The organism is Streptomyces longwoodensis (genome assembly GCF_001514125.1).
Lineage (GTDB): Bacteria > Actinomycetota > Actinomycetes > Streptomycetales > Streptomycetaceae > Streptomyces > Streptomyces longwoodensis.
This window is the reverse complement of record NZ_KQ948549.1, coordinates 381,081-493,267: the sequence shown is the minus strand read 5'-3', so window position 1 is coordinate 493,267 and position 112,187 is coordinate 381,081. Positions and strand designations below refer to the sequence as shown.

Here is a 112,187-nt window from a genome sequence, read left to right as displayed (position 1 = left end):
GCGCGGGAGCACGCTGTAGCCCGCCCCCGCGGCGACGGCGGCCAGTACCCCGCGCAGATCGGGCACGGTCACCGCGGCGGCGCACGACAGCCGTCGGCCGAAGACGTGCCGCCAGTAGCGACGGGCGATCGGCAGGTCCTCCGCGTACGTGATCAGCGGCACCCCGTGCAGGGCGGCGGGCCCCTCCTCGGCGAGGCGTGCGCTCAGCCGTTCGGCCCACCGGGGCGCGGCGACGAGCACGAACTCCTCGTCGGTGAGCGCCTCCCAGGCGAGGGTGCGGCCCCGGGGGCGGCTGGTGGCGACGACCAGGTCGTACCGGCCGGCCCGCAGCTCGTCGAGCAGCGGATCGGTCAGCCCGGTCACGACGCGCAGCCGGACGCCCCCGGCGACGAGCGGGGCGAGCGCGGGCAGCACCCGGGTGCACAACAGCTCGGCGGGACCGGCCAGGTGGACGGGGGCGGGGGGCCGAGTGCCGGCCGCCGGGGCGGGGCCCGCCACGGCCGCCAGGTCGTCGAGCGCCGGGGCCACCCGTGCGGCGAGGGCGTCGGCGACGGCCGTGGGCGCCACCCCCCGCGGCAACCGCTGGAACAGCTCGCGCCCGGTCTGTCGCTCCAGGGTCCGCATCTGCGTGGTCACCGTGGGCTGCGACAGGCCGAGCACCTGGGCGGCGCCGGTGAACGAGCCCGAGCGGTACACCGCCAGGAAGGTGCGCAGGAGGTTCAGATCGAGGTTCGCGTGACCGTCCACCCGGTCCAGTATTCCGCGGTGTGCCATAGGAGATCCAATGGCTGGCATTGGTGCGTCCATTGGTTTCCCGCGAGAGTCCGTGGCTACGGTCGGGGGCACACGGACCGACGTCCGCGGAACCGCAGCCCCACCGATCGTGAAGGACACCCCCATGGCCAAGATCCTCTTCGTGATGACCGGCGCCGACTCCCTGACGCTCGCCGACGGCACCGGACACCCCACCGGCTTCTGGGCGGAGGAAGCCGTCGCCCCCTACCGCGCGTTCCGGGCCGCCGGTCACGAGGTGGTCGTCGCCACGCCCGGCGGGGTCGCGCCGACCGTGGACCGGGCGAGCCTGGCGCCCGAGGTCAACGGCGGCCAGGACGGCGCCGACCGGATCGCCGCCGAACTGGAGGCGATGACCGAGCTCGCCCACCCGCTGCGCCTGGAGGAGGTGCGGCTCGACGACTACGCGGCGGTGTTCTACCCCGGCGGGCACGGCCCGATGGAGGACCTGGCCGTGGACGCCGCCTCCGGCCGGCTGCTCGTCGACGCGCTGGCCGCGGGCACGCCGCTGGGCGTGGTCTGCCACGGCCCCGCCGCGCTGCTGGCCGCGGTCACGCAGGACGGTGCGAACGCCTTCGCCGGGTACCGGGTCGCCGGGTTCACCAACGCCGAGGAGACCCAGGGCGGTCTCGCGCCGCGGCTGAAGTGGCTGCTCCAGGACCGCCTGACCGAGGCGGGCGTGGAGGTGGTGGAGGGCGAGCCGTGGGCGCCGCACGTGGTCGTGGACCGCACGCTGGTGACCGGCCAGAACCCGGCCTCGTCGGCTCCCCTGGCCGACGAACTGCTGAAGCGGCTGGGCTGACCGGGGCCCTCCCGGGTCATTCCTCCCACGGCAGCGGGTCCGTGACCCAGCCCGCCGCCAGTACGAGCCGGGTGTGGCGGTGCAGGGCGAGGAAGCCGAAGGGCCGGTCGAAGACGGCGCTGATCCGGGTGGTGACGTGGCGGAGGTCGGGCATGCCTCCGCCCCCCATGCCGAACGCGGTCACCGCGGCGGCCTCGAAGCCCCGCGCGCCGAATCTCGCCACACACGTCTGCCGGGCCGACCCGACCGCGAGCGGGAAGGCGCTGATGCCGGGGAAGTGTCCGCGCGTGGTGTCCCGTGCCGTCGTGAGCCCGAACAACCGGTGCAGCTCCAGCAGGTCGTGGCTCGCCTCCATGGCGTAGGCGACGGTCGTCACGTCCAGCGACGGCGGCTCGGGCCGCTCGCAGCGCTCCCTCTCCACCAGCACGCCGGGCCCGGCGTGCCCGAGGGGCAGCCGCGGTCCGGGCACGACCGGGTACCGGCCGGCGAGGATGCCGACCCCGGCCTCCACCACCCGTCCCGGCGCCATGCCCTCCTCCCCGAGCAGCAGGTGCACGTCGAGGGCGTTGTCGCCCAGCACCTTCAGCTCCGTGACGTGCCCGCCGGGCGTCCGCGCCACCCCGATCCGGTCCAGCAGGACACTGGAGCGCCGCAGCCCGAGGCGCGGCTCCGCGGCCCAGGGCTCGTACGCCGTCTCCAGCGGACACTCCTCGAAGGGGCTGAGCCACCGCGTGCGCAGCGCCAGCGCGCTCGCCAGGACCATCTCGGTGTCCTCGGCCAGCAGGACCGGCATGCGGTCGATCAGCCCGCCGGTCCGCTGGGCCGCCCAGGCGTCCAGCGCCCGGTGGTCGGCGGGGAAGTCTCCGGTGAGCACCCCGTGGGTGCCGGCCGGCAGGCCCGCCGTCCACTGCTCCCTCAGCTCCAGCGTGCGCTTCGTCCAGAGCCCGAGCGCGGTGTCGAGTCCCCGCACGGCGCCCATCGCGGCGAGCAGGTCGCGGGCGGCGTCCGCCGCCTGCCCGGCGGGCAGTCCTAGCGCCTCGGTCAGCTCCGCCCGCGCCGGGCCACCGGCCCCGTCGGCCAGGTGGGCCAGCAGCGGCCACACCGCCGCCGCCGAGAACACCGTCCCGCCCTGCGCGGCACCCGCCCACCGCGCGGTCAACCCGTTCACGGCCCGGACCGTGCTCCTCGCGACGCCCACTGCTCCCCCGTCACCGGCCCGCCCCCGAGAGGGGGTTCCGGGCCTCGTCGTCGGCCCTCATCCTCGGACAGCCGGTGCCGGTCCTGCCACCGACATCCGGCCGCCTTGCCGACCGGTTCGGACGACGCGCCGCCGTGAGCCCCGGCGTGATCGACAAGGAACCCCCTAGGATGCGTCGGCGCGCAGGACGACCTTCCCGGCGACCGTGCCGGACTCGGCCAGCCGCATGGCCTCGGCGACCCGGCTGAGGGGCAGTTCGGCCGCGATGTCGGCCGTGATCTCGCCGCGCCGCAGCGCTTCGAAGACCTCGGTGAGGTCGGCGCGCAGCCGGGCCCGGAAGCGGCCGCGGCTGAGGGCCTTGCCGGCCCAGACGTTGAAGAAGAAGGCGCGCCGCCCGTTGGGCAGGGCGTTCCACGCCCAGACGCGGCCCAGCAGCTTCAGCACGGGCCACTGCTTGGACCCCTGGTCGTCGCGGGTGGAGGCGGTGCCGTAGGCGACGAGCGTGCCGCCGGGGGCGAGCAGGCGCCAGGAGTCCACGACGCTGCGGCCGCCGACGTGGTCGAAGACGGCGTCCACGCCGCCGGGGGCGAGGGCGCGCACGCGGGCCGGGACGTCCTCGGTGCGGTAGTCGACCGGGGTCACGCCCCGTTCGCGCAGGGCGGCGTGGTGGCGTTCGGACGCGGTGCCGATCACCTGCGCGCCGGCGGCCCGCGCGAGCTGGACCAGGACTGAGCCGACCCCTCCGTTGGCGCCGTGCACCAGGACGGTCTGCCCGGCGCGGACGCGCGCCGTGCGGTGGAGCATCTGCCAGGCGGTGATCCCGTTGATCACCAGGGTCTCCGCCTGCGCGGCGCCGATGCCGTCCGGGATCGGGACCGCGTCGGCGGCGTCGACGACCACGTGGCTGGCCCAGCCCCCGACCTTGAGCAGCGCGGCCACCCGGGTGCCGGCCAGGCCGACGGGGACGCCCGGGCCCGTCGCGATGACGGTGCCGACCACGTCGTAGCCGGGGACGAACGGGAAGGGCGGCTGGTCGTAGTAGCGCCCCCGGCGCATCTGCTGTTCGGCGAAGGACACGCCGGTCGCCTCCATGCGGACGACGACCTGGCCCGGTCCGGCGGTGGGCACGGCCGCGTGCCGCAGCTGGAGCCCCTCCGGCTCCACCGTGCCCGGCAGTACAACCTCCACCATCGTTGCGTCGTTCATGACGTCACTCCCTCCAGGACCCCGCCAGTTAGTGGCTGGCGCTTCTGTTAGAAGTTATAACCAAGCGATGGAGTGACAGTCAAGAGCGACAGTTATAGGGTCTAACCGAAACGCCGGACGCCCCCGCCCACGACGGGGCCCGGCGACCGGGCCGAGGGAAGGAACGACGCACGTGACCGCTGTGCGCAGGGAGACACCACGCGAGCGCTACCGCACCCAGCTGCGGGCGGAGATCAAGGAGCACGCCTGGGAGCAGATCGCCACCGCCGGGGCGCCGGGGCTGTCCCTGAACGCCATCGCCAAGCGGATGGGCATGAGCGGTCCCGCGCTCTACCGGTACTTCTCCAGCCGGGACGAACTGATCACCGAGCTGATCCGCGACGCCTACCGCGGCCTCGCCGACACCGTCCGCGCCGCGGCGGCCGAGGGCGCCGACCTGGCGGGACTGGGACGCACGCTGCGGGCCTGGGCGCTGGCGGACCCGCAGCGCTACTTCCTGATCTACGGAACGCCGATCCCCGGCTACCACGCCCCGGACGACGTCACGCAGACCGCGTCCCAGGTCATGGAGTGCCTCCTCGACGCCGCCCGGTCACTCGGCGAGGAGGCCCCGGACGACGCCCCGCACGACGCCCAGGACGACGACCCGGTGCGGGCGCACCTCGCCGAGCACCGGGAGTGGGCCGCCGACCACCCGGCGGACGCGGCCGCCCTGCACCGTGCCCTGCTGTTCTGGACCCGCCTGCACGGCATCCTGTCGCTGGAGCTCGCGGGCCACTTCACCGGCATGGGCCTCGACCCGGCGGAGCTGTACGCGAGCGAACTGCGCGCGCTGACCCGGTGACCCGCCGCGGGGGCATCCGACCACGGGTGCATCCGACAGGGGTGCATCCGGCAGGGGTGGCGGACCGGAAGGAAACCGTGGACGTCCCGCCCGGGAACGGACCACGGCCCTCACCCCACCGAGGAAACGGTGACCCCCATCCACGACGCCGACCGGCCCGCCCGGCGGCTCCGCGCCGAGCAGCGCACCGCCGCCGGCATCCGTGTCGTGTCCCTGCACGGCGAGATCGACCACAACGCCAAGGACCTGCTCCGCAAGGCCCTCGGCCCGTACGACGCCCGCCCGGCGCACATCGTGGCGGACCTCGGCGGGGTCACCTTCCTGGACTCCAGCGGCATCAGCGTGTTCATCGCCGCCCACCAGCAGATCGCCGACGCGGGCGGCTGGCTGCGCATCGCCGCCCCGCAGGAAGCGGTCCGGGAAGTCCTCCGCCTGGTCACCGTCGACAGCGTCATCGCCTGCTACCCCACCCTCGAACAGGCCCTGTCCGGCTGACCCGGCCGCTGCGGCGCCGGCCGGTGCCGGAGCGAAGTCGGCTTCCGGGGGGACACTGGCAGGGACGCACCCGTCTCCGGGAAGCGTCGAGGCAACGAGGGAAGAGGATGCCGGCGGTGGAGGACACGAGGGCCGACGCGCGGCGCATGCTGGAGGGCCTGCTGGCCGCCAGCCACCTGATGCCCCTCGAGGCGTTGCCCGCCCGGGTGGCCGAGCACGCGACGGCTGCAGGGCTGACCGAGGTGTCGATCTACATCGCCGACGTGCAGGGCAACGTCCTGCGGCTGCTGACCGGGGACAAGGGCACCGGCGAGGCCGGACCCGGGGAGGAGGCCGAGCTGAAGGTCGAGGGGACGCTGCCGGGACGGGCGTACCAGTACGTGGAGGTGCTGGCCGACCGGTCCACCGGGGAGCAGGGGCACCGGTGGTGGGTGCCGCTGCTGGACGGCACCGAGCGCATCGGCGTCCTGCGGATCACCGCGGCCGACGACACCGGGCGGACCCGACAGGACATGGTGGCGCTGGCCTCCCTGGTCGCGCTGATCCTGGTGAGCAAGCGCGGGCACAGTGACGTCTACGCGCGGCTGACCCGTGCGGAGCCGATGAACATCGCGGCGGAGATGCAGTGGCACCTGATGCCGCCGCGCACCTACGCCGACGGCCGGGTGGTCATCTCCGCGGCGATGGAGCCCGCCTACCGCATCAGCGGCGACGCGTTCGACTACGCGACCGCTGGACCGGTCGTGCACCTGTCGATCTTCGACGCCATGGGGCACGACACCGCCGCCGGGCTCAGCGCCAACCTGGCCATGGCCGCCTGCCGCAACTCCCGCCGCCAGGACGCCGGACTGGTCGAGATCACCGAGCGGATCGAACGGGCCCTGATCGAACAGTACGGGCAGACCCGCTACGTGACCGGGATCGTGGCCGACCTCGACACCACCACCGGCACACTGACCTGGGTGAACCGCGGCCATCACCCGCCGGTGATCATCCGCGGGGGACGGTGGATCAGCGAGCTGCGCTGCAGGCCGGCCCACCCCATGGGCACCAACCTCGGCCTGGAGGCGCGCCTGTGCCGTGAACAGCTCGAGCCCGGCGACCGGCTCCTGTTCTACACCGACGGCATCACCGAGGCCCGGGGCGCGGGGGACACGGAGTTCGGGCTGGAGCGGTTCGTGGACTTCCTGCTCCGCCACCACGCCGACGGCCTCCCCGTGCCGGAGACCCTGCGCCGCCTCGTGCACGCCGTCCTGGAGTACCACGGCGGCCGCCTGAACGACGACGCCACGGTGCTGGTGTGCGAGTGGCTCGGCCCCGACCCCGACACCACCACCGAGGCAGCGGCCCGAACCGGCCTGCCCCTCCCGTGACGTGATCGACAAGGTGTCGGACGCACGGGATTCCACTCGACGGGACGTCGATTGCCGGGGGCGGTCGCGGGGCGGAAGGCTGCGGCCATGGCCCTCAACCCCCCTTCTGCGTCCCGGCGTTCCCTGTTGCGTGCCCTCGGCGGCACCGCCGCGCTCGGCGCGCTGGCCGGCTGCGGGGTGCCCGCGGCCTACGTACGGCCCGGCGACCGCGCGGCCGACGACGCCTCCGCCCGCGACATGCGGCTGACCTGGGCCAACTGGCCGCTGTACATCGACACCGACGACGAGCACCCCGGCCGGCGCCCCACCCTGGACGCGTTCCGGGAGCGAACCGGCATCGCCGTGGACTACGTCGAGGAGATCAACGACAACGACGAGTTCTTCGGCAAGATCAGCCCGGCACTGATGGGCCACCGGCCGACCGGCCGCGACCTGATCGTCATCAGCGACTGGATGTGCGCGCGGTTCGTCCGGCTGGGCTGGGTGCAGGAGATGGACCGCGCCCGGCAGCCCAACGTCGCCCGGTACCTCGACCCCCTGCTGCGCTCCCCGGCCTTCGACCCCGGCCGCACGTACACCGTGCCCTGGCAGTCCGGCATCACCGGCATCGCCTACGACCGCCGCAGGCTCGGCCGTGAACTGCGCACCGTCTCCGACCTGTGGGCCGACGACCTGCGCGGCCGGGTCACCCTGCTGTCCGGGCTCGACGAGGCGTTCGCCCTGCTCATGCTGGGCAACGGGGTCGACATCACCCGCTGGACGCCGGACGACTTCCACCGGGTGTGCGACCAGGTCGAGACCCAGGTGCGGCGCGGCCAGATCCGCCGGTTCACCGGCAACGACTACACCAAGGACCTGGTCAGCGGGGACGTCCTGGCGTGCCAGGCCTACTCGGGCGACGTGATCCAGCTGCGCGCCGACAACCCCGACATCGAGTTCGTCGTACCGGAGGAGGGGGCCGAGCTGTGGTCGGAGTCCCTCATGGTCCCCGACCTCGCCCGGCACAAGGCCAACGCCGAGCGGCTGGTCGACCACTACTACCAGCCGGAGGTCGCCGCCGAGCTGGCCGCCTGGGTCAACTACGTCTGCACGGTCCCGGCCGCCCGGGACGTCCTCGCCGCGTCCCCCGACGAGGACACCGCCGCCCTCGCCGAGGACCCGCTGATCTTCCCGGACGCGTCCATGCGGCGCCGGCTCGCGATCGCCCGGGACATCACGGCCGAGGAGCGGGCGGGCTTCACCAAGCGCTGGAACGCGATCGCCGGCCTGTAGCGCGCCCGACCGGGGCGGGCGCCGGGCGGCGGGCCGACGGCCGCCACGGCAGCTTCCGGGGAGCCCTCGCGGTTCAGCCCTTGCGGCGGAGCGCCAGCCACGTCACCAGGACCACGCCGGCGGCCACGAGCAGCACCGTCCGGTTGTCCCGGGCCAGTTGCGCGCCCTGGGCCTTCAACTCCCCCGCCGTGCGGGACGCGTGCCGGCCGGCCTCGGCCGCCTTCTCCCGCGCGCGAGCCTTGACGTCGGCCTTGGCCGCCAACGCCTGCACCGTGCGGCCGAGTTCGGCCCGGGTCCGCTCGACCCGCTCCCGCAGCTCCTCGGGGCCGGGGGACTTGTCGCTGTGCTGAGTCATCGTCGGGCACTCTCCTCGGTCGCGGCCGCATCGGCCGTCACGTTCCGGTCCGCCCGCCCGGACCCGGGCGGGACGGCCCGCTGCACCCGCTTCCTGTACCCGTGACCGGCCGGTTCAGCGGCCCCTTCGACCGACGACGCCAAGGGGCGGGTCGACCACGGGAGCCACGCCACGGTGCCGGAGACCACCGGTCCGGCCGGGCCGTCGCGTCAGCCGGACGACGACGCCCCGCCGTCCGGCCGGACCGCCGCGAGGTAGGCGAGCAGCCGGTCGCGGTTGCGGGCCAGGCAGTCGATCCGGGCCTGGATGCGGTCGACGTGGTCCTGGAGCAGCGCCGCGGTCCGCGGGGTCAGGTGCTCGGCGGGCAGGATCAGCTCGTCCGGCCCGGACAGGTACGGCAGGATCGCGCGGATCATCTCCGTGGTGAGCCCCGAGTCCAGCAGCCCGCGGATCTGCTGCACGTCCCGCACGGCCGACTCGCCGTACTCGCGGTACCCGTTCCCACCGCGGCCGGGGTGGAGCAGGTCCTGTTCCTCGTAGTAGCGCAGCAGGCGGGTGGGGACGCCGGTGCGCCGCGAGAGGTCACCGATCTTCAAGGGGCCTCCCGGTCCGCGCTTGCCTTCACACTGGTGTGAACCTCCGACCATGGTGGCATGTCCCTCTCTCCCCTGGTCAAGGGCACCTCGCTGCCCGCTCCCCTGCCCTGGTCCGGGCTGCTCGCCCTGGCCACGGCCGCCTTCACCGCCGTCCTGACCGAACTGCTGCCCGCCGGGCTGCTGCCGCGCATGGCTCCGGCGCTCGGCGTGCCCGAGGCGCGGATCGGATTCCTGGTCACGGCCTACGCGGTCGCCTCGTTCGCGGCGGCGATCCCGGTCACCGCACTGGTCCGCGGGCTGCCCCGGCGGCCGGTCCTGATGGGCGCCCTGCTGGGCTTCGCGGCGAGCAACGCGGTGGTGGCGCTGTCGTCGTCGTACTCCGTCACCGTCGCGGCCCGGGTCCTCGCCGGGGTGATGGGCGGGACGCTGTGGGCGATGCTCGCCGGGTACGGGGCGCGGATGGTGCCCGCCGAGCGGCGGGGCCGGGCCATCGCGGTCGTCCTGGCCGGGATCACCCTGGCGCTGGCCGCCGGGGTGCCCGCCGGGACGGCGCTGGCGGAGGCGGTGGGCTGGCGTCCGGCGTTCGGGCTGCTGTCCCTGGCGGGGCTGGGCGTGCTGGGCTGGGTGCGGTGGCGGGTGCCCGGATTCCCCGGTGAGGCGCGGGGCGGACGCCTGCCGGTCGCCCGGGTCGCCCTGCTCCCGGGTCTGCCGGCCGTGCTGTCGGTGACGCTGTTCCTGCTGCTGGGCCACCAGGTGATGTACACGTACGTCGCCCCGTTCAGCGCGCGGTCGGGGTTCGGGCGCACCGGGGTGGTGCTGCTGGTGTTCGGGGCCGCGACCGTCGCCGGCATCTGGGTGACGGGTCTGCTCGTGGACCGCCGCCCCCGGCTCGCCCTGCTGACCGCGCTCGCGCTGTGCGCGGGGGTCATGGTCGTCCTGGGCCGGTGGGCCGGTGAGCCCGTCGTGCTGCTCGGGGCGGTCGCCCTGTGGGGCGTGGCGTTCGGCGGGGCGCCGACCCTGATCCAGACGGCGCTGGTCGACGCGTCCGGGCCGGCCGCGGCGGACGTGGCCACGTCGCTCCAGGCGACCGTGTACAACGCGGGCATCGCGGGCGGTTCCCTGACCGGGGGCCTCGTCCTGGAGGGGGCGGGTGCGGGCGCCCTGCCGTGGACGGCGCTGCCGCTGCTGGTCGCCGCGCTGGCGGTGGTCGCGGGAGCCCGGCGCACGGCGTTCCCGGGGCGACGTGAGCACGATCAGCCGACTCGGCACCAGCACGGGCTCCCTGGGTGACCCGCCGCCGGTCCGGCGCGGGCGCCACCGGATGACTCACCCGCCCCCGGTGCGGGCGCCACCGGATGACTCACCCGCCCCCGGTGCGGGCGCCACCGGATGACTCACCCGCCCCCGGTGCGGGCGCCACCGGATGACTCACCCGCCCCCGGTGCGGGCGCGACCGGATGACTCACCCCGATCCGGCGGGGACGCGACCCGAAGCCTCGCCCCACCCCGGCGCGGGCGCGACCCGATGACTCACCCCACCCCGGCGCACGCACCGCCAGGCGCCCCGTCCGCACCCGAACGGCCGAGGGCCCCGCCGGACGTGCGTCCGGCGGGGCCCTCGTGCGCGGCGTGCGCTCAGGCGCGGCCCGTGGTGCGGGAGCGCCGGTACAGGGCGACTCCGCCCAGGATCATGGCCGCGCTGCCGGCCAGCGCGGGCAACGTGGCGTCGGCACCCGTGCTGGCCAGGGCCGTCACCGTTCCGGACTGCGCCTCGGTCCACTCCCCGGACGCGGCCTGGCCACCGGGCTTGTGCTCGTGCTTCGGGGGCACGTGCCGGGGCGGCTGAGCCGTGGGCTCCTCCGGGGCGGTGGGCTCCTCGCCGTGCGTGTCGCCGGGGCCGTTCACGGACGTGTTGCCCATGACCGGGTTGGCGATGCCGACGACGTCCACGGTGTTGCCGCTGACGTTCACCGGCAGGTCGACGGGGAGCTGGACGCCGTTGCCGGAGAGCAGGCCCGGCGACTGGGCCGCCTCGGCTTCGGCGGCCGCACCCGACGAGGTGTGCTCGTCGTGGCCACCGGTGTTGGCGCAGGTGTTGCCCGCCGCCGGGTTCAGCAGTCCCACCACGTTCACGGTGTTCCCGCACACGTTCACCGGCACGTCCACCGGCAGCTGGATGGCGTTGCCACTGGCCGCGCCGGGCGAGCCGACCGCTGCCGCGTCCGCCGAGGAATCGGCGTGCGCCGGCATCACCACGGCCATCGCGCCGGAGGCGGCGGCGAAGGCGATCACCCCGTTTCGGGCAACCCGTCTCATAGGTCCCTGCCTTCCAGACATCGTCGCGGGCCCTCGCCCGCATCAGGTAAAACGCGGGCGAACCGGTCGAGTAATGGCCGATCGCCCTTTCACCCCATCGAGTGGCTACCCTCTCCAACTGTCGGAAAAGATGCGGAACCGGTGCACCGCGGCCCCCCGGCCACGGGACGTCGCGCTGCGTCACCCGTCCGGAGGCGGGGTCCGGCGAGCCCGCCTATCGTGAGCGAGGGCGCCGGTTCCCGACCGACGACGGGGCGTCCGGGAGGCACTGATGCTGGTCAAGCTGTCGACGCGTCCCACGGTGCGCCGGTGCGCGCTCGCCGGAGCCGCCGCGCTGACCCTGCTCGCCGCGGGACTGCCCACGGCCGTCGCCGACAGCGGCGACGGACCCGACCTGTCCCGGTTCTACGACCAGACGATCACCTGGTCGGCCTGCGAGGGCGACGACATGCCCCCCGACCTCCAGTGCGGCAAGGTCACCGTCCCGCTCGACCACGCGCACCCCGGCAAGGGGACGCTCGACCTGGCGCTCGCCCGCTACCGCGCGACCGGCGACAAACAGGGTTCGGTGGTCCTGAACTTCGGCGGCCCCGGCGGCGCGGGGGTCCCGCAGCTCGCCTACGGCGGCAAGGAGTTCATGGACCTCACCGACCACTACGACGTGGTCACCTTCGACCCGCGCGGCGTCGGCCGCTCCTCCCCGGTGAGCTGCGGGGCGGGCCAGGAGGACGCCTTCGCGGCGAGCCTGGGGGGCCGGCCGGACCTCGGCGACCCGCGGACCGTGCTCGAGCAGCTGAAGAAGGCGGCCGACCAGTGCGCGGCGCACTCCGGGCCGGTCCTGCCGTACATCGGCACCGTGCACGCCGCACGGGACCTGGACGTGCTGCGCGCGGCGCTCGGCGACAAGAAGCTCAACTACCTCGGCTTCTCGTACGGGACGCGGCTCGGCGCCGTGTACGCGGCCGAGTTCCCGCACCGCGTCGGCCGCATCGCGCTGGACGGCGTCGACACGCTGACCGAGCCGCTGGCCGAGCAGGGGCTGGCCGGGGCCGCGGGCCAGCAGGTCGCGCTGGAGGACTTCGTCGCCTGGTGCGTGAAGGACATCGCGTGCCCGTTCGGCACCGACGCGCGCTCGGCCCGCGACGACGTCGTACGGCTGGTGCACTCGCTCGACGAGAACCCGGTGCCGTCGGACTTCGGGCCGCCGTTCACCGGCCAGGACCTGGTCGCGGCGCTCAGCCAGGCGTTGTACAGCGAGGAGTGGTGGCCGTCGCTGGAGCGGGCGCTGTCGCAGCTGGTGGAGAACGGCGACACGAGCGGGGTGGTGACCTTCGCCACCGGCGGCATGACGCTGCCCGTGCGCTCCCCGCGGCCGACCCCGGGCGCCCTCGTCGACGAGGAGGACGTGCCGCTGGACAACCTCCCGGCGGCGCTGATGGCGATCAACTGCGCGGACGACCCCGACCGCCCCGCCGCCGGGCGGATCGCCGCCGACCTGCGCCGGCTGCGGGCCGAGTACGAGCAGGTGTCGCCGGTGTTCGGCCGCTACCGGCTCACCCAGGTCCTGATGTGCTACGGCCGCCCCGCGGGCACCGACTACATACGCGACGAGGTGAAGCGCGTCGACACCCCGAAGATGCTGCTGGTCGGCACCCGCGGCGACCCGGCGACTCCCTACCGCTGGACGGAGGAGACCGCGCGGCGGCTCGGCCCGTCGGCCGTCGTGCTGGACAACAAGGGCGAGGGGCACACGGGGTACGGCTCGTCCAAGTGCGTGCACCGCAAGGTGAACGACTTCCTGATGTACGGCTCGCTCCCGCCCAGCGGAAGCTCGTGCCTGTCCGAGCGCGAGGACTGAGTGACCGTCAGTTCCGCCCGGTGACGAACGCGTCGAGGACGGCGGTGAGTTCGGCCGGCTTCTCGACCGGCAGCTCGTGCCCGGCGTCGAGGACGCGGACGGTGGCGTCCGGGTACGCCGTGGCCAGCCAGAGCATCTGCCCGACCGGCAGCTGGACGTCGTGGTAGCCGTGGACCATCAGGGTGGGCGTGCGGATCTGCCCGGCCCGGTCCAGCACGTCGAAGCCGCGCATGGCGCCGTACAGGGTCATCACCACCTCACGCGGGGTGTCCGCGGAGTCCCTGATGTAGCGCCGGACCTCCTCGCGCGGGTAGCCGGGCGCGAAGGCGCGCCGGATGTTCGTGGCCACGAACACCTTGAACGGCACCAGGGCCGACACCGCCATCAGCAGGCCCCGCGCCCGGTTGTAGGCCATGCGGCCGATGGAGTTGACCAGCACCATCCGCTCGACGCGCTCGGGGTGTTCGAGCGCGACGGTCTGCGCGATCATCCCGCCCATCGAGTGGCCGACCAGGACGCAGCGCTCGATCCCGAGGTGGTCCAGCAGGGCGACGACGTCCCGCGCCAGCTCGCCGATGGTCCGCACGCCCGCCCCGCCGCTCTCGCCGTGCCCGCGCAGGTCGAGCCGGACCACACGGCGCCGCTCGGCGAAGTGGGCCACCTGGTGGTCCCAGCGGTGGCGGTTGGCGGTCCAGCCGTGGACGAACACCAGCGGCACCCCGCCGCCGTCGCGCGGGCCCTCGTCGTCGTACGTCAACCGGGCGCCGGCGACGTCGAGCTGCGGCATGGGTGCCTCCTGCGGGTGCGGTCCTGGACCGGGCCGGGCGGCCGGCCACTGGCGGTTACTGACGCGTACGGTAACCGGAGGGCGGGTCCGGCGTCACCGCGTCCCGGATGCGGGGGACCATGATCCCGAGGCGGTTTGTACCCCTTCGCCCTATCGTGCTGTGCATGGAGCACTCACTCAGCCCCGCCGCCCTCGCCGAGTTGCGCCGCCCGCGGCCCTACCCCGCGGTGTCCGTGCTGACGCCGACCCACCGCCGCGGACCCGACACCGCTCAGGACCCGGTGCGGCTGCGCAACGTCGTGGCCGCGGCGAAGAAGCAGCTGGAGTCCGATCCGGCGGTCACCCGCGAGCGGCGCATGGACGTCGTGGAGCAGCTCGACCTGGCCCTGTCCGAGGTGGACCTGAGGGAGGCCGAGGACGGCCTGGTCATCTTCGCCGCCCCGGGTGAGCACCAGGTGTGGACGCTGGCACGGTCCGTGCCCGAGCGGGTGGTCCTGTCGGACACCTTCCTCACCCGGAACCTGGTGTCGGCGCAGGCCGCCGACCGGCCGTTCTGGGTGCTGTCGGTCTCCGCCGACCGGGTCACCCTCTGGAACGGCGGCGCCGGGCACGTCACCGAGGAGCGCTCCGCCGGCTTCCCGCTGACCCGGAGCCAGGAGAACTTCGACGCCGAGCGGCTGGAGCGGGTCGGCAACCTGCCGAGCACCTTCCGCGACGAGGACACCCGGCACTTCTTCCGTGACGCCGACACCGCGCTCACCGGCCTGCTGCGCGAGAACCCGCGGCCGGTGTTCGTCACCGGCGAGCCGGCCGCGCTGTCCCTGCTGGACGAGTTCGGCGGCGCGGCCCGCGACGCCGTGCACCTGGCGCACGGCGGCCTCGCCCACGGGACGCCCGAGGCCGTGTGGCAGGCGGTGCACCCGCTGCTCGAGGAGGAGGCGCGGCGGCAGGACGAGGCCGTGGCCCGTGAGCTCGAAGCCGCGCGCGGGCACCGCACGTTCGCCGCCGGCGTCGACGAGCTCTGGCAGAGCGCCCGGGAGGGCCGGGTGCGGCTGCTCGCCGTGGAAGAGGACTACCGGGTCACCATGCGCGACGCCGGCGACCACCTGGTCCCGGCCGACGGCGACGACCTCGACGCCCGCGAGGACATCGTGGACGAGATCGTCGAGCAGTGCCTGGAGACCGGCGCCGAGGTGCGCTTCGTCCCGGACGGCACGCTCGGGGACGCCCAGGGCATCGCGGGCGTCCTGCGCTACTGACCCGCCGCTGACCGGCGTTGCGCCACCGGCCGCCCCGGTCCTCGGACACCGTTCCGCGCCGCTGGCCGGTCCCCGGGCCCACCGGCCGTCCCCGCCTGCGCGCATGACACCCTGAGGGCCGTCGCGCCGCGCTGCCGCGCGGGCCGGGTGGGTGCGGGCTGGGGAAGGAGCCGGGATCGTGTCGGAGCTGCTGGGGGTGGCCGTGCTGGGTGCGGGCCACATGGGGGCCGACCACGTACGACGTCTCGACCGGGTGGTGAGCGGGGCCAGGGTGGCCGCCGTGGCCGATCCCGACACCGCACGGGCCAAGGAGGCGGCCGCCGGGATCGAGGGGGCCACCGTGCACGCCGAGGCCGCGGCCGCGCTGGACGCGCCCGGCGTCGAGGCGGTGCTGATCGCCTCCCCCGGTCCCGCGCACGAGGAGGCCCTACTGGCGGCCCTCGCGCGCGGACTGCCGGTGCTGTGCGAGAAGCCGATGGTGCCGGAGTCCGAGGGCGCGCTGCGCGTGGTCGAGGCGGAGGCGCGCGGCGGGCGGCGGCTCACGCAGGTCGGCTTCATGCGGCGCTACGACGCCGAGTACCGGCGGCTGAAGCGGGTGCTGGACGACGGGCGCCTGGGCCGGCCGCTGATGCTGCACTGCGTGCACCGCAACGTCTCCTCGCCGCCCGGCTTCACCAGCGCCATGCTGATCGACAGCTCGGTCTCGCACGAGATCGACGCGGCCCGCTGGCTGCTCGGCCAGGAGCTCACCGCGGTGACCGTGCTGCGCCCGCGCCCCTCGGGCGGCGCGCCGCGGGGCCTGCTCGACCCGCAGTTCGTGCTCTTCGAGACGGACGGCGGCGCCCTCGTCGACGTCGAGGTCTTCGTCAACTGCGGCTTCGGCTACCAGGTGCGCTGCGAGGCGGTCTGCGAACACGGCAGCGCGCGCGCCGGCGAGGACCACGGCCTGCTGCTGACCACGGCGGGCACGGCCGGCGCCGAGGTGCCGCAGGACTACCTGGTGCGGTTCGCCGACGCCTACGACCGCGAGGTGCAGGCCTGGGTGGACGCCACCCGGCAGGGACGGGTCACCGGCCCCTCCGCCTGGGACGGGTACGCGGCCTCCGCCGTGGCCGAGGCCGGCGTCCGCGCGCTGGAGAGCGGCCTGCGCACCCCCGTCGAACTCGCCCCGCGTCCGGCGCTGTACGCGGACACGGGCCGCTGAGCGAGCGTCCCGGCCGCGGGGCGACGGGCCGGGCGCGGAACTGCGGACCCGGCGCGGGTCAGACGCCGTCGAAGAGGGCGCTGAGCCCGCGGTCGACGACGGCGCCGACGTCCTCCTGGCCGGCCGCCACCACGGCGTAGCTGCGCAGCAGGAAGCGGTGCAGCGCGGCCGTGTCGAACTGGACCAGCGCCAGGCCGTGCGGCGAGTGCAGCTCCAGCACCGTGCGCTCCGGACCGCAGGGCCAGATCCGCACGTCCCCCGTGCCGGCCGAGCCGCCCAGACCGTCCTCCAGCAGCCCGCGGCCGAAGGTCCAGGTGCAGGACTCGCCGTCCAGGCTGACCTCCGCCGGGAAGTCGATGTGGACCGCCAGCGGATCGCCCGAGGCGTAGCGCAGCGTGGCCGCGACGGGCAGCTCCCGCTCCTCGGCGGTGATCAGCCGGGCCTGGGCGGATTGCTCAAGGGTGATGTCCATGTCTCTACGAGCACGCAGGGGGTCGGCTCCGTACACTGCGGAGGCCCCCAATTCGTGTGACCTGCACCACACTTCAGCGACCGGGTCACGCCGCCGGCGAGCACCCCGCCTGGAACGCGCGAGCGACGAACACCTGGCCGGTCGACCGACGAGCCCCTCGGGTCCCCCAAGTCGCGTACGCCACCTACGACTTGCCCGGGCCCGGAGGTACGCCACCAGCGCACCCGGAACGGTCCTGGAAGACCCTGGCATATGCCGGAAGCACCACCGTATCGTGTGTCGCCGAATCCCTTACACGGCGTCGCGGGCTGTGCAACAGTCGTAACGGCCCTCCCGCCCACCCCGGCCCCGCCGTCCCCGCATCGGAGCGCGTCATGCCGTCCCACCTCTCTGCGGATCGCCCCGCCGCCCAGCCGCCCGGACGCGGCTCGGTGGAGGAGCTGATCTCGCAGACGCGACGGCTCAAGGGCGAGGTGGACGCCGTACGACGCGACGCGCAGGCCGACGGTGCGGACCCGCAGGGGCGGTGGCAGCGCGCCCTGTACGACCTCGCCCTCCACCAACTCGACGACCTCGACCAGCACTTGGCCCAGCTGCGCGAGGGCCCCCCGGCCCCGCCCGCCCCGGACACCGACGGTGACGGCGCCCCCGGACCCGCGCTCACGGGCGGCGCCCTGCTGAGCCGGGTCGGCAGCGCCGAGTGGAACCTGCTGACGGACGAGGCCGTGTGGTCCGGCGAGTTGTACGAGATCCTCGGCCGCGACCCGGCCGCCCCCGCGCTCACCCTGGACGAACTGCCGTCCCTGGTCCTGGAGGAGGACCGGCCACGGCTCACCGCGATGGTGACGGACTGCCTCGTCGACGCCCGGCCCATCGACGGGGAGTTCCGCGTGCGCGCCGGCGGCGAGGTCCGCGCCGTGCACATGATGGGCGAACCCGTGCTCGCCGCCGACGGCAGCGCCGCCGCGATGTGGGCGGTGCTGCGGGACGTCAGCGCGCTGCGCCGCAGCCGGCAGGCGGTCGGCGAGACCCGTGACGCGCTGCACCGGCGGGACCGGGCGCGGACCGACCGGCGGGCGCAGACCGGTCACCGGACCGGGGTCGAGCTGCAGGAAGCCGTCCTTCCCCCGTGGCACGGCTTCCTGCGGCTCCCCCACCGAGGACCCCGCTCGCTCGACGTCGCCGCCCACCACCTGCCCGCCGCGACGGGTTCACCGATCGGCGGGGACTGGTGCGACACACTCGAACTACCGGACGGCCAGACACTGTTGAGCGTCGGTGACCTCACCGGGCACGGCCCCGCCGTCGCCTCCGGCACGGCGATGCTGCTCGGCGCCCTGCGCGGCATGGCGCTGGCCGGCACCGGACCCGACCGGCTGATGACGCTGCTGAACCAGTTGCTCGACGGCGGCGCCGAGCCCGGCCTGGGCAGCGCCGTGTGCTGCCGGTACCGCCCCGGGGACCGCACCCTGACCTGGGCGCAGGCCGGACACCCCGCCCCGCTGCTGTTCCGCGACGGGACGGGGCGCCGGCTCGCCCCGCCGGACGGCGTGCTCCTCGGCGCCACCGCGGGCGCCGTCTACGGACAGGCCGAGGAGCGGCTGCGGGAGGGCGACCTGCTGGTGCTGCACACCGGCGGGCTGGTGCCCGGGCACGGCGGCACACCGGCCGCACAGCGCCTCCTCGACCTCGCCCCGGAGCTGACCGGGGCGCGCACCGCACAGGACTGCGTACGGCTGCTCGTGGCCGAGTTCGACGGGACCGCGCGGACGGAGGACGCGTGCGTGCTGGTGGCCCGGGTGACCTCCTGAGCCACTCCCCTCCGCACTCCGCGCCGGGCACCCTCACGCCAGGCACCTCCACACCTGACACGTGCACGCCGGGCGCCTGCACACGAGGCGCCTTCACGCGGGCGCCGAACCGTCCTTGCTCCCCTTCGTCCTGGGCAGCGCCAGCATGATCTCCTCGCGCAGCTCGCTGATCTTCGGGCACGTGGAGTACTGCGCGGTGAGCCGGTACATCTGGCGCAGCCGGTCCCAGGTGCGGCGGGAGGAGTTGGCGCCCATCGACATCAGGGCCAGCCGGGCGTAGCGCGCCGCCTGTTCCGGGTCGTCGGCGATGAAGCAGGCCGAGGCCATGGACAGGTGGTCGAAGATCTTCGACCGCTCCCGCCCGTCGACCCGCAGCGCCAGCGCCTTCTCGGCGTAGTGCTGGGCGTGCACCGCGGCCCCCGGCTCGAACTCGGCCAGTGTGCGGTAGGCCAGCGCCTGCATCCCGTACAGGTCCTCGGCCTTGAACGTCTGCATCCAGGGCGGCGGTTCCACGTCGCCCCGGTCGGCGACGAACAGGTCCTCGGCCCGGCCGAGCGTGCGGCGCATCGCCTGGCCCTTGCCCATCGACGCCTGCGCCCACGCCTCGATGGTGTGGAACATGGCCCGGGTGCGGGGCAGGACCCGGTCGCCGGAGCCGGACTGGGCGAGCTTCATCAGGTCCAGGGCCTCGTCGGGCCGGCCCAGGTGCACCATCTGACGGGCGGCGCGGGACAGGGCCTCGCCGGCCCGGGGCCGGTCGCCGCCCTCGCGGGCCGCGTGCGCGGCGATGACGAAGTACTTCTGCGCCGTGGGCTCCAGGCCGACGTCGTGCGACATCCAGCCCGCGAGGACGGCGAGGTTGGCGGCGACGCCCCACAGGCGGCGCTGGAGGTGCGGCGGGTGATGGTAGGCGAGCATGCCGCCCACCTCGTTGAGCTGGCCGACCACCGCCTTGCGCTGGAGGCCGCCGCCGCGGGCGGCGTCCCAGGCGCGGAACACCTCGACGGAGCGCTCCAGTTCCTCGACTTCCTCGTGCCCGACGGGGGCGGCCTCGTAGCGGTCGAACCCGGCGGGGTCGGCGTGGAGGGGACGGTCGATGACGGGAGCGTCGGCGGTCAGGGTCGGATCGGTGTGCAGCCAGTCGTACATGGCGTTGCTGAGTGCGGAGCCCGCGGTGAGCGCGACACCCGCGCCCACCAAGCCGCGTCGGTTGAGCATGAGGTCCATTCCCGTGAATTCGGTGAGGACCGCGGCGGTCCGCTCGGGCGCCCACGGCACACCGTCGGGATGCTCCACATTCCCGTCGCCCTGCCGTTTCCCCGTGCGCCCGTGCCGGACCAGACCGAGGTCCTCGATGGTCACGACACGGCCGAGACGCTCGGTGAACAGGGCCGCCAGCACCCGCGGCACCGGATCGCGCGGGATCTCGCCCGTGTCGATCCACCGCCGCACCCGCGAGGTGTCGGTCGCCAGCTGGGGGTGGCCCATGGCCGCCGCCTGCCGGTTGACCAGCCTCGCGAGTTCCCCCTTGGACCAGCCGGCCAGGCCGAACAGGTCCGCGAGGCGGGTGTTGGGTTGTCCGCTCACGTCAAAGCCCCCAGGTTCTCGGCTGAGTTGACAGTAGCCCCGGCACAGTTGCCGGGCGACTATTCGCCAGGGTTCGCCAGGGTCCGCCAGATGGTGTGCCACGGGACACCGGGTGTCAGGTAGGAATGCGCCACCCCGACCCGGTCGCTTGTCACATGACGGACGCACTTCCCCAGGGTGCACCCGGGCGGCCGGCCGGGGCAGCGCATTCGATGTCGAGGCACACGAAGGGATCTGTTTCGCCCATGTACACAGCATCGTCCTCCGTGTCCGCACCGCTCCGGCCGCTCCGCCCCCGCCAGGGCGCCGGCCCCTACCTCGACCCCTCCGTGCGGTCGGCGCCGCCCGCGCTGGTGGGCCGCCAGCGCCGCCCACCGGGGCTCGGGGCCCCACCGCTCAGCGGGAGACTCGACCTGTCCGGTCCCCAGGGCGCCCAGCTGCGCACCGCGCTCGCGTCGGTGCACCGGATCTGTCCGGAGTTCGCGCCCGTGCAGGTGCTGCGCCGCAGCGGGCGCTCGGTCCTCCTGGTCGGCACGACCGGCCGCAGCACGGCCGTCGCCAAGTGTTTACTGGACCCCTCCCCCGCCTGGTCGCAGCACATCCGGCACGAAATAGCCGCGTACCGCACGTTCGTCCGGCACCGCCCGCCGGTGCGGGCGCCGAGGCTGATCGCGGCGGACCCGGACAACTGCACGCTGGTCATCGAGCGGATGCCGGGACGGGCGGCCGCGCTGACCCGGCACCCGCTGGAGGCCCCGCCCCGCGCGGACATCAGGGCGGCGCTCGGCGCGATCTGCCGGCTCAACGCCTGGCGGCCCCCGGCGGGCAGCTTCGACGCGCCGCTGGACTACGCGGCCTGCGTCTCCCGCTACCACGAGCTCGGCCTGCTCACCGACCGCGACCTGGGCGACCTGCAGAAGCTGCTGCACGGCATCGCGGCGAGCGCGGGCCGCCACGGCATGGGCCAGTTCTGCCACGGCGACGCGCTGCTGTCGAACGTCCTGCTGTCACCGGCCGGCCCGGTGCTGGTGGACTGGGAGCACGCGGGCTGGTACCTGCCGGGCTACGACCTCGCCACGCTCTGGTCGGTGCTGGGCGACGCGCCGGTGGCACGCCGTCAGATCAGCCAGCTCGCGCAGTCGGCGGGTCCCGCCGCCCGTGACGCCTTCCTGGTGAACCTGATGCTGGTGCTGACCCGGGAGATCCGCACCTACGAGACGGCCGTGCAGCGCTCGCTGCACGAGACGGCCCCGACGGCGCCCGGGGCGCCCCAGCCGGGCGCCGCGCCGTCCGGCGAGGAGCAGCGGCTGCTGCTGCGACGGCTGCACGACGACTGCCAGCTCGCCCGCCGGGCGGTGCGCGCCGCGGTCGGCACGCGCTGAGGGACGAAAGGTCCGTGCTGCGCCACCACGAGGGCGCACCACGGACCTCCGTCCGTCCGGACTCCCCCGGGCCCGCCCGCGGCAGAAGGCCCGCTCATGGCACCCCCATTGGTGTAAGCCACTGAAGCGCCGCAGGCCCGCGGGCCGCCGCCACGAAACTCGCCGAACCCCCTGGTGACGAGGTAAATCACCGGTGTGTGGGCATGATTGACGGATCGTCGGCCAGCCGATACCACTGACACGCTCGGCCCCGCCCGCACCCCCACGCACCCCCGTTCCAGGAGGCCGCTTTGCGAGGATCCCTCACCCCCACCCGGAGAACCGCCGGCACGGCGGCGGCCGCAGCCCTCCTGCTGCCGCTGCTCGGCGCGGCCCCTTCGGGCGCGTCGCCGGCGGAGCCGTCCGCCTCCGGCACCCTCCAGCAGGCGTTCGCCCACGCCGCCGCCGAGTACCACGTGCCGCAGAGCGTTCTGCTGGGCGTCTCCTACCTCCAGTCCCGCTGGGACGCCCACGCCGGAGCCCCCAGCGTGACCGGCGGGTACGGGCCCATGCACCTCACCGACGCCCGCACCGCGCTCGCCACGGCCGAGCACCACGCCACCGGGACGGAGGACGCGCGCGGCGACAGCGCCCGCCCGGCCCTGCGGCCCGAGCTGACGCTGCCCAAGGCCGACGAGCTGCCCGCCCGTCTGAAGACCCTGCCGAAGGCCGCCGGGCTGACCGGGCGGAGCGCCGCGGACCTGCGCACCGACCCGGGGGCGAACATCGAGGGCGGCGCCGCCCTGCTGGCCGCCGCGCAGCGCGCGCTCGGCGAACCGCTCAGCGCCGACCCGGCCGACTGGTACGGCGCGGTGGCCCGCTTCTCCGGCGCCGACGACTCGGCGACCGCGGCCGCCTACGCCGACGACGTGTACGACGTGATCCGCTCCGGCGCCCGCCGCACCACGGACTCCGGCGAGCCGGTCGCCCTGGCCGCGCGGCCGGGCCTGGAGCCCGACACCCGCCAGCTGCGGCGCACCGGGCTGCGCACGGGCTCGGCGGAGGGCACCGAGTGCCCCACGACGGTGTCGTGCGAGTGGATCCCGGCGCCCTACGAGCAGTTCGGCGACAACGACTACGGCAACCACGACCTGGGCGACCGCCCGGCCTCGCAGCGCATCCGGTACATCGTCGTCCACGACACCGAGGGCGCCTGGGAGGGTGTGCTCAACCTGGTGCAGGACCCGACCTACGTGTCCTGGAACTACACGCTGCGCTCCACCGACGGCCACATCGCCCAGCACGTGAAGGCCAAGGACGTGGCCTGGCACGCGGGCAACTGGTACGTGAACGCCGCCTCGATCGGCCTGGAGCACGAGGGCTTCCTCGCCGCGCCGGACGCCTGGTACACGGAGGCGATGTACCGCGCCTCGGCCCGGCTGGTGAAGTACCTCTCCGCGCAGTACGGCATCCCGCTGGACCGGCAGCACATCCTGGGCCACGACACGGTGCCCGGGCCGACCACGTCGACCGTGCCGGGCATGCACACCGACCCGGGACCGTACTGGGACTGGGCGCACTACTTCCAGCTGCTGGGCCACCCGTTGCGGCCGACACCCACCAAGAGCCGTTCCGTGGTGACGATCCGGCCGGACTACGCGGCCAACCAGCCGGTGTACACGGGCTGCACGACCGCGGGCGAGCCGTGCGCGGCGCACGGGTCCAGCGAGGTGCGGCTGTACTCCGACCACGACGAGAGCGCGCCGCTGATCAAGGACATCGGCCTGGGCACGACCCCGACGACCGGCGTCAACGACCTGTCCTCGCGGGTGTCCACGGGCCAGCAGTACGCGGTGGCCGACCGCTGGGGCGACTGGACGGCGATCTGGTACCTGGGGCAGAAGGCGTGGTTCCGCAACCCGGCCGAGCAGCCGACGGCGGTTCCCGCGGCGGGCCTGGTGATCACGCCGAAGGAGGGGCGGGACAGCATTCCCGTGTACGGCCGGGCCTACCCGGAGGCGTCCGCCTACCCCGAGGGCGTCCCGGCGCAGGCGGTGTCGCCGCTGCGGTACACGGTGCCCAAGGGCCAGCGGTACGTGGTGGGTGACCGGGTGCCGGGTGAGTACTACTACGCGGTCACCTTCACGACCGACTCGCACCGGGTGGTCGTCGGCAAGGACCTGTACTACGAGATCCAGTACGGCCACCGGGTGGCGTTCGTCCGGGCGGCCGACGTGGACGTCGTCCCGGCCGTCTGACGCGGCGGGAGCGGCCTCAGCCCTGCTGGAACAGCTCCGCCGGGAGCGGCTTCAGCAGGGCGTACAGGTCGTCCGTGATGGGGCGGTCCCAGGCCGCGATGGTGACCAGGACGTTGTCGCTGCGGTCGAACTGGACGCAGGAGATGCGGCCCTCGGAGAGCTTGAGGCGGCGCACGATCAGCAGGTTGTCGCCCTGCATGACGGGCACGTCCTCGATGCCGACGACGGTCACCTCCTCGTCGTTGCCCAGTGCGACGAGCAGCTGGGCCACCTCGAAGGGCACCTCGCCCTCGGCGACCTCGCGGGCCGGGGAGCCCTCGGGCAGGTTGCCGATGATCATCGCGGGGCCGCGACCGCCGAAGAGGTCGTAGCGCAGGTAGACGCCCTGGCAGCTGCCGTCGGGGGCGGGCAGCAGGCCGGCGCCGAGGTTGCCGGGCCAGTCGCCCGGGTCCATGGCCAGTACGTCGAAGTCGGGCCCGGCGGGCGTGGCGCTGCGGCGGCGGAGGAACGACATGCCGCCATGGTACGGGTCCGGGGCCCCTCGACGCCGTGCGGGCCGCGCGTCCGCGCCGCCGGTGACGGGGTACGCGCGGGGCGGGCCGCCGGGGGTGCGGCGCGGCTCATTCCTCCACGGGTGTCGGGGGCACCACGACGACGGGGCTCGCCGTGTGCAGCAGGACGGCGTGGGTGACGGAGCCCAGCATGCGGGTCGGCGCGAGCAGGCGGCGGCGGTGGCGGCCGACGACCACCAGCTCGGCGTCCAGGGAGGCGGCGACCAGGTGTCCCGCGGCGTCGCCCGGCACCGGGTACGGGTCGGCGCGGACGCCGGGGTGGCGTTCGCGGTGGGGGGCGAGGAAGCCCTCGGCGAGGGTACGGGTCTCGTTCTCGATCACGTCCTGGTCCACGCCGGCCGGGACGAGCTCGCCGGGCGCCGTCCAGGTCTGGACGGGCCACGGGTAGGCGGCGACCACCTGGACCCGGGCGCCGCGCAGGGCGGCCTCGGTGAACGCGAGGTCGAGGGCGCCGTCGTCGGGGGCGTCCACCTTGAGGCCGACGACGACGCGAGGGCCGGGCTCCTGGGGGACCGCGTCGTCGACCTGGCGGCCGGGCTGGGGCACCACGACGACCGGGCACTCGGCGTCCCGGGCGGCGGTCAGCCCGTTGGAGCCGAGCAGGAGGCTGGCGAAGCCGCCGCGGCCGCGCGAGCCGAGCACGAGCAGCCGCGCCTCCGCGCCCAGCCCGGGCAGCAGTCCGCCGGGGGCGCCGTCGAGGGCGACGTACTCGGAGTCCGGCACCTCCCCTGCGGCCTCGACGCGGGCCCGGGCGTCGAGCAGCACGGGGTCCTCGTCCGGGGCGGGCGGCACCACGATGGGGGCGCCGGGCTGGGTCCACGCGGCGTAGTGGCGTACGTGCGCCACGCGCAGCGGCGCGTCGTGCAGGCGTGCGGCGTCGAGGGCCCAGTCGAGGGCGCGCAGACTGTCGTCGGACCCGTCGACCGCCGCGACGACCGGCAGACTGCTCATGATCCTCACCTCCGGAGTGCGACCGTGCTCCTGCTGGGGCCACCTTCGCGCAGGTGTCCGTCCCGGCAGGGCTCGCCGCGTCGCGTGTCCGGAAAACGGGCCACAACACGCCCGGATGGCGCTCCGGCCCGCGGGTGCCGCGGCGGTCAGGTGAGGTCGAACTCCCCTTCCCGCGCCCCCGACACGAACGCGCCCCACTCGGCGGGCGTGAAGATCAGGGAGGGGCTCTCGGGCCGGCGGCTGTTGCGCATCGCGATGAATCCCTCGACGAAGGCGATCTGGACATCCCCCAGGCCGCGGCTGCTGGACTGCCACTCGGCGTTGCTGAGGTCCAGCTCCGGCTTGTCCCAGCCCACGACCCGCTGCTGCTGGATGGTGCTCTCGGCCACGTCCGTGCTCCTCCCGGTTCCGTCGTCCGCGGCCAGCCTAGCGAGGCTCCCGTACCGCGGACAGAGCACATGAGCGGGACTTCCCGGACTCCGGGGACCTGACGTCTCGCGCCCCGAGAAACTCGTCCCGGACTCTTGCCAGCGGGGCAAGGGGCCTGAATTACTGATCCCGAGCAGATCGACCGAATGATCGGTCGGCCGGTACGGCCCGGTGTGCGGTTCGGTACGGTGCGGAGGTGTGGCGTCCATGGTGGAGACGCGGGAGTCGTGGGACGCGGGGGAACGGCTCGACCAGGAGGCGCTCGGGGCGCTGCAACTGGAGCGGCTACGGGCGTCGTTGCGGCACGCGTACGCGAACGTGCCGTTCTACCGGGAGTCGTTCGACAAGGCCGGTGTCCGTCCCGAGGACTGCCGGTCCCTCGCCGACCTGGCGCGCTTCCCGTTCACCACCAAGGCGGACCTGCGGGAGCACTACCCGTACGGGATGTTCGCCGTGCCGCGCGACCGGATCCGCCGGCTGCACGCCTCCAGCGGCACGACCGGGCGGCCGACGGTGGTCGGCTACACCGACGGCGACCTCGGCACGTGGTCCGACCTGGTGGCCCGTTCGCTCCGCGCGGCGGGCGGGCGGCCCGGCGACACGGTACACATCGCCTACGGCTACGGCTTGTTCACCGGCGGCCTGGGCGCCCACTACGGCGCCGAGCGGCTCGGCTGCACGGTGGTCCCCGCGTCCGGCGGCATGACGTCCCGCCAGGTCCAGCTGATCCAGGACCTGGAGCCCCGGATCATCATGGTCACCCCGTCCTACATGCTCACCCTGCTCGACGAGTTCGAGCGCCAGGGCGTCGACCCGCGCTCCACCTCGCTGGAGGTCGGCGTCTTCGGGGCGGAGCCGTGGACCGAGGAGATGCGGCGGGAGATCGAGAAGCGGTTCGGGATCGACGCCGTGGACATCTACGGCCTGTCGGAGGTGATGGGTCCCGGCGTCGCGCAGGAGTGCGTGGAGACCAAGGACGGGCTGCACGTCTGGGAGGACCACTTCTACCCGGAGGTCGTCGACCCGTTCACCGGCGAGGTCCTGCCGGAGGGCGAGGAGGGCGAGATGGTCTTCACCTCGCTCACCAAGGAGGCCATGCCCGTCGTCCGCTACCGCACCCGGGACCTGACCCGGCTGCTGCCGGGCACGGCGCGGGTGTTCCGCCGGATGCAGAAGGTGACCGGCCGCAGCGACGACATGGTGATCCTGCGCGGGGTGAACCTCTTCCCCACCCAGGTCGAGGAGATCGTGCTGCGCACCCCGGGCGTCGCACCGCACTTCCAGCTCCGCCTGACCCGCGAGGGCCGCCTCGACGCCCTCACCGTCCGCGCGGAGGCCCGCCCGGACGCGTCCGCCGAGGACCGCGTCACGGCCGCCCGCTCCATCGCGGCGGCCGTCAAGGACGGCATCGGCGTCTCGGTCGCGGTGGAGATCGTCGACCCGGAGTCGCTGGAGCGCTCGGTGGGCAAGATCCGGAGGATTGTGGACGAGAGGGGCGGGCGGGACATGCGGGGCGAGCGGGCGCGCTGATGCCGAGGAGCGCCCGCTCCCGGCCGCTCACGCGAACCGGTCGCGCAGCTCCCGCTTGAGGATCTTGCCGCTCGCGTTGCGGGGCAGCGCGTCCACGAACAGCACCCGCTTGGGCGCCTTGAAGGGGGGCAGCCCCTTGCGGGCGTGGGCGATCAGCTCCTGCCCGGTCACCTCGCCGCGGGGCACCACCACCGCCGTGATCGCCTCGATCCACTTCTCGTCGGGCAGCCCGACGACCGCGACCTCGGCGACCGCCTCGTGGGTGTAGAGCGCGTCCTCGACCTGCCGCGAGGCGACCAGCACGCCGCCGGAGTTGATGACGTCCTTCACCCGGTCGACGATCGTGAAGTAGCCGTGGGCGTCGCGGACCGCGAGGTCGCCGGAGCGGAACCAGCCGTCGCGGAACGCCTCGGCGGTCTCCTCGGGCTTGTCCCAGTAGCCCTCGCACAGCTGCGGCGAGCGGTAGACGATCTCGCCGGGCGTGCCGTCGGGCACCTCCTTGCCGTCCTCGTCCACCACGCGCGCGTCGACGAACAGGACGGGACGCCCACAGGAGTCCATGCGGCCCCGGTGCTCGTCGGGGGCGAGGACGGTGGCCAGCGGGCCGATCTCGCTCTGCCCGAAGCAGTTGTAGAAGGCGAGCTCCGGCAGCCGTGCGCGCAGCCGCTCCAGGACCGGGACCGGCATGATCGACGCCCCGTAGTACGCCTTGCGCAGCCCGCTCAGGTCCCGTTCGGCGAAGTCGGGCCGGTTGGCCAGGCCGATCCACACGGTGGGCGGGGCGAACAGGCTGTCCGCCCGGCCCTGTTCGACCAGGTCGAAGAGCCGGTCGCCGTCGGGCGCGTCCAGGATGACGTTGGTCGCGCCGACGGCCAGGTACGGCAGCAGGAAGACGTGCATCTGTGCCGAGTGGTACAGCGGCAGGGCGTGCACGGGCCGGTCGCCGGCGCTGAGGTCGAGGGCGGTGATGGCGCTGAGGTACTCGTGGACCAGGGCCCGGTGGGTCATCATCGCGCCCTTGGGCAGGGCCGTCGTCCCCGAGGTGTACAGCAGCTGCACCAGGTCCTCGCTGCGCGGCTCGGGCCCGTCGTACGGGGGTGCGTCGGCGAGCCGGGCGAGGAGGGCGTCGTCGGTGTCGCGCAGGGCCAGTGCGGGCGTGCCGTCCGGGAGCCGGCCGGCCAGGTCGGGGTCGGTGAGGACCAGGGCGCTGCCCGACTGGCGGACCAGGTAGGCGAGGTCGTCGCCGGTGAGGTGGTGGTTGAGGGGCACGTGCACCAGGCCGGCCCGGGCGCAGGCGAGGAACGCGACGAGGTAGGCGTCGGAGTTGTGGCCGTAGGCGCCGACCCGGTCGCCGGGGGCGAGGCCCTGGGCGAGCAGGACGCCCGCGGCCCGGGAGACGGCGTCGTCGAACTCCTCGTAGGTCCAGGTGCGGTCGCGGTACTCGACCGCGACGCGCGCCGGGGTGCGCCGGGCGCTGCGCCGCAGCACCCCGTCGACCGTACTGCCGTGTCCGGGCGTCATGGCCTTGATCCTCGGCGCGCCACCGGCGGGGGTCAAGCCGCCTGCGCGGGGGGCTCGGCCGTACCGGGCACGCCGCGGCCGCCGGCCCGGCCGGGGACGGCGGCCGCGGCGGGAGGTCCTCCCGGGGACCCGGGGCAGGCGGTCAGCCGCTGAACACCGCCTTCTGCACCTCGTTGGGTCCGTCGAAGTGGTCCTGCCGCAGACCGTCGAGGGAGCTGACCACCTTGTCGTCCGCGTGGTTGCGGCGGGCACAGTCGACGAGGTCCTTCTTCTCCGCCGGGTACTCCATGCCGCTGAGGGCCTTCTGGAGGTCGATCGGGCTGAGGTCCGCCATGACATCCTCCTGCGGTGTGCCGGATTCGTACGGACTTGTCGCAGTACCCGGTCCCGCCTGCCCCATGCGACCCACCCGCCCCACCGTTCAGCGGACATCCTGCTCCAGGACCGCCATGGCCGCGTTGTGGCCCGGCACCCCGCTGACGCCGCCCCCGCGCACCGCGCCCGCGCCGCACAGCAGCACGTTGGGGTGGCGGGTCTCCACGCCCCAGCGGCCGGTGCCCTCCTGGGCCCAGGGCCAGGACAGGGCCCGGTGGAAGATGTTGCCGCCGGGCAGGCCGAGGTCGCGCTCCAGGTCGAGCGGGGACTTCGCCTCGATGCAGGGCCGGCCGTCCGCGTCGATGGCCAGGCAGTCGGCGAGCGGTTCGGCGAGGTGGGCGTCGAGCTGGGCGAGGGTGCGCCGCAGCAGTTCCTCGCGCACCGCGTCGTTGTCCCGCTCGAAGAGCCGGGCGGGGGCGTGCAGGCCGAAGAGGGTGAGGGTGTGGTGGCCCGCGGCGACCAGGTCGGGGCCGAGGATCGTCGGGTCGGTCAGGGAGTGGCAGTAGATCTCCGAGGGCGGCGCGGCGGGCAGCTCCCCGGCGGACGCCCGGGCGTGGGCCTCGGCGAGCTGCTCGTAGCCCTCGGCGATGTGGAAGGTGCCGGCGAACGCCTCACGCGGGTCGACGGAGGTGTCCCGGAGCCCGGGCAGCCGCTTCAGCAGCATGTTCACCTTCAGCTGCGCCCCCTCGGCGGGGGACGGCGGGGCGTCGCCGGTGAGGGCGGCGAGGGCCTGCGGGGAGGCGCCGACGAGGACGTGCCGGGCGGCGGCGACCCCTTCGCCGTCGGCGCTGCGCCAGGTGACCTCGGCGCTGCGGCCGTCGGTGTCGACGCGCACGGCCTCGTGGCCGGTGGCGATCACGGCACCGGCGTCGCGGGCGGCTCGGGCCAGCGCGTCGGTGAGGGCGCCCATGCCGCCGACGGGCACGTCCCAGGCACCGGTCCCGCCGCCGATCACGTGGTAGAGGAAGCAGCGGTTCTGGGCCAGCGTGGGGTCGTGGGCGTCGGCGAAGGTGCCGATCAGGGCGTCGGTGAGGACCACACCGCGCACGAGGTCGTCGCTGAAGCGTTCCTCCACGGCGACGCCGACCGGCTCCTCGAACAGGGCCCGCCAGGCGTCCTCGTCGTCGACGCGGCGTCTCAGCTCCTCGCGGGTGGGCAGGGGCTCGGTGAGGGTGGGGAACACCGCGCGGGCGACCCGTCCGGTCAGGGCGTAGAACCGCTGCCAGGCGTCGAACTCGCGGTCCCCGCCGGTCAGCCGGGCGAACGCCTCCCGGGTGCGCCGCTCTCCCCCGCCGACCAGGAGCCCCGTCGGCCGTCCGGCGCGCTCCACGGGCGTGTACGACGAGATGTCGCGGGTGCGCAGCCGGACGTCCAGCCCGAGGTCCTGGACGATCTTCGCGGGCAGCAGGCTGACCAGGTAGGAGTAGCGCGACAGGCGGGCGTCGACGCCGGCGAAGGGGCGGGTGGAGACCGCGGCGCCGCCGGTGTGGCCGAGCCGCTCCAGGACCAGGACGGACCGGCCGGCGCGGGCCAGGTAGGCGGCCGCGACCAGGCCGTTGTGGCCGCCGCCGACGATCACGGCGTCGTAGCTGCGGGAACCCTCGTGTGCGGACATGGTCCTTGGTAACACGCGGTGATCCACTGCGGCCAGGGTGCGGCGCCCGCCTCCCGGGTCGGCGCGGGGAGTCCCGGCAGGTCAGCGCAACGTGCCCAGGAAGGTCGTGCACGCCCGGGCGCACGCCCGGCAGGCCGCCGCCGCCTCCTCCGCGCCGGGGTACGCGTCGAAGACGTGCGCGGTCTCCAGGCAGACCGTGCGGCACCACTCCAGCTGGACGCGGATGCCGTCCTCGTCCTGGCGGTTCTCCTCGGAGAGGACGCGGCACGTCGCGTCGCACACCTCGGCGCACATGATCCCCTTGCGCCGCGCCAGTTCCTGCTGTTCGGTGCCGTCCGGGTCCACGAGGCTCGCACGCACCGCGCAGGAACGCGCACACTCGGTGCACGCCTGGGCGCACGCGAAGCGCTCCTCCAGGAAGCGGAACAGCTCCTGCTGGTGCTCCCGTTCCTGTCGCTCCTGTCGGCTCTGCTGCCCTTGCTGCGATGGCGTCCACGTCACCCTGCGCGGGTAGCCGCCGCGTCCGGCCCCAAACCCCGCCGCCACAACGGCGGATGCGGGTGCGGTACGGGCGGGGAGCACGTCCCGGCCGAGCACCGTCCGGAGTGGATCGGCGACCTTCCGTGCCGCCGTCGCGGTCGGCTCCGGGATCGCGGTTCGCGCCCGATTCAAGGGGTATTGCACCGGTATGACTAATGCATCCATGCAGCTGGCCGCGCCGAGCGGTCTGCTCAGCCTCGGGCTGTTCCTGGTCGCCATGGCTCTGCTGGCCTTGCTGGGCGGCGGCTTCTGGCTGGGCTACCGGGTCAAGATGAACGAGTCGCCGCGGCCGCGCCCCGAGGAGCAGCCCAAGCTGCCGCCGGAGGGCCCGGTCCACGAGGTCCGGGAGAACCGCGAGCCCGAGGACGTGCCGCAGATCCAGAAGGGCGAACGCCCGCTCACCCCGTACGAACTGACCAACATGCAGACGCGGACGAGTTCCTCGACGACCCGGCCGCGCTGGAGCAAGGGCAGCAGCGGGTCGTTCGGCGGCGGTGGTCTGGGCGCGCACTGACCCCCGCCCGGGAGCCGGAGGGCGCCCGGGTCTCACCCCGCGGCCCGTGCCACCGCGAGCGCCTGCTCGGCGTACGGGCGGCCGAAGAGCACGGCGTGCACCAGCAGGGGGAAGAGCTGGGGCCGGTCCTTTCGTGCCAGCCGTCGGCGAGGGGGGCTTCCTCCTGGTAGCCGTCGAGCACCCGGTCGAGGTGGGGACAGCCGAACAGGTGGAGCATCGCGAGGTCGGTCTCGCGGTGGCCGCCGTGCGCGGCGGGGTCGGTGAGCCAGGCCCGGCCGCCCGCGTCCCACAGGACGTTGCCGTTCCACAGGTCGCCGTGCAGCCGCGCCGGGGGCTCGGCGGGTCCGGCCAGGCCGGGCAGCCGGGCGCACAGCCGCTCCAGCTCGGCCGCCTCACGGGGGCGGAGGGCGCCGTCGTCCAGGGCGGTGCGCAGGTAGGGCAGGACGCGGTGCTCGGCGTACCAGGCCGGCCAGTCGTCGCCGGGGACGTTGCGCAGGGGCGCGCGCCCGATGGACGCCTCGCGCGGTCCGCCCGGTGGCGGGGCGCCGAACGCCGGGGCGCCGGCGGCGTGCAGCGCGGCCAGTTCGCGGCCCAGGCGGAAGGCCCCCTGCGGGCTGGGCCGGCCGTCGGGCACCCGGTTCGTGACCAGCCAGCGCTCGTCGTGGCCGTGCACGGCGGGGACCGGGACGGCGCCCGCCCGGGCCAGCCAGCGCAGCCCGGCCGCCTCGGCCCGCACGGCGTCCGGGCCGTCCCCCCGCTTCACGACGACGGTCCGCCCGTCGTCCAGGTCGACCGCGCCCACGGCACCGGAGAGCGGACGGTGGCGCAGGGCACGGGCCGCGGTGAAGCGGGCAGCGGCGTCGAGGGGGCCGTCGGCGGCGGTGGGCTGACCGTGGGGCACGGCGCCCAGGGTAGTGGGGGGCGGGGCGTCCACCGGAGCGCCGTAGCGCCCGAGCGCCATAGCGCCGCCACGCCGTCACGCCGTCACGCCGTAACGCCGAGCAGGGTGTCCATGCCGCGGCAGCCCCGGGCAGCGCGACCCGCGCGCATCCCCGTGCCCCTCCGGTCCCGAACGCCCTCCGCCGCGGACAGGTTCGGGCGGCGAACGGACAGTAAGCGACAACGTGGGGCGCCGGGCGGCTGGAAGGGGTGGGATGGCCGGATCGTGGCGGAGGGATGGGGTGGGACATGGCCGACCTGGTGCGGACGCAGCGGGGGCAGGGGCCGGGCGCGAAGGAGCGGGCCCGCTGCACGTGCGGGGCGCCGTCCCGCGCGAGTGGGCCGGACGGCGCGGAGGAGCGCTTCCGGGGACTGCTGGAGGCCGCGCCGGACGCGATGGTCATCGTCGACGGCGCCGGGGCCATCAAGCTCGTCAACGCGCAGACGGAGGCCCTGTTCGGCTACCGGCGCGAGGAGCTGCTGGACCGGCCCGTCGAGCTCCTGATGCCGTTCCGCTTCCGCGACCAGCACACCCGCCACCGCGCCGGCTACGCGGCGAACGGCCAGGTGCGGCCCATGGGCGCCGGCCTCGACCTGCACGGGCGGCGCAAGGACGGCACCGAGTTCCCCGTCGAGATCAGCCTCAGCCCGCTCCAGACGCCCGACGGGCTGCTGGTGTCGGCGGCGGTGCGCGACGTCAGCGACCGCAAGGCCGCCGAGGCCCGCATCAACGAACTGGCCGCGCTGGTGGAGTCCTCGCAGGACGCGATCCTCGCCAAGACCCTGGACGGCCACATCACCTACTGGAACGCGGCGGCGCAGCGCCTGTACGGCTATACCGCCGAGGAGGTCATCGGGCGGCACGTGTCGCTGCTGGCCCCGCAGGAGCGACGCGAGGAGATCAGCGCCCTGTTGCTGCGGCTGCGCGACGGGGCCAAGGTCGAGCACTTCGAGACGCTGCGGGTGACCCGTACGGGCGCCCTGCTCGACGTGGACGTGACGCTGTGGCCGACCCGGGACACCCGCGGCCGGGTCGTGGGCGCCTGTGCGATCGTCCGCGACATCAGCGACCGCAAGCGCGCGGAGGCCGAGCTGACCGCGCTGTACGAGCAGCAGCGGCACATCGCACTCACCCTCCAGCGCAGCCTGATGGGCACCCCGCCCGCGCTGCCGGGCCTGGCCACCGCGAGCCGGTACCGACCGGCCACCCAGGGCGCCGGGGTGGGCGGCGACTGGTTCGACCTGATACCGCTGGGCGCCGACCGGGTGGGCGTGCTGATCGGCGACGTGATGGGCCGCGGCCTGGAGGCGGCCGCGGTGATGGGCCAGCTGCGCTCGGCGGCCCACGCGCTGGCCAAGACCGGCATGGAGCCGTCGCGGCTGATGCAGGCGCTGGACGCCTGTGTGGCCGACCTCGACGTGCCCGACCAGCTGGTGACCTGCTGCTACCTGGTGATCGCGCCGGACGCGGGCACGGTGACGGTGTGCTCGGCCGGCCACCTGCCGGTGCTGGTGGCGGGCGCGGGCGACGGGGTGCGCGCGCTGGCCTCGCCGGTCAACGCGCCGCTCGGGGTGGGGGACGTGCTCTACGAGCAGTCCAGCACCGGCATCCCGCCCGGCGCCACCCTGGTCCTCTACACGGACGGCCTGGTGGAGACGCCCGGCAGCGACATCGAGGCGCGGATCGCGGAACTGACCGTGGTCCTGGATGACTTCTTCGCCGACGCGCCGTCCCTGGAGGCCGCGGCCGACCACGTCCTCGCCCGGCTGGTGCCGCGCTCCGACGCCCACGACGACGACGTCACCCTGCTCCTGGCCCAGCTGCCGCAGGCGCCGCTCGCCTCGGCCGGGCTGGACCTGCCGGCGCGGCCGGCCTCGGTGCGCCAGGGCCGGGACTTCCTGCACCGGACGCTGTGCGCCTGGGGGTGCCCGGAGCGCGCCGACGACGCCTTGCTGCTGCTGTCGGAGACGCTCACCAACGCGGTCCAGCACGCCGAGGGCCCGGTCGCGGTGCACCTGCGCCGCACGACGACCACCCTCACGGTAGAGGTGGAGGACCGCAGCCCGCGCCTGCCCCGCCCTCGCCCGGCGGCCGAGGACGACGAGTCGGGCCGGGGCCTGTTCCTGGTGCGCGCCCTGGCCGACGGGTGGGGCGTACGGCCCACCGACGAGGGCAAGACGACGTGGTTCACGCTGACGCTGTGACCTGCGGGCGTGGGCCGCGCACCCGGGCCCTCCCTGTCGCGGAACCCCGCCCGGCTTCCTACACTGCGAGCGTCCAGCGGAACGCGGCGAGGGGAGTCGGGCGGTATGGCCGAGCAGAAGGCGGCGAAGCTGGCGGGCAAGGTCTACGAGAGCGAACTCCTGCGGTTGCAGATGGAGTTGGTGAAGCTCCAGGAGTGGGTGCGGGCCGAGGGCAAGCGCCTGGTCGTGGTCTTCGAGGGGCGTGACGCGGCCGGCAAGGGTGGCACCATCAAGCGGGTCACCGAGCACCTCAACCCGCGCGTCGCGCGGATCGCCGCCCTGCCCAAGCCGACCGAACGCCAGCGCAGCCAGTGGTACTTCCAGCGCTACGTCGAGCAGTTGCCGGCCGGCGGGGAGATCGTGCTGTTCGACCGCTCCTGGTACAACCGGGCCGGTGTGGAGCACGTGATGGGCTTCTGCACCAAGGGCGAGCACCAGCTGTTCCTGCGCCAGTGCCCGATCTTCGAGCGGATGCTGGTGGAGGACGGGATCCTGCTGCGCAAGTACTGGTTCTCGGTCAGCGACACCGAGCAGCAGGACCGCTTCCGCAAGCGGCTGGAGGACCCGCTGCGCCGGTGGAAGCTGTCCCCCATGGACCTGGAGTCGATCACCCACTGGGAGGCGTACTCCCGGGCCAAGGACGAGATGATGGTCCACACCGACATCCCCGAGGCACCCTGGTACCACGTGGAGAGCGACGACAAGAAGCGGGCCCGGCTGAACATGATCGCCCACCTGCTGGACTCGGTGCCCTACCGCGAGGTCCCGCCGCAGGTCCTCGACCTGCCGGAGCGGCCCGGGTCCACCGGGTACGTGCGCACCCCGCGCGACCTCCAGAGGTACGTCCCGGACCACGCCGCGACCTTGTGACGGGCTCCCGCGGGCGCTCCCGCCGGTGAGGCGACCCCCAAGAGGCCTGGTGGTGCCCGGGTCGGTGTGGTGTGCTGGTAGGAGGACGGGAAGGGCGACGCCGGACGGCCCGCGCGAGCGGCCGCCGGGCGGCCGCGCACCGCGCCCTGCGGGTTCGCGACGAGCGGCGGTCCTCCCCGCCCCCCACGCGGCCGGCCCCGCCCCCGCACGCGCGCCGGCCCGTACGACGCGGCCCCCGGCGGCCCGCGCACCGCGGCCCGCCGGCCCTGCCGGGCGCACCCCCTGCGGGGCGGCGTGGCCGCCGTGAGGAGCGGCGGCCCGTGCAAGGAGGTGGCCCATGCGGTTCGTGGACCGGACGGAGGCGGGACGCCTGCTCGCCCGGCGGCTGGAGCACCTGCGGGGCCGCGACGTGGTGGTCCTGGGCCTGGCACCGGGCGGGATGCCCGTGGCCCGGGAGGTGGCCCGGCACCTCGGGGCGGCCCTGGACGTGCTCGTGGTGCGGGCGCTCGGCGTGCCCTGGCAGCCGGAGCTCGCGTTCGGCGCCGTGGGGGAACAGGGGGTGCGCGTCCTGGACGAGGACGTGATCCGGCACGTCGCCCTGGCACCGGAGGACCAGCGGGCCGTGGAGCGGGCCGAGCGCGCCGAGGTCGCCCGGCTGACCCGCCGCTACCGCGGGGATCGGGCGCCCGAGCCGGTGGCCGGGCGGACCGTGGTGGTCACCGACGAGGGCATGGCCGACGGGGTCACCGCGTCGGCGGCCTGCCGGGCCGTCCGCGCCCGCGGCGCCGTGCACGTCCTGCTGGCCGTGCCGGTCGCCCCCGAGCGCGCCCTGGACCGGCTGCGCCCGGTGGCCGACCAGGTGGTCTGCCTGCAGCCGCTGCGCCACCTCGGCTCGGTGGGCGCCTGGTACCGCTCCTTCCCGCGGATCGAGGACGACACGGTGACCGGCGCGCGGGCCCGGCCGATACGGGAGCCCGGGGCGCCGCCCGCCAGGAGCAGCGCGCCGACGGTGCCACCCGGGGCGGCCGGCGGGGAGGTCCGTGCCGGGGCCGAGCCGGTGGAGCGGGACGTGCCCGCCGGGCCGGTGCGGCTGCGGGCCCGGCTCACCGTGCCGGACGCGGCGTACGGCCTGGTCGTGCTGGCCCACGGCGACTGCCTCGGCGGCGCCACCGCGTGCGACTGTCCGGGTCACCGGCGGGTCGCCGCGCTGCTGGTCCGGGCCGGTCTGGCCGCGCTGCTACTCGACCTCGTGACCCGGGAGGAGGCCCGCGACCGGCACCTGCCGTTCGACATCGTGCTGCTCGCCCGCCGGTTGCGGGCGGCCACGCGGTGGGCGCGCGAGGAGTTCCGGCTCCCGGTGGCGTACTTCGGGTCCGGGACGGCGGCCGCGGCGGCGCTGGAGGCCGTGGCGCTCGACCCGGGGGTCCGTGCCGTCGTCTGCTGCGGCGGCCGCCCCGACCTGGCCCGCCCGGCCACGCTGGCCGCGGTCCATGTGCCCACGCTGCTCGCGGTCGGCTCGCGGGACGCCCGGGTGCTGTGCCTCAACCGGTTCGCCGCGGACTGGATGCACTGCGAGCACCGGGTCGCCGTGCTCCCCGGAGCCGAGCCGGTGCCGGACGACCCCGCAGCGTGGGACGAGGTCGCCCGGCTGGCCCGGGAGTGGGTCACGGCCCACCTCGGGGCCGCGACGGGCACACCGGTCGGCTGACCGGGGACCCGGCGCGGGCGCGGGTGCTCAGCCCTCCCAGCTCCAGTCGGCGACCTCGGGCAGGTCGGTGCCGTGCTCGCGGATCCACTCGCGGTGGCGCAGGCGGGTGTCCTCCATCCGCTGGCGCACGCCCGCGGCGCGCACCGCGAGTCCGGGGACGCGGTCGATGACGTCCATGACGAGGCGGTAGCGGTCCAGGTCGTTGCCGACGACCATGTCGAACGGGGTGGTCGTGGTGCCGACCTCCTTGTAGCCGCGCACGTGCAGGTGGCCGTGGCCGGTGCGGCGGTAGGCGAGGCGGTGGATGAGCCACGGGTAGCCGTGGTAGGCGAAGATGACCGGCCGGTCGGCGGTGAACAGCCCGTCGTACTCGAAGTCGCTCATGCCGTGCGGGTGTTCCTCGGCGGGCAGCAGCCGGGCGATGTCGACGACGTTGACCACACGCACGGCGAGGTCGGGCAGGTGGCGGCGGATCAGCTGGGCGGCGGCCAGGACCTCCAGGGTGGGGACGTCACCGGCGCAGGCGAGGACCACGTCGGGTTCCCGCTCGCCGGTCTCGGTGCCGGCCCACTCCCAGATGCCGGCGCCGCGCGCGCAGTGCACCTTGGCCTGCTCCATGGTCAGCCAGTCGAAGCAGGGCTGCTTGCCGGCCACGATGACGTTGACGTAGTCCTTGCTGCGCAACGCGTGGTCGGCCACGGACAGCAGGGTGTTGGCGTCCGGCGGCAGGTAGACCCGCACGGCCTCGGGGCTCTTGTTGAGGACGTGGTCGACGAAGCCGGGGTCCTGGTGGGAGAAGCCATTGTGGTCCTGGCGCCAGACGTGCGAGGTGAGCAGGTAGTTGAGGGAGGCGATGGGGGCGCGCCAGGGCAGCCTGCGGGTGACGCGCAGCCACTTGATGTGCTGGTTGACCATCGAGTCGACGATGTGCACGAACGCCTCGTAGCAGGAGAACAGTCCGTGCCGACCGGTCAGCAGGTAGCCCTCCAGCCAGCCCTGGCAGGTGTGTTCGGAGAGGATCTCCATCACGCGGCCGTGCCGGTCGAGGTGTTCGTCGACCTCCAGGGTCTGGGCCTGCCACGCCTTGCCGCTGGCGGCGTAGACGGCCTGGAGCCGGTTGGAGGCCGTCTCGTCGGGGCCGACGAGGCGGAAGTCGCGGCGGTCGGTGGTGGCGCGCATGACGTCCTCGAGCAGGTCGCCGAGGACGCGGGTGGGTTCGTGCAGGGTGGTGCCGGGCTTGTCGACGGCCACGGCGTAGGTGTCGAGGTCGGGCATCGGCAGGTCGCGCAGCAGCAGGCCGCCGTTGGCGTGCGGGGTGGTGCCCAGCCGGCGGGTGCCCGCCGGGACGCAGGCGACGACGTCGGGGCGGGGCGCGCCGCGCTCGTCGAAGAGCTCCTCGGGCCGGTAGGAGCGCAGCCACGCCTCCAGTTGGCGCAGGTGCTCGGGGTTGTCGCGGACCGCGGCCAGCGGGACCTGGTGGGCCCGCCAGGTGCCCTCGACGGGCAGTCCGTCGACCTCGGCGGGCCCGGTCCAGCCCTTGGGGGTGCGCAGCACGATCACCGGCCAGCGGGGCCGCTCGGCGGAGCGGCCCTCGCGGGCGGCGCCCTGGAGGGCGGCGATGCGGTCCAGCGCGGTGTCCATCGCCTCGGCCATGGCGCGGTGCACGGCGGCCGGGTCGTCACCGGTGACGTGGAGGGGGTCGTGGCCGTAGCCGCGCAGCAGTGCGTCGAGTTCGGGCTCGGGGAGACGGGCCAGCACGGTCGGATTGGCGATCTTGTAGCCGTTGAGGTGGAGGATCGGCAGCACGGCGCCGTCGTGGACCGGGTCGAGGAACTTGTTGGAGTGCCAGGACGCGGCCAGCGGGCCGGTCTCGGCCTCGCCGTCGCCGATGACGCAGGCCACCACGAGGTCGGGGTTGTCCAGGGCGGCCCCGTAGGCGTGGGCGAGGGAGTAGCCGAGCTCGCCGCCCTCGTGGATGGAGCCGGGCGTCTCGGGCGCGACGTGGCTGGGCACGCCGCCGGGGAAGGAGAACTGCTTGAACAGCCGGGCCATGCCGGTGGCGTCCTGCGGGACGTCCGGGTAGACCTCGCTGTACGACCCCTCCAGCCAGGAGTTGGCGACCACGGCCGGGCCGCCGTGCCCGGGGCCCCAGACGCACAGCGCGTTCAGGTCGCGGGCCTTGATCACGCGGTTGAGGTGGGTGTGCACGAGGTTGAGGCCGGGTGAGGTGCCCCAGTGCCCGAGCAGGCGGGGCTTGACGTGTTCGGGGCGCAGCGGCTCGGTGAGGAGCGGGTTGGCCATGAGGTAGATCTGGCCGACGGCCAGGTAGTTCGCGGCGCGCCAGTGGGCGTCCAGCGTCCTCAGTTCGTCGTCGGTGAGCACGGTGGACGCCTGCCGGGGGTCGACGGACATGGGGTTCCCTTCCGGGTCGCGGTGCGGTGGGCGGGGTGCCGTGGCGCACCCGTCCACCCTCTCCCGCCCGGCGGGTACCCGACAGGGCCGACCGACCCATTCGGGGGACCCCGGTCGGCTCCAGCGGCGCCGTGCGCCTCAGGCGCCCCGCTCCCCCGGTGCCGCCCAGGCGGCCCCGGCCCGGTCCAGTGCGTCCACGTGGGCCACGTTGCCCCGGTCCTCCGGGTCCTCGCTCGGGACGGCCGTGAACCAGGCGTCCAGGATCTCCTTCAGCAGCGGTCCGGAGGTCAGGCGCAGGCTCAGGGCGAGGACGTTGGCGTCGTTCCAGCGGCGGGCCCCGTCGGCCGTGGCGCCGTCGGTGCACAGCGCCGCCCGCACCCCGGGCACCTTGTTCGCGGCGATCGAGGCTCCCGTGCCGGTCCAGCAGCACACCACGGCCTGGTCGGCGCGCCCGTCGGCCACGTCCCGGGCGGCCCGCTCCGAGCACACGGCCCACCGGGGGTCGTCGCCGGGCACCAGCGCCCCGCGGGCGAGCACCTCGTGCCCCCGCTCACGCAGCTCCGCGACCAGCGCGCGGGCCACGGGTTCGTCCATGTCGGAGGAGACGGAGATCCGCATGCCGCGAGCCTACGCCGAGCCCGGGGCTGTCGGACACGAGCCCGCGTCGGGCACCGGCCGGCCCGTCCACACCCCGTCGGTCAGGCCGACCGGGTTGCCGGACGGGATCAGACCGGTGTCCAGGACCGTCCTGGAGAGGGGGGCGAGCAGGTCGGCGAGGCGTTGCGTGGGAGCGGTGCCGAGGGCCCGCCAGGGGCGGGCGGCGGCCGCGTCCGTCTCCGCCTCGATCCGGGCGCGGGCGGCCGCACCGGGCGCGGTGAGGTGCCCGTCGGCGTCCAGCCAGCCCCGGCCGCGCAGGTCCTCCACGGCCGTACCCCACGCGTCGGCGTCCCACTTGCGGCCCAGGCGCAGCAGGTCCGCGTCGGACTCCCCGGCGGCGACCTTGAGGACCATGGCGGCCACCGGTCCGACGCCGTGGGCGACGAGGACGGCGATGTGCCCGTCGCCGCGGTGCTCGCGCAGGGTCGTCAGGGCCTGCCAGAGCCGTACGTGGGGCAGGTCCGGCCGGTCCAGGGCCTGGTTGGCGGCGCCGAGCACCCGCCCCGCGGTGTCGGCGGCCCCGGCGGCCCGCCAGGCCAGGTCGGCGGCCTCGGTGAGGTCGGCGGAGGCGACGCGTCCGGCGCCGTAGACCTGGGTGAGGGCGGCGTCCATGGCCCGCTCCCGGGCGGCCACGACCGCGGCCGGGTCGGCGTGCCCCCAGGCGTCGGGCAGCGCGCCCGCCACGCGGGCCGGGTGGAAGACGTAGAAGGCGCCGGTGACCACGGAGGCGGGCACGGGGCCGAGGGGGGCGGCGCGCAGCGCGAAGTAGCCCATCCAGAAGCCGCGCATCCCGAGGCCGTCCGCGGCCGCGCGGGCCTCGGGGTGGAAGTAGACCAGGTCGTGCACCGGTTCCCCGAGTTCCCACATCGTGCGCGCGACGCCGTCGCCGTTCACGTGCTGCCCCTTCCGTCGGCCGGTCCCTGCCGGAGGCAGCATCCCCTATGACGACGGTCATAACAAGGGCGCCGCACATCGCGGGACCGGCACGGCGGGCGACGCACGGTGGCCCCGGTCCTGGGGAGGACCGGGGCCACCGGTTCACGCGGTGTCCGCCGGGACGGCGGGACGCGGGGAGGGATCAGACGAGGTCGAACCGGTCCGCGTCCATGACCTTGGTCCAGGCCGCGACGAAGTCCGAGACGAACTTCTGCCGCGCGTCGTCGCTGGCGTAGACCTCCGCCAGCGCACGCAGCTCGGAGTTCGAGCCGAAGACCAGGTCGGCACGGCTGCCGGCCCACTTCAGCTCGCCGGTGGCCGCGTCACGGCCCTCGAACGTGGTCTGGTCCTCGGAGGTCGCCTTCCACGTCGTGCCCAGGTCGAGCAGGTTGACGAAGAAGTCGTTCGTCAGCACCCCGGGGGTCGCGGTGAGGACACCGAGCTGCGACTGCTGGTGGTTGGCGCCGAGCACGCGCAGACCGCCGACGAGGACCGTCAGCTCGGGGGCGCTCAGGGAGAGCAGGTTGGCGCGGTCGAGCAGCAGGTACTCGGCCGGCAGGCGGTTGCCCTGGCCGAGGTAGTTGCGGAAGCCGTCGGCGGTCGGCTCCAGCGCGGCGAACGACTCGGCGTCGGTGTGCTCCTCGGTGGCGTCCACCCGGCCCGGCATGAACGGCACCTGGATCTCGACGCCGGCCTCCTTGGCGGCCGCCTCCACGGCGGCGGAGCCACCGAGGACGATGAGGTCGGCCAGGGACACCCTCTTCGCGCCCGAGGAGGCGTTGAAGTCCTGCTGGATGCCCTCGAGGGTGCGCAGCACCAGCGCCAGCTGGTCGGGGTCGTTGACCTCCCAGCCGCGCTGCGGCTCCAGGCGGATCCGGGCGCCGTTGGCGCCGCCGCGCTTGTCCGTGGCGCGGAACGTCGAGGCGGACGCCCACGCGGTGCTCACCAGCTGGGAGACGGTCAGGCCCGACTCCAGCAGCTTGGCCTTCAGGGTGGCGACGTCCCCGGCGTCGATCAGCTCGCCCTCGCGCTCCGGCAGCGGGTCCTGCCACAGCAGCGTCTCCTCCGGGACCTCCGGGCCGAGGTAGAGCGACTTCGGGCCCATGTCACGGTGGGTCAGCTTGTACCAGGCGCGGGCGAAGGCGTCCGCGAACTGGTCCGGGTTCTCCAGGAAGCGGCGGGAGATCTGCTCGTAGACCGGGTCGAAGCGCAGCGACAGGTCCGTGGTGAGCATCGTCGGCAGGTGCTTCTTGGCCGGGTCGTGCGCGTCCGGGATGATCGCCTCGGCGTTCTTGGCGACCCACTGCTTGGCGCCGGCCGGGGACTCGCTGAGCTCCCACTCGTGGCCGAAGAGGATCTCGAAGAAGTCGTTGCTCCAGCGGGTCGGCGTGGTGGTCCAGGTGACCTCCAGGCCGGAGGTGATGGTGTCCCCGCCCTTGCCGGTGCCATAGGTGCTGCGCCAGCCGAGGCCCTGCTCCTCCAGGGAGGCGGCCTCGGGGTCGTCGCCCACGTGGTCGGCGGGGCCGGCGCCGTGGGTCTTGCCGAAGGTGTGGCCGCCGGCGATGAGCGCGACGGTCTCCTCGTCGTTCATCGCCATGCGGCGGAACGTCTCCCGGATGTCGCGGGCCGCGGCCAGCGGGTCGGGGTTGCCGTTGGGGCCCTCGGGGTTGACGTAGATCAGGCCCATCTGGACGGCGCCGAGCGGGTTCTCCAGCTCGCGATCGCCGCTGTAGCGCTGGTCGTCGAGCCAGGTGGTCTCGGGACCCCAGTAGACGTCCTCCTCCGGCTCCCAGACGTCCTCGCGGCCGCCGCCGAAGCCGAAGGTCTCGAAGCCCATGGTCTCCAGGGCGACGTTGCCGGCGAGGATCATCAGGTCGGCCCAGGACAGGCTCTGGCCGTACTTCTTCTTCACCGGCCACAGCAGCCGGCGGGCCTTGTCGAGGTTGGCGTTGTCGGGCCAGCTGTTCAGCGGCGCGAAGCGCTGCTGGCCGGCGCCGGCGCCGCCGCGGCCGTCGCTGATGCGGTAGGTGCCGGCGCTGTGCCACGCCATGCGGATGATCAGCGGGCCGTAGTTGCCGAAGTCCGCGGGCCACCAGTCCTGCGAGGTGGTGAGCACCTCGGCGATGTCCCGCTTGACGGCCGGGAGGTCCAGGGACCGGAACGCCTGGGCGTAGTCGAAGTCCGCGCCGAGCGGGTTGGCGACGGCGGGGTTCTTCGCGAGGATCTTGACGTTCAGCCGGTCCGGCCACCACTGGCGGTTGCCGCCGCCCTGCGTCGGGTGGGCGGCACGCCCGTGCGCAACCGGGCAGCCTCCCGTGCCCTCCGTCTTCGGGTCGGTGACGATCGCGTCGGGGTTCTCAGCCATGCAGGCATTCCTTCCGGACTGGGTTGATCGGGGTGCTCGGAGTGCTCGGGTGCTGGGGGTGCTCAGGAACGGTGGGCGGTGGAGCAGTCGGGGCACAGGCCCCAGTAGATGACCTCGGCCTCGTCGATCGAGAAGCCGTGGTCGTCGGAGGCGGTCAGACAGGGCGCGTCGCCGACCGCGCAGTCAACGTCGGCGACGGCGCCGCACGTGCGGCACAGCACGTGGTGGTGGTTGTCGCCCACGCGTCCCTCGAACCGGGCGGGGCTGCCGGCCGGTTCGATCCGGCGTATCAGTCCGGCCGCGGTGAGCGCGTGCAGCGCCTCGTACACGGCCTGGACGGAGATGTGCCCCACGCGCTCGCGCACACCGGTGGCGATGGCCTCGGCACCGAGGTGGTCGCCCTTGCGGACGGTCTCGAGCAGCGCGACACGGGCGGCCGTCACCCGCAGGCCGGCACCGCGCAACTCGTCGGCGGTGGACGGGGACTGGGGTGCGGTCATGCCCGTGACCCTTCCACACAAACACGAACGGTTCAAGAAAAAGAAGTGTTAAAGATTAGTGCCGTGCCGGGGGGAGCGAGCGGTCGTCCCGGTGACGCGGCCGGTGATGTACGGGGGACGCGACCTGTGGTCCGGGCGGCGAAGCGGCCGGTGGCCCCAGCGGTGAAGCGGCCGGCCGTCATGGCATACGGCGGCGACGGTCGTCTTCGTAGCAGAGCGCGCGGGGAGGGGCCGTCCGGATCTGGCGGCCGGGCGCCAGGCTCGGCACCGCCGTGATGGGATGGCGGTGTGAGCCGCGCCGCCGAAGACACCCACCGCCGGATGCTCCGGGCGCGCGACGCCATGGACCGCGCCTACGCGCAGCCCCTCGACGTGCCCGCGCTGGCCCGGGTCGCGCACGTGTCGGAGTCGCACTTCACGCGCACCTTCCGGGCCACCTTCGGCGAGACGCCCCACCGTTATCTGCAGCGCCGGCGCGTGGAGCGGGCGATGTTCCTGCTGCGGGAGACGGACCGCCCGGTCACGGAGATCTGCTTCGAGGTCGGCTTCGGCAGCCCGGGCACGTTCAGCCGGACGTTCCGCGACATCGTCGGCCGCTCCCCGCGCGCCTACCGCAAGGAGACCGCCGCGGCGAGGCCGGCCGCGGCGGCGCCGGTACACGTGCCGACGTGCTTCACGATGGCCTGGACCCGTCCGTCCCACGACGGGCCCGGCCCCGGCCGCTGACGCCCGGCTCGGCGGTTTCGGAGAAGTTTTCCGGGCCGCGGGTCGTTAGCGTGACAGTCATGTTCACCGGAATCACCCACTCACAGATCTACGTCCTCGACCAGGACGAGGCCCTGGACTTCTACGTCGGCAAGCTCGGGCTCGAGGTGACCGCCGACGTCGACCTGGGCTTCATGCGCTGGCTGACGGTCGGCGTCCCCGGCCACCCCGAACGCCAGGTCCTGCTGGAGAAGCCGGGTCCGCCGGCCCTGTCCGAGGAGACGGCGGAGCAGGTCCGCGCGCTGCTCACCAAGGGCGCGACCGGCGGCCACCTCATCTTCAGCACGGACGACTGCCGCAAGACCTACGAGACGCTGCGCGGCCGGGGCGTGGAGTTCACCCAGGAGCCCACCGAGCAGCCGTACGGCATCGACTGCGGCCTGCGCGACCCGTTCGGCAACAGCATCCGCTTCACCCAGCCGACGGGCTGACCGCGAGACCGCTAGCTATGTTGACATAGGTATCTTCCCGTACCTATGCTCGCCCGCATGCCCCCGCCCCGCCCCTCCGCGCAGGACCTCGACCACGTGGCCGCCGGCCTCGTGGCGTGCCTGCCCGCGCTGGGGCGGGCCCTGGAGCGGCAGGTGGACCTGGAGTACCCGCACCCCAAGCCCTCCGAGGCGCAGCTGGCGCTGCTGCGGCACGTCGGCGACCACGACGGGGTGACCGTCCGGGCGGCGGCCGAGGCGCTGCTGATGAAGCCCAACAACGTCAGCGCGCTGGTCACCCAGCTCACCGAGCAGGGCCTGCTGGAGCGCCGGCCGGACGCCTCCGACAAGCGCGTCGCCCACCTGCACCTCACGTCCGTCGCCCGGCAGCGCCTCGTCGAGGTCAGGCAGTTGATGGCCGGCCACGTCACGGGCGCGCTGCGTTCCCTGACGGAGGGCGAGCTGGACGCCCTGGGTTCCGCGCTCGGCGCGTTGAACGCCCTCGGCCGGCACCTGCCCACCGCGGGCGCCGCCAGCGCCACCGCCGCCCACTGAGCGCGGCGCCGGGTCCGTCGTAGGACCCCGGGCGCGGCCCCCGCGGCTCGCCTCCCCTCCCCTCCCCCTTTCTCGTCTCTCCGGCTTCCTCCGGTGGTCGGCGACCCGCGGTCGTTCGCGCCCTTCGTGGCGCGGCGATCCGCTGTCGCGCGCCGTCCGGTTCCGGGCAGGCGGGCTAACGAAGGACAGGCACTGTCATGCCCTCCGCGGCCACCCACTCCTCCACCCCGGCGGCCTCCGTCGCCGCTCCCCCGGACCAGCCGCGCGGTCCGCGGGCCAACCCCTGGCTGACGCTGGTCGCCGTCGCGTTCGGCCTCTTCATGGTCGGCCTCGACGGTTCGGTCGTCTCGATCGCCAACCCCGAGATCGGCCGCGACCTGGACGCGTCCACCGCCGACCTCCAGTGGGTCACCAACTCCTACCTGCTGGCGCTCGCCGGCGCGCTGATCCTCGGCGGCAAGCTGGGCGACCGGTTCGGGCGGCGCACCTTCTACCTGGTCGGTGTCGCCGGGTTCGCCGTGGCGTCCGTGGCCATCGGGCTGAGCGGGTCCGTCACGGGCGTCATCGTCTTCCGCGCCGTGCAGGGCTTCTTCGGCGCGCTGCTGATGCCCAACACCCTCGGTCTGCTCCGGGCGGTGTTCCCGCCGCGGAAGTTCGGCATGGCGGTCGGGATCTGGGCCATGGTCTCGTCCGTCTCCACCGCCCTCGGCCCGATCGTCGGCGGACTGCTCGTGCAGCACGTCGACTGGGAGTCGGTGTTCTTCATCAACGCGCCCATCGCCGTGGCCGCGCTGGTCTTCAGCGCCCTGGTGCTGCCGCAGAGCAGGAACACCGCCGCGCGGGGCGAGAAGTTCGACCTCGGCGGGGTCGTGCTGCTGGCGCTGGGGCTGCTGGCCGTCGTGTTCGGCGTGGTCAAGGGCGAGACCTGGGGCTGGACCTCGGGCGGCACGCTGGGCGCCATCGGGGGCGGTGTCCTGGTCCTGGTGGCCTTCGGCCTGTACGAGGGCCGGGTGGCCGCCCCGCTGCTGCCGATGCGTCTGTTCCGCAACCCGGCGCTGACCATAGGCACGGTCATCACCGCGCTGAACTTCTTCGTGCTGCTCGGTGTGATCTTCTTCGTGATGCTCTACCTGCAGAACGTGCGCGGGTTCTCCCCGGTCGAGGCCGGGGTGCGCACTCTGCCGCTGAGCCTGGCCTCGGTGGTGGCCTCGCCGCTGGGCGCGGCCCTGACGGAGCGGTTCGGGCCGCGGTTCACGATGCCGCTCGGCATGGCGCTCCAGGCGGTGGCCTGCTTCGTGATGCTCGGCTGGGCACCGGACTCGTCGTACGCCCTGATGTGGCCGCCGTTCATCGCGCTGGGCCTGGGCGTCGGCATGGTGATGTCGTCGTCGTCCGACGCCATCGTGGGCAACGCGCCCGTCCGGGACGGCGGGGTGGCCGGCGGCCTGCAGGCGACGGCCCTGCAGGTCGGCGGCGCGCTCGGCACGTCGGTGCTGGTGTCGCTCATCGGCAGCCGGGTCTGCTCCACCCTCACCGGCGAACTGACCGCCGCCGGGGTGCCCGCCGACGCCGCGGCGGGGCTGCGCGGAGCGAAGGACGCCGTGGCGATGGGCGTCGCGCCCGTCCCGGACGGCCTGCCCGGACCGCTGCGGACGGCGGTCGTGGAGGGCAGTCACCAGGCGTTCATGAACGGCGTGCACACCTCCGTGCTGGTCGCGGGCGCGCTGTGCGTGCTGGGCGCGCTGGTCGCCGCGGTCGGCGTGCGCCGGGCCCCGGGGGCCGCCGCCGAGGACTGAGGGCGGGGCGGCGCTCCGCCCGCCCGGGGTGTCCCGGCCGGAAGGGTCCTGACGGACGTGACCTTCGCCGCCGCAAGGTCGATACTTCCTAACGGGACACCCGCCCAGCCCTCGGAGGTAGTCATGAGGATGCTCATCAACGTTCCCGAGACCGTGGTCGCCGACGCGTTGCGGGGCATGGCGGCCGCACATCCGGAACTGACCGTGGACGTGGAGAACCGGGTGGTCGTACGACGGGACGCGCCGGTCGCCGGGCAGGTGGCGCTGGTCTCCGGGGGCGGATCGGGGCACGAGCCGCTGCACGGCGGGTTCGTCGGCCCGGGCATGCTGTCGGCGGCCTGTCCCGGCGAGGTCTTCACCTCGCCCGTGCCGGACCAGATGGTGCGGGCCGCGGCGGCCGTGGACAGCGGTGCCGGGGTGCTGTTCGTCGTCAAGAACTACACCGGCGACGTCCTGAACTTCGACATGGCCGCCGAACTGGCCGAGGACGAGGGCATCCAGATCGCCAAGGTGCTCGTCGACGACGACGTGGCGGTCACCGACAGCCTGTACACGGCCGGGCGGCGCGGTACCGGGGCCACCCTCTTCGTCGAGAAGATCGCCGGCGCCGCGGCGGACGAGGGCCAACCGCTGGAGCGGGTCGAGGCGGTGGCCCGGCAGGTCAACGAGAACGCGCGCAGCTTCGGCGTCGCCCTGAGCGCCTGCACCACGCCCGCCAAGGGCAGCCCGACGTTCGACCTGCCCGACGGCGAGCTGGAGTTCGGCGTCGGCATCCACGGCGAACCGGGGCGCGAGCGACGGCCGATGATGACCTCGCGGGAGATCGCCGACGCCGCCCTGCACGCGATCCTCGACGACATGACGCCCCGCAACCCCGTCCTGGTGCTGGTCAACGGCATGGGCGCGACCCCGCTGCTGGAGCTGTACGGCTTCAACGCCGAGGTGCAGCGGGTGCTCACCGAGCGCGGGGTGGCCGTCGCCCGTACGCTCGTCGGCAACTACGTGACCTCCCTGGACATGGCCGGCGCGTCCGTCACCCTGTGCCAGATCGACGAGGAGCTGCTGCGGCTCTGGGACGCCCCGGTGAGCACGCCCGGGCTGCGCTGGGGCCGGTGAGGGAGTCCGCCCCGTCCCGGCCGACCGCACCCGTACCCACCTGACACGCAAGGAGACCCCGTGTTGGACGCCGACTTCTTCCGCCGTTGGATGACGGCCACCGCCGCGTCCGTCGACCGCGAGGCCGACCGGCTCACCGCGCTCGACTCGCCGATCGGCGACGCCGACCACGGCAGCAACCTGCGGCGCGGCTTCGCCGCGGTGACCGCGGCGCTGGAGAAGGAGGCCCCGCGCACACCGGGCGCCGTCCTGATCCTCACCGGGCGCCAGCTCATCTCGACGGTGGGCGGCGCGTCGGGACCGCTGTACGGCACGCTGCTGCGCCGCACCGGCAAGGCGCTCGGCGACGCGCCCGAGGTCGGCCCGGAGCAGCTGGCCGAGGCGCTGCGCACGGGCGTGGACGCCGTACGGCAGCTCGGCGGGGCCGCGCCGGGCGACAAGACCATGATCGACGCGCTGGTCCCGGCGGTCGACGCCCTCGGCGACGGGTTCGGCGCCGCCCTGGCCGCCGCCGAGCAGGGCGCCGAGGCCACCACGCCGCTGCTGGCCCGCAAGGGGCGGGCCAGCTACCTGGGCGAGCGCAGCATCGGGCACCAGGACCCGGGGGCCACCTCGGCGGCCCTGCTGATCGCCGCGCTCGCCGAAGCCGAAGCCGGATCCGACGCCGGCGCCGACGCCGGCGGGGAGTGAGGGCAGCCATGAGTGACGACAGGCTGGTCGGCATCGTCCTCGTCTCGCACAGCGCGGCCGTGGCGGCGTCCGTCGCCGAGCTGGCCCAGGGGCTGGTGGGCGGCGGCCCGGAGGTCCCGGTCGCCCCGGCGGGCGGCACCGAGGGCGGCGGTTTCGGCACGAGTGCCGAGCTGGTCGCGGCGGCCGCGGCGGCGGTGGACCGGGGCGCCGGGGTCGCCGTCCTCACGGACCTCGGCAGCGCCGTCCTGACCGTGAAGGCACTGCTCGCGGAGGGCGACGAACTGCCCGACGGCACGCGGATGGTGGACGCCCCGTTCGTCGAGGGCGCGGTCGCCGCGGTCGTCACGGCGGCCACGGGCGCCGACCTGGACGCGGTGGTGGCGGCGGCCGAGGAGGCGTACGGCTACCGCAAGGCCTAGACACCCGCTGAGGGCGGCGCCGGGGGCCGCCCGTCACGGCAGGCATGACGGCGGTCCCCGCCCGGCTACTCCTCCTGCTCGCCCTCGGCGTCCGCGCCCTGCGCGTCCGGCTCCTCGTCCGAGGGGGCTTCCGCCGACTCCTCGGACGGGTCCGCCGCGTCGTCCGGCGCCGCCTCCCGGGGCGGGTCCTCCGCCGCCCCGGCGGTGGTCGTGGCCGGGGTCGCGGCACCGGTGCCGGTGTCGCCGCGGACGAAGAGGCGGGCGAGCCGCTCCCCCGTGGCCACGGCGGCCGCGTGGTCCTCGATGGGCTTGACCTCGGAGTCCCTGAAGACGATGTAGGTGACGCCGGAGGGCGTGCCGCCGCCGTGCGGGTCGGGGCGGATGCCGAGGCCCACGGCGGTGGCGTAGGACGCCTCGCCGATGATGTCGTCCGGGCCGACGTCCCCGACGACCGCGTACTGCACGCGGTCGCCGTAGACCACGGCCGCCACCGATCCGCCGCGCACCCCGTCCCGGCGGTGGTCCCAGGTGTCGCTGGGCGCCGGGACGACGACGTACGGCAGCGTCTCGGCGCTGAGGTCACGGCCGTCGGACTGCTGGAAGGCGGTGCCGGGGGCGAACAGCGGGTCCGTGCGGGAGTTGCAGTACCGGCCCGGGCGGCCGTCGCAGTCGATGTCCAGGTCGGCCTTCCAGAAGACGGCGCCCCCGGTGCCGCACACCGGGACGGTGGCGGGCGTGTCGTGGTCGGTGCGGTAGCGGCCCCGGGAGACGGGTGTGCAGTGCCGCACCCTGGCCAGCAGGTCCGCCGCGCTGACCGCTCCGACGTGCTGCGGCGCCGGACCGCCCAGGGGCGGCGGCGCCGCCTGGGCGGCGGAGGAGGACGGGAGGGTCGGGGCCACCAGGGCGAGGCCGGCCACGGCCAGGGTCAACGACTGGACACGCACGGAAGGGACCCTCTCATGGGGGAGGTGACGAGCACTCAGCCCAATCTCGTGGGGGTCGCCCTACCGGGCCATTCGTAGAGGGCCGTACGGAGCAGGCTTCTGACGTGGTGGCAGGGAGCGGGCGCCGGCGCCCGTGTGGAGCGCCGGCCGCCCGGCCACCCGACGGCGCGGGATCAGCGACGACAGCGGTCCGCGCCTGCGGGGCGAACTGAACTCCCCGACCATGTGGGGGCAGTTCGCCCGCGGGGCCCTCAGCATACGTAACCCTTCCGGGTGACCACCAACGCCGGCCCGGAGACGTCACACCCTCTTGATGTGCTCGCATCATCGCGGCATATTGGTCCGGACCATTGCCGCCGTTCCGGACCGGGAGGCGAAGCCGTGCGACGCGTCGTGCTGGGCTCAGCGGTGCTCGCGGGGGTGCTGGCGCTGGGCTGCGGCTGCGCCGCGACGGACGGCGACGGCACCGCCGCCGAGGGCGCGGCGCCCGGGGCGCCGACCGGGGTCACCGCGGCGGCGGGCAGCGCGACCAGCGTGCACGTGATGTGGAACGCCGTCGGCGCGCGGGCCGGCGTGACGGCGTACGAGGTGTACCGGGGCACCGCCAAGGTGCGGGAGGTGCCCGGCTCCGTCCACATGGTCGACGTCGTGCGGCTCGCCCCCGGCACAGCGTACGCCTTCACCGTGCGCGCCCGGGACGGCGAGGGCCGGCTCGGCCCGCCCAGCCGCGAGGTGCGCGCCACCACGCCGGCGGCCACGGCGGCCGACCGCTCGGCGCCCACCCGGCCCGGCGGGGTCGCGGGCCGCGCGGTGGGGGCGACGGCCGTGCAGCTGTCCTGGTCCGCCGCGACCGACGACCGTGCGGTGGTGTCGTACGACGTGTACCAGGGCGGGACCAGGATCCACAGAGTCGGCGGGAACCAGACGGCGACGGTCGTGACCGGGCTGCGGCCCGGCACCCGCTACTCCTTCACCGTCCGGGCCCGGGACGCCGCCGACAACCTCTCCGCGGCCGGGCCCGCCGTCCGGCTGACCACCGCGCCCGGCACCGGCGCCGCCGACCGGGACACCGCGCCCGCCGGCTTCCGCGCGACGACCCACCGGGCGGACGGGGCGTACTACCTCGACCTGGCCTGGGTGCCGCCGCGGGTGGACGGCGTCGTCACCGAGTACGAGGTCCGGCTCGACGGGCGGACGGCCACCTCGCTCGTGTGGGGCGGGAACGCGCCCCGGGACGAGGCGTCGTACAGCTTCTACCTCGGGAAGGAGACCGGGCGGACGGTGCGGGTGCGGCTGCGGGCCCGGCTGCCGGACGGCACCTGGGGCGCCCTGTCGGCCGAGCGCACGGTGACGACGGGCGCCACGGCCGGCGCCGGCTGACCGCAGCGCGGCGGCCGGTCCGCGTCCGCCGGGGTGCGTCCGCCGGGGTGCGTCCGTCACCCGGCCGGGTGCCGTCCGGGTGCGGCAGGGCGGGCGGGGCCGTTGGCTGACTCCGAGGCAGCACGGGCGTACCCGACCCTCGGCGGCGCAAGGGATGTACCGCCAACCGTGCCGCCGGAGGACATCCGATGCCCAACTCCCGTCGTCTCTTCCGCTCCGGACTCACCGTGGCAGCCGCCGCCGCGCTGCCCCTCGTCCTGACCTCCGACCCCGCCGCCGCGCGGGTGCAGGGGATCTCCGTGAGCACGGTGGGCACCACCGTCTCCGTGGTCACCAGCGCCTGCAGCACCCAGACCAACGGCACCTGGGGCACCGGCTCGCTGCTCAGCAGCGGTCAGACGTCGTTCGCCCAGGGGCGGCAGGTGGCCCTGTCCGGCACCTCCGTCAGCCAGTCGGCCGCCTGGTCGAACGTCAGCCCCGGCACGTACACCGTCATCGTCACGTGCGCCAACGGCACCACGGCCGGTACCCAGTCGGTCATCGTGTCGGCCCCCGTCACCCGCACGCCCACGCCGACCGCCTCCGCCTCGCGCGGCGTGATGGGCGGCTCGGGCGGCTCCGTCCGCGACTACGGCACCCTCACCCTGGCGGCGGGGGGCACGCTGGTGGGCGCGGGCGTCATCGCGGCGGCGTGGTTCCTGCGCCGTCGCTCGAAGCCGTACCGCCTGTGACCCCGGACAGCCCGGCGACCTCCGCGAGCGCGTGGGCGAGCCACCGGGTCCAGAAGGTCTCCAGGTCGATGCCGGCCCGCAGCACCAGGTGACGCAGCCGGTCCTCGGGACCGTCCCGGCCCGGCGGGAAGTGGCGCCGTTCGATGTCCTGGTACTCGGCCAACTGCCGCCGGTGTAGGTCGAGGTGACGGGCCAGGTCGGCCTCCAGGCCCGCGGTGCCGACCACGGCGGCGGCGCGCAGCCGCAGCAGCAGCGCGTCCCGCTGCGGCTTGGGGTCCTGCGCGGCCGCGGTCCAGCGGGCCAGTTCGGCGCGTCCCGCGGGCAGGACCTCGTAGGCCTTCTTCTGCCCGCGGGCCGGCTGCTCGGCCGGCAGGGCCCGGATGAGGCCGTCGGACTCCAGCTTCCCCAGCTCGCGGTAGATCTGCTGGTGCGTGGCCGACCAGAAGTACCCGATCGACCGGTCGAACCGGCGGGTCAGCTCCAGCCCCGACGACGGCTTCTCGAGCAGGGCGGTGAGGATCGCGTGCGGGAGTGACATGGCCTCATCCTAGGGACGGCCCCCTGGCACGACGGCCCCTCGGCCGGGTCTGCCGGGTCGGCCCGACCCGGGTCCCGGGGTTCACCCCGCAGGGACCGCGCAGGCTCAGCCCGCGGCGAGGAGCAGGCGGGTGACGTCGAAGGTGTCGGGGTGCACGTCGGCGGCCAGGAGCAGCAGGCGCAGCGGCTGCTGGCGCAGACCCGTCACCGTCGTCCGGCGGTCGGCCCCGTCGAGGGCGGCGGGGCTGAAGAACAGGTGGAGGCCGGCGACGTCCATGAAGGGCGTGTGGCGCAGGTTCCACGTCACCTCGGTCACGCGGGCCGGCAGGGCGTCGGCGGCCGCGCGCAGTGAGGGCAGGGTGTCGTGATCGATCTCTCCGCGCGGTGTGATGCGTGCGGACGTACCGCTGATGGCGGTGGTGATGTTCATGCTGGGGCCCCCTCACGGGGGTTGACGAGCCCACCGGCGGAGCCCTCCGAGGAGGGTCCACCACGGTGGCGGGGGCCGAGTGCCCGGGATGGGGGCAACGCCCGGCTCCCCGAAAGGCCGGCGCCTCGAGGGAACCGGCCGGTCTCGTGGTCCGCCCACCGTCGCACACTCCGCCCCCCGACCGCGAGTGCCGCGGGAGAACGTCGCGTGGAGTTCACGTCCCCGGTCAGGACTTGACGATGCGGCGCACGTTGTCGATCGAGCCGCAGTCGGCCTTCAGCTGGCGCTCGCGCTCCTCCAGGAACGCCGCTCCCAGTTCCTCGCGCCGGTCCATGGCCACGTTCTCGCGCGCGCCGTTGAGGATGGTCCGTTCCTCCTCGTCGGCGTGGTGGGTGACGGCCTCCACCAGTTCCTCCAGCTTGGAGTCCCACTCCTCGGACCCGACCTCCTCCACCTCCAGGAGGGCCAGGAGGGCCTCGTTGCCCTCGTCGTGCTCGTGCTCGCCGTGCTCGACCTCTTCGTCGTCGATGTTCTTGTACCTCTTCAGCGCGGGGTAGACCTTGGCCTCCTCGGCCAGCGCGTGGGCGACCAGCAGGCCGGCGAACTCCTGGAGCGCCGCGGCGCGGTCGGCCTCGACGCTGCGCATCAGGCGGAACAGGTCCTCCATGCGCCGGTGGTCCTGGAGGATGAGCTCGACGACGTCCTGGGTCTGGGGCATGACGGGGCACCTGTCTTCCGTGCGGGCGGTCGTGGTGATCCTCGCTTACCCCCACCGCCTGCATTGATGGCATCCGCACGCGACGAGGCGCATGACCCCTTCGGGTCTGCCGGAGTGCGGGGCGTGCGGTGCCTTTGCAGCATGGCGTCTGACACCCCTCGTGCACGACGCATGCGACCGGACCGGTGCCCTGCCACCGCACCGGTCCGGAAGGACGACATGCCCATACGCACCCGCGGCACGGCTGCCGCGGCCGCCATGTTCCTGGCCGGCCTGACGGTACTGAGCGCGGTCCCCGCCCACGGCACGCCCGGTGCGGCCGCCACCCTCCTGAAGTCCGCGGACGGGGAGGGCGGCCCCCCTGCCGCGCGACTCCCCCGGCGGGCGGGGGACGGCGGCGCGTACACCGTCGCCCCCGGGGACACGCTGTGGGACATCGCGCACCGGACCCTCGGCGACGTCCTGCGGTGGGACCGCGTCTACGCGCTGAACCAGCAGGCCCTCGACCGTGCGGCCCGTCGCCACGGGTACGCCTCCAGCGACCGGGGCCACTGGATCTTCCCGGGAACCGCGCTCACCCTCCCCGGGGCCGGGCCGGCGCCGACGCAGCCCGCGCCGCGCTTCGAACCCGCCGCGTGCCCGACCACGTACGGGCCGCTCGAAGGCACCCGCTGCGGCTACCTCGTCGTACCGGAGGACCGGTCCCGGCCCACCGGGCGGACCCTCCGCCTGGCCGTCGCGCTTGTCAAGTCGGCGTCGCCCACGCCGCGCCCCGACCCGATCGTGTTCCTCACGGGCGGTCCCGGGGCCGACGCCCTCGGGGGCATCGAGGAACTCACCGACGCCGGTCTGAACCGCGACCGTGACCTGGTCGTCCTCTCCCAGCGCGGCACGTTCTCGTCCCAACGGCCGCTGCTGTGCCCCGAGATCGACCAGTTCTACGCGGACCGCGTGCACCTGCGCTACGACGCACCCTCCACCGGGGACCGCTACGCGCAGGCCGCGGCCCGGTGCCACGAGCGCCTGACGGCCGAGGGAGTCGATCCCGCCGCCTACACCACCAGCGAGAACGCCGCGGACGTGGCGGACCTGCGCAAGGCCTTGGGCATCCGGGAGTGGAACGTCCTGTCGCACTCCTACGGGACCCAGCTGGCGCTGACCTACATGCGCATGTTCCCCCAGGGGATCCGCTCCGTGACGGTCGACGGCGTCGTCCCTCCCTCCGAGGCCAGCCCCGGGTGGACCTGGAGCAGCATGCGGGAGTCGTTCGACGACATCGTCGCCGCCTGCGCGGCGCAGTCCGCCTGCCACCGGCGCTACCCGGACATCGGGGCCACCTTCCTGCGCATGGTGCGTGAGCTGGAGGCCCGTCCGGTCACCACGTACGTGATGGTGCCGCAGGTCGGCCGGGTGAAGGTGGTCCTGGACGGCGGGGCGCTGCTGAACTGGGTGGTGCGCGCCAGCCACGCACCCGCCGACTTCCCGCTGGCCGTGGACGAGCTGGCCCACGGCCGCCCCGAGCGCATTGCCGAGCAGTGGGCGGCCTCCTGGATTCCCGGCTCGCAGGGGATGTTCGCCCACGGGTTCTCGCTGAGCGTGTGGTGCAGCGAATGGGTGCCGTTCGAGACCCCCGCCGAGCAACTCGCCAAGGGACGGCAGGCGTTCCCGGAGCTGCCCCCCTCGGTCCTGGCCCAGGCGCCCCAACTGCCCTTCCTGCGGCAGGCGTGCCGGAACTGGCCCGTCCCCACGGCACCCGCCTCCGTGCGCGAGGTGACGCGCAGCAGCATCCCCACGCTGGCCATCTCCGGGAGCTTCGACGCCCAGACCGGCGCCCAGTGGGGGCGCTTCGTGGCCCGGACGCTGTCCCGCTCCACGGTGGTGACGCTGGCCGGTGTCGCCCACGGGACGTTCGACACCCCGTGCGGCAGCGAGGTGATCACCTCCTTCTACGACGACCCCGACCACCCGGACACCAGCTGCGTGAGCTCCGTGGAACCGGTGCCGTTCCTCGTCGGCAGCGAGGGGGCGAGCAGCTCGTGACCACGGATCTGCTGCCGGACGGTTCCGGCACCCGCCGGGCCGCGGGCCGACGGTGGTCGCGCCGCGGCTTCCTGGGCGCCGCGTCGGCGCTGGGCTGCGCCGGCGTCACCCTGGGCGCCGCGGCCCCGGCCGCCGCGGCTCCGGGCTCCGCCGTCAAGGGCGGGGGCACCGGCGCCGCGGGCTACGCACCCGACCCGCTGTTCGACGCCCTCGACGCCAAGATCGAGCAGGGGATGAAGGCCTACGCGATCCCCGGGGCGGCCGTGGGCGTGCTCTGGAACGGCCAGGAGTACGTCAAGGGGTACGGCGTCACCAACGTCGACCACCCGGTCCCGGTCGACGGTGACACCGTCTTCCGGGTCGGCTCGACCACCAAGACCTTCACCGGCACCACCGTCATGCGGCTCGTCGAACGCGGCGAGGTCGAGCTGGACGCCCCGGTGCGCCGCTACCTCCCCGACTTCACGGTGGCCGACCCGTATGCGTCGGCGCAGGTCACCGTGCGCCAGTTGCTCGGCCACAGCGCCGGCTGGCTGGGCGACGACTACCAGGACTTCGGCCCCGGGAACGACGCACTGGCCCGCTTCGTGACCTCCATGGCCCGGCTCCCGCAACTCAATCCCCCGGGCTTGGTGTTCGCCTACAACAACGCGGCGCTGTGCGTGGCCGGCCGGATCATCGAGGTGGTCACGGGCAAGACCTACGAGGCGGCAGTGCGCGAGCTGGTCATCGATCCGCTCGGGCTCGACCACACCCGGTTCTCCAGCGACCAGATCGTGGGCTTCGGCGTCGCGGCGCCCCACGACGTCGTCGACGGCAAGGCCGTGCTGGATCCATCCTTCTGGTCCCAGCCCCGCAGCCTCGCACCGACCGGCGGCCTGATCTCCAGCGCCCGCGACCAGCTGGCCTGGGCCCGTTTCCACCTCGGCGACGGAACCGCTCCCGACGGCACGCGGCTGCTGAGCAGGGCGTCGCTGCAACGGATGCGCTCCGACCCCGGTCCGGGCGGCACCCTGGTCGTCGAACTCGACGGCATGGGCGTCACCTGGATGCTGCGTCCGACGGCCCAGGGGCCGCGGATCGTGCAGCACGGCGGGACCTGGCCGGGACAGATGTCCGGCTTCCTGATGGTGCCCAGCCGCGGTTTCGCCCTGACCCTGCTGACCAACTCGGAAGGCGGGACGCAGCTCAGGGACGAGCTGTTCACCGACGACTGGGCCCTCAGGCGGTTCGCCGGGGTGACCAACCTGCCGGCCACGGCGCAGGTGCTGACCGGGCAGGCGCCGGCACCCTACGAGGGCCGCTACACGGCCCAGCGGATCAACGACGAGGGCGCCGTGGAGGACGTCGTCGTCGACCTGACGCGCCACGACGGGCAGCTGAGGGGCACGCGGACGTTCCACGGCCCGAGCAGCCCGAGCGACACCGCCCCCGAGGAGGAGGAGGACGCGGCGGCCGCCCAGACCAGTGGGCTCGGGGCGGCCTTCTACCGCCCCGACTTCACCCTGGACCTAGACGACGACGGCCGGCCGGTCGGTACCCGCTCCGACTTCGTGCGCGGACCCGACGGCAAGGTGCTCTGGTGGCGCAACCACGGCCGGCTGTACCGCCACCGGACGGAGTGATCACGGCAGCGAGAGGCCGGCCGGGCGACGGGCCCCGGCACTGCCGCACCCCGCGCGTCCCGGCCGGCCGCATCCGATCGTCCGCTCCGCCCGGAAGACGGTTCGAGGTGTTACGCACCTTTTTGCGGGCATGACGACCGCACGGGTTCGACGGAAGGGAGCCGGCCGCCACGTGAAGGACGGTGGACCACGGGACGATCCGGCGCGCCGGGCCAGGCGGGTACGCCACGCCTGGCTGCTCGGTGCCGTCCTCGCACTGATCGCCGTGGTGACGGTGGTGGACGTGCTGTCACCCCCCGAGGTCCACCTGGGGCCCCTGCTGGTGGCGGCGCCGGCGGTGACGGCGTCGTTCGCCGGCCCGCGCCTGACCGGCTTCGTCGGCGCGGTCGCCGTGCTGGCCCAGGCGGCCGTGGCGATCGCGCGGACGACCCTGACCGACCTCAACCACACCTGCCAACTCGTCGCACTCGTCCTCGTCTCGGGCCTCGCCACCCTCTTCGCCTTCCTGCGGGAGCGGGAGGAACGGCACGTGGTGAGGCTGCGCTCCATCGCGCACACCGCGCAGAACGTCGTGCTGCGCCCGCTGCCCGAGCGGGCGGGCCCGCTCACCATCGCCTCGCTGTACCTGGCCGCCCAGGAGGAGGCGCACATCGGCGGCGACCTGTACGCCGTGACCCGTACCGCGACCGCCACCCGCCTGCTGATCGGCGACGCCCGGGGCAAGGGGCTCGACGCCGTCAGCGAGGCCTCACTCGTGCTGGGCGCCTTCCGCGTCACCGCCGCCGGCTCGGCGCACCTCGCACAGCTGGTCGCCCACCTGGACGCGGCGGTCGGCTCCGCCGAACACGGCGCCGGCCCCTCGACCGAGGCCACCCCCTCGGGTACCGGGACCGTCGCCTCCACCGAAGCGTTCGTGACCGCGCTGGTGGCGGAGGTCCCGGACGACGAACCCGTGATCCACCTCGTCAGCTGCGGGCACCCGCCGCCCCTGCTGCTCACGAACGGTGACGTCCGGACGCTCGACGTGCTGGAGTCGGGTCTCCCCCTGGGCCTGTCGGACACCTCGCCCCCGCGCGTGACCGTCCAGACGTTCTCGTTCGGCAGCGGCGACGTCCTCCTGCTGTACACGGACGGGGTCATCGAAGCGCGCGACCGGGGCGGGAACTTCTACCCGCTGGCCGACCGGCTGCGGGCAGGGGGCCCGTACACGCCGCAGGCGCTCGTCGATCACCTGAAGGCCGACCTGCAGGACTTCGTGGGGGGCCGCCTCGGGGACGACGCGGCCTTCCTGGCCCTCACCCGCATGCCGCGGCACAGCTGAGTCCGGGGCGGTCGGGTCGCCGCGCATCCGCCGCGCCCCCGGCCGCGGAAGGGGTGACGGACCGGCCGTCGGGCCGTACCGGACTAGGAGTACTGATGACCGTCTTGGCCCGCTTCGTGGTGCGACACCGCTGGTGGATCATCGTCTGCTGGGCCTTCCTCGCCGTCGCGGGCGGTTTCGCGGCGCCGCGGGCCACGAACGCGCTGAGCTACGAGGGCAGTCTGCCCGGCCGCTCCGGCTACGAGACGAACCAGGAGATCCTCGCGAAGTTCGGCTCGGGCGGCGAGAACGCCCCGGTGGTGCTCGCCGTCACCGCGCGGGGCGAACGCCTCGGCCCACCGCAGGCCGCGCGGATCGCCGCCGCGGTGGAGGCGGTCCGGCCCGGCGGGCGGCTGGTGACCTGGCAGCAGGAGCCGGACCTGCTGGCGGCCGACGGCCGCACGGGCGTGCTGCTGGTGTACCCCCGCCCGCTGCCGGGCGCGCCGGAGCCCTACGCCCGGGTGCTGCCTTCGCTGGAGGCCGCCGCCGGGAAGGCGGGCGCCGCCACCGGGACGACGTTGGCGGTGACCGGCCAGGCCGCGCTGGCCGAGGGCGGTGGGGGCGGCGACGCCGGCGTGCTCGCCGAGACGCTGTTCGGCGGGATCGGCGCGCTGATCGTGCTGGTGCTGGTCTTCGGCTCCCTGCTGGCCGCCACCCCGCTGGTCGTGGCGGTCGCGTCGATCCTCACCACGTTCCTGCTCATGTGGGGTCTGACGACCGTCACCGACGTGTCGTTCATCGTGCAGTACCTGCTCGCGCTGATCGGGCTCGGGGTCGCCATCGACTACGCCCTGCTGATCGTCACCCGCTGGCGGGAGGAGCGCGGCCGGGGCGCCGGCCCGGAGGAGGCGGTCGTCCGCGCCATCGGTACGGCGGGACGGGCGGTGCTGTTCTCCGGCCTGACGGTGGCGATCAGCCTCGCGGCGCTGATCGCCCTGCCGGTGCCGTTCCTGCGCAGCGTGGGGTTCACGGGCCTGCTCATCCCGCTGATCAGCGTGGTCACCGCGCTGACCCTGCTGCCCGCCCTGCTGCTGGTGGCGGGCCGGCGGCTGGACTGGCCGCACCGGCGCCGCAGTGAGCCCGACAGCAGGCTGTGGCGGGGCATCGCCACCGTGGTCGTGCGCCACCGGTGGGTGGCCGCGGCCGCCAGCGCCGTCGTGCTGCTCGCGCTCGCGGCGCCGGTGGCGGGCCTGCGCCTCGGCTCCCCCAGCAACGACTCCGTGACCAGTGCCGGGGGCAGGGCGGCGCAGGCCCTGCGCACGGTGCAGGACGCGGGCATCGGTGACGGCATCACCCAGCCCGTGGAGGTGCTCACCCGCGACCCGGCGCGGACGCGGGCCGTCGTCGGGGCGGTGGACGGGGTGGCCGGCGTCGCCGGGCCGCAGGAGTGGCGGCGCGGGGCGTGGTCGGTCGTCGACGTGTGGACGGCCGAGGATCCGGCGACGGCCGAGGGAGCGGCCGCAGCCGGGCGGGTGCGCACCGCGGCGGAGGACTCGGGGGCGCGGGTCGGCGGACTGCCCGCACAGGACGCCGACTTCGTCGACGCGGTGTACGGGAACGCCTGGTGGATCGCCGCGATCATCGTCGTGGTGACGTTCCTGCTGCTGGCCCGGGCCCTGCGCTCGGTCGTCCTGCCGCTGAAGGCGCTCCTCCTCAACGTCCTGTCCCTGGCGGCCGCTTACGGTGTCACCGTGCTCATCTGGCAGGAAGGGCACGGCACCGAGTTCCTCTTCGGCCAGTCGGCCTCCGACGCCGTCACCACCTGGGTGCCGGTGGCCGTCTTCTCCTTCCTGTTCGGCCTGTCGATGGACTACGAGGTGTTCCTGCTGTCGAGGATCCGCGAGGAGTACCGGCTCAGTGGCTCCACGGACCGGGCCACCGTCGACGGGGTCGCGCGCACCGGGCGCCTCATCACCTGCGCGGCCGTCATCCTCTTCCTCGCCTTCGTCTCCCTCTCCCGGGTCCCGGCCACCGACGTCAAGATCCTCGCCACGGCCCTCGCCCTGGGCATCCTCATCGACGCCACGATCGTCCGCGGTGTCCTGGCCCCGGCGCTGGTGGCCGCGCTCGGCAGGGCCAACTGGTGGCTGCCCGGCCACCGCGGTGACCGGGCAGAGTGACGTGCGGGGTGCAGGACCCCCTAGGACGAGGCACCTCCTAGAGGGCGGCCGCGACCTCCGTGCCCTGCTTGATCGCGCGCTTGGCGTCCAGTTCGGCGGCCACGTCGGCGCCGCCGACCAGGTGCGGGGTGCGGCCGGCGGCCAGCAGCTCCTCGTACAGGTCGCGGCGCGGCTCCTGGCCGGTGCACAGCACGACGGTGTCGACCTCCAGGACGGTGCTGTCCTCGCCGACGGTGATGTGCAGCCCGGCGTCGTCGATGCGGTCGTAGCGCACGCCGGGGACCATGGTGACGCCCCGGTGCTTGAGCTCGGTGCGGTGGATCCAGCCGGTGGTCTTGCCCAGTCCGGCGCCGACCTTGGTGGGCTTGCGCTGGAGCAGGTGCACGGTGCGCGGCGGGGCGGGCCGCTCGGGTGCGGCGAGGCCGCCGGGCGCGCGGTAGTCCGTGTCGACGCCCCAGTGGCGGAAGTACGTCGCCGGGTCCGCGGCGGCGCCGTCGCCGCTGTCGGTGAGGAACTCGGCGACGTCGAAGCCGATGCCCCCGGCGCCGAGGACGGCGACGCGCTTGCCCACCTCGGCGTCGCCGCGCAGGACGTCGAGGTAGCCGACGACGCTCGGGTGGTCGACGCCGGGGATGTCCGGGGTGCGCGGGGTGACGCCGGTGGCGACCACGACCTCGTCGAAGTCGGCCAGGTCGGCGGCGGTGACGGGGGTGTCGAGGCGGACGTCGACGGTCTCCTCGGCGAGCCGGTGCCGGAAGTAGCGCAGCGTCTCGTCGAACTCCTGCTTGCCCGGCACCCGGCGGGCGACGTTGAGCTGGCCGCCGATCTCGCTCGCGGCGTCGAACAGGGTGACGTCGTGGCCGCGTTCGGCGGCGGTGACCGCGCAGGCGAGGCCCGCGGGGCCCGCGCCGACGACGGCGACGCGCTTCCTGAACCGGGTCGGGGAGAGCACCAGCTCGGTCTCGTGGCAGGCGCGGGGGTTGACCAGGCAGGAGGTGATCTGCCCGCTGAAGGTGTGGTCGAGGCAGGCCTGGTTGCAGCCGATGCAGGTGTTGATGGCCTCGGGCCGGCCGGCGGCCGCCTTGGCGACGAACGCGGGGTCGGCGAGCATCGGGCGGGCCACGGACACCATGTCGGCCACCCCGTCCGCGAGCAACTGCTCGGCCACCTCGGGGGTGTTGATGCGGTTGGTGGTGACCAGCGGCACGGACACCTCGCCCATGAGCCGCTGGGTCACCCAGGTGTAGGCGCCGCGCGGCACGGAGGTGGCGATGGTGGGGATGCGGGCCTCGTGCCAGCCGATGCCGGTGTTGATGATCGTCGCGCCGGCCGCCTCGACCGCCTTGGCGAGGTCGACGACCTCCTCGAGCGTGGAGCCGCCGGGGACGAGGTCGAGCATCGAGAGCCGGTAGATGACGATGAAGTCCTCGCCGACCGCCTCGCGGACCCGCCGCACGATCTCCAGGGGGAAGCGGACGCGGTTCTCGTGGGAGCCGCCCCAGCGGTCGGTGCGGTGGTTGGTCTGGCGGGCGGTGAACTCGTTGATGAGGTAGCCCTCGGAGCCCATGATCTCCACGCCGTCGTAGCCGGCCTCGCGCGCGAGGCGGGCGGTGCGGGCGTAGTCGTCGATGGTGCGCTCGATGTCGGCGTCGCTGAGCTCGCGCGGCACGAAGGGGCTGATCGGCGCCTGGAGGGGGCTGGGGGCGACGAGGTCGCGGTGGTAGGCGTAGCGGCCGAAGTGCAGGATCTGCAGGGCGATGCGGCCGCCCTCGCGGTGCACGGCCGCGGTGACGACGCGGTGCTGCTCGGCTTCCGCCTCGGTGGTGAGGCGGGCGCCGCCCTCGTAGGGGCGGCCCTCGTCGTTGGGGGCGATGCCGCCGGTGACGATGAGGCCCACTCCGCCGCGGGCGCGCTCGGCGTAGAAGGCCGCCATGCGCTCGAACCCGCGCTCGGCCTCCTCCAGGCCGACGTGCATCGAGCCCATCAGGACGCGGTTGGGCAGTGTGGTGAAGCCCAGGTCGAGGGGGCTCAACAGGTGGGGGAAACGGCTCATCGGGGCCCTCCGTGCAGGGTGTCGTCGACCCTGTTCTAGAGGACCCCGAAGCTTTGTGCAACTAGTTGCAGAATGAGCCCGGCCGGCCGGATAACCCGCCCACCGCGGTGTCGGCGGCCGTGGCGTGCGGCTACTTGCTCTCCAGCAGGACGTGCAGCTCCTTCTCCTGGTCACCCGAGGAGTGAGCCACATCACGCATGCTGAACTGGGCGTCCAGCACCTTGCGGAGCTGCTCGATCGCCCAGTAGCCGCCCTGCGCGTCGGCCGTGACGGTCGACGAGAGCCGGGCGGGCGGCGGGACCTCGTGCGCCTCGCTGACCTCGAAGGTGCCGAGCCAGACCATGGGGCGGGACTCGTGCAGTTGTTCGGGCACGTCCTCGGCGCACCGGTCGGACTCGAAGCACGCGCAGAGCGCGTCGAAGACCACCCGGGCGTCCTCCTTGCTGCATCCGCTGATCTCGACGGAGACGGACTCCTCGTGCGATCGCTCGCGGTCCATCGTGAACGCTCCTCTCATGACGGTGACGCGGACGGCGAGTTCCCCACGAGCGGCGCCGCATCCATGGGGAGCGGCACTTTTCGGTCCGGGGGCCTGCGGCGCGCCGGTCGCCAGGCAGGGCGGGTCGCACCCGCGCGAGCGGGCGGACGGAGCACCGAGCGCGGGCCGAGGAGACAGCACCGGCCCGGGGTGCGACTCCAGACCGGTGGCCGGGCGGGCGCCGGTTTCGGGCCGACGGGAGAGTCGGCCGACACCCGGGCGGGCCCGCCGAGCACCGGGCAGGGCGCCGGGCCGCGTCCGCGCCCGAGGACGGGCCGGGCGCGCCGGGCGCGCCGGGAGCCCCAGGAGCGCCTGGAGCGCGGCCCTCGCCCCCGCCTCAGCCGCGTGTGAAGCGGTACGTCTTGCTGTCCGTGAGGACGCAGAAGCCCGGGGAGACCACGATGACGCGCAGGGTGCCGGTGCGGCGGTCGTAGTCGACGCCCTCCGCCTCGAAGCTGCCCGAGCAGCCGCTGCGCAGGGGAAGCTGGCGCAGGGCCGTCACGTGCCCGGAGACGTCGGAGGAGCCGGGCTGCGCCGAGAGGTCGATCTGGAGCAGCGGCTTGGTCATGCCGAACAGGGACCCCTCGGGGTCGTCGGAGGAGCACAGCAGGGTCGTCGGGGCGGAGAAGTCGCAGCCCTGCACGTCACGGACGGCGTGGTCGAGGCGGACCGTGGACGCCTGGGGCAGGTTCGCCGACGGCGAGGTGCTCGCGTTGACGCCGGGCGTGGGCAGGACGAGCAGCCGCGTCATGGTGCCCCACTCCCCCGTGAGCATCCACTGGCCGTCGGGCGAGACGGCCACCCAGGAGTTGTTCAGGGCCTCGCCGGGGCTCAGCGCGTGCACGTACTCCGACCAGGCGCCGCCGGGTGCCTGCACGCGGAACATCTTCGAGGCGCCCGAGTCCCGCTGGTAGGGCTCGATGTAGTAGCCGTTGTACGAGGCGTCGGGGTCGCCGACGTGGTTCCAGCCGCGCGTCGACAGGCCGATCGGGATGGTGCCGATGCCGGTGTAGCGGTTGGGGCCGCCCGCCGGGACCTCGACGGAGGCCAGGCCCTGGCTCTCGGTCAGCGGGTCGGCGCGGTCGGAGCCGACCTCGGTCCAGGTGTCCGCCGCCGCGGCGGGCGGGGCCGCGGACAGGGCGGCGGCGACCGCGGTGGCCAGGACGACGAGCGCGGTGCGGGCCGCGTGACGGCGGCGGCGGGCAGGGCGCAGGGGCATGGGCCGACTCCTCGACAGGGGGGTGGATGGCGCGGGTCGGCGCACAGTCTGGCGTCGTTCGGTAGTCATGTACAGACCAAGTGATGGACACGGGCGGACCAGTCGGCGAACGGCGCCCGTCCCCGTCCCGGGGGAGGATGGAACCCGCGCGGAAGGCATGGGAGAACAGGGTTGGGCGCGGTAGAACAAGGGGAGTCGGCGCGGGGGACGGCGTGCCGCGGCAAAGTACGGAGGCGGTGCGTGGCATGACTGCAGCCGAACCGGCGGCGGCCGGGACAGGCGGCCCCATACGGCCCGGTGGCCTCCTCGACGTCCTGAACGTGGCCTCGGTGGTCCTGGACGCGCGGGGACGCATCGTGCTGTGGAGCCCCCAGGCCGAGGCCCTGTTCGGCTATCCGGCCGAGGAGGCGCTGGGCCGGTACGCCGCGCAGGTGATGGTGCACGAGCGCCACGTCGAGCTGGTGGTCAAGCTGTTCGCCGACGTCGTGCGGACCGGTCAGAGCTGGGCCGGCGCCTTCCCGATCCGCCGCAAGGACGGCACCGTCCGGCTCATCGAGTTCCGCAACATGCGGCTCCTGGACGACCACGGCGAGGTCTACGCCCTCGGGCTGGCCGCCGACCGGCCGACCCTGCGCCAGGTGGAGCAGGACCTCGCCCTCTCCACCCGTCTGGTCTCGCAGTCACCGGTCGGGCTGGCCGTCCTCGACACCGACCTGCGGTACGTGTCCGTCAACCCGGCGCTCGAGCGCATCGACGGCGTCCCGGCCGACGCCCACCTGGGCCGCACCCTGCGCGAGGTGGTGCCGCTGCTGGACGCCGACGCGCTGGAGACGGCGGCCCGCCGGGTGCTGCGCACCGGGGAGCCGGTCGTGGACCGCGCCGCGGTGGGCCGGACCCCGGCGGACCCGGACGAGGACCACGCCTGGTCGATGTCGCTGTACCGGCTGGAGGACGCCCGCGGCGCCGTCCTGGGCGTGGCGGTGTCCGTCGTGGACGTCACCGAGCAGTACCGGGCCGGCGTCGAGGCCGAGGCGGCCCGCCGGCGGCTGGCCCTCGTCGCGGACGCCTCGGCCCGCATCGGCACCACGCTCGACCTGGAGCGCACCGCCCGCGAGCTGGCCGACGTGGCCGTGCCGGAGCTCGCCGACGTGGCCGCGGTTGACCTGCTGGACGCGGTCGTCGCGGGCCGGCCCGGCACCTTCGGACCGACCGAGTCGGCCGTCATCCGCGCGCTGGCCGTCCGGGCGTACGCCTCCCCCGAGGCGCTGGCGGCGGCCGACCCGCCCGGCCAGGTCGCCGCCTACGGGCCCGACCGGCTGGTCACCGAGTGCGTGCGCACGGGCAGCCCGGTGCTGGTGCCGGAGGTGACCGACGACGACTACGTCCGCATCGCCCGCTCCCCCGAGGCGGCGGTGCTGCTGCGCCGGTCGGGCGTCCACTCGTACCTGGCCGTGCCGCTCATCGCGCGCGGCGAGGTGCTCGGCGCCCTGGACCTCAAACGGACCGTCAACCCCGAGCCGTTCACCGAGGACGACCTGCTGCTGGCCCGGGAACTGGCGGCGCGCGCGGCCGTGCAGATCGACAACGCCCGCTGGTACCAGAACGCCCGCACCGCCGCGCTCACCCTCCAGCGCAGCATGCTGCCCAGCCACCCGCCGGTCACCGGCGGCCTGGAGGTGGCCTCCCGCTACCAGCCGGCCGGCGGCACCACCGAGGTCGGCGGCGACTGGTTCGACGTGATCCCGCTGGACGGCGCACGGACCGCGCTGGTCGTCGGCGACGTGATGGGCAGCGGCATCGACGCGGCCGCCACGATGGGCCGGCTGCGCACCGCGACGGCGACGCTGGCCTCGCTCGGCCTCGACCCGGCCGTGCTCCTGGAGCACCTCGACCGGATCACGTCCGGCCTCGACCACTCCATCGCGACCTGTGTGTACGTCGTCCACGACCCCGAGCTGGGCCAGTGCCGGATCGCCAACGCCGGGCACCTGCCGCCGGTGCGGCTGCGCGTCGGCGGGTCGCCCGAGCTGCTCGACCTGCCCACGGGGGCGCCGCTCGGGGTGGGCGGGGTGCCGTTCTCCACGACCACCGTCGACTTCACCCCCGGCGACCGGCTGGTGCTCTACACCGACGGACTGGTGGAGACCCGCCGGCACTCCCTCGACGAGCGGCTGGACGCCCTGCTCGCCCTGCTGGACGGGCCCGGCCGGCCGCTGGAGGAACTGTGCGACCTCCTCCTGCGCACCCTGCACCAGCCCGACAACCGCGACGACGTGGCCCTGCTCGTCGCGCGCGCCCGCGAGCGGGACTGACGCGGACGGCGGAACCCTGGCGACGCACCCCCCCGGTGCGTCCGGTTCACAGGCATTTGTTACCTCGCCCTTACTCCGCGGCCCGGACAATCACAGTGAAGGGTGGACCGTGTCGTCGGGTCGAGGAAGGTGAGCCGTGATGCACGAGCCGGAGCGGGAGCACAGCGGCGGCGGTACGCCGACCGGGCGCTGGCAGGGACGTTCACGGCGGGGCCGCGTGGTGCTCGCGGCCACCACGGTCGCCGTGCTCGCCCTGGGCGGCACGGTCGCCTACGCCGCGACGTCGGGGAGCTCCGGCGGTGCCGCACCGACGGCACCGGCGTCCTCGTCGTCCGCGGCGCCGTCCCCCGACCGGCACGAGCGCGGGCCGTGGTCCGGCTTCGGCGGCGAGGGGGTACACGGCGAGGCCACCGTGAAGGACCCCGACTCCGGCGACTGGGTCGTCCGCACCTGGCAGCGCGGCACCGTCGAGAAGACGGACGGCGACCGGGTCACCGTGCACAGCGAGGACGGCACCTCGTGGACCTGGACCGTGGGCAAGGACACGACCGTCCGGCGGGAGGAGGGCTCCACCGCCGGGGCCGACACCCTGAAGAAGGGTGACACCGTCCTGGTCGTCGGCACCCGCGACGGCGGCACCAGGACCGCGGACCGCGTGCTCTCCGGCACCTTCACCGACCGCGACGACCACACGCACCACCACGGCAAGGACGGCAAGGACGGCAAGGACGGCAGGGACGGCCACGGCCCCTTCGGTCACCGCCCGGGGCACCGGTGGGGCGGCGACGACGGCACCCCCTCACCGGCGCCCTCGGGGAGCGGCGCGGCCACCTGACCTCACCGCGTGCGCGTGCCGACCACCACGTGGGCCCAGCGGTCGTCGTCGACCGCGAGGCGGGCCGTCAGGCCGCCGTCGGTGAACGCCTCGACGGCGGCCGGGGCTTGCTGCTCGCTCGTCTCGACCAGCAGGCAGCCACCGGGCGCGAGCCACGCCGGCGCCCCGGCGGCCACCCGGCGCAGCACGTCGAGGCCGTCGGCGCCGCCGTCCAGCGCGGTCAGCGGCTCGTGCTCACGGGCCTCCGCCGGGAGCAGGGGCACCTCGCGGGAGGGGACGTAGGGCACGTTCGCGGCGAGGATGTCCACCCGCCCGCGCAGCCGGTCCGGGAGCGGACCGAAGAGGTCGCCCTCGTACACCCGACCGCCCAGGTCCGCGAGGTTGCCGCGGGCGCAGCGCACCGCGGCCGGGTCGAGGTCGGCGGCGTGCAGCTCGACGGAGCCGAGGGCGGTGGCGAGGGCGGCGCCGACCGCGCCCGATCCGCAGCACAGGTCGACGACCACGCGCGCGTGCGGGGCGTGGGCGAGGGCCTGGTCCACCAGGAACTCGGTGCGGCGGCGGGGCACGAAGACCCCGGGGGCGACGGTGACGCGCAGGCCGTGGAACTCGGCCCAGCCGACGACGAGTTCGATCGGCTCGCCGGCGACCCGGCGGGCGACCAGGGCGGCGGCCTCGTCGGGCGTGCGGGCGGCGGAGAGGATCAGCCGGGCCTCGTCCTCGGCGAAGACGCAGCCGGCGGCGCGCAGCGCGGCGACGACGGCGTCCGGGGACGACGGCGAGGGGGCGGGGGACGGTGACAGGGGTGGCATGACAGCCGTGCGGCCTTTCGGAGGGCGAAGGGCGCTCCCGCGGTCCTACCGCCGGCCGTCCGGGCCGTGCGGAGGGAGGAACACCCGCTGCGGTACTGCGGTGATGGGTCCCACCTCCTCGGCTCCACGGGCGCGCGGCGGATCCGCGACCGGACGATCACCCTACCCCAACGGCCCCGGCCCCAACGGCCCTGCCCGGGCGGCGCGATGGGCGGCCCGATGCACGGCCCGGCACGGTTGTACTATGCAACCATGAGTGGTCGGTCAGGTACGGGTCGGCGCGGCGGGGACGACGCAGGGGCGGCCGTCGAGGTCATCCAGCGGGAGATGACCGTGTTCGCCCGGCGGGCCCGGGCGGCGGCGGGCCGGATGCACCCCGAGCTGACGCTGGTGTCGTACACGCTGCTCGGGCACCTGGAGGAGAGCGGCGGCTGCCGGGCGACCGACCTGGCCGCGCACTACGCCCTGGACAAGTCGACCGTCAGCCGTCAGGTCTCCGCGCTGGAGCGCGCGGGGCTGGTCGAGCGGCGCCCCGACCCGGAGGACCTCCGGGTCCAGGTGCTCGACCTCACCGCGGCCGGCCGCAGCGTCCTCGCCCAGGTCACGGAGCGCCGCCGGGCGGCCTTCCGGGAACGGCTCGCGGACTGGGAGGCGGAGGACCTGGAGAGGTTCGCGGCGTACCTGGTGCGCTACAACGCCCGGCCGGCCGAGGACGACTGAGGCGGCCGGACGCCCGGGCCGGCTCACCCCACGCCCGGATCCGCCGTCAGGCCACCCCCACCGCCTCCCGGTCCTCCTCCCCCAGCCGCTCCGGCGCGCGGGCGGCGAGGAACGCCGTCCTGAGGCGGAGCCGGAACCCGAGGGACTCGTAGAGGCGGATCGCGTTGGTGTTGTGGGCGCCGGTGTGCAGGAACGGTGTCTCGCCGCGCTCGCGGATGCCGTGGGCGACGGCGAGGACCAGCCGGCTCGCCAGGCCCTGGCCGCGGGCGGCGGGGTCGGTGCAGACCGCGCTGATCTCGGTCCAGCCGGGCGGGTGGAGGCGTTCGCCGGCCATGGCCACGAGACGGCCCTCCCGGCGTATGCCCAGGTAGGTGCCGAGCTCGATGGTGCGCGGCTCGAACGGTCCGGGCTGGGTGCGGGCGACCAGGTCGCGCATCTCGGGGACGTCCGCGGGGCCGAGGCGGACCGCCTCGGGGTCGGGTGCGGCGGCGAGGCCGTCGTCGACGAGCTGCACGCCCTCGGCCCGGAACGTGATCTCCCAGCCCTCCGGCACCGCGCCCCGGTAGCCGGGCAGCGGGATCTCCGCGCCGGGCCCGGCCAGCGCGGCCAGGTCCGCCCAGTCGTCGGCGTCCGGCTCGTCGGGCAGTGCCAGCCACGGCGACACGTCGACCGGGTAGCGCAGCACCCGTCCGCGGCGCTCGGCGAAGTGCGCGTGCGGGCCGGTCAGGGACGCCAGCGCCGGGTTGTCCAGTACGTGCCGGGCCGGCTGCCCGCCCGGGCCGTGCGACGTCGCGCTCACGCGTGCGCCCCCACTTCGATGACGACCTTGCCGCGGACGTGCCCGTTCTCGACCTCGCGCAGGGCGGCCCCGGCCTGCTCCAGCGGATAGGTCCGGGTCACCAGGGGGTCCAGCTCCCCGCGCACCACGAGGTCCGCCACGGCGTCCAGGACGGCGGCGGTGCGGGCGCGGACCACGCGGGCGCCGCCGAGCGCCCGGACCGCGTCCTCCGTCGCGCCGGCCGTGATGAGCCGGGCCCGGTCGGTCAGCAGATCGGCCGCTTCGGTCAGCACCTCGCCGCCGACCAGGTCGTACACCGCGTCGACGCCGTCCGGGGCGGCCGCGGCCCGGGCCCGCTCGGCCCAGCCCGGCCCCGAGGGGACGTGGACGGCGCCCAGCGCCTCCACGGAGTCCTTCTTCGACTCGCTCGCCACGCCGATGACCCGCAGCCCCTCGGTGCGGGCGATCTGGAGCGCGGCCACGCCGACGCCGCCGCCGGCGCCGGTGACCAGCAGGGTGGCCCCGGCGGGCAGGCCGAGCTGGCGGACGCCGTCGTAGGCGGTCGCGGCGGCGACGGGCAGGACGGCCGCGTCGGCGAAGGACAGCCCGGCGGGCTTGTGGGCGGTGATGCCGCCCGCGAGGAGCGCGTACTCGGCGTAGCCGCCGGCCACGGCGGTGCCGAACACCTCGTCGCCGGGCGCGAAGCCGGTGACGCCTTCGCCGGTCTCCTCGACGACGCCCGCCACCTCGTTGCCCAGGACGGCCGGGAAGGTCTGCTCGCCGTCCTCGCCGGGGCGCCGGAAGCCGGTGCGCTGCTTCCAGTCGACGGGGTTCACACCGGCCGCGCGGACGGCGACCAGCACCTCGCCGGGGCCGGGGCGGGGCCGGTCGGCCTCGATCAGCGCCTCGGTCTCCGGACCCCCGTACCGCGTGAAGACGTACGCCTTGGGCATCGCTTCCCTCTCCTTCGTTCGCGCGGCCCGACGGGGGCCGCCACCACTGGGCAAGGGGTGCGGGCCGGACGCTATTCCCCGCGGCCGGGGAAGTTCACACCGCCTTAATGATCGCCGCCCACCCGGGGCGGGAGCACGGCTGACGTGGCCTTACGGTGGAAGGCGCACCCCGCGCGCCCCGTCGCGCGAACCGTCGTCGCACCGAGGCAGGCACCACCCCCTATGAACGTCACGCGAGGCTTCGCCGGACGCTCGCGCGCCCGGCACCCCGGACTCCCCCCGGGCCAGTACGACGCGGGCGCCGACTGGCCCGTCCTGTCCGCCGAGGTGACCCCCGACCTCACGCCCGAGGAGTGGACCTTCCGGGTCGACGGGCTGGTCGCCGAGGAGCGCACCTGGACGTGGGCCGAGGCGCGGGCGCTGCCCGGGTCGGTCTACGAGGGCGACATCCACTGTGTGACCAGCTGGTCAAAGTTCGGGGTGCGGTTCGGGGGCGTGTCCCTGGACGTGTTCCTGGACGCGGTGCGGCCCGACCCGGCCGCGACCCACGCCGTGGCCTACGCGCACACCGGGTACACCAGCAGCCTCCCGCTGGCCGACCTGCGGGGCGGACGCGCCTGGATCGCCTTCACGTACGACGGCGCGCCCCTCGCGCCCGAGCACGGCGGCCCGGCGCGGCTGCTGGTGCCGCACCTGTACTTCTGGAAGAGCGCCAAGTGGATCGCCGGCATCCGGCTCCTCGACCACGACGAGCCGGGGTTCTGGGAGCAGAACGGCTACCACGCGCGCGGCAACCCCTGGGAGGAGCAGAGGTACTCCGGTGACTGACCTCGTTCCCGCCCCCGCCCGGGCCTCCGCCCACCCGGCGACCCGGTTCGCCGTGCCCGGCCGGATCGCCGTGGACGCGCCGCAGGCCGGTGAGTGGCAGCCGGCCACGCTCAGCGCGATCCGCCGCGAGACGGACCGCGCGGCCACCTTCCGGCTCGCGGTGCCCGGCTGGCCGGGGCACCTGCCCGGCCAGCACCTGATGCTGCGGCTGACCGCCGAGGACGGCTACACCGCGCAGCGGCACTACTCGATCGCCTCCGCGCCCGACGACTCGGGCCACATCGAGCTGACCCTGGACCACGTCGAGGGCGGTGAGGTCTCCGGCTGGTTCCACACCGAGGCCCGGCCCGGCGACCGGGTCGAGGTGCGCGGCCCGGTGAGCGGGTTCTTCGCCTGGCCCGGCGACCGGCCGGCCCTGCTGATCGGCGCGGGCTCCGGGGTCGTCCCGCTGATGTCCATGGTCCGGCACCACCGGGCGCGCGGCCTGGACGTACCGCTGCGGCTGCTGGTGTCCGCGCGGGGTCCAGAGGAGCTGATCTACGCGCGCGAGTACGGCCCGGAGACCACGCCGGTCTTCACCCGCCGGGCGCCGCGGGGCACGCCCGTGGGCCGGCTGGGCGCCGCGCACCTGGAGCCGGTCCTCGCCGAGCGGCCGCCCGGCGGCTGGGAGGCCTACGTGTGCGGTTCCAACGGGTTCGCCGAGCACGCCTCGCGCCTGCTGGTGGCGGCCGGACAGCCGGTGGACCGCATCCGCATCGAGCGCTTCGGCTGACCGTCCGCCGGGCCCCGCGGGTGGTGGCGTCGGCTTCCCGTTGAACAATGGCTCCGGTAGGCGTACGACTTACCTGTGGGCACTCGTCCGCGTGCGGCGAGGAGGTCGACGTGCGAAACCGGGTGCGCGGCTGGCGCTGGCGGAGCAATCCGCTGCGGCGCCGGTCGGACGTCGTGGAGGCGTGGACGGCGCTGGTGGTGGCCGTGCTGCTGCTGGTGGGCGCGCCCCTGGCCGGGTCCCTCGCGGGCCGGTGGGCGCACGACGAGGCACGGGCCGTGGCGTCGGCGCAGCGGGCCGACCGCCACCGGGTGCGCGCCGAGGTGGTGGGTGACACCCCGGACGCCCTGCCGGTGATGGAGGACGGGCGCCGCCGGAGCTACCGGGTGACCGTGCGCTGGACGCCGCCCGGCGAGCGGCCCCGGCTGACGGCGGCGCGGGTGCCGGCGGGCACGCGCACCGGCGACACGGTGACCGTGTGGCTGGACTCCCGGGGGCGGGGCGTCACCGCGCCGCCCGACGAGACGGCGGTGTGGCAGCACACCCTGACCATCGGCAGCAGCGTCGCCCTGGGCGCCGGGACCGCGGTGCTGCTGGCGCACGCGGTGGTCCGCCGGGTCGCGCTGCGCCGGCGGCTGGGCGAGTGGGAGCGGGACTGGACCCGCACCGAACCGCAGTGGACGCGGCGGCACAACGCCTGAACCGCGGTCCCCCGCACGCGGGACGGGGTCTGGTGGGCGCCTGTCACGGGCACGTACGGTGTGCTGGTTCGTCCAGCCCGTTGACAAAAAGGCGGTCCTGCATGGCCCTGTTCGACCTCTCCCTCGACGAACTGCGCGCGTACCGCAGCGCGTCCACCGAGCCGGAGGACTTCGAGGCGTTCTGGTCCAAGACGCTCCAGGAGGCGCGCGCGCACGACCTGGACGCCCGGTTCGAGCCGGTCGACACGGGCCTGTCGACGGTCGAGGTGTTCGACGTGACGTTCGCCGGGTTCGGCGGGCACCCGGTCAAGGGCTGGCTGACGCTGCCCGCCGGCGCCACCGCGCCGCTGCCGCTCGTCGTGGAGTTCGTCGGCTACGGCGGCGGGCGCGGCCTGCCCCACGAGCACCTGCTGTGGGCGTCGTCGGGCCGGGCCCACTTCGTCATGGACACCCGCGGCCAGGGCAGCACCTGGGGCGGGGGCGGGGCCACGGCCGACCCGGTGGGCGGCGCCCCCGCGTTCCCGGGCTTCATGACCCGGGGCCTGGACGCGCCCGAGCACTACTACTACCGGCGGGTGTTCACGGACGCGGTGCGCGCGGTGGAGGCGGCCCGGTCGCACCCGCTGGCCGACGCCTCGCGCACGGTGGCGGTCGGCGCGAGCCAGGGCGGCGGCATCACGATCGCCGTGGGCGGCCTGGTGCCCGACCTGGTGGCGGTCGCACCGGACGTGCCGTTCCTGTGCGACTTCCCGCGGGCCGCGACCCTGACGGACCGTCATCCGTACCGGGAGATCGGCCTGTTCCTCAAGACGCACCGGGGCCGCACCGAGGACGCGCTGCGCACGCTGTCCTACTTCGACGGGGTGCACTTCGCGGCGCGCGGCGCGGCGCCCGCGCTGTTCTCCGCGGCCCTGGAGGACCAGACCTGCCCGCCGTCGACGGTGTTCGCCGCCTTCAACGCCTGGGCGCACGAGGACAAGGCGATCGAGGTCTACGACTTCAACGACCACGAGGGCGGCGGCCCGTACCAGGAGGCCGCGAAGCTGCGCTGGCTGCGCTCCTACGCCTGACCTGGACCGGCCCGTCGGCCGGGACCGTCCGCGGACGCGACCTTCCCACTGGTCCGACCGGTCGGTATGTTCGGGGGGCCGGCCCGCGGCGGCGCGGTCGGCACTTCACGGATCCCGGTTTTCCGGCGGATGACGGAGGGCGCCCATGCCCGAGTACGAGGCACAGCTGCACGGCCACTGCGACGCGCGGTTCGCCGCGGTGCGGGACGCGTTCGAGGAGAACTTCCGCACCCGGGGCGAACTCGGCGCGGCCGTCACGGTGATCGCGGACGGCGAGGCCGTGGTGGACCTGTGGGGCGGCTGGGCCGGTCCGGCGCGCACCCGCCCGTGGCAGCGGGACACTCTGGTCAACGTCTGGTCGACCACCAAGGGCCCGGTGGCGCTGTGCGCGCACCTCCTGGCCGACCGGGGCCTGCTCGACCTGGACGCGCCGGTCGCGGCCTACTGGCCGGAATTCGCCGCCGCGGGCAAGGAGAAGGTGCTCGTACGGCACCTGCTGTCGCACCGGGCGGGCCTGGCTGGGCTGCGCGAGCCGCACTCGCTGGAGCAGCTGTGCGACTGGGAGGCGACCGTCGCGCGCCTCGCGGCCACCGAGCCGTGGTGGGAGCCGGGGACGCGGTTCGGCTACCACGCGCTCACCTACGGCCACCTGGTGGGCGAGGTGGTGCGACGGGTGTCGGGGCTGACACCGGGGGCGTTCCTGGAGCGGGAGGTGACCGGGCCGCTCGGCGTCGACTTCATGATTGGGCTGCCCGAGAAGGACGCCGGCCGGGTGGCCGTGCTGGAGCACGCCCCGGCCGGTTCACCCGGCGAACAGCAGGCGGCTCCCGGCCGGTTGGCGCCGGTGGCGCTGGCCGCGCTGACCAACCCGGCGGTGGGCGCGGCCGGGGCCAACACCCCGGCGTGGCGGGCCGCCGAGATACCCGCCGCGAACGGGCACGGCACGGCACGCGCGGTGGCGGAGCTGTACGCCGTCCTCGCCGGGCGCGGCACCCACGCCGGGCAGCGGATCCTGTCCCCCGCGGCGGTCGAGCGGGTGCGCGAGGGGCAGGGCGCCGGACGGGACCTGGTGCTGGGCGCGGGGCTCGGGCGGGACACGGAGATCGGCCTGGGCCTGTGGCTGAGCGGACCGCACGGCTCGTACGGGCCGAACCCGCGGGCTTTCGGACACGACGGCTTCGGCGGCTCCTGCGGGCTCGCGGACCCCGAGGCGGGGGTGGCACTGGGCTACGTCATGAACCGGATGGGGCCGCGGATCGCCGACGATCCGCGCAAGACGGCCCTGGTGGACGCCCTGTACCAGGCGCTGTGACGCGGCCGGGGCCGACGGGGCGAGGGGCCCGCTTTCGGCCGTTCGGGCGGGCCGCCCTTCCCAACTGGTTTAGACCAATGGTAGATGTGGTGGCGCACCGAGCCCGCACGGCTACGAAACGTCACCACAGGAGGCGCGCGGCACATGGCCCGCAGCATCCCCCGGGAGCACCCGCACATCGAGGAACGGCCGCTGTACTGGCGGATCGCCATGGAACTGCTGGACGCCCTGCGCGACGGCAGCTTCCCACCGGGCCGTCGGCTGCCCGGTGAACGACGGCTGGCGCAGCAGTACGGCGTCAGCCGGGAGACCGTACGGCAGGCGCTGGACGTGCTGCGCCGCGACGGCCTGGTCGAGACCGACCGGCGCGGCAGCCACGCCGCCCTGCCGGGGACGCCGGTGTCCACGCCCACCTGCCTGGCCTTCCCGCTGGGCGCCGGGACGGCCGAGCCCGGCACGGTGAACACGGCCAGCGTCAGCTGGGAGCCGCCCCCGCCGGAGCACGCCGAGGCGCTCGGCCTCGCTCCGTACCGGCCGACCCTGGTCCACCGCTACGAGGCCGCCGGGACGGACGGACGGGGCCGGCGCACGGCCGTGACGTCGTTCTCGGCGGTCGCGCTCGCCGAGGTCGAGGAACTCGCCCGCTACCGCGAGCGTGCCGGGGCGCCCGGCACACCCCAACTGCGGCGCGCCTACGACTGGATGCGGCGCGCGGGCCTGACGCTGCACCACCACGACGCGATCACCCGCCTGCCCGACGCCCCCTCGATGCGGGTGACCCGCCGGGTACACGACCAGTACGCGCGCCCGCTGGAGATCACCGACCTGCTGGTGGACACCCGCCAGGGCGCGCTGGTCTACGAGTTCACGCTGCCCGCGGCCGGGTGAGGCCCGGTGGTGGCCCGCCGGGACCGCCCCCGCCCCGCCCGGGGCGGCGTCAGGAGGTCCGGCGGGCCGCCACCATGCGGACGCGGGGGCTGCCGTCGTCGCGGCGGCCGAACTCCGGCAGCGCGTACAGGTCCACCGCGAAGCCCGCGCGCTCCAGCTCCCGGCGGACCTGGCCGAGCCGGAAGGCCCGGTAGTACATCACGAACGGCGGCCGCCACAGCGCGTTGCGCACCCGCATCACGGCGTCGAAGCCCAGCAGCATCCAGAACGCCGGGTGGCGGGGGCGCGGCGGCGCGAGGACCGGGAAGGCGAAGGTGCCGCCGGGCCGCAGCACCCGGTGCACCTGCCGGAACAGGCCCGGCAGTTCACGGGGCAGGAAGTGGCCGAAGGCGCCGAAGCTGACCACCAGGTCGAAGGCGGACGCGAAGGGCAGGGCCCGGGCGTCCGCGCGGACCCAGGAGACCCGCGGGCCGGTGACGTCCGTGCGCCGGCGGGCCTGCGCCAGCATCCCGGCGCTGAAGTCGACGCCGGTGACGCCCGAGCGGCACACCTCGGCGAGGACGCCCACGCCCGCGCCGGTGCCGCAGCACAGGTCCAGGCCCTCCTCGTACGGGCCGGTGCGCCGCAGGGCGGCGGCGACCGCGTCGAGGACCGGGTCGGGGGTGCGGAAGGGCGTGTGGTCGAACTTCGGAGCGAGCAGGTCGTAGCCGCGCTCGACGGACGACAGTGCCTGGACGGCGAGTTCGCGCAGGGTCGGGCCCTCGGGGCTGAACATCCGGGTCAGCTTAGGGCAACGCGCCGGCCGAGGACGGACAGGGCCCGCTCGCACCAGCGCAGGTTCTCCTCCTCGAACCCGATCCCGGCCAGCAGGGTGAGGTACGGGCCGACGCGGTCGGCCTCGCGCAGGTACTCCTCCTCCGAACGGCCGGCCAGCAGTCTCTCCCGGACCCGCTCGTACCGGCCGAGCTTGCCACGCGCCCAGCTCATGCGCTCCTCGAGCAGCTCCCGGACGGTGCCCGGATCGACGCCGTCGCTCGCCTGGATCTTGATGAGGAGCTCGTCGCGGATCGCGGTCGGCCTGCGCGGCGCGGCGGCGGAGAAGGCCCGCAGGTCGGCGCGGCCGGCCTCGGTGAGCGTGAACATCCGCTTGTTGGGCCGCCGTTCCTGCTGCACCACCCGGGCCTCGATCAGCCCGTCGCCGGCCAGCCGCTCCAGCTCCCGGTAGAGCTGCTGCGGGGTGGCGGGCCAGAAGTTCGCCAGCGAGACGTCGAAGAGCTTGGACAGCTCGTATCCCGAGGCCTCGCCCTCCAGGAGGGCGGCCAGGACGGCGTACTTGAGAGACATGTGGACACGGTAACAGCGGGTGATTATTGTCGAACGCACCTATTCAAAAAGTTGACTGACACAGAGAGTCGCAGGTGATCCGATGCGCGCCTTCCGCGAGGCCGTCGAGGCACGGGACATGGACGCCGTGGAGGCGCTGCTGGCCGAGGACGTCGTGTTCACCAGCCCGGTGGCGTTCAAGCCCTACGAGGGCAAGGCGCTCACCGCGGCCGTCCTGCGCGGGGTGCTGCGCGTCTTCGAGGACTTCCGCTACGAGCGCGAGCTGTCCGGCTCCGACGGCCGCGACCACGCGCTGGTCTTCACGACCCGGGTGGACGGCCGCGAGCTGACCGGCTGCGACTTCCTCCACGTGAACGAGGCCGGGCTGATCGACCGGTTCATGGTGATGGTGCGTCCGCTCTCGGGCGCACAGGCCCTCGCGGCCGCCATGGGCGCACAGTTCGAGCGCATCGTGCAGGAGGCGTCGGGCGCCGCCCCGCGGTGAACGCCGTCCCGTCGCCCTGAGGGCGCAGTAGCCTGCCGCCCATGAAGGTGGGCAGCGCCGACACCCGGCTGATCGTCCTGCGGGGGAACTCCGCGTCCGGCAAGTCGTCCGTGGCGGCCGGGATCCGCAACCGCTTCGGCCGGGGCGTCGCGCTCGTCGGGCAGGACCACCTGCGCCGGACCGTGCTGCGCGAGCGGGACCGGCCGGGCGGGGCGAACATCGGGCTCATCGACACCGTCGCGCGCTACGCCCTCGACGCCGGCTACCACGTCGTCGTCGAGGGCATCCTCGACGCCTCCCGCTACGGCGCGATGCTCGGCCGTCTGTGCGCCGACCACCGGGGGCCCACGCACGGCTACTACCTGGACGTGCCGTTCGAGGAGACCCTCCTGCGGCACGCCACCAAGCCCGACCTGCCGGGCGTGGGCGAGGAGCAGCTGCGGGAGTGGTACCGGCCGCTGGACCTGCTGCCCGGCCTGCGGGAGACCGTGATCGGCGCCGACAGCGCGCTGGCGGACACGGTGGAGCGGGTGCTGCGGGAGACCGGGCTGGCGGGGCTGCCGGCGCGGGAGGACTGAGGAGGGCGGCCGGCCGGAGGGCACCGGCGCCGGTACCGTCAGTTCGTCCGTCCGTACGGCCACGGAATACGGCGGTCTCCCGCCGTGTTCACCCCACGAACCGGTCAGCGAGTGCTACGCTGCCGTCAGCACCTGTGCACGCCCCGTCGTGGGCGTCGGTGCGGATCTTCTCTCTCCGTCGCTTTCCACTTCCGCGACGCTCTCGGATTTCCGTCCGCACCCCGGGCCCACGCCCTTCGCGCACCCGGGTGCCGTTCCCGCCGCTCGGAGGCCCTTCCGTACGCCAGGCAGTCGCCCTCTTCGCGCACGCCGGCCGGCCTCCCCCCTCCGCGGCTCCACCCCCTCCTGCAGCAGTTGCCCTGCCCGTCGTCCGCGAAAGGACCGACCACCATGACCACCACACTCGAACGTCCCCCCGTCCAGCAGCGGCCCCCGGCCCGCACCGTCACCGGCGTCCTCGACGTCGACGGCGACGGCAAGGGGCACCTGCGGGGGCCGGACTGCCTGCCCTCCCCCGCCGACCCCACCGTCCCCGCCGCACTGATCCGCCGTCACGGCCTGCGCAAGGGCGACCTGGTGGAGGGCGTGCGGGGCGAGCAGCGCGCGCTCACCGACGTCACCCGCGTCGACGGCCGGACGCCGGACGCGCTGCGCGGCCGCCGCCACTTCCGCGACCTGACACCCCTGCACCCGAGCGAGCGGCTGCGCCTGGAACACCCGGCCGCCGGGCTCGCCGGGCGCGTCACCGATCTGCTCGCCCCCGTCGGCAAGGGCCAGCGCGGCCTGCTCGTGGCCCCGCCCAAGACCGGCAAGACCGTGCTGCTCCAGCAACTCGCCGCGGCCGTCGCCGGGAACCACCCCGAGTGCCGGCTGATGGTCGTGCTGCTCGACGAACGGCCCGAGGAAGTCACCGACATGCGCCGCTCCGTGCGCGGCGAGGTGTACGCCTCGACGTTCGACCGGGCCCCGCGGCAGCACATCGCGCTCGCCGACCTGGTGATCGAGCGGGCCAAGCGGCTGGTGGAGGCCGGCGACGACGTCGTGATCCTCCTCGACTCCCTGACCCGGCTGTGCCGGGCCCACAACAACGCGGCCGCCTCCGGGGGCCGGACGCTCAGCGGCGGCGTCGACGCGGGTGCGCTGCTCGGGCCCAAGCGGTTCTTCGGGGCCGCCCGCGCCGCCGAGGAGGGCGGCTCGCTCACGATCCTCGCCACGGCGCTGGTGGAGACCGGCTCGCGCGCCGACGACTTCTTCTTCGAGGAGCTCAAGGGCACCGGCAACATGGAGCTGCGCCTGGACCGCGAACCGGCCTCCCGGCGCGTCTTCCCCGCCGTCGACATCGACGCCTCCGGCACCCGCCGCGAGGAACTCCTCCTCTCCCCCGCCGAGTTGAACGCCGTGCGGGGCCTGCGCCGGGCGCTGCGCACCCGGGACGGGCACGCCCACCTGGATACCCTGCTGGAGCGCATGCGCCAGAGCCCGGACAACGCGACGTTCCTGCGGCGGATCCAGCCGACCCTGCCGGGGGCGTAGCTCGGGGATCGGCCCGGTGCTGAGCGGCGGCGCCCTCCGTCGGACGCCCTGCGCGGGATGCCCTCCGGGGGGATGCCCCGCGCCCGTAGGCCGAGCGGGTGCAATCGGCCCGTGGGCTGAGCCCTTGCCGCTCACGCCGAGCCGGGTCACGCAGGATTCCTTCCGTATCAGAGGACCCTCGCCCCCAGGGGCGCGCCGAACTCCGGGATCCCCCATGACCTCCGCTCCCGTCCAGCCGCAGCTGGGTGACCCCACCGCGCCGGTGCCCGCCGACGACGGGGCCCAGGCCGCCGTTCCGCTCGCGCACCCCCGTTCCGTGGCCGGACGGACCGCGCCCCGTGCCCGGCCGGGCGGACCACTGGCCGGACGTACCGTGGCCGTCCTCGGACTCGGCTACGTCGGTCTGCCCACCGCCCTGGCCCTGCGCGACGCCGGAGCCGACGTGGTCGGCATCGACGTCAGCACGGAGCGGCTGCGGGACGTCCGCGCCGGCCGCGTCGACCTCCTGCCGGAGCAACTGTGCCGCCTCCAAGCGGAGATGGCCGATCCGCAGGACGCCTCCTTCCGCCTCACCGCGGAGCCGGCCGCCGTCACCGCGGCCGACGCCGTACTCATCTGCGTGCCCACCCCGGTCGACCGCCACCAGGTGCCCGACCTGCGCATGCTCTCCGCGGCCTGTGCCGGGGTCGTACGCCACGCGGTCCCCGGACAGCTCCTGCTGCTCACGTCCACCAGCTACGTCGGGACCACGCGCGAGCTGGTGATCGACCCGCTGCGCGCCCGCGGGCTGGACGCCGGCACCGACGTGTTCGTGGCGTTCGCCCCCGAGCGCATCGACCCGGGCAACTCCGCGCACGGACAGGAACGCACCCCCCGGGTGGTGGGCGGCGCGAGCGCCGCCTGCACCGAGCGGGCCGCCGACCTGCTGGCCGGCATCGCACCGGCCGTCCACCGGGTGGACAGCCCCGAGGCCGCCGAGATGACGAAGCTGTGGGAGAACACCTTCCGCGCCGTCAACATCGCCCTCGCCAACGAACTGGCGGACAGCTGTCACAGTCTGGGGCTCGACCCGCGCCCGGTCATCGCGGCCGCGGCGACCAAGCCGTTCGGATTCATGCCCTTCTACCCCGGTCCGGGCGTCGGCGGGCACTGCATCCCGTGCGACCCGCACTACCTGTTGTGGCAGTTGCGCGCCCGGCGCGAGCACGTCCCGCTCATCGACACCGCCATGCGGGCCATCGGCCGCCGCCCGCAGGAAGTGGTGCGCCGGGCCTGCCAGCGGCTGGCGACGGCAGGCGTGCCCACCGCCGGCGCACGGATCCTCCTCGTCGGCCTCGCCTACAAGGAGGGCGTCGCCGACCTGCGGGAGAGCCCGGCGCTGGAGATCGCCGGACGGCTCGCCGACGCGGGCGCACAGGTGGAGTACCTGGACCCCCTCGTCCCCTCGGCCCGGCTCGCCGGCGCGGTCCGCAGCACCGTCACCGACCCCGGCGCGACCGACTGGGACCTGGTCGTCATCCACACCGTGCACCCCGGGACGGACCTGAGCTGGCTCGACGCCGACCGGACGCTGGACGTCGGTCACCGGCTCGGCGCGGTGGCGGCCGCCCGGTGAGCACCGCGCCCCGGACCCTCACCCCGCGAGCGGCCGTGCCCCACGCCGTGCCCGCCACCCGGCTCACCGCCCGTCTGCAGCGGGCCGACCCCGCAGTCCGTCACGGGGTGCGCCGTCTGCTCACCCTGGTGTGCCTGCTGCCCCTGCTGCTGCTCCTGGCGCAGGCCACCGTCCGCCTGAAGCAGCCCTCCCTGCCGCTGCTCTACGGCGTGGTGGTGCTGGCCGGCACGATCGCCGTGTTCCACCTCGCCTACAGCCACTACCGGGACCCCTCCGCACAGGCGCTGCCCCTCCCCCGCCGGCACCGCGCCGGCCCCGCCTTCCCCGCGCTGCCCGCCGAGCCCACCGTGACGTTCGTCCTCGCGGTCAAGGACGAGGTGGACGGCATCGAGGCGTGCGTCCGCTCGATGGTCTCCTCCGACTGTGCCGGGCTGCGCGTCGTCGTCGTGGACGACCACTCCACCGACGGCACGGCCGAGGTGCTGGAGCGACTGCGTGGCGAGCTCGGCATCGACGTGCTCCGCCTGACCCGCAACCTGGGCAAGAAGCACGCCCTCGTCCTCGCCTGCCAGGACGTCACCACCGACGTCATCGCGTTCACCGACTCCGACTGCGTGCTGGCGCCCGACGCGCTGCGGCGCTGCGTGCGCGCCCTGGTCCGCAACCCGTCCCTGGGCGCCGTCAGCGGGCACTGCCGCGCCCGCAACGCCCGCGCGAGCGTGCTCACGCGCATCCAGGACACCTGGTACGAGGGACAGTTCCGGGTGTCCAAGGCCGCCGAGGCGTCGTTCGGCTCGGTCTCCTGCGTCTCCGGCCCGCTCGCCGTGTTCCGCCGCGACGCCGTCTACAACTACCTGCCCGCCTGGGCACAGGACCGGTTCCTGGGTGCCCCGTTCAAGTTCGCCACCGACCGCCAGCTCACCGGCTACGTCCTGGGCCAGAGGTGGCAGGGGCGCACCCTCAAGGCACGCCACGCCTCCTCCCCCTTCGTCACCGCCCAGGACTTCCCCGAACGCCCCTGGCGGGTCGGCTACGTCCACTCCGCCCGGGTGTGGACCGACGTACCGGCCCGGATGGCACCCCTGCTGCGCCAGCAGGTCCGCTGGAAGAAGAGCTTCCTGCGCAACCTGTTCTTCACCGGCGGCTTCATGTGGCGCCGCGGTGTGGGGCCGGCCGCCCTCTTCTACGGCCACGTCCTGTGGGTCCTGGCCGCTCCCGCCATGGCCTTCGTGCACCTGCTGTGGGCACCCCTGCACGGCGACTGGTGGCTCACCGTCCTCTACCTGCTGGGCGTGCTCCTGAAGGGCTGCGCGTGGGGCCTGGCCTACCGGCTGGACCACCCCGGTGACACCCGCTGGCGCTGGCGGCCGCTGATGAGCCTGTTCTCGGCGCTCGTCCTGGCGTGGCTGCTGCCCTACGCGCTGCTCACCGTCCGCAAGGGCGTCTGGACCAGGGGGGCGGCATGACCGGCCTGCCGCGCCGTTTCGCCCGGGTCCTCACCGGCCTGCTGGTCCTCACCGCCGTGGTCGCCCTCTACCTGACCGTCCTGTTCCGAGGGGACCTGCCGTGACCGACCCGGTGGACCGCCACGCGACCCCCTCGGTGCCGGCCTCCCGCCTCCCGGGGCACGGCACGCGCGCCCTGCTCGCCCTGCTCGCCGCCCTGCTGGTGGCCGGGCCCTTCGTGGCGGCCTGGCACGTCGACGCCGCCACCCGCGCCGTCGCCGCGCAGGAGTCCCCGCCCGGCACCGCGTCCACGCCCCCGCCGGCCCCCGGCGCCGGCCCCGCCGTCCGGCAGGGCCCCGTGGTCCTGGCCTACCACGACGTCGCCCGGCACAGCCGGAGCCGCTACGCGGTGACGCCCGAGGTGTTCGAGGCACAGATCGCCGCGCTCGCCCGCGCCGGCTACCGCAGCCTCTCCAGCGACGAGTTCCTGGCGTTCCTGCGCGACGGCCGTACGCCCGCGCCGCGTTCGGTGTTCCTCACGTTCGACGACGGCACCCACGGGCTGTGGGTGCACGCCGACCGCATCCTGGCGAAGTACCGCATGAGGGCGGCCGCCTTCCTCATCACCGGGCAGGTCGGCCGTCACCGGCCGTACTACCTGTCCTGGGCGGAGATCGCGCGCATGCACCGCTCCGGCCGCTGGGACTTCCAGGACCACACCCACGACCTCCACCACCGTGCCGCGGCGGACCGGAGGGGCCGCCAGGTCCCGGCCCTGGCCCACCGTCTGTGGCTCGCCGGACCCGGGCGCGGCGAGACGGCACGGGATTACCGCGAGCGGGTCGGGCGGGACCTGGACCGCTCCCTGCGGGAGTTCGCCGGGCACGGTCTGCCCCGTCCGCGCCTGTTCGCCTTCCCGTTCTCGGAGGCCACCCTTCCCGCGCGGCGGGCCGCGGCCGACACCGGCGGGTCCGGCGCGCGGGACCGGGCGGATCGCCGGTTCCTGGTCCGGGCGCTGCGTGCCCGCTTCGCCGTCCGGTTCACCAACGCCTCCGGGCGGCCGCTTCCCGCCGGGCCGCGCGCGGCCGCCGAAGGACAGGTCCAGCGGCTGGAGGTGACCCGGGCGACGCGGGCGGCGGACCTGCTCGCCGCCGTCGCCCGCTGGGCGCCCGTCCCGCCCTCCGCCTGCCCGGCACCGCTGACGGAACCCGAGCAGTGGGAACGGACCGACGGCCGCCCCGGTGGCGCGCTCGCGGCGCTGACCGGTACCGGCCGTCGGCCCGACGGGGCCGGCTACGCCTCAGCGGCGTACCGGCCCATGAGCTCGGCGGACTGGACGGGTTACACCGTCCGCGTCACCGTCGACCGGCTCCGCGGGCAGGACAACAGCGTCGCGCTGATCGTGAACGACAGGAGCCGCGACCCGGTCACCGTCTCCCTCGGCCACGGCCTCGTCCGGGTGCTGGCGGGGGTCGGTGACGGCCGCCGGGAGGTCGCCCGGCGCGCGGTGGAGCCCGGTCCGTCCCATCGTCTGACCGTCACCGTCGGGCGGGCCCGGACCGTCGTGCTCGTCGACGGCTCCGGGCCGATCGAGCACCGCGCCCCCCGGCTGCGCCGGGGCGAGGGCACGGGAGGCATCGCCTTCAGCACGCGCACGGGCCGTGCCGGCGTCCCCTTCCCCCGGCTCGCCGCCCTGACCGTCGCCCCGGCCGCGTCGCCGGAGGGCCACCGGTGACGCGGTACCGCGGTCTCCCCCGCCGGGGCCTGGTGACGGGCGGCCTGGCGGCGGCGCTCAGCACCGTGGGGCTGCTGCCGCGTTGCACGGGTACCGACACGGCCAGGCGCACGGGTGCCGTGCGGGACGACATCCCGCCGGCGTGGTACGCGTCCCGCCCACTGCCCGGCACGAGGCCCTTCGTCCCCCTGTTCCCTCACCGGGGCCTGGTCACCAACGAGTACGCCTACCGCCACCCCGGCGCCGCCGACGCCCGCACCTCCCGCGACTGGACCGTCACCAGTGGCTCCCTGCTGAGCCGGTGGGGCTGCGGCTGGAGCGGCGTCCCCGACGGGGACACCCCCGACCCCGGCTCACGGCTGCACACCGGTTCCGCCGTCCTGCGCGCCGTCAGCAGCCGCCGGGACTTCGGTGACGTCACGCTCCTGGGCCGCTTCCTCCTGCGCCCCCCGGGCGAGACCCCCCGCACCCCCGCGACCGCGTGGGACGGCGGCCACCTGTGGCTGCGCTACCGCAGCGCCCAGGAGCTGTACGCGCTCAGCTTCTGCCGCCGGGACGGAACCGTGGCGCTCAAGCGCAAGGCGCCGCCCGCCGGCGCGGCGGCCGGGACCGAGGGCCTCTACACGACCCTCGCCCAGGCCCGCGCCCCCCTGCGCCACGACACCTGGCACCAGGTCGTCGCCCAGGCCGTCACCACGGCGGCCGGCAGCGTGCTGCTCCGCCTGCAGGTGGACAGCCGCACCGTGGTCCAGGCCGAGGACACCGCGCCGGGCGCGCTGTCCGGGCCCGGCGGGGTCGGCGTCCGCGGCGACAACACGGAGCTGTACTTCCACGGTTTCGCGGCGGTCCCGTCACCCGTGGGGCAGGTCCTGTCGCCAGCCCCCGTCGTCGACCGCTCGGAACAGTGACGCGGACGAGCGGCGGCGCCTACGGCATCCGGGTGCACGCCGGGCGCGTACGGCACGGGCAGCGTCCGGATGGCGCCCCCGGTTTCTACGTTGCTCATATGAAGATCGGATCCTCTTCTCGGTCGTTCGTGTCCCGGACCACCGTGTCGGCCTGCGCGCTCTGCACGGCCGGGGTGCTCGCCCTCGGCCCGGCCGCGGTCGCCGCCCCGCGCGTGGCGGACCCGGCGCCGGGCGGCGGCCCCGGGGCGGCACCGGCGCCGGGACTGCTGCACCAGCCCGGGGTGCAGGTCCGGCCCCGTCCCGGCGCGCCCGCGGTCCCCCCGCTGTCCGCGCTGTCGTGGCTGGTGGCCGACGCCGACAGCGGTGACGTGCTGGCCGCGTCCGGCGCGCACCGCCCGCTGCCGCCCGCCAGCACCCTCAAGACGCTCTTCGCGCTGACCGTGCTGCCGTCGCTGCCCGCCGGGATCCGGCACCGGGTCAGCGAGCAGGAGCTGGCCGGGATCGGCGCGGGCAGCAGTCTGGTCGGGGTCGCGCCGGGACGCACCTACGAGGTCGCCGACCTGTGGCGCGGGGTGTTCCTGAACTCCGGCAACGACGCCGTGCACGTCCTCGCCGCGCTCAGCGGCGGCTGGCAGGCGGCGGCCGAGCGGATGCAGGCCACGGCGCGGGAACTCGGCGCGTTCGACACCCGCGTGCTGTCGCCCGACGGGTACGACACGCCCGGCCAGGTGTCGTCGGCGTACGACCTGGCCGTGTTCGGGCGGGCCGGGCTGCGCAACGCCGACTTCGCCCGGTACTGCGCGACCGCGCTGGCCCGGTTCCCCGGCGACGGCGGGGGCTCGTACCCGATCGCCAACACCAACCGGCTGCTGACCGGCAACGGGGTCGCGCCGTACCCGGGGCTGATCGGCATCAAGAACGGTTACACCACGCAGGCCGGGAACACCCTGGTGGCCGCCGCCCGCCGGGACGGGCGCACGCTGGTGGTGACGGTGATGAACCCCCGGTCGGGCGGCGGCCTCGCGGTCTACGAGGAGGCGCGGGCGCTGCTGGACTGGGGGTTCACCGCCGCCGGGAGCGTCGATCCGGTGGGATCGCTGGACGTCCCGCGCGCCGCCCCGCCCAGGCCGGGGCCCGCCGCGGTGCCGGCGGCCCCGGTCGCCGCCCCCGCCGCGCCGCGGGAGGACGACCGTCCGGGCTGGCCGGACGCGGTGGCCGTGGTGGGGGCCGCCTGTCTGGGGGCCGCCGCCGTGTCGCTGGGGCTGCGGTGGCGGCTGCGCCGCTCCGCCGGCACCTGACCGGCCGGCAGGAACAGCAGCAGCCCGAGGGTGACCCATGTGTAGGCGTTGGCGCCGAGGAATCCGTCGACGCCCGAGGCGTCGTCGAACCACAGCCACACCACGCTGGTGCACATCACGGCGTACAGGGCGCCCGCCACGCGCGGGTGCCCGGCGCGGAGCAGCACGGCGAACGCCGGCAGCGCCCACACCAGGTGGTGCACCCAGGTGACGGGGCTGACCAGACAGGCCGTCAGGCCGGTGAGCGCGAACGCCGCCGGCCAGTCGTCCGCGGCCGCCGCCCGGCGGGCGCGGCGGGCCCAGACGGCCAGCACGGCCAGCGCGCACACTGCCCACACGGCGTGGCCCCCCACCCCGAGGCGGGCCAGGACACCCTGGACCGACTGGTTGGAGACGTAGTCCAGGCGGCCCACCCGGCCGGTGTCCCACATCGCCTCGGTCCAGTAGAAGCGCGAGGCGTCCGGGGCGACCAGCGCGGCGAACGCCGTGGCCGCGACGGCGACAGCGGTGGCCGTACCGGCGGCGCGCGGGCGGCGGACGAGGAGCAGCAGCCCGATGAACAGGGCCGGGGTCAGCTTGACCGCCGCGGCGAGGCCGGTGCCGACCCCCGCCCAGCGGGTCCGGCCGGTCGCCAGCAGCCAGGCGTCGGTCAGCACCAGCGCCAGCAGCAGGACGTTCACCTGCCCGAAGCTGACGGTGTCGCGCAGCGGCTCGAACAGGGCGAGGACGCAGGCGGCCAGGGCGGCCCCGTACCAGCCGTACCGGCGCCAGGACGGTCCGGCGAGGACCCGCAGCACCCAGGCGAGGGCCGCCAGGTCCAGCAGCAGGCACAGCGCGACGGCGGCGCCCAGCCCGAGCAGCGCCATCGGGAGCATGGTGACCGCCGCGAACGGCGGATAGGTGAAGCCGTACGGGGTGCCCGGGACCCGGTAGTCGTAGAGGCGGCCGCCGTGGTGGACCCAGGCGTCGACGGCGCCGTGGTAGACGCGCAGGTCGAACCAGTCGCGCAGCAGCGGCACGGTCGCGGTGAAGGCGGTGACGGCGGCGGCGAGGACGACGACCAGCGCGAGCCGGCCGCGCGCGGTGCGGGGTGCCCTCATGCCGTCCGCGCCGGCACCGCGGGCCCCACGGCCAGCCGGGCCTGCCACAGCACGACCACGGCGAGGGCCCCGCCGGAGACGGCCAGGAGCAGTTGGCCGGCGCCGGCCGGGCCGCCGTCGGGCAGGACCGCGAGGGCCAGCACGCCGGCCACGGCCGCCACGCGGTGGCGCACCGGGGCACTGGGCGCGGCGGCGGCGATCAGGAACAGCGCCCACAGGGCGTACCAGGGGCGGACCGCCGGGCCGAACGCGGCGACCGCGGCGAGACTCAGACCGAGCGCGTACACCGGGCGCGGCCGCAGCCGCCACCAGATGACGGCCAGCAGGCCGGCGGTGAGGGCGAGGCCGAGGGCGTGCCAGACGGGCACGGCCAGCGGGGCCAGGTCGCTGCCGAGGTGTTCCAGCAGGGACCGGGTGGCACGGCCGAGGAGGCTGGTGAGGGCCCAGTTCTGCGCGGACACCGGGGTGTCGAGGGCGCCGATCCAGCCGTAGCCCGTGCCCGCGGCCGCCGTCGCCGCGACCGTGGTGGCGGCCGCCGCCCCGAGGGTCGTCAGCACCGCCGGGACCGGGGGGCGGCCGGCCCGCAGCTGCACGACGAGGACCACCGCGAGGCCGAGGACGGCGGGCGCCTTGACCAGGGCGGCGAGCGTGACGAGCACGGCGCCGAGGACCGGCCGGCGGCCGAGCGCGGCCACCAGGCCGAGGCCCAGCAGCCCCAGCATCACGGCGTCGTTGTGGGCGCCCGCCACCAGGTGCAGCAGGACCAGCGGATTCAGCACGCCCAGCCACAGCGCGGCGGACGGGTCGGCGCCGCAGTGCCGGGCCAGGCGGGGCAGCGCGGCGGCCATCAGCGCCACGCCGAGCAGGGCGACGAGGCGCATCCCCAGCAATCCGGCGGGGAGTTGGCCCCGGGTCAGGCCGGACAGGGCGGCCGCGAGGGCGAGGAACACCGGGCCGTAGGGGGCACCGGTGTGCCGCCACAGCGGGGCGACCTCGTCGGCGAGGGGCCCGCCGAGCCGGGCGGGGCCGTGGGCGTAGACGTCCAGGTGGGCGTCGACCATGGCCCCCTGCGCCAGGTAGCTGTAGACGTCCCGGCTGAACAGCGGCGGCGCGAGGAGCAGCGGCGCCGCCCAGACGGCGAGGACCAGCGCCAGCGCCCGGGGGCTCGGCCGGTCGGCGCCGCCCACCAGACGGCCGAGCAGTGCCCAGGCCGCGGTCAGCAGGACCAGGCCGAAGTAGACGCCGACCAGGCCGAGGACGGCCCGGGGCGAGGAGGGGGCCAGGAGTTCGCGGGCGGGCAGGGCACCGGCCGTCTCGCCGCCGAGCGCGAGACACGCGGTGCCGCCGAGGCCCAGCACCTGGCAGCGGCGGAGATCGACGGGGTGCGCCATGGCCAACACCCGGCCAGTGTGGCGGGACCGGGTGGCCGGAAAGCGACGCCTCCCCAGCGGCCCGGCGGCCTGCGCGTGACCGCGGCGTGCCCGGCCGTCGGGCGAACCCGGGCCGCGCGGCGGACCGGGCGGCGGACCGGGCGGCGGACCGGGCGGCGGACCGGGCGGCTCAGAACACCGACAGGCCGGTGAGGGTCGTGAAGCGGTCCAGGGCCGCCACACCGGCGACCGAGTTGCCGCGCTCGTCCAGGCCCGGGCTCCACACGCACAGGGTGCAGCGGCCGGGTACGACGGCGATGACGCCGCCGCCGACGCCGCTCTTGCCGGGCAGCCCCACGCGGTAGGCGAAGTCGCCGGCCGCGTCGTACGTGCCGCAGGTCAGCATGATCGCGTTGACCTGCTTGGCCTGGCTGCGGCTGAGCAGCCGCGAGCCGTCGGAGCGGATGCCGTGCCGGGCCAGGAAGGTGGTCGCCCGGGCGAGGTCGGCGCAGGAGGCCGCGACGGAGCACTGGCGGAAGTACTGGTCGAGCAGCACCGGCACGGGGTTGTCGATGTTGCCGTAGGACGCCATGAAATGGGCGAGGGCGGCGTTGCGGGCGCCGTGCGCCGACTCGGAGGCGGCCACCTCCTGGTCGAAGCCGAGCGCCGGGTTGCCGCTCTCCGAGCGCAGGAACGCCAGCAGTTCGCCGGCCGCGTCGCCGGTACGGGTGTGCAGGCGGTCGGTGACGACGAGGGCGCCCGCGTTGATGAACGGGTTGCGCGGGATGCCGCTCTCGTACTCCAGCTGCACCAGGGAGTTGAACGGGTTGCCGGAGGGCTCGCGGCCCACGTGCTCCCACAGGGAGTCGCCCTCGCGGGCCAGGTCCAGTGCCAGCGTGAACACCTTGGTGATGGACTGCGTCGAGAACGGCTGCCGCCAGTCGCCCACGCCGTACACCGTGCCGTCGAGCTCCGCGACGGCCATGCCGAAGCGGCGGGGGTCGCAGGCGGCGAGCGCCGGGATGTAGTCGGCGGGGCGGCCGCGGCCGGGGGTCCGCTCGATCTCTTCGGCGATGCGCTCCAGGACCGGCTGGAAGGCGAGGGACGACGTCGTGGTCATGATCGCCATTGTGCCTCCGGGCCGGTCCGGGCGCTCAGGTGCGGGAGGGGCGGGTGGGGCGGGGGGTCAGCGGCGGCCGGTGGCCGGGGCGCCGCCGGGCAGGGGCGGGGCACCGCCCGGGAGGGGCGAGGCACCGCCCGGGAGGGGCGAGACGGTGCCGGGAAGGGGCGAGCCGGTGCCGGGGTGCGGGGAGCCGGTGCCCGCCAGCACCTCGGGGCGCAGCAGGTCCGCCAGCCGGTCGGCGGGCAACAGGCCCTTCTCCAGGACGAGTTCGGCGACGCCGCGGCCGGTGACGAGGGCCTCCTTGGCGATCTCGGTGGCGGCCTCGTAGCCGATGTGCGGGTTGAGGGCGGTGACCAGGCCTATGGAGTTCTCCACCGAGGCCCGCAGCGCCCGGGTGTTGGCGGTGATGCCGGACACGCAGCGCTCGGCGAGCGTGAGGCAGGCGGCCCGCAGGTGGGTGAGGGACTCCGACAGGGAGTGCAGGATGATCGGCTCGAAGGCGTTCAGCTGGAGCTGGCCGGCCTCCGCGGCCATCGTGATGGTGACGTCGTTGCCGATGACCTCGAAGGCCACCTGGTTGACGACCTCCGGGATCACCGGGTTGACCTTGCCCGGCATGATGGACGAACCCGCCTGCACGGGCGGCAGGTTGATCTCGCCCAGCCCGGCGCGCGGCCCGGAGGACAGCAGGCGCAGGTCGTTGCAGCTCTTGGAGAGCTTGACCGCGATCCGCTTGAGGACGCCGGACATCTGCACGAACGCGCCGCAGTCCTGGGTGGCTTCGACGAGGTTGGCGGCGGTGACCAGGGGCAGCCCGGTGATCGCGGCGAGGTGGCGGCGGGCCGCCTCCGCGTAGCCGGCGGGGGCGTTGAGGCCGGTGCCGATCGCGGTGGCACCGAGGTTGATCTCGTGGACCAGTTCGACGGCCTCGGCGAGCCGGAGCCGGTCCTCGTCCAGCATGACGGCGTACGCGGAGAACTCCTGGCCGAGCGTCATGGGCACCGCGTCCTGCAACTGCGTGCGGCCCATCTTCAGCACGTCGCGGAACTCGACGGCCTTGCGCGCGAAGGCGTCCTGGAGCACGGCCATCGCCTTGAGCAGCCCGCGCACCGCGAACACGGTCGCGACCTTGACGGCCGTGGGGTACACGTCGTTGGTGGACTGGCCGAGGTTGACGTCCTCGTTGGGGTGCAGGTGGCGGTACTCGCCCTTCGCGTGACCCAGCAGCTCCAGTGCCCGGTTGGCGACGACCTCGTTGGCGTTCATGTTGGTCGAGGTGCCGGCGCCGCCCTGCACGACGTCCACGACGAACTGGTCGTGCAGCTTGCCCGCCCGGATCTCCCGGCACGCCTCGACGATGGCCGCGGCCTTCCCCGGCTCCAGCAATCCGAGTTCCTCGTTGGCGAGCGCCGCGGCCTCCTTCACGGCGGCCAGGGCGTCGATCAGGTGCGGGTACGCGGAGATCGGGGTGCCGGTGATGGGGAAGTTCTCGGTGGCGCGCAGGGTGTGGACACCCCAGTACGCGTCGGCGGGGACGTCACGGTGGCCCAGCAGGTCGTGTTCGCTGCGGGTGGGGGCGGTCATGAGGGCAGGGGCCTCTTTCCGGGGTGCGGAGGGGTCGGGGGCGCGGGCGGGGCGGCCCGGCGGAGGTGGAGCGGGCCCGGCGGACCGGCGGGGGTGGGTCGTTACCCGCACACGCCGGCGGGGGCCCGTTCGGGGCCCTCCGCCTCAGGGGCGGGGGCGGCCGGGTCGAGGGCGGCCACCGGCTGTACGGAGCCCACCGGTCGCCCGCCGCCGAGCAGCGGCATCCCGGCGAACGCGGTGAGCGGGGCCGGGTCGACGCCGGCGCGGGCCAGGGCGGCGGCGGCCACCGGGATGCGGGCCCGGTCCGCCCCGTCGGAGATCTTGACGGCGACCGCCCGTCCGTCGGGCAGCGCGGCCACCTGGACGCCCTCGAAGCCGTCCTTGGCGAGCAGCCCGGGCACGGCCCCCATCAGCGCGGCGACGTCGCGCCCGGAGCCGGAGGCCATCTCGGCGTGCTCCCGCACGGCGTCGGCGACGCGGGCCTCCGGGGTGCCGGGGGCGGCGGTGGTGATGCGGGCGGCGGCCCGGGCGAGGCCGTGCAGGGACACGGCGAACAGGGGCGCGCCGCAGCCGTCGACGCTCACCCGGGCGATCCGCTGGCCGGTGAGGTCCTCGACGATCTCGGCGATCGCCTGCTGGAGCGGGTGGCGGGGGTCGAGGTAGTCCTCCAGGGGCCAGCCGTTGAGCACGCAGGTGTAGAGCATGGCGGCGTGCTTGCCGGAGCAGTTCTGGGCGAGGCGGGAGGGCGTCCGGCCCTCGCGCAGCCACGCGTCGCGGACGACGGGGCCGTACGGCAGGTCGGGCACGTTGCGCAGGTGGTCCTCGGTGAGTCCGGCCAGGGCGAGGATGCGGCGGGCGCCGTCGAGGTGGCGTTCCTCGCCGGAGTGGCTGGCGGCGGCGAGCGAGAGCAGCTCGCCCTCCAGCGGCAGCCCGGCCCGCACCATGGCGACGGCCTGGACGGGCTTGAGGGCGGAACGCGGGTAGAAGGCGGCCTCGATGTCGCCGAGCTGGAGGGCGACCCGGCCGTCGGCGTCGAGGACGACGACGGAGCCGTGGTGGACGCCCTCGGTCACCCCGCCGCGGACGAGCCGGGCGACGGGCACGTGGAGGGGTTCACGGATGACGGGGGCGTCGGCGAGGGAGCTGCTGTACATCACTGCCTGCTCACTGGTGGGTGGACGGGACGGGGTGCGGCGCGGGGGTGGTGCGCCGGCCCGGGCGGGGGCGTGCGGCGGACGGCGTCGGCGCGGCCGGGCACGGGACGGGTCGCGTCCCGGGGTGCTGCCCGCTCACGCGGTGGTTCCGGCGTCCGGTGCGGTGGTCGCGCGCGAGGAGCGCACGATGTCGGTGAGGGTCGTCTCGACGCGGTCGAGGTGGTGGCTCATCGCCTGGACCGCGTCGTGCTCGGAGCCGTCGACGAGGGCCTCCACGATGGCCCGGTGCTCGCGGTTGGACTGCTCGCGGCGGCCGCCCAGTTCGGTGAGGAAGGCCGACTGGCGCGCCAGGGCGTCACGGATCTCCTCGATGACGCGGCGGAAGACCGGGTTCTGGGCGGCCTCGGCGACGGCGAGGTGGAAGAGGGTGTCCATCGCGACCCACGCGGTGGTGTCGGTCTCGCGCTCCATGCGGTCCAGGAGGTGGGCCAGGTGGTCCAGGTTCTCCGGGGTGCGGCGCAGGGCGGCGTACCCGGCGACCGGGACCTCCACGTGGCGGCGCACCTCCAGCAGGTCGCTGGCCGCGTAGTCGCCGAAGGTGGGGTCCTCCACGGCCTGGGCGACCACGAAGGTGCCCTTGCCGGTCCGGGAGACGGTCAGGCCCATGGTCTGCAGGGCGCGCAGGGCCTCGCGCAGCACGGGCCGGGACACCTCGAGGGTGCGGCACAGCTCGGCCTCGGAGGGGAGCTTGTCCCCCACGGCGTACTCGCCGCGTTCGATGGCGCCGCGCAGGTGGGTGAGGACGGCTTCCATGGCGCTGACGCGCCGCGGCCCGGACCCACCTGTCTGGCTGTCTGACAGGTTCACGGAGTGATGGTCCGTGGCGGCGGCCGGTGCTGTCAAGCGGCGGCCTGCCGGACGGTCCCGGGACGGACGAGGGGCGTGCCACCGGCCGGGCGGTGGCACGCCCCCTAGGGGGTCCGGGCCGACGGGTCAGCTGTCCAGGACCCCGGCGCCCAGCAGGCCGAAGAGCAGGACGCCGACGACCAGCCGGTAGATCACGAAGGCGTTGAAGGAGTGCTTGGCGACGAACTTCAGCAGCCAGGCGATGGACGCGTAGGCGACCACGAAGGACACCACCGTGCCGACGGCCAGCGGGGCCGCGCCCACGCCCGCGCCGAGGGCGTCCTTCAGCTCGTACAGCCCGGCGCCGGTCAGGGCGGGGATGCCGAGGAAGAACGACAGCCGGGTGGCGGCGACCCGGTCCAGGTCGAGGATCAGCGCGGTGGACATGGTGGCGCCGGAGCGGGAGAAGCCCGGGAAGAGCAGCGCGAGGATCTGGGAGCTGCCGACCAGCATCGCGTCCTTGAACGAGGTGTCGTCCTCACCCCGCTTGTGGCGGCCCATCTGGTCGGCGGCCCACATCACGCCGGACCCCACGATCAGGGAACCCGCCACCACCCACAGCGAGGCGAGCGGGCCCTCGATGAGGGGCTTGGCGGCCAGGCCCACCACCACGATCGGGACGGTCGCGGCGATCACCCACCAGGCGAACTTGTAGTCGTGGTGGTAGCGCTCCTCCTTGTGCCTCAGGCCCCGGAACCAGGCGGAGACGATCCGCACGATGTCCTTGGAGAAGTACACGAGCACGGCGGCGATCGCCCCGACCTGGATGACGGCCGAGAACCCGACGACGGCGTCGTCGTCGACCGGGATGCCCATCAGGCCTTCGGTGATCTTCAGGTGGCCGGTGGAGGAGACGGGGAGGAACTCGGTCACTCCCTCGACGGCTCCCAGGATGACGGCTTGGCCGACGGAGATGGCGCTCATGGGGTCCAGTTCTGCGGGTCGACGACAGTGCGGTAGACAGTCCTACCAGGCGCGGCTACGAGCCGACGCCCCCGCGTTCAGGCCGCCTGACCGAGCCAGACCCCCGCGAAGGCCGCACCGAGACCCACGGCCACGCTCGCCACGACGTTGACGGCGGCGGCCAGGCCCGCGCCGGCCTCGGCCAGCCGCAGGGTCTCGTAGGAGAAGGTCGAGTACGTCGTCAGGGCCCCGCACAGCCCCGTGCCCAGGAACAGCCGCAGGTCGGGGCCCGGGGCGGCGCCGGTCAGGACGCCCAGGACCAGGCAGCCGACGGCGTTGACCACGAAGGTGCCCCAGGGGAGGACCGAGTCGTGGCGGGACTGCACCGCGCGGTCGGTGAGATAGCGCAGCGGGGCGCCGATCACGCCCCCGGCCACGACCACCAGCCAGTTCACAACGAGTTCTTACCCTTCGTGTCCGTTCCGTCCGCTTCGTCGCCGCCGTGGCCGGCGCCGGGAGCGGCCCCCCGGGGCGTCCGGCGGGAGGTCCGGTGCAGGACGACCTCGCACTCCTCCACGGTCACCAGACCGTCCGTGAGCAGCTCCTCGAGCTGGGGCAGGAAGGCGCGCACGCGCTCCTCGGTGTCCACCACGACGACCGCCACCGGCAGGTCCTCGGCGAGCGACAGCAGTCGCGAGGTGTGGATCCGCGAGGAGGCGCCGAAGCCCTCGATGCCCCGGAAGACACTGGCCCCGGCGAGCCCGGCCGCGTGGGCGCGGTGCACGACCTCCGCGTACACGGGCCGGCGGTGCACGGTGTCGTTCTCCCCGACGAGGACGGTCAGCCGCAGGGCCCGGCCGGTGAGTACGGTCATCTCGGCCTCCCGAGCAGGACGCGGCGGGTCGCCGTGGCCGCGAGCCACACCGCCGTGAGCGCCGCGCACGGGGTCGCGACGAGGTAGGCCACGGCGGTACGCGCGTGACCGGAGTCGAACAGCCGCTGGAGGTCGACGGCGTACGTGGAGAAGGTGGTGAACCCGCCGAGCACCCCGGAGCCGAAGAACGGGCGCACCAAGCGGTGGGGGGCGGTCAGCACCTCGGTGATCAGCACCAGGAACACCCCGATGACGGCACAGCCGACGACGTTCACCCACAAGGTGGTCCAGGGAAACCCGCCCTGGGCCGTGGGCCATCCCTGGGCGGCGGCGTAGCGGGCGAGCGCGCCGAGCCCTCCCCCGACGGCCACCACCCCGACCACGGAGAGCTGCCCGCTCCCGCGGCGCCGGGGCACGGCGGCACGGACACCCTCGGCTTCCTGCGCTGTCATGCGGTACGTCTCCTGCCCGGCCGGTTCCGCCCGCCTCACGGGGGGGGTTGATCGCGGCCGGGCACCAGCCTAGCCGCCGGTCAGCCGGTGGGCGGGGCCTCGTATACCCCCAGGCCGGGTTCGGTGAGGCTGCCGAGGACCAGGTGGCCGGCGGCCTCGCAGACGCTGGTGACCATGCGGAAGCCGGAGCGGCGGCGGCGCAGGTGGTGGACGGTCCTGCCCGCGTCGTCGACGGCGAGCACCGCGATCGTGCCGGAGGGGCGGTAGGGGGCGCGCACGGCCAGGGCGGCGGCGCGGCGGCGGGCCGACGGGCCCGCGCGGTGCAGCAGTTCCAGCGGCGGGACCCGGGGACCGGCCAGCGCCACCCAGACGGGGCCACCGGGGGCGCGCCACAGGTTGTCCGGGTAGCCGGGCAGGTCCTCGACCAGGGGTTCGGCGGTCCCCGCCCCGGGCCCGGTGAGCCGGAAGCGGGTGAGGCGGCGGGCGCCGGTCTCGGCGACGATCAGCGCGGAGCCGTCGGCAGCCGCCGCGACGCCGTTGGCGAACTGGAGCCCGTCCAGCACGACTTCGGGTTCCTTGTCGTCGGGACCGAGGCGCAGCAGGCGCCCGGTGCCGGTGTGCTCGACGAGGTCGCCCATCCAGTCCCGCAGCGGGTGGACCCGGCTGGAGACGGTGACGTACACGCTGCCGTCGGGCAGGGCGACGACGTTGCTGCAGAACCGCAGCGGCTCCCCCGCCGCCTCCTCGGCGAGCACCCGTGTCCGGCCCGTTCCCGGGTCCAGGCGCAGCAGGGCGCCGTAGGCGTCGCACACCAGCAGGTCGCCGTCCGGGAGGAGTTCGAGGCCGAGGGGGCGGCCGCCCGTCTCCCCGACGCGCACCACGCGGGCCGTGGCCGGGTCCTCCAGGCCGTCGATCCGCAGGACCCGTCCGTCCGACACGCCGGTGAACACCCGCCCCTCGGTGTCGGACACGACGTCCTCGGGGCCGGTTCCGCCGAGGGCCACGTAGCGGACAGGGACGAGGGGCGTGGGACGGTGCATGGGCGTGGGGCCTTCCTGTCGGGGGCGGTCGTCGTGGCCGGGCGGGGTGTTCGGGTCCACCGTGCGGACCCCCGCTCACCAGCCCTTCTCGATCACGCGGGCCACCTCGGCGATGCGGATCTCGTCGCGCCGGTAGTGGGTGCGGCGGCGGATCCGCTTGGTGCGCAGCAGTCCGAGGGCGGCGAGGAGGGAGAGGTGGGCGTCGGCGACCGCGCGGTCCACGCCGAGCCGGTCGGCGACGGCGGCCGCGGTGACCCCGTCGGCCGCGGGGTCGGTGTGCCGGCGCGGCGGGAAGTGCCGGGCCGGGTCCTTCAGCAACTCCAGGATGAGCAGGCGTCGTTGCCCGACGGGAGTGCTCAGCATCGTCGTTCCTCCGTCCCCTTCGACGGGTCGCTGCTGCCGCGTCGTTCTCACTCTGGCGCAGGGGACGCCACGGTGTCCGGTACTCGCACCGCCTTGGCCGGGACAGGACGGGCCCGGCGACCGGTGCGCCGTGCCGCACCAGGTCGAGGAAGCCGGTGCCCGTGCCGGCGCCGGCACCCGTGTCCGGCAAGCGGTCAGGATCGGAGAAGCGGGCCGGGGGGTGCTCTGCCTAGCGTGGGGACCACCGGCCGCCGTGGCCGGTTCCCCGCAGGGACGAAGGAGCACGCGATGACCACCACCGGCGTTCAGACGATCATCTACCCCGTCAAGGACCGCGACCGTGCCCGGGAGCTGTTCCGTGCGCTGCTCGGCGTCGAGCCGTACGCGGACGAGCCGTACTACGTCGGCTTCAAGGCCGCCGGGCAGGACGTCGGCCTCGACCCCAGCGGGCACGCCAAGGGCATGACCGGTCCGGTCCCCTACTGGCACGTCACCGACCTCAGGGACCGGCTGGCGGCGCTGCTGGAGGGCGGCGCCGAGCTGCTGCAGGACGCCCAGGACGTGGGCAACGGCCGACTGATCGCGTCCGTGAAGGACACCGACGGCAACCTGATCGGGCTGCTCCAGGACCCGGAAGCCTGAGCGGGGCGGAACCGGTCCCTCAGTTCTCTTGCACCCGCACTAGTTGCACACTCAACGAGTGCCGCGAACGGTGTTACCGTCGGGTGTATGGGAGCAACGGCGGCCGGGGCGGGCCTCGAGGACCAGTGGCGGGACATCCTGTCGGTGCACGCGCGCACGATGTGCGAGATCGACCGCGTGCTGCACCCGCACGGCCTGGGCGCGAGCGACTTCGAGGTGCTCGACATCCTCGCCTCCGAGACGCCCCGCGAGGGCGACCAGTGCCGGGTGCAGAACCTGGTCGGGCGGGTGCACCTCAGCCAGAGCGCGCTGTCCCGGCTGATCGGCCGGCTGGAGAAGGAGGGCCTGGTCCAGCGCTCGGTGTGCGCGGAGGACCGGCGCGGGGTGTGGGTCGCCCTCACCCGCAGGGGCCGCGAGCTGCACGACGAGGTGCTCCCCCTGCAGCGGGGCGTCCTGGAACGCACGCTGCGGGAGCGGCCCCCGGGGCTCTGACGGACCGGTCGCGCCGCAGGATCAGCGGACCAGGAGGGTGCGCACTCCCTCCGAGGTGAGGGTCAGCCCGTGGTCGCCGGCCGCGTCGATGGTGAGCGACAGCTCGCCCTCGGGCCACTGCTCGGCGAGGGCACCCAGCGGGATCAGCCGGTAGCGGGAGACGTACGGCAGCAGCTCGGTCATCTCCCCCTCGGAGGTGAAGACCGGCACGACCGGTGCGCTGCCGGGCTGCTCCAGCACCGGCAGGGCGACCGCGGTGGGGTCGGAGGCGTCCTCGTCGGTGGTGTCGTCGGGCACCGGCACCAGCACCTCGCTGTGGGCGAGCGTGTCCAGTGCGGTGGAGTCCTCGGCGTCCTTGGCCAGCGCGTCCAGCGCCCGCCGGGCGGGGGAGACGTTGTTGGCGGGTGTGTCCATGGCAGGTCTTCCTGGTGGAGGCGGTCCTGCGGCCGGGTCCGGAACCAGGCCGTCCGGATGTCATCCGGCCTCGCGTACCCGGCACGGCACGGATCATTCCGGCGGACCGCCGCCGATCGCCCACCCGCGCGCGCTCCCACCAGACGGCAGCCCACCCGGACGGCCGCTCACCCGGACGGCCGGTCCGCTCCGGCCAGCAGCTCCGCCACGTCCGTGACCCGCACCAGCGGCCGGTACAGGTCCATCACCTCCAGGGCCCGGGTGTGCGCGGCGTCGTCCGCGCCGGCGCAGGCGTCGGCGGCCACCATGACCTCCACGCCCGCGTCGGCGGCGGCCAGTGCCGTGGACAGCACGCAGCAGTCGGTGCTGACCCCGGCGAGCACCAGGCGCCCTCCGGGAGCCACCCGCTCGGCGAGCCGCGGGCCCCACTTGCCGAAGGTCGGCGCGTCCATCACGTCCCGGGCCACGGCGGCGAACTCGTCCGTCAGCCGCCACAGGGGCGCGTCCGGCGGGCGCAGCGCGAACGGCCACCGGTCGTAGTAGGCCCGCCAGGCCCCGATGGGCTCGGCAGGGGCCAGGAAGCGGGTGAAGGTGACCCGGTCGGCGAAGGCCGGCAGCAGGCGTCGTACGCCCGCTGCCGCCTCCGCATAGCGGGGGGCCGCCCAGGGGCTCGTCGGGTCGGCGAAGACGTGCTGCATGTCGATCACGGCCAGGTGGGCCGGGGCGCCGGTCACGCGGGCACCTCCCCCGCGCCCGGCGCCTCCTGGGCGCGCACCCGGTGCCGGCCCAGGGCGAGCGTGCCGAGGAAGCCGAGGGCCAGGGCGGCGAGGACGCCGAGGTTGGCGTAGGCCCAGGAGCCGTCCTTGCCGCCGAGGCCGAACGGGCCGAGCAGGTAACCCTGCCAGGTCAGCCAGTCGGCGGAGGCGTTGGTGACCAGTCCCCAGCCGAGCGCGGTGGCGGCCAGGGTGAGCAGCAGCGGCAGGGCGGGGACGTCGCCGTAGCGGCCGCGGGGCCGGTAGAGGTCGGCCTCGTCGTAGTCGCGGCGGCGCAGCAGGAGGTCGGCGAGGACGATGCCGCACCAGGCGGCGACGGGCACGCCGAGGGTGGTCAGGAAGCCGGTGAACGGGCCGAGGAAGTCGTCGGCGAAGAACACGATGTACACCGATCCGGCGATCATCAGCACGCCGTCGACCAGCGCGGCGAGCGGGCGCGGGACGGGCAGCCCCGCGGACAGCAGGGCGAGGCCGGAGGAGTAGATGTCGAGGACCGCGCCGCCGACCAGGCCGAGCACCGCGACCACCGCGAACGGCACCAGGAACCAGGTCGGCAGGATCGTGGTGAGCGCGCCGACCGGGTCGGCCGCGACCGCCGTCGCGAGCTGTGGGGAGGAGCCCGCGAGCAGCAGGCCGAAGACCGTCAGCAGCAGCGGGGCGAGGCTCGCGCCGAAGGTCGTCCAGCCGGCCACGCCGACGCCGGAGGCGGAGCGCGGCAGATAACGGGAGTAGTCGGCGGCCGCGTTGACCCAGCCGAGGCCGAAGCCGGTCATCATGAACACCAGCGCGCCGACGAACTCCTGGGCGGAGCCGTCGGGGATCGCGGTGACCGCGCCGGTGTGGACGTGGTCGGCGACGAGGCCGACGTAGACGAGCGTCAACACGCCGGTGACCACGGTGATGACCGTCTGCAGACGCATGATCAGGTCGAAGCCCATCACCCCGCCGGCGACGGTGAGCGCGCCGACCACGACCAGCGCGACGACCTTGGTGCCGGTGCCGCCGCCCCAGCCGAGCCGGTCGAACACGGTGGCCGTGGCGAGCGAGGCGAGCGCGACGAGGACGGTCTCCCAGCCGACGGTGAGCGTCCAGGAGAGCGCCGCGGGCAGCCGGTTGCCGCGCACCCCGTACGCGGCGCGGCTGAGGACCATCGTCGGCGCGGATCCGCGCTTGCCCGCGACGGCGACGAGGCCGCACAGCAGGAACGAGAAGACGATGCCGAGCACGGCGGCGAGCAGGGCCTGCCGGAAGGAGATGCCGAACCCCAGGGCGAACGCGCCGTAACTCAGCCCGAACACCGAGACGTTCGCCCCGAACCAGGGCCAGAACAGGGTGCGCGGGCTGCCCTTGCGCTCGGCCTCGGCGATGACGTCGAGGCCGTGGGTCTCCACCTGGAGCGCACGGTCCCGTGGCGGGGCGCCGGTGCGCCCGGGCGCCGGGGCCGGGGATCCGCCGTCGGGGTGCGTGGCTCTGTCGGGGTCCGTGGCTCTGTCGGGGTCCGTCATCGTCGTCCGCCTGTCCTGTCCGGGGTGAATACCGGGGCGCATGTGGTTACCCGGTTCAGTCCTACCCGACCCGGTGCCCGGTGATCCCCGTCGCGGAGCGCCGGGCCCCACGACGACAGGAGTGTGCGCCATGGTGCGCAGGACGACGGACGACGGGCTCATGGATCCGGCGGCGCTCGCGGCGCCACCGGACGACGCCGGCCGCGGGCACAGCGACTGGACCGACCGGCACGAGCGGGTCCTCGGGGCGCTGACCACCGCGGAGGAGGAAGGGGGCGGCGAGGCCGTCCACTTGGAGGAGATCGCCCGGCGGGCGGGCCTCGGTGAGGACGAGACCCGCCAGCTGCTGCACGACCTGGTCCGCGTGCACCGCATGGCCACGGAGCTGGCCGGCAGCGACCGCCCGGACCTGGGACCCCGCTACGAGACGACGCCCCGGTTCTGACCGGGCACGCCGCGGCGGGGCCCGGTCGCGCTGTCCGTCACGCGCCCAGCTCCGCCGGCCGGACCCCCTCCGTCCGCAGGGCGCGGGAGATCATCGTGGCCGCCGCGTGGACGGGTCCGGCGACCTTGGCCGGCTGGACGAGCCGGACGGGGCCGATGACACCGACCGCCGCGATCACCGCGCCCCGGGCGTCCCGCACCGGAACGGCGAAGCCGCCGCGGCCCGGGGCGAACGCGCCGTGCACCAGCGCGCTGCCCTCCCGCCGCACCTTGGCGAGGCACCTGGTGAGCGTCGGGCCGTCGGTGACCGTCTTCGGGGTGTAGGCCCGCAACGGGCCCGCGCACACCTCGTGCTGCACCAGTGAACCGGCGTGCGCGAGCAGCGTCAGGCCCAGGGCGGTGGCGTGCAGCGGCACCCGGCGGCCCGGAGCGTCGTAGGGGCCCGGGTCGGGTTCGCTGGAGACGAAGGTGAGGCACACGGCCTCCCGGCCGTCGCGGACGGCGACGGTGGTGACGCCCCCGGTCTGCCGTTGCAGGCCGATGAGGTGGGGCTGGGCCGTCTCGGCCAGGGTGGAGGCGCGCGGCGCGAGGACCGCCGTCTCCCACAGGCGCAGCCCGATGCTGTAGCCGCCCTCCGCGGATCTCTCCAGGGCACCCCAGCCGTGGAGCTTGTTCACGATGCGGTGGACGGTGGCGACGGGCAGCCCCGAACGCCTGCTGATGTCGCTGAGTGACAGGGTGCGGTTGTCCCGGTCGAAGGCGCCGAGGATGCTGAGCGTCCGGTCGACGACTGAGCGCTCCGGCGGGGCGGAGTGGGGAGTGGTCATCCCGTTCAGATTCCCTTCACCTTCATGTTCTCGGTGGTGCTGTCAGGTGCGTGCTGCCTCCGGATTCGAGCTGTATTCGGGCGACCACCCCTATCATTGAAGCCTCAAGTGGCCAATGAAAGGTCGATTCCGGAACGCCCATGGTCGATTTCGCATCGTTACCCCTGCCCGTGTTCCCCTACGTCCCGGCTTGGCGTTCCGGTCTCGACCTCGCGATGACGACCCTGCGGGAGTTGCGCGACCAGGGTTCGGTGCGCGCCCTCGCCTCGCCCCACCGCCTCGACTTCCACCAGATCCTCGTGGTCACCGCGGGGTCCGGCAGCTTCGCCGTCGACTCCAGCCGCTTCGAGTGCCGTACCGGCACCCTGGTCTGGACCCGGCCCAACCAGGTGATCGAGTTCTCCCCCCGGACGGACATGGACGCCGACGTCATCATGTTCACCGAGACCTTCCCCCTGCACCTGAGCGCCCGCGTGGGCATGCTCGACGACGTGCTGCGCCCCACGCACTGGCAGCTCCACGGCTCCGAACTCCTCGCGTTCCGGCGGGTGGTGTGCCTGCTGCGGGAGGAGTTCCAGCGGCCCGACCAGGGCCTGGGCGAGGAACTGCTCAAGCACCTGCTGGCCGTCGCCATGCTGCACATCGACCAGATGTGCCGCCGGCGCCACAAGGAGCCGGGCACCGGCGTCAGCGGCGAACAGGGCGAACTGTTCCTCCGGTTCCGCCGCGAACTCGACCGCTCCTACGCCGTCACCCGCCTCGTGGAGGACTACGCCGCCGCCCTCAACTGCAGTACGCGCGCGCTGTCCCGGGCCTGTCGCGCCGTCGCCGGCACCTCCGCCAAGGACGTGATCGACTCCCGGGTCGCCCTGGAGGCGCGCCGGCTGCTCGGCCACACCGACCTGCCCATCGGGGCGATCGCGCGACGGCTGGGGTTCTCCGAGGTCACCAACTTCGGCAAGTTCTTCACCCGCCGGGTCAACATGACACCGGGGGCCTTCCGGCGTGAGGCACGGGCGGCCCAGGCGCGGTAGGCGGGGCCCCGTGCGCCCCCGGCCGTAACACGGAATTCTTTCCACTCTTCGGAAGGGCTGTTGTTCGGGATTCGGCGCGGTGGCAAGACTGTGGCTGCGTGCTTCGGGCGACCACTCCGACGGCACGGCAGACGTGCGGACCCACAAGTCCGTACCAATCCACCGATCGACGAGGATCGACCGTACAGCGTATGACCTACTGACGAGTTGTTATTTCCGGCGGGGTACCGCGATTCCCGGAAAGCGGAGCATCGGCCGCGTTCCCCGCCCCTTTTTCCGGCCCGGAACTCACTCGTTCCGGGTCGCGCGCCGGTCCGGCCGAATGCCCTCGGCCGGGCTTCCCCCGGCGTGCCGTGACCCCCGCCGCCGGCCCTCGCCGCGCGGTGTGCGGGCACCACCATTCGCACGGTTCGGGGCCGGCTCCGCCGCGCCCCCGGGAAGGACGACGCATCATGGCCGCAGTGACCCCCGACGAGGCCGAGACCTGGCTGATCGAGAAGATCGCCCACCGGCTAGGCGTGGACCCCTCCGAGGTCTCCCGCGAGGTGTACTTCGACGAGCTGGACCTGGACTCCACCGAAGCGCTCATCCTGGCAGGCGAGTTGGAGAACTGGCTGGGCTTCGAGCTGAGCACCACCACGCTCTGGTACCACCCGACCGTCAAGGACCTGGCCGCGTACCTGGCCGAGGAGAGCACGCAGCGTGCGGCCGCCGCGTGAGCTGCGCCCCCCGGTGGTCCGGCGGTTCCGGGACGCCGCACCCGGCGGGCACACGGTCTGGTTCGTCCACCCCGGGGCCCTGGCCCCCACGGTGTACCGGGCACTGGCCGGGGCGCTCCCGGAGGGCGACGGGCTGACCGTGCTCGACCTGGGCGCGGTCCCGGAGTACGCCGAGGCGGCGCTGACCGGGGGCCGGGCGGCGACAACCGTGGCCGGGCTGGCCGAGCGGCTGCTGGCGGCCATGGATCCGCAGCCGGACCCGTACACCCTCGCGGGCTGGTCGTTCGGAGGTGTGCTGGCCGTGGCGATGGCCGACGCGCTGCCGGCCGAGCGGCGTCCGGCGCGGCTCGTGCTGCTCGACAGCATCGCGCCCACCGAGGAGTACAAGCAGCCCGACGACGCGCTCGAACCGGGGCTGCTGCTCGACTGGTTCAGCATGTACCTGGGCGCCAAGCGCGGCCGCCCGGTCCGGCTCGCCCCCGGCGCGCTGGACGGCCGGTCGGTCGACGAGGGCCTCCCGGTCGTCCTGGACGCCGCGGTCGCCTCCGGCGCGCTGCTGCCCGACACCCCGCTGCCGGGGCTGCGCAAGCTCTACGACACCTACGTCGACGGGCTGTTGCGCAACAACCGGCTCACCGCGCCCCACCGGGCCACCCCCGCTCCCCTGCCCGTGGTGCTGGTCAAGGCCGAGCGCAGTCTGATCCCGGGCGACGACACGCTCGGCTGGCTGCCGCTCGCGCCGCACGGCCTGACCGTGCACCGGTGCCCGGGCGACCACTACACGATGCTCGACCACCCTGACGCGGTGGACACGATCGCCCGACTGCTGCGGGGCGCGTAGCCGCCCGCGGGGGTGTCCGCCCACCGCCCCGCGGGGCGGGGGTGCGCCGGATCGGGCCCCGGCGGGAGCCGTCCTGGCCGGTGCCGTCGCGGCCGGAGCCGTCCTGGCGGTGCCGGCCTCGTCGGCACACCTGCTCGCGCCGGCATCCCAAGCCTGGCACGCCCGAGGCCGGCGCACCTGTTCGCGCCGGCACCCCCAGGACCGGTCCCCTCGTCGGGCCGCGTCCGCGCAGATCGTCGTCCGTCCTGGGCGGCGCCCGACACCGGGACCGGTGCCGAACAGGCACGGTCGTCCGGGTGGGCGCCGGCCCGTTCACCCTTGCGCGTCACCCGCAGGGCCCCGAACCGACCAGGGACCGTCAGCGGTCCCGCCGTCCGACCAAGAGAGCCTCGCCGTGAACGCTTCGCACGCATCCGACCTCGACCGCCGGCTGGCCCGCGACCCGATCGCGATCGTCGGCCTGTCCGCCCTGTACCCCAAGTCGCGCGACCTGCGCGAGTTCTGGGCGAACGTGGTCTCCGCCGCCGACTGCATCGAGGACGTCCCCGCGACCCACTGGGACGTGTCGGAGCACTACGACTCCGACCCCTCCGCGCCCGACAAGACGTACTCCAAGCGCGGCGGCTTCATCCCCACCGTCCCGTTCAACCCGCTGGAGTTCGGGCTGCCGCCCAACACCCTCGAGGTCACCGACGTCCTGCAGCTGCTCAGCCTGGTCGTCGCCCGTGACCTGCTCAAGGACGCGGGCGCCGACCAGGACTGGTACGACGCCTCGCGCACCGGCGTCGTCCTGGGCGTGACCGGCGCCAACCAGCTCACCCAGCCGCTGTCGGCCCGGCTGCAGACCCCGGTCCTCAAGGAGGTCGTGCGCTCCTGCGGCCTCACCGAACGGGACGCCGAGGAGATCGCGGAGAAGTTCAAGCTGGCCTTCGCTCCCTGGGAGGAGAACTCCTTCCCCGGCATGCTGGGCAACGTCGTGGCCGGCCGCATCGCCAACCGCCTCGACCTCGGCGGCACGAACATGACGATCGACGCGGCCTGCGCCAGTTCCCTGGGCGCGGTCAAGGCCGCGGTGAGCGACCTGCTGGAGCGCCGCGCGGACACGATGCTGGTGGGCGGCTGCGACGCCGAGAACACCATCTTCATGTACCTGTGCTTCAGCAAGACGCCCGCGTTCTCCAAGTCCGGGCTGATCCGCCCGTTCGACGCGGACGCCGACGGCACGCTCATCGGCGAGGGCATCGGCATGCTGGCGCTGCGCCGCCTCTCCGACGCCGAGCGGGACGGCAACCGGATCTACGCCGTGCTGCGCGGCATCGGCTCCTCCAGCGACGGCCGGTTCAAGTCGATCTACGCGCCGCGCAAGGAAGGCCAGATGACGGCCCTGCGCCGGGCCTACGAGGACGCCGACGTCTCCCCCGACTCCATCGAGCTGTTCGAGGCCCACGGCACAGGCACCGCGGTCGGCGAGGCGACCGAGCTGTCGGCCCTGTCGGCGGTGGTGTCCGAGAGCGGCGAGGAGAAGCAGTACGCCGCGGTCGGCAGCGTCAAGTCGCAGATCGGGCACACCAAGGCGGCCGCCGGCGCGGCCGGCATGATCAAGCTGGCCCTGGCCCTGCACCACAAGCTGCTCCCGCCGACCATCAACGTCGAGCGGCCCAACCCGGCGATCGACTGGGAGAACAGCCCCTTCTACGTCAGTTCCCGCACCCGCCCCTGGATCCGCGACCCGCGCCGGCCGCGGCGCCGGGCAGCGGTGTCGTCGTTCGGCTTCGGCGGCACCAACTTCCACGTCGTCCTGGAGGAGCACGGCGACGGCGACGACCTGCGGGTGATGTTCCCGGTGAGCCGGGTGCACCTGTGGCACGAGCCCGACGTGGACGCGCTGGCACGGGCCGTGGAGCAGGGCGCCGAGCCGCGCACCACGCCCGCCCCGGCGGGACACCCGCGACTGGCGCTCGTCGCCCGGTCCGACGCCGAGCTGGCCGAGCTGCGCGCCCTGGCCGTGGCCCAGTTGCGCGCCCGGCCGACGGCGGACGCCTGGTCGCACCCCAAGGGCATCCACTTCCGCGCCGCCGCCGCGCCGACCGGCAAGGTCGCCGCGCTGTTCGCCGGCCAGGGCAGCCAGTACGTCGAGCCCGGCCGCACCGCCGTGCTCGCGCTGCCCCCGCTGCGCGCCGCCTTCGACGCCGCCAACGCCGCCTTCGGACAGGACGGACTCCCGCTGTCCCGGGTGGCGTTCCCGCCTCCCGCGTTCGACGAGGCGACGCGCACCGCGCAGGAGGGCGCGCTGCGCCGCACCGAGTACGCCCAGCCCGCGATCGGCGCGCTGGCCGCCGGCCACTACCGCTACCTGACGGAACTCGGCTTCGACGCCGACGGGTTCCTCGGGCACAGCTTCGGCGAGCTGGCCGCGCTGTGGGCGGCCGGTGCCCTCGACGACGCCACCTACTTCGCGCTGGCCCGGGCCCGGGGCGCGGCGATGGCGCCGCCCGCGGAGACCGGCTTCGACCCGGGCGCCATGGCCGCGGTCACCGCCTCCCCCGAGCGGGTCGAGCAACTTCTTTCCGCGCATGCCGAGTTGGTGGTGTGCAACCGGAACGCCCCGGACCAGATCGTGGTCGGCGGCGCCACCGACGCCGTCGAGCGGTTCGTCGCCGCCGCCGGTGCGGCGGGCGTGCGCGCGCTGCGGCTGCCGGTCTCGGCGGCGTTCCACACGCCGTTCGTGGGACACGCGGTCGAGGCGTTCGGACGGGCCGTCGCGGACGCCGAGATCCGCGAGCCGCGCCGCCCCGTCTACGCCAACTCGCCCGGGGCGTCGTACGGTTCCGACGTCGCGTCCAACCGCCGCACCTTGGTGGACCAGCTGGTCAAGCCCGTGGAGTTCGCCGAGCGGGTCGAGGAGATGTACGCGGCGGGCTTCCGCACGTTCGTCGAGTTCGGCCCGAAGAACGTGCTGACCAAGCTGGTCGACCGCATCCTCGGTGAGCGCGAGCACTTCGCTGTCCGGCTGGACCCGGGGAGCGAGGGCGACGCCGACCTCACGCTGAAGCGCGCGGTGGCCGAACTCGCCGTCCTGGGGCTTCCGTTGGAGACCACCGACCGGTACGTCGCCGAGCCGCCCGTCGAGGAGCCCGTCAAGGGCATGACCGTGCCGCTCAACGGCATCAACCACGTTCCCGAGGCCCGCCGGGCCGCCTACCGGGACGCGCTGGAGAACGGTTACCGGATCGAGCGGCCCGCCGTGGTGTCCTCTGCGGCCACGGTGTCCTCACCCGCCGAGGTGTCCGTGGCCGCCGCCTCCCCCGCTCCCACCTCGCCGGTCCCCGCCGCCGAGCGGTCCGCGCCCTCCGTGGAGGTCGCCGTACCCGCCCCGGCACCGGCCGCGACCACGGCCCAGCCCCTGGCGACGGCCGCCGTCGCCCAGCGACCGGAGAGCGCGCAGGCCCCGGCCCCCGCGGCGCACGCCGCCCCCGCCGACGTACTGGAGAGCGAACTCGTGGAAGACGAACAGCCCACCCCCGCGCCCGATCGGCTCTCCTCGCTGATCGCCGACCACCTGGCGCTCCACGACGACTACCTGCACGGCCAACTGGCCAGCGCCCAGCGCATGATGGGACTGCTGGAGCGCGCCGACGAGCAGGGCCGCGTCGACGCGGTGCTCCCCGGTGTGGCCTCGGTCAAGGAGCACGGGCTGGCCATCGGGCGCACGCACCTGCGGGCCAACGAGATCCTGCGGGAGATGGCCGCGCTGGAGATCGGCGCGCTGACGGAGTCCGCGCCCGGGGCGCCGGCCGTCCAGGAGGCCCCCGCGGCACCGGTCGCGCTGCCGGCCGCTCCGAGCGCTCCGGTCACCCCGGCCGTTCCCGCCGTTGCGCCGACGCCGGCGCCGATCGAGCAGGCGGCACCGGCCGCACCGGCGGCTCCCGCCACCCCCGCTCCGGCTCCGGCCCCCTCGGCCCGCCCCGAGGCCGTGGTCCCGCAGACCCCGGCGGCGCCGATTGCCCCGGCCGCCCCCCAGGGCCCGTCCGACGACGCGCGCCCCGACCACGGCACGTCGGCGACGGGCGCCTCGGCCGACGAGGTCGCCGCCGCCCTGCTCGACGTCGTGTCGCAGAAGACCGGCTACCCGGCGGAAATGCTCGACCTCGGCATGGACGTGGAGGCGGACTTGGGCATCGACTCCATCAAGCGCGTCGAGATCATGGGCGTCCTCCAGGAACAGTTCCCCAGCCCCACCCCCGTCGGCCCCGAACAGCTCGGTGAACTGCGCACGCTCGGTGAGATCGTGGACTTCGTGCTGAGCCTCGGCGGCTCGACCGCGCGGGCTCCCCACGCCGCCCCGGCCACGGTCACCGTCGGTGCCACCGCCACCGCGACGGCCGCCCCCGCGCGAGCCGGCTTCAGCACGGCCGCCGTCACCTCCGCGCTGCTCGGCATCGTGGCGCAGAAGACCGGCTACCCGGCGGAGATGCTGGAGCTCGGCATGGACGTCGAGGCCGACCTCGGCATCGACTCCATCAAGCGCGTCGAGATCATGGGCGTCCTCCAGGAACAGTTCCCCAGCCCCACCCCCGTCGGCCCCGAACAACTCGCCGAACTCCGCACCCTGAACGAGATCGTGGGCTTCGTCCTGGAGCTCGGCGGCACCGGCCCGGCGGACGCGGCACACGAGCCCGCGGCCACCACGGCCGCGCCGGCCGCCGCCACCGCCACCTCCGCGG

The 112,187-nt window shown here is 74.7% G+C and carries 101 protein-coding genes and 3 pseudogenes (1 of these 104 only partly in view); 54 read left to right on the top strand and 50 right to left on the bottom strand.

The annotated features are described in order from the left end of the window. A protein-coding gene (locus AQJ30_RS02200; protein WP_067228025.1) for a LysR family transcriptional regulator crosses the window boundary here: on the bottom strand, positions 1 to 774 show its 5' portion. 165 nt of this gene lie to the left of the window's left edge; only the first 774 of its 939 coding nucleotides appear in the window; its start codon is at positions 772 to 774; its stop codon lies beyond the left edge, outside the window. 124 nt (positions 775 to 898) lie between these two features. Between AQJ30_RS02200 and AQJ30_RS02195 the strand changes: the two genes are divergently transcribed. Then, complete coding sequence (locus tag AQJ30_RS02195; RefSeq protein WP_067228023.1) at positions 899 to 1,594, top strand: type 1 glutamine amidotransferase domain-containing protein; 696 nt, start codon at positions 899 to 901, stop codon at positions 1,592 to 1,594. 16 nt (positions 1,595 to 1,610) lie between these two features. Here the strand turns inward: AQJ30_RS02195 and AQJ30_RS02190 are convergent, their stop codons facing one another. Beyond that, a complete protein-coding gene (locus tag AQJ30_RS02190) occupies positions 1,611 to 2,762 on the bottom strand; it encodes a serpin family protein (protein ID WP_079083718.1) in 1,152 nt (383 codons plus the stop codon). Positions 2,763 to 2,957: 195 nt separating this feature from the next. Beyond that, positions 2,958 to 3,998, bottom strand: coding sequence for a medium chain dehydrogenase/reductase family protein (locus AQJ30_RS02185; protein ID WP_067228019.1), 1,041 nt, complete (start codon positions 3,996 to 3,998; stop codon positions 2,958 to 2,960). 172 nt (positions 3,999 to 4,170) lie between these two features. Here AQJ30_RS02185 and AQJ30_RS02180 point away from each other — a divergent pair, with 172 nt between their 5' ends. The 4 genes from AQJ30_RS02180 to AQJ30_RS02165 all read left to right on the top strand — a co-directional run bounded on the left by AQJ30_RS02180 (position 4,171) and on the right by AQJ30_RS02165 (position 7,982). Beyond that, entirely contained in the window at positions 4,171 to 4,842 is a 672-nt protein-coding gene (locus AQJ30_RS02180) for a TetR/AcrR family transcriptional regulator (protein WP_067228018.1), read from the top strand. Between the two features lie 129 nt (positions 4,843 to 4,971). Beyond that, positions 4,972 to 5,337, top strand: coding sequence for an STAS domain-containing protein (locus tag AQJ30_RS02175; RefSeq protein WP_067228016.1), 366 nt, complete (start codon positions 4,972 to 4,974; stop codon positions 5,335 to 5,337). Positions 5,338 to 5,444: 107 nt separating this feature from the next. After that, positions 5,445 to 6,710, top strand: coding sequence for a PP2C family protein-serine/threonine phosphatase (locus AQJ30_RS02170; protein WP_067228014.1), 1,266 nt, complete (start codon positions 5,445 to 5,447; stop codon positions 6,708 to 6,710). Between the two features lie 87 nt (positions 6,711 to 6,797). Further along, positions 6,798 to 7,982 carry an ABC transporter substrate-binding protein gene (locus tag AQJ30_RS02165; protein ID WP_067228012.1) on the top strand — a complete coding sequence of 395 codons (1,185 nt, stop codon included), beginning with the start codon at positions 6,798 to 6,800 and terminating at the stop codon, positions 7,980 to 7,982. A gap of 73 nt (positions 7,983 to 8,055) precedes the next feature. Here the strand turns inward: AQJ30_RS02165 and AQJ30_RS02160 are convergent, their stop codons facing one another. Continuing rightward, positions 8,056 to 8,337: a DUF3618 domain-containing protein gene (locus tag AQJ30_RS02160; protein WP_067228011.1), complete on the bottom strand. Its 282-nt coding sequence runs from the start codon at positions 8,335 to 8,337 to the stop codon at positions 8,056 to 8,058. Between the two features lie 209 nt (positions 8,338 to 8,546). Further along, complete coding sequence (locus AQJ30_RS02155) at positions 8,547 to 8,933, bottom strand: MerR family transcriptional regulator (protein ID WP_067228009.1); 387 nt, start codon at positions 8,931 to 8,933, stop codon at positions 8,547 to 8,549. 57 nt (positions 8,934 to 8,990) lie between these two features. On the opposite strand from AQJ30_RS02155, the gene AQJ30_RS02150 reads away from it, so the two are divergent. Next, complete coding sequence (locus tag AQJ30_RS02150) at positions 8,991 to 10,223, top strand: MFS transporter (RefSeq protein WP_067228007.1); 1,233 nt, start codon at positions 8,991 to 8,993, stop codon at positions 10,221 to 10,223. Between the two features lie 345 nt (positions 10,224 to 10,568). Here the strand turns inward: AQJ30_RS02150 and AQJ30_RS02145 are convergent, their stop codons facing one another. Continuing rightward, positions 10,569 to 11,249: a chaplin gene (locus AQJ30_RS02145; protein ID WP_107119460.1), complete on the bottom strand. Its 681-nt coding sequence runs from the start codon at positions 11,247 to 11,249 to the stop codon at positions 10,569 to 10,571. Between the two features lie 271 nt (positions 11,250 to 11,520). On the opposite strand from AQJ30_RS02145, the gene AQJ30_RS02140 reads away from it, so the two are divergent. Next, on the top strand, positions 11,521 to 13,107 hold the full coding sequence (locus AQJ30_RS02140) for an alpha/beta hydrolase (RefSeq protein WP_067228004.1): 1,587 nt from the start codon (positions 11,521 to 11,523) through the stop codon (positions 13,105 to 13,107). Between the two features lie 7 nt (positions 13,108 to 13,114). On the opposite strand, the gene AQJ30_RS02135 is transcribed toward AQJ30_RS02140, so the two are convergent. After that, complete coding sequence (locus AQJ30_RS02135) at positions 13,115 to 13,894, bottom strand: alpha/beta fold hydrolase (RefSeq protein WP_067228002.1); 780 nt, start codon at positions 13,892 to 13,894, stop codon at positions 13,115 to 13,117. Between the two features lie 164 nt (positions 13,895 to 14,058). On the opposite strand from AQJ30_RS02135, the gene AQJ30_RS02130 reads away from it, so the two are divergent. Together AQJ30_RS02130 and AQJ30_RS02125 are read left to right on the top strand one after the other, a co-directional pair. Then, on the top strand, positions 14,059 to 15,153 hold the full coding sequence (locus AQJ30_RS02130) for a baeRF3 domain-containing protein (protein ID WP_067228883.1): 1,095 nt from the start codon (positions 14,059 to 14,061) through the stop codon (positions 15,151 to 15,153). A gap of 178 nt (positions 15,154 to 15,331) precedes the next feature. Further along, the gene (locus AQJ30_RS02125; protein WP_067228000.1) at positions 15,332 to 16,357 is read left to right on the top strand and encodes a Gfo/Idh/MocA family protein; all 1,026 of its coding nucleotides are present in this window, start codon (positions 15,332 to 15,334) and stop codon (positions 16,355 to 16,357) included. 58 nt (positions 16,358 to 16,415) lie between these two features. Here AQJ30_RS02125 and AQJ30_RS02120 read toward each other — a convergent pair whose 3' ends face one another. Then, positions 16,416 to 16,829: an SsgA family sporulation/cell division regulator gene (locus AQJ30_RS02120; protein ID WP_067227998.1), complete on the bottom strand. Its 414-nt coding sequence runs from the start codon at positions 16,827 to 16,829 to the stop codon at positions 16,416 to 16,418. Between the two features lie 374 nt (positions 16,830 to 17,203). On the opposite strand from AQJ30_RS02120, the gene AQJ30_RS02115 reads away from it, so the two are divergent. Beyond that, positions 17,204 to 18,640, top strand: a complete 1,437-nt coding sequence (locus AQJ30_RS02115; RefSeq protein ID WP_067227996.1) for a PP2C family protein-serine/threonine phosphatase — start codon at positions 17,204 to 17,206, stop codon at positions 18,638 to 18,640. A 93-nt stretch (positions 18,641 to 18,733) separates the two neighbouring features. Here the strand turns inward: AQJ30_RS02115 and AQJ30_RS02110 are convergent, their stop codons facing one another. Beyond that, entirely contained in the window at positions 18,734 to 20,227 is a 1,494-nt protein-coding gene (locus tag AQJ30_RS02110) for a DNA-binding protein NsdB (protein ID WP_067227995.1), read from the bottom strand. A gap of 245 nt (positions 20,228 to 20,472) precedes the next feature. Here AQJ30_RS02110 and AQJ30_RS02105 point away from each other — a divergent pair, with 245 nt between their 5' ends. Beyond that, a complete protein-coding gene (locus AQJ30_RS02105) occupies positions 20,473 to 21,609 on the top strand; it encodes an aminoglycoside phosphotransferase family protein (protein WP_067227993.1) in 1,137 nt (378 codons plus the stop codon). 290 nt (positions 21,610 to 21,899) lie between these two features. After that, positions 21,900 to 23,846, top strand: a complete 1,947-nt coding sequence (locus AQJ30_RS02100; protein WP_067227992.1) for an N-acetylmuramoyl-L-alanine amidase — start codon at positions 21,900 to 21,902, stop codon at positions 23,844 to 23,846. A gap of 16 nt (positions 23,847 to 23,862) precedes the next feature. Here AQJ30_RS02100 and AQJ30_RS02095 read toward each other — a convergent pair whose 3' ends face one another. From AQJ30_RS02095 to AQJ30_RS02085, 3 genes are all read right to left on the bottom strand, one after another. Then, the gene (locus tag AQJ30_RS02095) at positions 23,863 to 24,360 is read right to left on the bottom strand and encodes a hypothetical protein (protein ID WP_067227990.1); all 498 of its coding nucleotides are present in this window, start codon (positions 24,358 to 24,360) and stop codon (positions 23,863 to 23,865) included. A gap of 106 nt (positions 24,361 to 24,466) precedes the next feature. After that, entirely contained in the window at positions 24,467 to 25,369 is a 903-nt protein-coding gene (locus AQJ30_RS02090; protein WP_067227988.1) for a universal stress protein, read from the bottom strand. Positions 25,370 to 25,515: 146 nt separating this feature from the next. Further along, complete coding sequence (locus AQJ30_RS02085) at positions 25,516 to 25,758, bottom strand: DUF397 domain-containing protein (protein WP_067228882.1); 243 nt, start codon at positions 25,756 to 25,758, stop codon at positions 25,516 to 25,518. A 247-nt stretch (positions 25,759 to 26,005) separates the two neighbouring features. On the opposite strand from AQJ30_RS02085, the gene paaK reads away from it, so the two are divergent. Further along, positions 26,006 to 27,328, top strand: a complete 1,323-nt coding sequence (gene paaK, locus AQJ30_RS02080) for a phenylacetate--CoA ligase PaaK (RefSeq protein ID WP_067227986.1) — start codon at positions 26,006 to 26,008, stop codon at positions 27,326 to 27,328. Between the two features lie 27 nt (positions 27,329 to 27,355). Here paaK and AQJ30_RS02075 read toward each other — a convergent pair whose 3' ends face one another. The 4 genes from AQJ30_RS02075 to AQJ30_RS02060 form a co-directional block, all read right to left on the bottom strand. Next, on the bottom strand, positions 27,356 to 28,849 hold the full coding sequence (locus AQJ30_RS02075) for an acyl-CoA synthetase (protein WP_067227984.1): 1,494 nt from the start codon (positions 28,847 to 28,849) through the stop codon (positions 27,356 to 27,358). Positions 28,850 to 28,991: 142 nt separating this feature from the next. Then, the gene (locus AQJ30_RS02070; RefSeq protein WP_067227982.1) at positions 28,992 to 29,183 is read right to left on the bottom strand and encodes a DUF2795 domain-containing protein; all 192 of its coding nucleotides are present in this window, start codon (positions 29,181 to 29,183) and stop codon (positions 28,992 to 28,994) included. 87 nt (positions 29,184 to 29,270) lie between these two features. Next, complete coding sequence (locus tag AQJ30_RS02065) at positions 29,271 to 30,839, bottom strand: phytoene desaturase family protein (protein ID WP_107119459.1); 1,569 nt, start codon at positions 30,837 to 30,839, stop codon at positions 29,271 to 29,273. Between the two features lie 81 nt (positions 30,840 to 30,920). After that, on the bottom strand, positions 30,921 to 31,268 hold the full coding sequence (locus tag AQJ30_RS02060; protein ID WP_067228880.1) for a four-helix bundle copper-binding protein: 348 nt from the start codon (positions 31,266 to 31,268) through the stop codon (positions 30,921 to 30,923). Between the two features lie 259 nt (positions 31,269 to 31,527). Here AQJ30_RS02060 and AQJ30_RS02055 point away from each other — a divergent pair, with 259 nt between their 5' ends. Next, a complete protein-coding gene (locus tag AQJ30_RS02055; RefSeq protein ID WP_211278911.1) occupies positions 31,528 to 31,893 on the top strand; it encodes a DUF6479 family protein in 366 nt (121 codons plus the stop codon). 32 nt (positions 31,894 to 31,925) lie between these two features. Here AQJ30_RS02055 and AQJ30_RS02050 read toward each other — a convergent pair. Continuing rightward, positions 31,926 to 32,854, bottom strand: a pseudogene (locus tag AQJ30_RS02050) (fructosamine kinase family protein). A gap of 227 nt (positions 32,855 to 33,081) precedes the next feature. Between AQJ30_RS02050 and AQJ30_RS38625 the strand changes: the two are divergent. The 3 genes from AQJ30_RS38625 to AQJ30_RS02035 all read left to right on the top strand — a co-directional run bounded on the left by AQJ30_RS38625 (position 33,082) and on the right by AQJ30_RS02035 (position 37,654). After that, on the top strand, positions 33,082 to 35,037 hold the full coding sequence (locus AQJ30_RS38625; protein WP_169808449.1) for a PAS domain S-box protein: 1,956 nt from the start codon (positions 33,082 to 33,084) through the stop codon (positions 35,035 to 35,037). 105 nt (positions 35,038 to 35,142) lie between these two features. Then, a complete protein-coding gene (gene ppk2 / locus AQJ30_RS02040) occupies positions 35,143 to 35,946 on the top strand; it encodes a polyphosphate kinase 2 (protein WP_067227977.1) in 804 nt (267 codons plus the stop codon). Between the two features lie 337 nt (positions 35,947 to 36,283). Then, positions 36,284 to 37,654, top strand: a complete 1,371-nt coding sequence (locus tag AQJ30_RS02035) for a phosphoribosyltransferase family protein (protein WP_067227975.1) — start codon at positions 36,284 to 36,286, stop codon at positions 37,652 to 37,654. Between the two features lie 27 nt (positions 37,655 to 37,681). Here the strand turns inward: AQJ30_RS02035 and AQJ30_RS02030 are convergent, their stop codons facing one another. From AQJ30_RS02030 to AQJ30_RS02010, 5 genes are all read right to left on the bottom strand, one after another. After that, entirely contained in the window at positions 37,682 to 40,066 is a 2,385-nt protein-coding gene (locus AQJ30_RS02030; RefSeq protein ID WP_067227974.1) for a phosphoketolase family protein, read from the bottom strand. Between the two features lie 138 nt (positions 40,067 to 40,204). Further along, complete coding sequence (locus tag AQJ30_RS02025) at positions 40,205 to 40,684, bottom strand: RpiB/LacA/LacB family sugar-phosphate isomerase (RefSeq protein WP_067227972.1); 480 nt, start codon at positions 40,682 to 40,684, stop codon at positions 40,205 to 40,207. A 9-nt stretch (positions 40,685 to 40,693) separates the two neighbouring features. Next, the gene (locus AQJ30_RS02020) at positions 40,694 to 41,617 is read right to left on the bottom strand and encodes an SCO6745 family protein (RefSeq protein ID WP_067227970.1); all 924 of its coding nucleotides are present in this window, start codon (positions 41,615 to 41,617) and stop codon (positions 40,694 to 40,696) included. A gap of 184 nt (positions 41,618 to 41,801) precedes the next feature. Continuing rightward, positions 41,802 to 44,024 (bottom strand): catalase/peroxidase HPI, encoded by a 2,223-nt coding sequence (gene katG / locus AQJ30_RS02015; RefSeq protein WP_067227968.1) that lies wholly within the window; start codon positions 44,022 to 44,024, stop codon positions 41,802 to 41,804. A 62-nt stretch (positions 44,025 to 44,086) separates the two neighbouring features. Beyond that, positions 44,087 to 44,524: a Fur family transcriptional regulator gene (locus AQJ30_RS02010; protein WP_067227966.1), complete on the bottom strand. Its 438-nt coding sequence runs from the start codon at positions 44,522 to 44,524 to the stop codon at positions 44,087 to 44,089. A 288-nt stretch (positions 44,525 to 44,812) separates the two neighbouring features. Here AQJ30_RS02010 and AQJ30_RS02005 point away from each other — a divergent pair, with 288 nt between their 5' ends. The 7 genes from AQJ30_RS02005 to AQJ30_RS01975 all read left to right on the top strand — a co-directional run bounded on the left by AQJ30_RS02005 (position 44,813) and on the right by AQJ30_RS01975 (position 50,293). Then, positions 44,813 to 45,250, top strand: a complete 438-nt coding sequence (locus AQJ30_RS02005; protein WP_211278910.1) for a helix-turn-helix domain-containing protein — start codon at positions 44,813 to 44,815, stop codon at positions 45,248 to 45,250. Between the two features lie 59 nt (positions 45,251 to 45,309). After that, positions 45,310 to 45,720, top strand: a complete 411-nt coding sequence (locus AQJ30_RS02000; RefSeq protein WP_067227964.1) for a VOC family protein — start codon at positions 45,310 to 45,312, stop codon at positions 45,718 to 45,720. A 57-nt stretch (positions 45,721 to 45,777) separates the two neighbouring features. Beyond that, positions 45,778 to 46,272, top strand: a complete 495-nt coding sequence (locus AQJ30_RS01995; RefSeq protein ID WP_067228875.1) for a MarR family winged helix-turn-helix transcriptional regulator — start codon at positions 45,778 to 45,780, stop codon at positions 46,270 to 46,272. Between the two features lie 197 nt (positions 46,273 to 46,469). Continuing rightward, complete coding sequence (locus tag AQJ30_RS01990) at positions 46,470 to 48,068, top strand: MFS transporter (RefSeq protein ID WP_067227962.1); 1,599 nt, start codon at positions 46,470 to 46,472, stop codon at positions 48,066 to 48,068. A gap of 123 nt (positions 48,069 to 48,191) precedes the next feature. Beyond that, complete coding sequence (dhaK, locus tag AQJ30_RS01985; RefSeq protein ID WP_067227961.1) at positions 48,192 to 49,184, top strand: dihydroxyacetone kinase subunit DhaK; 993 nt, start codon at positions 48,192 to 48,194, stop codon at positions 49,182 to 49,184. Between the two features lie 60 nt (positions 49,185 to 49,244). Next, positions 49,245 to 49,874: a dihydroxyacetone kinase subunit DhaL gene (dhaL, locus tag AQJ30_RS01980; protein ID WP_067227959.1), complete on the top strand. Its 630-nt coding sequence runs from the start codon at positions 49,245 to 49,247 to the stop codon at positions 49,872 to 49,874. A gap of 8 nt (positions 49,875 to 49,882) precedes the next feature. Further along, positions 49,883 to 50,293 carry a PTS sugar transporter subunit IIA domain-containing protein gene (locus AQJ30_RS01975; RefSeq protein ID WP_067227958.1) on the top strand — a complete coding sequence of 137 codons (411 nt, stop codon included), beginning with the start codon at positions 49,883 to 49,885 and terminating at the stop codon, positions 50,291 to 50,293. A 242-nt stretch (positions 50,294 to 50,535) separates the two neighbouring features. Here the strand turns inward: AQJ30_RS01975 and AQJ30_RS01970 are convergent. Next, positions 50,536 to 51,237: pseudogene (locus tag AQJ30_RS01970) on the bottom strand (glycoside hydrolase family 75 protein); the annotation flags it as partial. Between the two features lie 381 nt (positions 51,238 to 51,618). On the opposite strand from AQJ30_RS01970, the gene AQJ30_RS01965 reads away from it, so the two are divergent. Together AQJ30_RS01965 and AQJ30_RS01960 are read left to right on the top strand one after the other, a co-directional pair. After that, the gene (locus tag AQJ30_RS01965; RefSeq protein ID WP_079083716.1) at positions 51,619 to 52,617 is read left to right on the top strand and encodes a fibronectin type III domain-containing protein; all 999 of its coding nucleotides are present in this window, start codon (positions 51,619 to 51,621) and stop codon (positions 52,615 to 52,617) included. Between the two features lie 188 nt (positions 52,618 to 52,805). Beyond that, on the top strand, positions 52,806 to 53,348 hold the full coding sequence (locus tag AQJ30_RS01960) for a hypothetical protein (RefSeq protein ID WP_067227956.1): 543 nt from the start codon (positions 52,806 to 52,808) through the stop codon (positions 53,346 to 53,348). Here AQJ30_RS01960 and AQJ30_RS01955 read toward each other — a convergent pair. From AQJ30_RS01955 to AQJ30_RS01945, 3 genes are all read right to left on the bottom strand, one after another. Next, positions 53,296 to 53,886, bottom strand: coding sequence for a PadR family transcriptional regulator (locus tag AQJ30_RS01955; RefSeq protein ID WP_067227954.1), 591 nt, complete (start codon positions 53,884 to 53,886; stop codon positions 53,296 to 53,298). The genes AQJ30_RS01960 and AQJ30_RS01955 overlap by 53 nt on opposite strands. A gap of 105 nt (positions 53,887 to 53,991) precedes the next feature. Continuing rightward, the gene (locus AQJ30_RS01950; protein WP_067227952.1) at positions 53,992 to 54,315 is read right to left on the bottom strand and encodes an STAS domain-containing protein; all 324 of its coding nucleotides are present in this window, start codon (positions 54,313 to 54,315) and stop codon (positions 53,992 to 53,994) included. Positions 54,316 to 54,541: 226 nt separating this feature from the next. Next, a complete protein-coding gene (locus AQJ30_RS01945; protein ID WP_067227950.1) occupies positions 54,542 to 55,033 on the bottom strand; it encodes a hemerythrin domain-containing protein in 492 nt (163 codons plus the stop codon). 219 nt (positions 55,034 to 55,252) lie between these two features. On the opposite strand from AQJ30_RS01945, the gene AQJ30_RS01940 reads away from it, so the two are divergent. The 4 genes from AQJ30_RS01940 (at position 55,253) to AQJ30_RS01925 (ending at position 62,178) form a co-directional block, all read left to right on the top strand. Further along, on the top strand, positions 55,253 to 57,073 hold the full coding sequence (locus AQJ30_RS01940; RefSeq protein WP_159052282.1) for an alpha/beta fold hydrolase: 1,821 nt from the start codon (positions 55,253 to 55,255) through the stop codon (positions 57,071 to 57,073). Continuing rightward, positions 57,070 to 58,698, top strand: coding sequence for a serine hydrolase domain-containing protein (locus AQJ30_RS01935; protein WP_211278908.1), 1,629 nt, complete (start codon positions 57,070 to 57,072; stop codon positions 58,696 to 58,698). The genes AQJ30_RS01940 and AQJ30_RS01935 overlap by 4 nt, the downstream gene beginning before the upstream one ends. A 172-nt stretch (positions 58,699 to 58,870) precedes the next feature. Continuing rightward, positions 58,871 to 60,019 (top strand): PP2C family protein-serine/threonine phosphatase, encoded by a 1,149-nt coding sequence (locus AQJ30_RS01930; RefSeq protein ID WP_245726771.1) that lies wholly within the window; start codon positions 58,871 to 58,873, stop codon positions 60,017 to 60,019. Positions 60,020 to 60,114: 95 nt separating this feature from the next. Further along, positions 60,115 to 62,178, top strand: a complete 2,064-nt coding sequence (locus tag AQJ30_RS01925; RefSeq protein WP_067227949.1) for an MMPL family transporter — start codon at positions 60,115 to 60,117, stop codon at positions 62,176 to 62,178. Positions 62,179 to 62,215: 37 nt separating this feature from the next. Here the strand turns inward: AQJ30_RS01925 and AQJ30_RS01920 are convergent, their stop codons facing one another. The 3 genes from AQJ30_RS01920 to AQJ30_RS01910 all read right to left on the bottom strand — a co-directional run bounded on the left by AQJ30_RS01920 (position 62,216) and on the right by AQJ30_RS01910 (position 65,988). Continuing rightward, a complete protein-coding gene (locus AQJ30_RS01920; RefSeq protein WP_067227947.1) occupies positions 62,216 to 64,231 on the bottom strand; it encodes an NADPH-dependent 2,4-dienoyl-CoA reductase in 2,016 nt (671 codons plus the stop codon). Between the two features lie 130 nt (positions 64,232 to 64,361). Then, positions 64,362 to 64,730, bottom strand: coding sequence for a hypothetical protein (locus AQJ30_RS01915; RefSeq protein WP_067227946.1), 369 nt, complete (start codon positions 64,728 to 64,730; stop codon positions 64,362 to 64,364). A gap of 376 nt (positions 64,731 to 65,106) precedes the next feature. Further along, positions 65,107 to 65,988: a hypothetical protein gene (locus AQJ30_RS01910; protein ID WP_067227944.1), complete on the bottom strand. Its 882-nt coding sequence runs from the start codon at positions 65,986 to 65,988 to the stop codon at positions 65,107 to 65,109. A gap of 245 nt (positions 65,989 to 66,233) precedes the next feature. On the opposite strand from AQJ30_RS01910, the gene AQJ30_RS01905 reads away from it, so the two are divergent. Then, positions 66,234 to 68,300 carry a SpoIIE family protein phosphatase gene (locus tag AQJ30_RS01905; protein ID WP_079083714.1) on the top strand — a complete coding sequence of 689 codons (2,067 nt, stop codon included), beginning with the start codon at positions 66,234 to 66,236 and terminating at the stop codon, positions 68,298 to 68,300. A gap of 139 nt (positions 68,301 to 68,439) precedes the next feature. Continuing rightward, positions 68,440 to 69,135, top strand: coding sequence for a hypothetical protein (locus tag AQJ30_RS01900; RefSeq protein WP_067227943.1), 696 nt, complete (start codon positions 68,440 to 68,442; stop codon positions 69,133 to 69,135). A 2-nt stretch (positions 69,136 to 69,137) separates the two neighbouring features. Here AQJ30_RS01900 and AQJ30_RS01895 read toward each other — a convergent pair whose 3' ends face one another. Further along, positions 69,138 to 69,944, bottom strand: coding sequence for a putative protein N(5)-glutamine methyltransferase (locus AQJ30_RS01895; RefSeq protein ID WP_067227941.1), 807 nt, complete (start codon positions 69,942 to 69,944; stop codon positions 69,138 to 69,140). 252 nt (positions 69,945 to 70,196) lie between these two features. Between AQJ30_RS01895 and AQJ30_RS01890 the strand changes: the two genes are divergently transcribed. Continuing rightward, on the top strand, positions 70,197 to 70,664 hold the full coding sequence (locus tag AQJ30_RS01890; protein WP_067227940.1) for a MarR family winged helix-turn-helix transcriptional regulator: 468 nt from the start codon (positions 70,197 to 70,199) through the stop codon (positions 70,662 to 70,664). Between the two features lie 46 nt (positions 70,665 to 70,710). On the opposite strand, the gene AQJ30_RS01885 is transcribed toward AQJ30_RS01890, so the two are convergent. Both AQJ30_RS01885 and AQJ30_RS01880 read right to left on the bottom strand, forming a co-directional pair. Then, on the bottom strand, positions 70,711 to 71,463 hold the full coding sequence (locus tag AQJ30_RS01885; RefSeq protein ID WP_067227938.1) for a GNAT family N-acetyltransferase: 753 nt from the start codon (positions 71,461 to 71,463) through the stop codon (positions 70,711 to 70,713). Then, the gene (locus tag AQJ30_RS01880) at positions 71,460 to 72,395 is read right to left on the bottom strand and encodes a quinone oxidoreductase family protein (protein ID WP_067227937.1); all 936 of its coding nucleotides are present in this window, start codon (positions 72,393 to 72,395) and stop codon (positions 71,460 to 71,462) included. Before AQJ30_RS01880 ends, AQJ30_RS01885 begins: the two co-directional genes overlap by 4 nt. A 222-nt stretch (positions 72,396 to 72,617) precedes the next feature. On the opposite strand from AQJ30_RS01880, the gene AQJ30_RS01875 reads away from it, so the two are divergent. The 6 genes from AQJ30_RS01875 (at position 72,618) to AQJ30_RS01850 (ending at position 77,963) form a co-directional block, all read left to right on the top strand. Further along, on the top strand, positions 72,618 to 73,223 hold the full coding sequence (locus tag AQJ30_RS01875; RefSeq protein WP_067227935.1) for a sulfite oxidase-like oxidoreductase: 606 nt from the start codon (positions 72,618 to 72,620) through the stop codon (positions 73,221 to 73,223). Further along, positions 73,216 to 73,995: a ferredoxin reductase gene (locus tag AQJ30_RS01870; protein WP_067227934.1), complete on the top strand. Its 780-nt coding sequence runs from the start codon at positions 73,216 to 73,218 to the stop codon at positions 73,993 to 73,995. The genes AQJ30_RS01875 and AQJ30_RS01870 overlap by 8 nt, the downstream gene beginning before the upstream one ends. A gap of 110 nt (positions 73,996 to 74,105) precedes the next feature. Then, positions 74,106 to 74,693 (top strand): Rv1733c family protein, encoded by a 588-nt coding sequence (locus AQJ30_RS01865; RefSeq protein WP_067227932.1) that lies wholly within the window; start codon positions 74,106 to 74,108, stop codon positions 74,691 to 74,693. 101 nt (positions 74,694 to 74,794) lie between these two features. After that, positions 74,795 to 75,763, top strand: coding sequence for an acetylxylan esterase (locus AQJ30_RS01860; RefSeq protein ID WP_067227930.1), 969 nt, complete (start codon positions 74,795 to 74,797; stop codon positions 75,761 to 75,763). A gap of 145 nt (positions 75,764 to 75,908) precedes the next feature. Beyond that, positions 75,909 to 77,075 carry a serine hydrolase domain-containing protein gene (locus tag AQJ30_RS01855; RefSeq protein WP_067227929.1) on the top strand — a complete coding sequence of 389 codons (1,167 nt, stop codon included), beginning with the start codon at positions 75,909 to 75,911 and terminating at the stop codon, positions 77,073 to 77,075. Positions 77,076 to 77,219: 144 nt separating this feature from the next. Next, entirely contained in the window at positions 77,220 to 77,963 is a 744-nt protein-coding gene (locus AQJ30_RS01850; protein ID WP_067227927.1) for a GntR family transcriptional regulator, read from the top strand. 49 nt (positions 77,964 to 78,012) lie between these two features. Here AQJ30_RS01850 and AQJ30_RS01845 read toward each other — a convergent pair whose 3' ends face one another. Both AQJ30_RS01845 and AQJ30_RS01840 read right to left on the bottom strand, forming a co-directional pair. Next, complete coding sequence (locus tag AQJ30_RS01845) at positions 78,013 to 78,738, bottom strand: class I SAM-dependent methyltransferase (RefSeq protein WP_067227925.1); 726 nt, start codon at positions 78,736 to 78,738, stop codon at positions 78,013 to 78,015. A 5-nt stretch (positions 78,739 to 78,743) separates the two neighbouring features. Further along, positions 78,744 to 79,307 (bottom strand): PadR family transcriptional regulator, encoded by a 564-nt coding sequence (locus tag AQJ30_RS01840; RefSeq protein ID WP_067227924.1) that lies wholly within the window; start codon positions 79,305 to 79,307, stop codon positions 78,744 to 78,746. 82 nt (positions 79,308 to 79,389) lie between these two features. Here AQJ30_RS01840 and AQJ30_RS01835 point away from each other — a divergent pair, with 82 nt between their 5' ends. The 8 genes and pseudogenes from AQJ30_RS01835 to AQJ30_RS36420 form a co-directional block, all read left to right on the top strand. Beyond that, complete coding sequence (locus tag AQJ30_RS01835) at positions 79,390 to 79,791, top strand: nuclear transport factor 2 family protein (protein ID WP_067227922.1); 402 nt, start codon at positions 79,390 to 79,392, stop codon at positions 79,789 to 79,791. Positions 79,792 to 79,832: 41 nt separating this feature from the next. After that, positions 79,833 to 80,369 carry a P-loop NTPase family protein gene (locus AQJ30_RS01830; protein ID WP_067227920.1) on the top strand — a complete coding sequence of 179 codons (537 nt, stop codon included), beginning with the start codon at positions 79,833 to 79,835 and terminating at the stop codon, positions 80,367 to 80,369. 390 nt (positions 80,370 to 80,759) lie between these two features. Then, entirely contained in the window at positions 80,760 to 81,902 is a 1,143-nt protein-coding gene (rho, locus tag AQJ30_RS01825; RefSeq protein ID WP_067227919.1) for a transcription termination factor Rho, read from the top strand. Between the two features lie 214 nt (positions 81,903 to 82,116). Continuing rightward, complete coding sequence (locus tag AQJ30_RS01820; RefSeq protein ID WP_079083713.1) at positions 82,117 to 83,517, top strand: nucleotide sugar dehydrogenase; 1,401 nt, start codon at positions 82,117 to 82,119, stop codon at positions 83,515 to 83,517. Continuing rightward, positions 83,514 to 84,983: a glycosyltransferase family 2 protein gene (locus AQJ30_RS01815; RefSeq protein ID WP_079083712.1), complete on the top strand. Its 1,470-nt coding sequence runs from the start codon at positions 83,514 to 83,516 to the stop codon at positions 84,981 to 84,983. Before AQJ30_RS01820 ends, AQJ30_RS01815 begins: the two co-directional genes overlap by 4 nt. A 100-nt stretch (positions 84,984 to 85,083) precedes the next feature. Continuing rightward, entirely contained in the window at positions 85,084 to 86,697 is a 1,614-nt protein-coding gene (locus AQJ30_RS01810) for a polysaccharide deacetylase family protein (protein WP_245726770.1), read from the top strand. Continuing rightward, entirely contained in the window at positions 86,694 to 87,605 is a 912-nt protein-coding gene (locus AQJ30_RS01805) for a hypothetical protein (RefSeq protein WP_067227917.1), read from the top strand. The genes AQJ30_RS01810 and AQJ30_RS01805 overlap by 4 nt, the downstream gene beginning before the upstream one ends. Positions 87,606 to 87,703: 98 nt before the next feature. After that, a pseudogene (locus AQJ30_RS36420) lies at positions 87,704 to 88,549 on the top strand (D-alanyl-D-alanine carboxypeptidase family protein); the annotation flags it as partial. Positions 88,550 to 88,632: 83 nt separating this feature from the next. On the opposite strand, the gene AQJ30_RS39925 reads toward AQJ30_RS36420, so the two are convergent. The 12 genes from AQJ30_RS39925 to AQJ30_RS01735 form a co-directional block, all read right to left on the bottom strand. Then, positions 88,633 to 90,003 carry a glycosyltransferase 87 family protein gene (locus tag AQJ30_RS39925; RefSeq protein WP_067228860.1) on the bottom strand — a complete coding sequence of 457 codons (1,371 nt, stop codon included), beginning with the start codon at positions 90,001 to 90,003 and terminating at the stop codon, positions 88,633 to 88,635. Beyond that, positions 90,000 to 91,616: a polyprenol phosphomannose-dependent alpha 1,6 mannosyltransferase MptB gene (gene mptB, locus AQJ30_RS01785; RefSeq protein WP_281200895.1), complete on the bottom strand. Its 1,617-nt coding sequence runs from the start codon at positions 91,614 to 91,616 to the stop codon at positions 90,000 to 90,002. The genes AQJ30_RS39925 and mptB overlap by 4 nt, the downstream gene beginning before the upstream one ends. After that, entirely contained in the window at positions 91,564 to 92,502 is a 939-nt protein-coding gene (locus AQJ30_RS01780) for a glutaminase (protein WP_067227910.1), read from the bottom strand. The genes mptB and AQJ30_RS01780 overlap by 53 nt, the downstream gene beginning before the upstream one ends. Positions 92,503 to 92,559: 57 nt before the next feature. Then, positions 92,560 to 94,080, bottom strand: a complete 1,521-nt coding sequence (gene aspA, locus AQJ30_RS01775) for an aspartate ammonia-lyase (RefSeq protein WP_245726768.1) — start codon at positions 94,078 to 94,080, stop codon at positions 92,560 to 92,562. 101 nt (positions 94,081 to 94,181) lie between these two features. Next, a complete protein-coding gene (locus AQJ30_RS01770; protein WP_067227908.1) occupies positions 94,182 to 95,234 on the bottom strand; it encodes an asparaginase in 1,053 nt (350 codons plus the stop codon). Positions 95,235 to 95,369: 135 nt separating this feature from the next. After that, positions 95,370 to 96,101 carry a FadR/GntR family transcriptional regulator gene (locus tag AQJ30_RS01765; protein WP_079083711.1) on the bottom strand — a complete coding sequence of 244 codons (732 nt, stop codon included), beginning with the start codon at positions 96,099 to 96,101 and terminating at the stop codon, positions 95,370 to 95,372. Between the two features lie 126 nt (positions 96,102 to 96,227). Next, positions 96,228 to 97,064 carry an undecaprenyl-diphosphate phosphatase gene (locus tag AQJ30_RS01760; RefSeq protein ID WP_067227905.1) on the bottom strand — a complete coding sequence of 279 codons (837 nt, stop codon included), beginning with the start codon at positions 97,062 to 97,064 and terminating at the stop codon, positions 96,228 to 96,230. A 77-nt stretch (positions 97,065 to 97,141) separates the two neighbouring features. Continuing rightward, complete coding sequence (crcB, locus tag AQJ30_RS01755) at positions 97,142 to 97,498, bottom strand: fluoride efflux transporter CrcB (RefSeq protein ID WP_067227903.1); 357 nt, start codon at positions 97,496 to 97,498, stop codon at positions 97,142 to 97,144. Then, positions 97,495 to 97,917 (bottom strand): DUF190 domain-containing protein, encoded by a 423-nt coding sequence (locus tag AQJ30_RS01750; RefSeq protein WP_067227901.1) that lies wholly within the window; start codon positions 97,915 to 97,917, stop codon positions 97,495 to 97,497. The genes crcB (AQJ30_RS01755) and AQJ30_RS01750 overlap by 4 nt, the downstream gene beginning before the upstream one ends. Then, entirely contained in the window at positions 97,914 to 98,369 is a 456-nt protein-coding gene (crcB, locus tag AQJ30_RS01745; protein ID WP_067227899.1) for a fluoride efflux transporter CrcB, read from the bottom strand. The genes AQJ30_RS01750 and crcB (AQJ30_RS01745) overlap by 4 nt, the downstream gene beginning before the upstream one ends. A gap of 80 nt (positions 98,370 to 98,449) precedes the next feature. Beyond that, the gene (locus AQJ30_RS01740) at positions 98,450 to 99,409 is read right to left on the bottom strand and encodes an SMP-30/gluconolactonase/LRE family protein (protein WP_067227898.1); all 960 of its coding nucleotides are present in this window, start codon (positions 99,407 to 99,409) and stop codon (positions 98,450 to 98,452) included. A gap of 75 nt (positions 99,410 to 99,484) precedes the next feature. Next, positions 99,485 to 99,772, bottom strand: a complete 288-nt coding sequence (locus AQJ30_RS01735; protein ID WP_067227896.1) for an ArsR family transcriptional regulator — start codon at positions 99,770 to 99,772, stop codon at positions 99,485 to 99,487. Between the two features lie 288 nt (positions 99,773 to 100,060). Between AQJ30_RS01735 and AQJ30_RS01730 the strand changes: the two genes are divergently transcribed. Together AQJ30_RS01730 and AQJ30_RS01725 are read left to right on the top strand one after the other, a co-directional pair. Further along, positions 100,061 to 100,414: a VOC family protein gene (locus AQJ30_RS01730; RefSeq protein WP_067227894.1), complete on the top strand. Its 354-nt coding sequence runs from the start codon at positions 100,061 to 100,063 to the stop codon at positions 100,412 to 100,414. A gap of 87 nt (positions 100,415 to 100,501) precedes the next feature. Beyond that, positions 100,502 to 100,906, top strand: a complete 405-nt coding sequence (locus tag AQJ30_RS01725) for a MarR family winged helix-turn-helix transcriptional regulator (RefSeq protein ID WP_067227892.1) — start codon at positions 100,502 to 100,504, stop codon at positions 100,904 to 100,906. A 21-nt stretch (positions 100,907 to 100,927) separates the two neighbouring features. Here AQJ30_RS01725 and AQJ30_RS01720 read toward each other — a convergent pair whose 3' ends face one another. The 3 genes from AQJ30_RS01720 to AQJ30_RS01710 all read right to left on the bottom strand — a co-directional run bounded on the left by AQJ30_RS01720 (position 100,928) and on the right by AQJ30_RS01710 (position 103,598). Next, entirely contained in the window at positions 100,928 to 101,320 is a 393-nt protein-coding gene (locus AQJ30_RS01720) for an SseB family protein (protein ID WP_067227891.1), read from the bottom strand. A 167-nt stretch (positions 101,321 to 101,487) separates the two neighbouring features. After that, complete coding sequence (locus tag AQJ30_RS01715; protein WP_067227889.1) at positions 101,488 to 102,054, bottom strand: cysteine hydrolase family protein; 567 nt, start codon at positions 102,052 to 102,054, stop codon at positions 101,488 to 101,490. After that, complete coding sequence (locus AQJ30_RS01710) at positions 102,051 to 103,598, bottom strand: purine-cytosine permease family protein (RefSeq protein ID WP_067227887.1); 1,548 nt, start codon at positions 103,596 to 103,598, stop codon at positions 102,051 to 102,053. The genes AQJ30_RS01715 and AQJ30_RS01710 overlap by 4 nt, the downstream gene beginning before the upstream one ends. Positions 103,599 to 103,728: 130 nt before the next feature. Here AQJ30_RS01710 and AQJ30_RS01705 point away from each other — a divergent pair, with 130 nt between their 5' ends. After that, complete coding sequence (locus AQJ30_RS01705) at positions 103,729 to 104,043, top strand: hypothetical protein (protein ID WP_067227885.1); 315 nt, start codon at positions 103,729 to 103,731, stop codon at positions 104,041 to 104,043. 37 nt (positions 104,044 to 104,080) lie between these two features. Here the strand turns inward: AQJ30_RS01705 and AQJ30_RS01700 are convergent, their stop codons facing one another. Further along, on the bottom strand, positions 104,081 to 104,869 hold the full coding sequence (locus AQJ30_RS01700; protein ID WP_067227884.1) for an IclR family transcriptional regulator: 789 nt from the start codon (positions 104,867 to 104,869) through the stop codon (positions 104,081 to 104,083). Positions 104,870 to 105,009: 140 nt separating this feature from the next. On the opposite strand from AQJ30_RS01700, the gene AQJ30_RS01695 reads away from it, so the two are divergent. The 4 genes from AQJ30_RS01695 to AQJ30_RS01680 all read left to right on the top strand — a co-directional run. Beyond that, positions 105,010 to 105,903: an AraC family transcriptional regulator gene (locus AQJ30_RS01695; RefSeq protein ID WP_067227882.1), complete on the top strand. Its 894-nt coding sequence runs from the start codon at positions 105,010 to 105,012 to the stop codon at positions 105,901 to 105,903. 452 nt (positions 105,904 to 106,355) lie between these two features. After that, positions 106,356 to 106,622: an acyl carrier protein gene (locus tag AQJ30_RS01690; RefSeq protein WP_067227881.1), complete on the top strand. Its 267-nt coding sequence runs from the start codon at positions 106,356 to 106,358 to the stop codon at positions 106,620 to 106,622. Then, positions 106,606 to 107,463: a thioesterase domain-containing protein gene (locus tag AQJ30_RS01685; RefSeq protein ID WP_067227879.1), complete on the top strand. Its 858-nt coding sequence runs from the start codon at positions 106,606 to 106,608 to the stop codon at positions 107,461 to 107,463. The genes AQJ30_RS01690 and AQJ30_RS01685 overlap by 17 nt, the downstream gene beginning before the upstream one ends. A 394-nt stretch (positions 107,464 to 107,857) precedes the next feature. After that, on the top strand, positions 107,858 to 112,187 hold a 4,330-nt coding region (locus AQJ30_RS01680), incomplete at its 3' end, for a type I polyketide synthase (protein WP_159052280.1).

Excerpts from the sequence above, each read along its gene's own strand:
- AQJ30_RS02195 (WP_067228023.1), top strand. The coding sequence starts at position 899 with ATGGCCAAGATCCTCTTCGTGATGACCGGCGCCGACTCCCTGACGCTC.
- AQJ30_RS02185 (WP_067228019.1), bottom strand. The coding sequence starts at position 3,998 with ATGAACGACGCAACGATGGTGGAGGTTGTACTGCCGGGCACGGTGGAG.
- AQJ30_RS02170 (WP_067228014.1), top strand. The coding sequence starts at position 5,445 with ATGCCGGCGGTGGAGGACACGAGGGCCGACGCGCGGCGCATGCTGGAG.
- AQJ30_RS02165 (WP_067228012.1), top strand. The coding sequence starts at position 6,798 with ATGGCCCTCAACCCCCCTTCTGCGTCCCGGCGTTCCCTGTTGCGTGCC.
- AQJ30_RS02160 (WP_067228011.1), bottom strand. The coding sequence starts at position 8,337 with ATGACTCAGCACAGCGACAAGTCCCCCGGCCCCGAGGAGCTGCGGGAG.
- AQJ30_RS02150 (WP_067228007.1), top strand. The coding sequence starts at position 8,991 with ATGTCCCTCTCTCCCCTGGTCAAGGGCACCTCGCTGCCCGCTCCCCTG.
- AQJ30_RS02145 (WP_107119460.1), bottom strand. The coding sequence starts at position 11,249 with ATGAGACGGGTTGCCCGAAACGGGGTGATCGCCTTCGCCGCCGCCTCC.
- AQJ30_RS02140 (WP_067228004.1), top strand. The coding sequence starts at position 11,521 with ATGCTGGTCAAGCTGTCGACGCGTCCCACGGTGCGCCGGTGCGCGCTC.
- AQJ30_RS02135 (WP_067228002.1), bottom strand. The coding sequence starts at position 13,894 with ATGCCGCAGCTCGACGTCGCCGGCGCCCGGTTGACGTACGACGACGAG.
- AQJ30_RS02130 (WP_067228883.1), top strand. The coding sequence starts at position 14,059 with ATGGAGCACTCACTCAGCCCCGCCGCCCTCGCCGAGTTGCGCCGCCCG.
- AQJ30_RS02120 (WP_067227998.1), bottom strand. The coding sequence starts at position 16,829 with ATGGACATCACCCTTGAGCAATCCGCCCAGGCCCGGCTGATCACCGCC.
- AQJ30_RS02115 (WP_067227996.1), top strand. The coding sequence starts at position 17,204 with ATGCCGTCCCACCTCTCTGCGGATCGCCCCGCCGCCCAGCCGCCCGGA.
- AQJ30_RS02105 (WP_067227993.1), top strand. The coding sequence starts at position 20,473 with ATGTACACAGCATCGTCCTCCGTGTCCGCACCGCTCCGGCCGCTCCGC.
- AQJ30_RS02095 (WP_067227990.1), bottom strand. The coding sequence starts at position 24,360 with ATGTCGTTCCTCCGCCGCCGCAGCGCCACGCCCGCCGGGCCCGACTTC.
- AQJ30_RS02090 (WP_067227988.1), bottom strand. The coding sequence starts at position 25,369 with ATGAGCAGTCTGCCGGTCGTCGCGGCGGTCGACGGGTCCGACGACAGT.
- paaK (WP_067227986.1), top strand. The coding sequence starts at position 26,006 with ATGGTGGAGACGCGGGAGTCGTGGGACGCGGGGGAACGGCTCGACCAG.
- AQJ30_RS02075 (WP_067227984.1), bottom strand. The coding sequence starts at position 28,849 with ATGACGCCCGGACACGGCAGTACGGTCGACGGGGTGCTGCGGCGCAGC.
- AQJ30_RS02070 (WP_067227982.1), bottom strand. The coding sequence starts at position 29,183 with ATGGCGGACCTCAGCCCGATCGACCTCCAGAAGGCCCTCAGCGGCATG.
- AQJ30_RS02065 (WP_107119459.1), bottom strand. The coding sequence starts at position 30,839 with ATGTCCGCACACGAGGGTTCCCGCAGCTACGACGCCGTGATCGTCGGC.
- AQJ30_RS02055 (WP_211278911.1), top strand. The coding sequence starts at position 31,528 with ATGACTAATGCATCCATGCAGCTGGCCGCGCCGAGCGGTCTGCTCAGC.
- AQJ30_RS38625 (WP_169808449.1), top strand. The coding sequence starts at position 33,082 with ATGGCCGACCTGGTGCGGACGCAGCGGGGGCAGGGGCCGGGCGCGAAG.
- ppk2 (WP_067227977.1), top strand. The coding sequence starts at position 35,143 with ATGGCCGAGCAGAAGGCGGCGAAGCTGGCGGGCAAGGTCTACGAGAGC.
- AQJ30_RS02035 (WP_067227975.1), top strand. The coding sequence starts at position 36,284 with ATGCGGTTCGTGGACCGGACGGAGGCGGGACGCCTGCTCGCCCGGCGG.
- AQJ30_RS02030 (WP_067227974.1), bottom strand. The coding sequence starts at position 40,066 with ATGTCCGTCGACCCCCGGCAGGCGTCCACCGTGCTCACCGACGACGAA.
- AQJ30_RS02025 (WP_067227972.1), bottom strand. The coding sequence starts at position 40,684 with ATGCGGATCTCCGTCTCCTCCGACATGGACGAACCCGTGGCCCGCGCG.
- katG (WP_067227968.1), bottom strand. The coding sequence starts at position 44,024 with ATGGCTGAGAACCCCGACGCGATCGTCACCGACCCGAAGACGGAGGGC.
- AQJ30_RS02010 (WP_067227966.1), bottom strand. The coding sequence starts at position 44,524 with ATGACCGCACCCCAGTCCCCGTCCACCGCCGACGAGTTGCGCGGTGCC.
- AQJ30_RS02000 (WP_067227964.1), top strand. The coding sequence starts at position 45,310 with ATGTTCACCGGAATCACCCACTCACAGATCTACGTCCTCGACCAGGAC.
- AQJ30_RS01995 (WP_067228875.1), top strand. The coding sequence starts at position 45,778 with ATGCCCCCGCCCCGCCCCTCCGCGCAGGACCTCGACCACGTGGCCGCC.
- AQJ30_RS01990 (WP_067227962.1), top strand. The coding sequence starts at position 46,470 with ATGCCCTCCGCGGCCACCCACTCCTCCACCCCGGCGGCCTCCGTCGCC.
- dhaK (WP_067227961.1), top strand. The coding sequence starts at position 48,192 with ATGAGGATGCTCATCAACGTTCCCGAGACCGTGGTCGCCGACGCGTTG.
- AQJ30_RS01975 (WP_067227958.1), top strand. The coding sequence starts at position 49,883 with ATGAGTGACGACAGGCTGGTCGGCATCGTCCTCGTCTCGCACAGCGCG.
- AQJ30_RS01960 (WP_067227956.1), top strand. The coding sequence starts at position 52,806 with ATGCCCAACTCCCGTCGTCTCTTCCGCTCCGGACTCACCGTGGCAGCC.
- AQJ30_RS01955 (WP_067227954.1), bottom strand. The coding sequence starts at position 53,886 with ATGTCACTCCCGCACGCGATCCTCACCGCCCTGCTCGAGAAGCCGTCG.
- AQJ30_RS01950 (WP_067227952.1), bottom strand. The coding sequence starts at position 54,315 with ATGAACATCACCACCGCCATCAGCGGTACGTCCGCACGCATCACACCG.
- AQJ30_RS01945 (WP_067227950.1), bottom strand. The coding sequence starts at position 55,033 with ATGCCCCAGACCCAGGACGTCGTCGAGCTCATCCTCCAGGACCACCGG.
- AQJ30_RS01940 (WP_159052282.1), top strand. The coding sequence starts at position 55,253 with ATGCCCATACGCACCCGCGGCACGGCTGCCGCGGCCGCCATGTTCCTG.
- AQJ30_RS01925 (WP_067227949.1), top strand. The coding sequence starts at position 60,115 with ATGACCGTCTTGGCCCGCTTCGTGGTGCGACACCGCTGGTGGATCATC.
- AQJ30_RS01920 (WP_067227947.1), bottom strand. The coding sequence starts at position 64,231 with ATGAGCCGTTTCCCCCACCTGTTGAGCCCCCTCGACCTGGGCTTCACC.
- AQJ30_RS01915 (WP_067227946.1), bottom strand. The coding sequence starts at position 64,730 with ATGGACCGCGAGCGATCGCACGAGGAGTCCGTCTCCGTCGAGATCAGC.
- AQJ30_RS01910 (WP_067227944.1), bottom strand. The coding sequence starts at position 65,988 with ATGCCCCTGCGCCCTGCCCGCCGCCGCCGTCACGCGGCCCGCACCGCG.
- AQJ30_RS01905 (WP_079083714.1), top strand. The coding sequence starts at position 66,234 with ATGACTGCAGCCGAACCGGCGGCGGCCGGGACAGGCGGCCCCATACGG.
- AQJ30_RS01900 (WP_067227943.1), top strand. The coding sequence starts at position 68,440 with ATGCACGAGCCGGAGCGGGAGCACAGCGGCGGCGGTACGCCGACCGGG.
- AQJ30_RS01895 (WP_067227941.1), bottom strand. The coding sequence starts at position 69,944 with ATGCCACCCCTGTCACCGTCCCCCGCCCCCTCGCCGTCGTCCCCGGAC.
- AQJ30_RS01890 (WP_067227940.1), top strand. The coding sequence starts at position 70,197 with ATGAGTGGTCGGTCAGGTACGGGTCGGCGCGGCGGGGACGACGCAGGG.
- AQJ30_RS01880 (WP_067227937.1), bottom strand. The coding sequence starts at position 72,395 with ATGCCCAAGGCGTACGTCTTCACGCGGTACGGGGGTCCGGAGACCGAG.
- AQJ30_RS01875 (WP_067227935.1), top strand. The coding sequence starts at position 72,618 with ATGAACGTCACGCGAGGCTTCGCCGGACGCTCGCGCGCCCGGCACCCC.
- AQJ30_RS01860 (WP_067227930.1), top strand. The coding sequence starts at position 74,795 with ATGGCCCTGTTCGACCTCTCCCTCGACGAACTGCGCGCGTACCGCAGC.
- AQJ30_RS01855 (WP_067227929.1), top strand. The coding sequence starts at position 75,909 with ATGCCCGAGTACGAGGCACAGCTGCACGGCCACTGCGACGCGCGGTTC.
- AQJ30_RS01850 (WP_067227927.1), top strand. The coding sequence starts at position 77,220 with ATGGCCCGCAGCATCCCCCGGGAGCACCCGCACATCGAGGAACGGCCG.
- AQJ30_RS01845 (WP_067227925.1), bottom strand. The coding sequence starts at position 78,738 with ATGTTCAGCCCCGAGGGCCCGACCCTGCGCGAACTCGCCGTCCAGGCA.
- AQJ30_RS01840 (WP_067227924.1), bottom strand. The coding sequence starts at position 79,307 with ATGTCTCTCAAGTACGCCGTCCTGGCCGCCCTCCTGGAGGGCGAGGCC.
- AQJ30_RS01835 (WP_067227922.1), top strand. The coding sequence starts at position 79,390 with ATGCGCGCCTTCCGCGAGGCCGTCGAGGCACGGGACATGGACGCCGTG.
- AQJ30_RS01830 (WP_067227920.1), top strand. The coding sequence starts at position 79,833 with ATGAAGGTGGGCAGCGCCGACACCCGGCTGATCGTCCTGCGGGGGAAC.
- rho (WP_067227919.1), top strand. The coding sequence starts at position 80,760 with ATGACCACCACACTCGAACGTCCCCCCGTCCAGCAGCGGCCCCCGGCC.
- AQJ30_RS01820 (WP_079083713.1), top strand. The coding sequence starts at position 82,117 with ATGACCTCCGCTCCCGTCCAGCCGCAGCTGGGTGACCCCACCGCGCCG.
- AQJ30_RS39925 (WP_067228860.1), bottom strand. The coding sequence starts at position 90,003 with ATGAGGGCACCCCGCACCGCGCGCGGCCGGCTCGCGCTGGTCGTCGTC.
- AQJ30_RS01780 (WP_067227910.1), bottom strand. The coding sequence starts at position 92,502 with ATGGCGATCATGACCACGACGTCGTCCCTCGCCTTCCAGCCGGTCCTG.
- aspA (WP_245726768.1), bottom strand. The coding sequence starts at position 94,080 with ATGACCGCCCCCACCCGCAGCGAACACGACCTGCTGGGCCACCGTGAC.
- AQJ30_RS01770 (WP_067227908.1), bottom strand. The coding sequence starts at position 95,234 with ATGTACAGCAGCTCCCTCGCCGACGCCCCCGTCATCCGTGAACCCCTC.
- AQJ30_RS01760 (WP_067227905.1), bottom strand. The coding sequence starts at position 97,064 with ATGAGCGCCATCTCCGTCGGCCAAGCCGTCATCCTGGGAGCCGTCGAG.
- AQJ30_RS01750 (WP_067227901.1), bottom strand. The coding sequence starts at position 97,917 with ATGACCGTACTCACCGGCCGGGCCCTGCGGCTGACCGTCCTCGTCGGG.
- crcB (WP_067227899.1), bottom strand. The coding sequence starts at position 98,369 with ATGACAGCGCAGGAAGCCGAGGGTGTCCGTGCCGCCGTGCCCCGGCGC.
- AQJ30_RS01740 (WP_067227898.1), bottom strand. The coding sequence starts at position 99,409 with ATGCACCGTCCCACGCCCCTCGTCCCTGTCCGCTACGTGGCCCTCGGC.
- AQJ30_RS01735 (WP_067227896.1), bottom strand. The coding sequence starts at position 99,772 with ATGCTGAGCACTCCCGTCGGGCAACGACGCCTGCTCATCCTGGAGTTG.
- AQJ30_RS01730 (WP_067227894.1), top strand. The coding sequence starts at position 100,061 with ATGACCACCACCGGCGTTCAGACGATCATCTACCCCGTCAAGGACCGC.
- AQJ30_RS01725 (WP_067227892.1), top strand. The coding sequence starts at position 100,502 with ATGGGAGCAACGGCGGCCGGGGCGGGCCTCGAGGACCAGTGGCGGGAC.
- AQJ30_RS01720 (WP_067227891.1), bottom strand. The coding sequence starts at position 101,320 with ATGGACACACCCGCCAACAACGTCTCCCCCGCCCGGCGGGCGCTGGAC.
- AQJ30_RS01710 (WP_067227887.1), bottom strand. The coding sequence starts at position 103,598 with ATGACGGACCCCGACAGAGCCACGGACCCCGACAGAGCCACGCACCCC.
- AQJ30_RS01705 (WP_067227885.1), top strand. The coding sequence starts at position 103,729 with ATGGTGCGCAGGACGACGGACGACGGGCTCATGGATCCGGCGGCGCTC.
- AQJ30_RS01700 (WP_067227884.1), bottom strand. The coding sequence starts at position 104,869 with ATGACCACTCCCCACTCCGCCCCGCCGGAGCGCTCAGTCGTCGACCGG.
- AQJ30_RS01695 (WP_067227882.1), top strand. The coding sequence starts at position 105,010 with ATGGTCGATTTCGCATCGTTACCCCTGCCCGTGTTCCCCTACGTCCCG.
- AQJ30_RS01690 (WP_067227881.1), top strand. The coding sequence starts at position 106,356 with ATGGCCGCAGTGACCCCCGACGAGGCCGAGACCTGGCTGATCGAGAAG.